Genomic DNA, 111,672 nt, shown 5'->3' on the forward strand with positions numbered 1-111,672 from the left:
ATGCTTTCCCATTTCTCGACCACGACGAACGTATCGGGTCCGAAGGCAGGATCTGCTCCTCCGACATCGACGACGGCGGTATATTCGATGCAGCCGTCTTCGGCGTGAACGGCCGGAACGTTCGCCTGGAAGATGTCGAGCACCTCGGCGCGCTTGCCGGGCTTCGCGGTGAGGATGGCGAGAACGTGGATCATGATAATGTCCTTGAAACGATAGACGATAGGAAATGAAGAACGACGGACGCCGCCGATGATGCGGCCGGTTTCAATCTCTATCACGGAACGGGGCGATCCAAACGCCGAACTTCGGTTTTGGCCGTGCGGCGAATGCTGCGCGGCCTCACATCCGGTTGATATGCTTCGGATCCAGCGACCCACTCAGCAGATGGCCGAAGGCGATGAGATTGCCCTGCAGACGGCCACGGCGGTCGATATAGGGCGGCGGGTTGAGGGAGCCGGCGAGGTTTGAGGCGACGTTGCCGCCCATCAGCTTGAGCGCCCATTTGAGCGAGACGGAACGCTTCTTGACGAGATAGAGCGGATTGGCAACCTGAGAATAACCAAAGCGCAGGCCCGATGTGCGCCCGGCCTTGACGCCGAGATGGACGCCGCGCAGGCGATTGAACCTGACGATCTTGCCGAAGGGACGAAGCCGCCGGCAGAGATCCACGTCTTCCTGCCAGGCGTAGAGCGGCAGATCCTCGTCGAAATAGATACCATTTGCGAGCATCGCCTTCCGGCGGAAGATCATGTTGCAGCCATAGGCGTTATGCGTGTCCTCGATCACCGGCGCCGGAAAGGGCGTGGCATCGGCTGCGAGCGCTTCGTCCGCTTCCTTCGCAGTCAGGCCCGGCCCGAGGATGCCATCACGGATGACCTCGCCGGTCGCCACTACGATCTCTTCATCCGCCTCGAACAGGGCTTCCGCTTCGGCAAGATAGTTTGTTGCCGGGAAGAAATCGTCATCGAAGAAGACGATCACATCGATGCCGACAGCCGCGTCGATAATCGCATTGCGCTGCGGGCAGCTTCCCTGCGGCGAGGAGAGGACCGTCACTGGAAACGGCGCGGAACTCAAGCGCGCCATGTCGATATCGCCGTCCTTGGTCGGGCACAGGAAGAGGTGATCCGGCTTGCGTACCTGTGCGGCCAGTCTGTCGATCATTGCGGCGAGAATCGCCTTGCGACCGCACGTCGCTACGCCAACGGCAATTTTCATGGTGCATCCCCCGAGCCTTGTCCCGGGATGCACAGAACCATCGAAATCTGAATCTTTGGTTGTATTAATCGCCTGCATTCAACGCATCGCCATAAAGCCGCTCTATCCGCCGGCAGCGAGACGGTCAGACTTAGGTCGAAGGGGCCATAGTGGTTGGCCGCGCGCTGATTTTAAAATGGCTCATTTGAAGTTACTGGGGTGTATAAGGCTTGCATTTATAGGGTGTTGAACCTTCCTTGTCGCGAACGACCGCATTGCCTTCGGGATCAAGCTTCAAAGTCCAGGACGTTTGCAAGCCGTTCGAGCCCATGAAACCTCCCATGAAGGTCACGTCCTCTCCCTGCCGGTTGAACGCGGTGACACCGCCAAGGTGGCGTTGATATTCCTGCGGGCGCATGACGACGCCGACGAGAGCCGCTGATCCGGTGGATGCTGACAGACCGTATCCGCCATTGGGCGCACAAGGCGTCATGTCGGAGATAAACGGGCCGCTGACACAACTGAGGATGTGGCCGAACTGCTTTTTGGAGTTCAGGTGAACGGATACGTCAGCATCGCCGTCACCCTTGCAGAGCAGATGCATTGGCTTCTCTGCAGGCGTTGCCAACGCCGTTCCAGCAGCTGCCAGATAGGCGGTAACGGCGATTGCGTTTATGAGCTTCATTGAGGTCTCCGGTTCAGCCATCATCAGCTCACACTTTCGAAACTCGAATGCAATCCATTTTGTTCTGGATTGCATTCGATCCCTGAATAGGGCGCTTCGGACTGCGATACTGCAGCCACGAACATAGAGCGAAGAGGCGCCAAGGAACGGCAGCTCGGCTCATTCATGCTCAGTGTTTGGAAACAAATGGTGCCGCTTACGTGACTCGAACACGTGACCCCATCATTACGAATGATGTGCTCTACCGACTGAGCTAAAGCGGCATTCTGCGGAGCATTCGGTTCGGCCCCGCGATTTGCATGGCGCTGATACAGTCTATGCGGTCAGATTTCAAGCGCTCAAATTGCCAATTGGCAAAAAAGCGAGACGCTTGTGAAAAAAGAACCGCTTTTCGGCGCTGCTCAAAGCGACAGCCGGGCGCGCGCCTGCCGGTATTCCGCTTCCAATCTGTCGACGAGGGCTGAAACTGGCCGGATGGATTTGACGGCGCCGATACCTTGGCCGGAGCCCCAGATATCCTTCCAGGCCTTCACGCCGGTGGTGGCGGCTTCGAAATCCATTTTCGAAGGGTCCGCTTCGGGCAGGTTGTCGGGATCCAGGCCGGCGGCGCGGATCGAGGGCTTCAGATAATTGCCGTGGACGCCGGTGAAATAGTTGGAATAGACGATATCGGCGGCGGTGCCCTCGACGACCGCCTGCTTGTAGGCGTCCGCCGCGCGCGCCTCTTCCGTCGCGATGAAGGGCGAGCCGATATAGGCGAGGTCGGCGCCGGCCGCCTGCGCCGCCAGGATCGCGCCGCCGGTGGCGATGGCACCGGCCAGCAGCAACGGCCCGTCGAACCATTCGCGGATTTCCTGCACGAGCGCAAAGGGCGAAAGCTGGCCGGCATGGCCGCCGGCACCCGCTGCCACGGCGATCAGCCCGTCCGCGCCCTTGCGGATCGCCGAGTTCGCATGCCGGTTGTTGATGATGTCGTGCAGCACGATGCCGCCATAGGAATGCACGGCCGCATTCACCTCGGGCACGGCGCCGAGCGAGGAAATGACGATCGGCACCTTGTATTTCACGCAAAGCATGAGGTCGTGCTCCAGGCGCTTGTTTGACGTATGGACGATCTGATTGACGGCAAATGGAGCTGCTGGTCGCTCCGGATTTGCGGCATTGTATGCGGCAAGATCCTCGGTGATCATCGCCAGCCACTCGTCCAGCTGACTTTCCGGGCGCGCATTGAGCGCCGGAAAGGAGCCGACCACACCAGCCTTGCATTGCGCCAGCGTCAGCGCCGGGTGTGAGATGATGAAGAGAGGCGAAGCCACAACCGGCAGGCGCAGACGTTCGGTCAGGATGGAGGGAAGGGCCATGAACATCATCCGATATTTGACGTTTACGAAAACGTCAAAGGGATAGCAGATGTGGATCGTGAGGGGAAGATGGAGGCGGTAGGCAATGGGTAATGGGCAATAGGCAATAGGCAATAGGCTGAGTGATTGACCGCATCCGCGATCGCGGTTTTTCGCTCAGCCTACTGCCTACTGCCTACTGCCTACTGCCTCCCTCCACCCCATTTGCGTCGTCTTTGCCCTTTATCCCCGCCCGAGTGCCCGCAGCGTCAGCCGGAGGCTTGCGTATTGCCGGATGGGGCGTTACCGAATCCGGTTAACGAATGATAAAAGTATGGCTGTCTTGCTCGTGGAGTACGCGAGTATGCCGCGAGTAAGAGTAAAGGACCTGATGTGAGCGGATTAGAAACGGCTATCAGAAGCGCGTTGGAGCGGTCCGATCGCGCCAATCCGGAAATCCGGGCTCGTATCTATCAATCGGCACGGCAGGCGCTGGAAGCCGGTCTTCGCAAGCAGGACATTACCGATATCGATGTTGTCTCCGCCCAGCGTCAGCGGCTGGAGGCGACGATCCGGCAGATCGAGGCCGAGGAGCGCACCCGCCCGGCACAGGAGGTGTCAGTTTCGCCGCAGCTCGACGCCCCGCATGTTTCCCCCGCCGCACATGAGGTGGAAACCGTGCAGCGGCCGGATCCCGTCATGAGCGTGCGCGGTGAAACCCGCGACCCGCCGCCTTCGGCGCGTGCGCCTCAGGCCGCCGAGCCGATGTCGGTGGCATCAGCGGCGCGTGAGAGCGATTTCGGCGACATGCGCGCCGGTCCGGCCGATCATCTCGGTGCAGATAGCGACACGCACTCCGTAGCCGATGCGCCAGCTCGGACCCGATCGATGAATTTCAAGCCGGAGCGGGCGGCCGTGCGCCGCAAGCCGCGCAAATTTTTTTCGCGCCTGCTGATCTTCTGCATCCTGCTTGCCTTCCTTGGTGTCGGTGCCTGGTGGATCAAGACATCGGGCGTGTTCATGTCCGCCGCGCAGAGAGATACGAGCGTGCGCAACCCGCCGGCGCATGTCGATTCGCAGGATTTCAGCGGCAACAGCAGCGATGACGATACGTCCGAGGAGGACGATAACAGCGGTCCCGTCAATCCTGGACTGGCGACCATCGACCCGCAGAACAGCTTCTCCGACGAATGGGTCGAAGTCCTGAAGCCGACGGACGCCCAGAAGGTTACGACCGGCCAGCAGTCGAAGGCGGAGAATGTCTCGGAGAATGAGGGACCGGCCGTGCGGCTGACCTCGCTCAGCAGCGGTTCGGACGGCAATGCCACGGTCGAAGTGCCCGTCAATGTGCTGCAGCAGATGGCAGGCAAGGCATCGACGATCGCATTGACACTGCAGTCCACCTCGGATGCGCCGACGCAGATCACCGTGGAATGCGATTTCGGCTCGCTCGGCCGCTGCGGACGTCATCGCTTCACCGTCAGCCGCCAGAAAACGGATGCGCTTTTCCAGATCCAGTTCGATCGCTCGCTGGCGCCGACCAGTCCCGGCCGCCTCGTCATCAACAGCGATGTCGACGGCAAGGCTCGTGGCGTCAATGTCTATGCCATCCGCGTTCTGCCCGGGCAGTAAGCTTCGAGTCGGATAGCTCTCGCCTATTTGAAAAAGCTTGCTCCCATGCCGAGGATCTTGTCGTCGATCTCGCCGATGGCTTTCTTGTCCTTGCCGTCATAGTCGAGCGTCAGCAGAATGTGACGGATGAGGTTCAGGCGCGCCCGCCGCTTGTCGTTGGCGCGGATGACGGTCCAGGGCGCGTGATCGGTATGCGTTTCCTCCAGCATGCGATCGCGCTTTTCGCCGTAATCCTTCCATTTCGGCAGGGCGGCGATATCCATGGAGGAAAGCTTCCACACGGCACGCGGATCATGACGCCGGTCGTGGAAGCGCTTCAGCTGCATCTCCCGGCCGATATCGAGATAGAATTTGAAGAAATGTATGCCGTCCTGGACGATGAGCTTTTCCATCCGGGGTGCCTGCTTCAGGAACTGCTCGTATTGCTGCGGTGTGCAGAAACCCATGACCGGTTCGACGCCGGCGCGGTTGTACCATGAGCGGTCGAACAGCACGAATTCGCCCGCCGTCGGGAACTGGGCGACATAGCGCTGGAAATACCATTGGCCGGCCTCGCGATCCGTTGGCTTGGTCAGTGCCACGACGCGCGCCAGGCGAGGGTTCATATGTGCCGAGGTCGCAGCGATCGATCCGCCCTTGCCGGCGGCATCGCGCCCTTCGAACAGCGCCATCACCCGCTTGCCGGTCGCCTGTAGCCAGAACTGCACCTTGATGAGCTCGATCTGCAGCGCCTTCAGCTCCTCCAGATATTCTTCTTCCTTGAGTTTCTTCTTGTAGGGATAGTCGCCTGATGTCAGCGCCTGGTCATCGATCCAGCTTGGCAGAACGGGATCGTCGACATCGAACAGGCGCTTTGTGCCATGGATATCCAGTTCCACCGCGCGGCTTTCCGCTTCCTCTCCCATCTATCGGCTCCTCGGTCGTTTACGCTTCGTTAATCCTGCCGCTCGGCCGCGGCAAAAAAGCTCTTCGGGGAAGTTGGCGCTTTTATCCAATAGTTTCAAGCCCTTTGCCCACTTCCTCTTTTGCCGGCTACATTTATTATGGTCAGTTACCGGCTTCTGTGGATGGAGCCGAATACTTCTGTCATGAATCACGTCTAAGACGCGGAATCCAGCATTCCATGATGGTAGGCGAAAGGACGGGCGCATTTGGAAGACGAATGGTCATTTGTCAGGAAGTTGGCGGCGCGGCTGCGGCAGGAGGTTGCCATCCTCGTCTTGGCGACGCTCATCGCCATATTTGCGCTCATTGAAGGCATCAATACCGGTGCCGTCGTCTGGATCTGGATCATCGTCGTAATCGTCGCGCTGCTGCGCCCGCCGCTGGTGGAGCGCGTGGTGATGCCGTCGCAGGCCGAACCGGCGCCGGTCGATCCGCAGGCATTGTTGCATACCGTTTTCTCAGGCTTGGCGGCGCTCGATATGCCGGCGCTGATCATCGACCGTGAGGCATCCGTGCTGCTGCAGAATGCCGCAGTCGAAAAAGCCTTCGGTGCGTTTCCGATCGGCGCCCATATTTCTTCGAAGCTGCGCTCGCCGGCCCTGCTCGACATGGTGCGCGAAACCATCGCGACCAACACGCCGAACCAGATCGAGCATTCCGAGCGCCTGCCCTCGGAGCGGGTCTACGTTGTCCGCATCGCGCCCATCGACGTGCCGGAGACGGGTGCGCAGGCGGAAGCGCTTTTCCTGCTCTCCTTCCGAGACATATCCGAGCTGCGCCACATCGATCGCATGCGCTCCGATTTCGTCGCCAATGCCAGCCATGAATTACGCACGCCGCTCGCGTCGCTGCGGGGCTTCATCGAGACGATCCAGGGACCTGCCAAATCGGATCCGAAGGCGCAGCAGCGCTTCCTCGGGATCATGCTCGACCAGACGACACGCATGAGCCGGCTGGTCGACGACCTGCTGTCGCTGTCCAGGCTGGAGCTGAAGTCGCATATCGCGCCGGATCAGAAGGTGGATCTGGTGCCGCTGCTCGGCCATGTGCGCGATTCGCTGCTTCCCCTTGCCGGAGATCTCGACGTCTCGATCAACCTGCATCTGCCGCCCGGCAAGGTCGAGGTATTGGGCGATCGCGACGAGCTGGTGCAGGTCTTCGAAAACCTGATCGAGAACGCCTGCAAATATGGTCAGGAAGGCAAGTCGGTGGACGTATCCCTCCAAAGCGATGCCGGCCAGGCCGTCGAGGTCGTCGTCTCCGACAAGGGGCCAGGGATTCCCGCAGAACATGTGCCGCGTCTGACCGAGCGCTTCTATCGCGTAAACGTTGAGGACAGCCGCTCCAAGAAAGGCACGGGTCTCGGGCTTGCCATCGTCAAGCACATTCTCACCCGCCACCGCGCCAGATTGATCGTCAAGTCGGAAGTGGGGAAGGGAACCGACTTTACCGTCCGTTTCTGAATGCCTCTGTGAAACCTCTATTTCCGGTCGCATTTATCCAAACAATTTCAGTTAGATGGACTGTCATAATTGTTTCACTCGCCTGACATAAAAGGGCGGTGTTTTCGCCGGTAAGAATGGATGGCTGAAAAGGTGGATGTGGCGTCCGCCGCGGCGCTCTTCAAAGCTCATTAGGGGATTCATTATGAATGCTTTGAAATTATCCATTCTTGCGCTGGTTGCGTCGGCCGCCTTTTCAGGTGCTGCCATGGCGCGCGATCAAATCCAGATCGCCGGCTCGTCTACGGTATTTCCGTATGCCAAGATCGTCGCCGAATCCTTTGGCGAGACTTTTACCAATTTCAAGACTCCCATTGTGGAGTCCGGTGGCTCCGGGGCCGGCCTGAAGGAATTCTGCAAGGGTGTCGGAACGGATTCCATCGATATCGCCAATTCGTCGCGGCCGATCAAGGACAGCGAAGTTCGAGCCTGCAAGGCCGCCGGCGTTGCAGATATCCAGCAGATCAAGATCGGTTATGACGGCATCGTCTTCGCCTTCGACAAGAGCAATCCGGATATCAGGTTCGAGCCGGTCGATCTTTACAAGGCGCTCGCTGCCGAGGTCGTCGTCGACGGCAAGCTGGTTGCCAATCCTTACAAAAAATGGTCGCAGATCAACCCGTCGCTGCCGGACTTCGAGATCGCGGCCTATATTCCGGGCGAGAAGCACGGCACGCGCGAAGTCTTCGAGGAAAAGGTGCTTGCTGCCGGCTGTAAGGCTTCCGGTGCGGCCGGTGTGATCAAGGCCGCGGTTGAGGATGCCGACCAGCAGGCCAAAAAATGCATCGCGGTGCGCAAGGATGGCGTTGCGGTCGATATCGACGGCGACTATCCGGAAACACAGGCCCGCATCAATGCCAACAAGCATGGCATCGGCGTTTTCGGCCTCTACTTTTTCCAGAACAATGCCGACAAGCTTAGGGTCGCCACCGTCGGCGGCATCGTGCCCTCGGGGCAGACGATCGCCGACGGCACCTATCCTGTGTCGCGGCCGTTGTTCTTCTACGTCAAGAAGGCTCATCTGGGAGTCATCCCGGGCCTCAAGGAATATGTCGATTTCTTCACGAGCGATCAGATGATCGGACCGGACGGCCCGCTGGCGGAATACGGCCTCGTGCCTGCGCCGGATGCTGAGCGCGACCAGATCCGTAAGGATTTCTCGGGCGGAAAGATCATGTGAGTGCGTAAGGATCGAGCACCAGTGTGGCTTTTCGCTGCGCCGGCGTTCGCCGGGGAATGGGCCGGGGAATGGGAATGAGTGTATCGCTGCTGCTGCTGTGCCTGTCGGTCATCGGCGCCTCCGCTTTTGTGCTGGGGCGGGTGAGGGCGGCTGCGCTATCGGGCGGCAGGCCATCGTCCATGCATTCCCGGCTCGGCTATCACGGCGCCTATGCCGCCATATGGGCGGTACTTCCGCCCTTAGCGCTCGTCTGCGCCTGGTTGATCGCCAGTCCCATCGTCATTGATCGCCTGGTGACCAAATCCTTTCCGGAGGAGGTAAAGTCTCTGCCGCAGGCGGAGCTCAATCTCAGCTACGGCATGGTGCGCAGCATCGCCCGCGGTATGCGCCTGCTGGAGAGCCAGGAGCTTGCGGAAGTTGCCGGCGGCACGGCCGACCTGCAATTGCTGCTGGCGCAGAAGGGCGTGCCGCTCGCCATCCGTCCCACCGGCTACATGATCGATGCCGCCAACAAATACAACGGCATGCGCGAAATCAGCCGCATGGTGATGTCCGCAGTGGCGATCCTCTTGTCGCTGCTTTGCGCGCTCTATGGCCTGCGCGTTATCGCTCCGCGTTTCCGCGCCCGCAACCGTGTCGAGCAGGTCATTCTCGGCGCACTGATCGTTGCCTCCTCCATTGCCGTTCTGACGACGGGCGGGATTGTCGTTTCGATGTTTTCGGAAGCGGCGCGCTTCTTCGGCATGGTGCCCGCCAGGGAATTCTTTTTCGGAACCGTCTGGGATCCGCGCTTCACCGGCGCCGGCTCGCAGACCTCGGGCACCTTCGGCCTGATACCGCTGCTGGCGGGAACGATCTATATCGGCTTCGTTGCCATGCTCTTTGCCGTACCCATCGGTCTGTTCGCCGCGATCTATATGGCCGAATATGCGTCGGCGAGAGTCCGCTCCATCGCCAAGCCGATGCTGGAGGTTCTGGCCGGCATTCCCACGATCGTCTACGGCTTCTTCGCCCTCGTCACCGTCGGTCCCTTCCTCAGGGACATCTCTGCCGAGATCAATGGTCTGTTGACGGGAGATTACAGAAGCTTCATCGAGGCTCAGAGCGTGATAACGGCAGGCTTCGTCATGGGCGTCATGCTCATCCCTTATGTCTCCTCGCTGTCGGACGATATTATCATGGCCGTGCCGCGGTCGCTGCGCGACGGTTCGCTCGGGCTTGGCGCCACGCGTTCCGAAACGGTCAAGCGCGTCCTGCTGCCGGCAGCGCTTCCGGGCATTGTCGGCGCCCTCTTGATGACCGCGTCTCGCGCGATCGGCGAAACGATGATCGTGGTGCTGGCTGCCGGCGTCGCCGCCCGCATGCAGCTCGATCCCTTCGAGCCGATGACGACCGTGACCGTGAAGATCGTCAATCAGCTGACCGGCGATCTGGAGTTCACCTCGCCGCAGACGCTCGTCGCCTTTGCACTCGGCATTACGCTGTTCTGCCTGACGCTGTGCCTCAATGTCTACGCTCTCTACATCGTCCGCCGCTATAGGGAGCAATACGAATGAGCGGCGTCGTATCCTCCCCGATGTCGAATATGCCGCGGGGCCTCACGCTAGGCGCCCCGGCGCGGCGTGATATCGGCATCAAGCGGCGCTATGCCGCCGAGCGCCGCTTCCGCGCCTATGGCGTCACGGCCGTTATCTTCGGCCTCGTCTTCCTTGCCATCCTGGTCTCGACCGTGGTGCGCACCGGCTACAGCGCCTTTGTTCAGACATCGATCACTCTGCCGATCGAATTCACCGAGGAGGTGATCGACCCCGCGGCCAAGCGGGCCACGGATCCGAAGGTGCTGATCGGTGCCAATTACCTTGTGCTGGTGCGGGACGCGCTGGTGAAAGCCCTGAGCATCGATCCCACCAATCGCGCGCTCGTCCGAGAGGCGACGGCGATGGTATCGGATAGCGCCAGGATCGCGTTGCGCGACAGGGTCGTCGCCAATCCCTCGATCATAGGGACGACGCAGAACGTCACCTTCCTTGCCAGCGCCAATATCGATTCCGCCAACAAGGGCCAGATCGATCTCACCGTCGACGAGAAGGATCGCAAGATATCCGACCGGCAGATTGCCTGGATGAAGCAACTCAGCGAAAGCGGCGCGCTTTATAAGGCGTTTAATACCGGTCTCTTTGTGGCCGGCAATTCCAGCCGCCCGGAAGCATCCGGCCTCGGCGTCGGGCTGATCGGCTCGCTCTACCTCATGCTGACCGTGCTCGCGCTTGCCTTGCCGGTTGGTGTTGCAGCCTCGATCTATCTGGAAGAGTTCGCGCCGAAGAACCGGCTGACGGATCTGATCGAGGTCAATATCAACAACCTCGCAGCGGTGCCCTCCATCGTCTACGGCCTGCTGGGCCTCTCGGTCTTCATCAACATGATGGGACTGCCGCGTTCGGCCTCGCTCGTCGGTGGGCTGGTGCTGAGCCTGATGACGCTGCCGATGATCATCATCGCGACGCGCTCGGCGCTGCGCGCCGTGCCGCCGTCCATCCGCAGCGCCGCGCTCGGCCTCGGCGCATCGCGCATGCAGGTGGTCTTCCATCATGTCCTGCCGCTCGCCATGCCGGGCATCCTGACGGGCACCATACTCGGGCTTGCTCATGCTCTCGGGGAGACGGCGCCGCTGCTCTTGATCGGCATGGTCGCCTTCGTCGCCAACTATCCGACATCGCCCCTCGATCCCTCGACGGCGCTGCCGGTGCAGATCTACATGTGGGCGAGCGAAGCCGAGCGTGCCTTCGTCGAAAGGACGTCCGGCGCCATCATCGTCCTACTTTTCTTCCTCGTCGCGATGAACATCGGCGCCATCCTGCTGCGCCGCCGCTTCGAGCGGCGCTGGTAAGGGAGGGCCGAGAAATGAACATGATGAGCGAAGCGGCAAGCGAAAGAGCCTTGGCCAAGAAGATGACCACGATCCCCTACAAGATGATCGGCCAGGACGTTTCGGTCTTCTACGGGGACAAGCGCGCGCTCTTCGACGTCAACCTGAAGATTCGCGCCAATACGGTGACGGCCCTCATCGGCCCTTCCGGCTGCGGCAAATCCACCTTCCTGCGCTGCCTCAACCGCATGAACGATACGATCGACACGTGCCGCGTCACCGGCAAGATTACGCTCGACGATCAGGACGTCTACGACAACAGCATCGATGTCGTGGAATTGCGCGCCCGCGTCGGCATGGTCTTCCAGAAGCCCAACCCGTTTCCGAAGTCGATCTACGAAAATGTCGCCTACGGGCCGCGCATCCATGGCCTGCATCGCTCCAAGGCCGATCTCGATCATATCGTCGAGACCAGCCTGCAGAAGGCGGGCCTGTGGGGCGAGGTCAAGGACAGGCTTCATGATGCTGGCACCAGCCTGTCGGGCGGTCAGCAGCAGCGTCTGTGCATTGCGCGCGCCGTTGCCGTCAGTCCGGAAGTCATCTTGATGGACGAGCCGTGCTCGGCGCTCGATCCGATCGCAACGGCGAAGGTCGAGGATCTCATTCACGAGCTGCGGGAAAACTTCACGATCGTCATCGTGACGCATTCCATGCAGCAGGCCGCCCGCGTTTCGCAGCGCACCGCAATGTTTCATCTCGGCCATCTGGTCGAGGAGAACGACACCGATAAAATGTTCACCAATCCCGACGATTACCGCACGCAGGATTACATCATGGGCCGTTTTGGTTGATGATATCAAGCGCGCGGCCCCTTTCACACAGTTCACCTTGAGGATAGAAAAATGGTCTCCACACACATTCTCTCTGCCTATGACGAAGACCTGAAGTTCCTGACGCGCCGTATTGCGGAAATGGGCGGCCTGGCCGAGCAGATGGTCAGCGACAGCGTACGCGCATTGGTCCAAAGCGATGCTGCCCTTGCGCAGAAGGTCATCTCCGACGACGTCGTTCTCGACCATGCCGAGCGCGAAGTCGGCGACAAGGCGATCGTCACCATCGCCCGCCGTCAGCCGATGGCAGCCGACCTTCGTGAAATCATGGGATCGATCCGCATCGCTTCCGATCTGGAGCGCGTCGGCGATCTCGGCAAGAACACCGCCAAGCGCGTCATCGCCGTGCAGGGCACCGGCGTTCCGCGCCGTCTCGCCCGCGGCATCGAACACCTTTCCGAATTGGCACTGAGCCAGCTCAAGGAAGTTCTGGATGTCTACGCCACCCGTTCGCCCGACAAGGCCGTATCGATCCGTGAGCGCGACGAGGAAATCGACGCCATGTACACCTCGCTCTTCCGCGAGATGCTGACCTACATGATGGAAGATCCGCGCAACATCACCACCTGCACGCATCTTCTCTTCTGCGCCAAGAACATCGAGCGCATCGGCGACCATGCCACCAACATCGCCGAGACGATCTATTACATGGCGACCGGCGCTCAGCCCGAAGGCGAGCGTCCGAAGGATGATACCGCCAATACCGTCGGCGCGGTGACGGAATAATCTGGAAGTGAAGAAAGGAGACCATAAGCGCATGGTTCCGAGAGTTGCTGTTGTAGAAGACGAGGAAGCGCTCAGCGTTCTGCTGCGCTACAATCTTGAGGCCGAAGGCTTCGAGGTCGACACGATCCTAAGAGGCGATGAGGCTGAGCTGCGTCTCCAGGAGCGCATCCCCGATCTCCTGATCCTCGACTGGATGCTCCCCGGCGTATCGGGCATAGAGCTCTGCCGCCGGCTGCGCATGCGGCCGGAGACGGAGCGCCTGCCGATCATCATGCTGACGGCCCGCGGCGAGGAAAGCGAGCGCGTGCGCGGGCTTTCGACCGGCGCGGACGACTATGTCGTCAAGCCGTTCTCGACGCCGGAGCTGATGGCCCGCGTCAAGGCGATGCTGCGGCGTGCCCGTCCGGAGGTGCTCTCCACGGTGCTGCGTTGCGGCGATATCGAGCTCGATCGCGAAACTCATCGCGTTCACCGCAAGAGCCGCGAAGTGCGGCTGGGGCCGACGGAATTCCGCCTGCTGGAATTCCTGATGTCCTCGCCCGGCCGCGTCTTCTCGCGCTCGCAGCTGCTCGACGGCGTCTGGGGTCACGATATCTATGTCGACGAACGCACGGTCGACGTCCATGTCGGCCGCCTGCGCAAGGCGCTCAATTTCTCCAATATGCAGGATGTCATCCGTACCGTTCGCGGCGCGGGCTATTCCATGGAAGCCTGAGCGGCTTGCCGCTCGGGTATCAACATTACAGCTCCACGCGTCTTTCAAGACGCGTTAAGGTCGCTGTAACATCTTGAAATGCTGCATAATTTTCTCTTAAATCGATTCCGGTTTAAGGAATTATGCAGGAGCGGCGGAAATAGAAAAACGGGCCTCGAGGGGCCTGTTGCTCTTTGTCTTGCTGTCACTTTCAGCCGTTGTTGCGCCGGCGGTCATGCACTGGCTGGTAGGCCATGCGCTGATGATAGGTGCAGTAGGGCGACGAATCCGGGCTGTCATTGCCGCAGAAGTGGAAATCGTCCTTCAGCGGATCGCCGACCGGCCATTTGCAGGTGCGCTCCGTCAGCTCCGTCAGGCCGAGGCGGCGGGAGATCGGAACGACGACGTTCGCAGCCGGGCGATACTGGATTTCGTTGACGGAATCGACCTCGATCTCTTCCTTCAGCATGGTTACGCCCTGCTGGCGGGTGACGACCGTCCGTGTTGCAACGCGCGATCCGTAGCTCGTGGCGCGGGGTGCTGCAGCACTGCGCTTCGGCGTGCGCGTCGCGGTTGCCGTGCCGCCGGCCTTCGCTCGGCCGGGAAGGTTCAGGCGATGTACCTTGCCGATAACGGCATTACGGCTCACGCCACCGAGCTGCGCAGCGATCTGGCTGGCGCTCAACCCTTCGGACCATAGCTTTTTCAGCTTCTCGACGCGTTCGTCTGTCCAATTCATGCCCTGTCTCCGCTGTCGCGTTTCCGATGGCAGAATCCCTCACCATTGCCTCGCATGGGAACGAGGCGCGAAACGCTCTAAAATTGTGGTGACTAGTTCCGCCGCATGCAGTCTAGCAATTGCTTTTTAACCTAGTGTGAGGCTGACTCCGTGACAAGAGTCGCGGGAATCTTGAGGAATCGATTTCGAGGTTTTCCCCAACTTGCTGCCCCGGCGTGGCATTTCTGCAATAGGAGCCGCCGAAGCCGTCTCTTTTGCCGGCAAGCGCTTTCTCGCACCTGCTAAAACGGCAGTTTTGTTGACATCGCGGTGCAAAACATCAATAGTGCCCAGGCCGCCGCAAGGCGGCATTTTTGATTTTTTCGGGCCCGTTTCATCAAATGGAAGCGATCGGTCCTTAAAGTTGTGATCAGGAGACATGGCCATGGCCGAGACCACGCCGCTTTACGACACCTACCTGCGCGCTCCGCTGCGGTTCGAGCGAGGCGAGGGCGTCTGGCTGGTTACCGAAAACGGCGAGCGCTATCTCGATTTCGCAGCCGGCGTGGCAGTCAATTCGCTGGGTCATGCCCATCCTCATCTGGTCGCCGAATTGAAGGCGCAGGCCGACAAGGTCTGGCACCTGTCCAACCTCTATGAAGTACCGGGCCAGGAAAAGCTGTCGAAGCGTCTGACGGAAGTGACATTCGCCGACAAGGTGTTCTTCACCAATTCGGGCGCGGAGGCGCTGGAATGTGCCATCAAGACGGCGCGGCGCTATCAGTTTGCCAAGGGGCATCCCGAAAAGTTCCATATCATCACCTTCGAAGGCGCCTTCCACGGCCGCACCATCGCGACGATCGCCGCCGGTGGCCAGGAGAAGTATATCGAAGGCTTCGGTCCGAAGGCGCCGGGTTTCGATCAGGTGCCGTTCGGCGATCTCGATGCCGTGCGTGCCGCCATTACGGATGCGACGGCTGGAATCCTCATTGAACCAGTTCAGGGCGAGGGCGGCATTCGTCCCGCGACCAACGAGTTCCTGCGCGGACTGCGTGAGATCTGCGATGAGCACGGCCTGCTTTTGATCCTCGACGAAGTACAGTGTGGCGTCGGCCGCACGGGCAAGCTCTTCGCCTACGAATGGGCCGGGATCAAGCCGGATATCATGGCGGTCGCCAAGGGCATCGGCGGCGGTTTCCCGCTCGGCGCCTGCCTTGCGACGGCGGAAGCCGCCTCAGGCATGAAGGCGGGAACGCACGGCTCGACCTATGGCGGCAATCCGCTCGCCATGGCGGTCGGCAATGCCGTTCTCGACATCGTGCTTGCCGAAGGCTTCCTGCAGCATGTGCGCGATGTCGCCCTGGTGTTCCGCCAGGGGCTCGCCTCGCTCAAGGACCGCTTTCCCGATATCATCGAGGACGTTCGCGGTGAAGGCCTGATGCTCGGCATCAAGGCGGCCATTCCGCAGGGAGAGCTGCTGCAGGCAATCCGTGCCGAGCATCTGCTCGGCGTTCCGGCCGGCGACAACGTCATCCGCCTGCTGCCGCCGCTGGTCGTTACAGCCGAAGAAGCACGCGAAGGTCTTGCTCGCCTGGAGCGAGCCGCCGAGCGTGCGCGCGCTGCCCGCACGAAAAAATCGGCTTGAGTTCAACGCCCGTAGATGGGGCGATTACTGCGCCGCGCGTCGAGGCGACGCGCAAGGGCGCAGTAACATTTAGGAATCGCATAAGCTTTCCATAAATCGATGCCGATTTAAGGGCTTATGCGTGCCCCACGCGGGCGTTATTGTTTTTTCTGGAGCACAGGTAAGGACATGGCTTCTCCGAAACACTTTCTCGATCTCTCTGCCGTCCCGGCTGCCGATCTGCGCAATATCATCGACGATGCGATCGTCCGAAAGAGCGCGCAGAAGGCTGGCACGGCCGACAAGCCGCTCGCCGGCAAGATGCTGGCGATGATCTTCGAGAAGCCGTCCACCCGTACCCGCGTTTCCTTCGATGTCGGCATGCGTCAGCTGGGCGGCGAGACGCTGTTCCTCTCCGGCACGGAAATGCAGCTTGGCCGCGCCGAAACGATAGGCGATACGGCGAAGGTGCTGTCGCGCTATGTCGACGCGATCATGATCCGCACGACCGATCATTCCCGCCTGCTGGAGCTCGCTGAACATGCGACCGTTCCGGTCATCAATGCGCTGACCGACGATACGCATCCCTGCCAGATCATGGCTGATATCATGACCTTCGAAGAGCATCGCGGCCCCATCAAGGGCAAGACGCTCGCCTGGACGGGCGACGGCAACAACGTGCTGCATTCGCTGATCGAAGGTGCGGCACGCTTCGGCTATCGCATGAATATGGCGGTACCCCTTGGTTCCGAGCCGAAGGATCACTATCTGAACTGGGCCCGCAACGAGGGCGCCGAAATCATGCTCTCGCATGATGCAGACCGTGCGGTCGCCGGCGCCGATTGCGTGGTAACCGATACCTGGGTTTCCATGAATCAGGAGCACCGGGCACGCGGTCACAACGTCTTCCAGCCCTATCAGGTCAACAAGGCTTTGATGGCACAGGCCGGCAAAGACGCTTTGTTCATGCATTGCCTGCCCGCCCATCGCGGGGAGGAAGTGACGGACGAGGTGATCGATGGCCCGCAATCCGTTGTCTTCGATGAGGCGGAAAACCGCCTTCATGCGCAAAAGTCGATTCTTGCTTGGTGCCTGGGCGCGATCTGAAGATATCAAGCCGCGTCTCAAGGGCGCGGGCCCTAGAGCCGGATGGTCCTAGGTCGAAGCGACCTAGGACCTGAATCCGGTCTAGAATCAAAGAATAGAGCATGACGGCGCCCGAAAACCGCTCTCACTTTTCGGCGTCATGCTGCAGGAGTAAGCTAATGGCAGAAAATGCCGCCTCGCTGGGTCAGTTCGATTTCGCCGGTGACGATCACGTTGTCCCCTTCCAGGTGGAAGGTCTGGATGTGCGCGGCCGTGCCGTGCAACTTGGTCCGCTGCTGGACGCCATTCTCGCCCGGCACGACTATCCGGCGCCGGTCGCGCGGCTGCTCGCCGAAGCCATCGTCCTGACCGTCCTGCTCGGCACGTCGCTGAAATTCGAAGGCAAGTTCACCGTGCAGACCAAGGGCGACGGTCCCGTCGACCTTCTGGTCGCCGATTTCTCAACGCCGGAAAACGTTCGGGCCTACGCGCGTTTCGACGAAGAGGCGCTGGCCAAGGCAGTTGCGGAAGGCAGAACCGAGCCTGAGCAGCTGCTAGGCAAGGGCGTGCTCGCCTTCACCATCGATCAGGGCCGCTTCAGCCAGCCTTATCAGGGCATTGTCGCGCTTGATGGCGCCTCGCTGGAGGAGATTGCCGGCACCTACTTCCGCCAGTCTGAACAGATCCCGACACGCGTGCGCCTGGGTGCCGCCGAACTCTTCGATCGCGATAGCGACGGCAAGCCGCGTCACCGTTGGCGCGCCGGCGGCCTGATTGCGCAGTTTCTGCCCGAAGCGCCTGAGCGCATGCGCCAGCCGGACCTGCATGGCGGTGATGGCGATACCGGCATGCGCGACCACGTCGAGGACGATGCCTGGGCGGAAGCGCGCAGCCTGGTGGAAACCATCGATGCCGACGAGTTGACGGATCCGCAGGTCGGCACCGAACGGCTCCTCTATCGCCTCTTCCACGAGCGCGGCGTGCGCGTTTACGAGCCGAAGGCGGTTTTCGATCGCTGTTCGTGCTCGCGTGATAAGCTGAAGGGTGTGCTAAAGGGCTTCACGGCCGAAGAGATCGAGGCAAGCCAGGACAATGGCGAAATCGCCGTGACCTGCGAGTTCTGCTCGACGACCTATCGTTTCGAAGTGTCGGAAATAGAAGCAGCTTGACGCTGCACGTGGAGCGGCTCAGTTCAGCGTGCGCAGCAGGTTTGGCGTATCGAGGGAGAAGGCGGGGATCTTGACATGAAATTGCTCCCCGTCGTCCGTTTCCATCTGGTAATGGCCGAACATCATGCCTGACGGCGTGTCCAGCGGGCAGCCCGAAGAATATTCATAGGTATCGCCGGGCTTCAGGTGCGGCTGCTCGCCGACCACGCCGGGTCCCGTCACCTCATCCACGATGCCGTTCATGTCGGTAATGTGCCAATAGCGCGTCACCAGCTTGACGGCTTTCTTCGAATGGTTGGAGATGACGATGCGATATCCCCAGACATAACGATCGTCGTCCGGATCGGATTGCTCCTCCAGATAAAACGGCTCTACCACCACCTCGATGTCGCGTGTGAGGGCGCGATACATGCTCGATACCTTGCCACTGCGCTGAAACGTCCGGCGCTCTTTCAAGCGGGGTGAACGTTCCAATATTTTCCTTTTCGCGGCATCTTATCCGCTTTCCACTGCTCCCGCAAAGTGCAGGATATCTAGCGGTATCCTATAACCTATTCCTTCCGTCAAGGAACGGCGTGATGAAAACTTGCGTGAACAGCCAATGCCTGCCGCAATTTAGCTATTACGGCTAATGATGAAGGTTAACGGAGCGCTCCCAAAAGTATCTCGATCTGCTTGCCATTTGATCTTACCCGCCTTAGTGCCGCCAGCCCCGTTTCCAACGTGCAAAAACGCTTGCCGCAATTTCAGGTGCACTTGCAGGTCGGTCATCATATCTGTGCTTCCTGCAATCAAAATCTCCAGATCATATAATTCCTTGTCCGGTCTTATGTTCCGCTCGAAGAGAGCCGCGATTTTCTGTCGCAAAAATTTCGGCTATCATGTGATTCTGGCAATGCCCATGCCTCCCCCCTCCATTTGGGAAAGTATATTTCATGCGGGGCCGTCGATATCCAAACCGACTGTTTGAGCGCCTGGCATAAGGAGGGGTTGCGGTCACTGCTCGCAATAGGAGGTTTATATGAGGCTTTCTGCCCCTGTTTATCATTTGAAGCGTAAGGCGAGGCTCCTGTCCCGTCAGCAGAATATCCCCTTGCATGCCGCGCTCGATCGCATCGCGATCGGCGAAGGTTTTGGAGGCTGGAGTTTGCTTGCAAGCAAAACGAACACAGCCGTGTCCGCCAGTGAACTGTATTCACGTTTAAGCCCTGGCGATCTGGTGCTGATCGGCGCGCGGTGCGGTCACGGCAAGACCCTGATGAGCTTGCGGCTCGCCATCGAAGCCATGAAGGCTGGCAATCGCGGTGCCTTTTTCACGCTGGAAGACACCGAGAAAGTGGTTCTGGACCGTTTTCCGATGATCGGTGCCGATCATGCGGAATTTGCATCGCTATTCGAATTCGATAATTCGGATGCCATCAGCGCCAACTATATCGTCGGGAAGCTGGCCGAGGCGCCGCGCGGCACATTGGCGGTCGTCGATTTTCTGCAGCTGCTCGATCAGAAGCGGGAAAAACCGGAGCTGATGATCCAGGTTCAGATGTTGAAGGCGTTTGCGCGCGCCAGAGGCGTGATCGTCGTCTTTGTCTCGCAGATCGATCGCTCCTACGATCCGGCGCTGAAACCCTTGCCCGATCTTTCGGATGTTCGCTTGCCGAACCCGCTGGATCTCAAATTGTTCAACAAGATGGTCTGCCTGAACAACGGCCTGGTCGAATTCAAGGCCGCCAGCTGACCAGCTGACCCATGTCTTGCGAGATCGCCCGATGAGGGCAGGTTGGGCCGCCCAGATTTTCTCTGGGCGGCCCGATTGCAATCAGGCGGAAATCTGCTCGAGCGCGCGAGCGAAATCCTCGACCAGATCGGCGCTGTCCTCGATGCCGGCGGAGAAGCGCACGGTACCCGGCGAAATGCCGAGTTCGGCGCGGGCTTCGTCGGTGAGGTTCTTGTGCGTCGTGGTGGCCGGATGGGTGATCAGGCTCTTCGAGTCGCCGAGATTGTTGGAAATCTTCACGATCTCCAGCGCGTTCTGCAGTTTGAAGGCTGCTTCCTTGCCGCCCTTCAGTTCGAAGGCGACGAGGGTCGAGCCGCCGCTCATCTGCTTGGCGATGATATCGGCTTGCGGATGGTCCTTGCGGCCGGGATAGATCACGCGGGCGACCTTGTTCGTCTGCTCGGCCAGAAAGTCGGCAACCTTGGAGGCGTTCGCCGTCTGCTGCGCAACGCGCAGCGGCAGCGTCTCGATGCCCTTCAGCAGCGTCCAGGCGGTGAAGGGAGACATGGCCGGGCCGGTATGGCGGAAATAGTCCTGCAGGTTCTCGTCGATCCACTGCTTGTCAGAGAGGATGACGCCACCGAGAGAACGGCCCTGGCCGTCGATATGCTTGGTGGCGGAATAGACGACGATATGGGCGCCGAGTTCCAAAGGCTTCTGGAAAAGCGGCGTCGCGAAGACGTTGTCGACCACGACCTTTGCGCCGATCTGATTGGCAAGCTTGGCGACGGCGGCAATATCGACCACTTCCAGCGTCGGATTGGTCGGGCTTTCGAGGAAGAAGAGCTTGGTGTTCGGGCGGATGGCCTTTTCCCAGTTCTCGGTGAAGCGGCCGTCGACCAGCGTGCATTCGATGCCGTATTTCGGCGCGAGCGTCTCGACCACCCAGCGGCAGGAGCCGAAGAGGGCGCGGGCAGCGACGATATGATCGCCGGCCTTCAGCTGGCAAAGGATGGCGGCGGAGACGGCGGCCATACCGGACGCGGTGGCGCGAGCATCTTCGGCGCCTTCCAGCGCGCACATGCGCTTCTCGAACATGTCGTTGGTGGGGCTGCCGTAGCGGGCATAGATGAAACCATCCGTCTCGCCCTTGAAGCGGGCTTCCGCCGCTTCCGAGGTGTCGTAGACGAAGCCCTGGGTCAGATAGATTGCTTCGGAGGTCTCGCCGAATTGCGAACGGAGCGTTCCGCCGTGAACGAGCTGGGTTGCGGGGCGCCAAGTCTTGCTCATGCCATCACCACTTTCAAAACAAAAAAACCGGTCGCAAAAGCAGACCGGTTCAACCCCGGTCTTTTTAGCCATTTGTTTAACGTGGCTGCAAGCCGACCGGCCAAATCACCACGGGATAAGTTGCAATACTGCCGTTGACGGCTTGCGTCAATTCCCCGAGTTTGGTTTTGTCTGCGGCAAATTATGGATGAGGCATGATGGCTCGCAATACTGGAATCTTGGCCGATCGCGCCATCGCGGCGTTGTTTGAAACGGGGCGGCTGACGAGCGAGAGAGAACTGGACGTCGATCAGATCCAGCCGGCAAGCCTTGACTTGCGGCTCGGTTCGCATGCCTTCCGTGTCCGCGCCAGCTTCATGCCCGGCCCGTCGCATCTGGTCGCCGACAAGCTGGACCGGCTGAAGCTGCATGTTGTCGATCTCTCCGAAGGCGCGGTGCTGGAAACCGGCTGCGTCTATATCGTGCCGCTGATGGAGCGCCTCGACCTGCCTGAGGACATGTCGGCCTCCGCCAATCCGAAGAGCTCGACCGGCCGTCTCGATATCTTTACCCGCGTCATCACCGACCGGGCGCAGGAATTCGACAAGATCCCGGCCGGCTATTCCGGGCCGCTCTATCTCGAAATCAGCCCGCGCACCTTCCCGATCGTCGTTCGCCGCGGCTCGCGCCTGTCGCAGATCCGCTTCCGCGTCGGCCAGGCCCTGCTCACCGAGCCGGAACTGCTGGCGCTGCACGAAACCGAGACGCTGGTCGCCAGCAAGAAGCCGAATATCACCGGTGGCGGCATCGCGCTGTCGATCGATCTTGCCGGTGATAAGGAAGGGCTGATCGGCTATCGCGGCAAGCACCACACGGCCGTCGTCGATGTCGACAAGAAGGCCCAGCACGATATTTTCGATTTCTGGGAACCGCTCTACAGTCGTGGCCGGACCGAGCTGATACTCGACCCCGATGAATTCTACATCCTCGTCTCGCGCGAGGCGGTGCATGTTCCCCCGCATTTCGCCGCCGAAATGACGCCCTTCGATCCGCTGGTCGGCGAATTCCGCGTCCATTATGCCGGCTTCTTCGATCCCGGCTTCGGCCATGCCCCGGCCGGCGGCCGCGGCAGCCGCGCCGTGCTGGAAGTGCGCAGCCACGAAGTGCCCTTCATCCTCGAAGACGGCCAGATCGTCGGCCGCCTGATCTACGAACACATGCTGGAACAGCCGAGCAGCCTCTACGGCTCCGGCCTCGGCTCGAATTACCAGGCACAGGGCCTGAAGCTATCGAAACACTTCCGGCTCTAATCGATAGCCGACCGGCCTTGACACAGGCCGGCAACTGTTGGACATCTCAGGGTGTCAGGCGGGTGTAGCTCAATGGTAGAGCAGCAGCTTCCCAAGCTGAATACGAGGGTTCGATTCCCTTCACCCGCTCCAGTTCCTAATTGTCAGGTCAAAAACGGCCTCTCGTTTTCAGCGCCTCCACCAGCGCCTCACCGAAGATTTCGATCGGACGCGCAAGCCGCCCCGCCGGCGGGCGATGTATCATCCAGTTGACGACTTTCGGGTTGAAATCAGGCGCCTCGACGATCTCGATGGCATCGCGCCATCGGCTGTCAGCCAGTGCGGCAGGTGTCAGCACGCCGATGCCGAGGCCGCGGGCGACCAGCGACATTCTGAGATCGGCGCTCATCGCCTCGATGGCGACGTCGAAGGGCAGCCGCTCGGCTTCGAAGCGGTGATGAATGAAGGCGCGGAAGCCGCAGCCGCTCTGGTTCATGATCCATGGAAAGCGGGAGAGTTCTTCAAGCCGCGGCGCCTTGGGAACGCCAAGCGATGGCGCGGCGACGAGGATGACGCTGTGGATCCCGAGCACATCGCCGACGACATTGTCAGGCGGGTCGACGCCCTCCGCCAGGCAGACGGTGGCCGCATCCAGCTGGCTATGCGCCACCTGCTCGATGAGTTGCGGCGACCAGCCCGAGACGATGCGCAGCGTCAGTTGCGGAAATACGTTGCGGAGCTGATCGAGCGGGGCCGCGAGTGCGGCCTCCGAGAGATAGGGCATGATGCCGAGGCGGAATTCGCCGCCGATCGCCCCGCTCGGAGAAACGCCGGCCTTGAGATCGTCGAGCGAACGCAGGACGCGCCGTCCATGCTCGTAGGCTTCGCGTCCCGCCGCAGTCGGCTTGAGGGGTTTCGACTGCCGGTCGAGCAGCGCGATGCCGAGGCTGTCTTCCAGGTTCTGGATGCGCCGGGTGATGCCCGGTTGCGTCAGGTTGATACGCGCCGAGGCGGCAATGATCGAGCCCGTTTCCACCACGGCGACGAAAGCTTCCAGATCATGAATGTTCATGACGATCTCGCATAATCATTATTATTTCATTTCAATTGCTGCATTATGCGGCATAAGGATAAACATGGCTATCTTTATTATCAAAAATTATTGGAGAGCCTATGTCTCAGAATCCCGAACGTGTAATGAGCGAGGCGGCGGACGACGTATCCGAGGCTGTCGCCGCTCCCTCGACATTGCTGTTTGCGGTCGCCACCGGCGTCATCATCATCAATCTCTTTGCGCCGCAGACGCTGGTCGGCATCATCGGGCCGTCGCTCGGCTTTTCCGAACGCGGTGCGGGTCTCGTGGCCATGGCGTCGCTGCTCGGTTATGCCGCCGGCCTGTTTTTCCTGGTGCCGCTGGCCGATTTGATGGAAAACCGCCAGTTGGTGCTGCGCATGCTTTTATCGGCCTTGATCATGGCCGTTGCTGCCGCCTTTGCGCCGACGGGTTGGAGCCTTCTGATCTTCCTCTTCCTGCTGGGTGCGGCCTGTTCGGCCATCCAGATCCTTGTGCCGATCGCCGCTGCCATGGCGCCACCCGAGCATCGTGGCCAGGTGATCGGCAATGTCATGAGCGGCGTGATGGTCGGCATATTGGTATCCCGCCCTCTGGCGAGCCTGATTGCCGATTTCTGGGGCTGGAGGAGCTTCTATGCCATGAGTGCCGCGACGCTTGCGCTTCTGGCGGCCGTGCTGGCCCTGCGTCTGCCCGAACGGCGGCCTTTGGTCAGCGCCAGCTATGGAGCCCTGATCGGCTCGCTCTTCCAGTTGCTGCGGGAAGAGCCCGTGCTGCGTCTGCGTGCCTTCACCGCGGCCCTGATGATGGCGAGCTTCAGCCTCTTCTGGACTTCCGTTGCCCTTCGCCTGGCACAGCCGCCATTCTCCCTTGGCCAGTCCGGCATCGCTTTCTTCGCGTTGGTCGGGGCGGGCGGTGCGGCTGCTACCTCCGCCTTTGGCCGCATGGGCGACCGCGGCTGGACGCGGACGGCGACGCTTGTCGCGCATCTGATCGTGCTTGCCGCCATTGCCTTGGCTGCCTGGGTCGGCGAGATAAGGTCCGGTAGCTCCGTGGCCTTGCTGATCCTTCTGGGCGCGAGCGCGGTGATGCTCGATGTCGGTGTGACCGGTGACCAGACCCTGGGACGTCGCGCCGTCAACCTTTTGAAGCCGGAGGCACGAGGGCGCATCAATGGCCTCTTCGTCGGCATCTTCTTCCTCGGCGGCGCGCTGGGTTCGGCGCTTGCCGGCACCGCGTGGGATTTCGGTGGCTGGATCGCCGTCTGCGCGGCGGCGGCTTGCTTCGGGCTGATTGCCTTGATCACCGGCCTTGCCGCGCGTGTATGAATTATGCAGTGAGGGGCAGCTTTTGCGGTCCCGCCTCGGCATCGCCATGGTTATGCCTTAGCCCTTCAGGTGAGCGTCAGACGGATATGGCAGAAGGCGCCCCTGTTAGGAGCGTCTGAATGCGTGGCATTGCATGGTTTTACAGGTTGAGGGCGATCTTTCGGAGCGGTGTGCTCAAGATCGCCCATAGTACGAAAGTTCCGCTCGGCACCAGGATCATATGGAAGCGCGGCGATGTTCGTATTGGCGATCGGGTGCATTTCCGCAAGGGTGTCGTCATCGATGCGCAAGAAGGCAGCATCGAAATTGGCAACCATGTTTCCTTCAACGATTACACCATTTTGCTGGGCCGCGGCGGCATCGTCATCGGCAACGACGTGCGCATTGCCGCGCATGCGATGATCGTGTCCTTCGATCATAATTTCGATGATGTTTCGCAGCCCATCCGCCTTCAGGGCGTGACGAAGAAACCGATCATCATCGAAGACGATGTCTGGATCGGGGCGGGAGCCAAGATTCTCGGCGGCGCCCACGTCGCCAAGGGATGCGTCATCGGCGCCAATGCCGTCGTCAAGGGAAAGACGAAGCCCTACGGCATCTATGTCGGAGCTCCGGCGAGACTGCTGAAGCGGCGCGGAGAGACCGGCAGCCGCGGATCCGGAAGGGTCGAAATGCTCGCCCACGCGAAAAAGTAGTCGCACGCGCTGCCGCACTCCTCGTCAGGCGCGATATTCCCCCTGCGGCATGACTCTGCTACATCGTATCGGTGAATCAGGAATGTGCAGCCACGACCGGAGGCGGGATCAAGACCATGCGTGTTTGCCTTTCGTCGCCGATCTCCGTGGCCCGGGTCATCGCGCATGCGGCATTGATCGCCGTATCCTGCGCGCTGCCGCTTTCCGCCCAGGAGACGAAGCCGTCGAACCTGCCGATCCTGTTCGATGCGCGCGAGCGCCTGCCGAAACCCGATCTGTCTTCGCTGGTCAGGCTCCGCTTCCTGACTTCGACCGATTTTCCGCCCTTCAATTTTCTCGATCAGAACGGCAAGCTTACGGGCTTCCATGTCGAGCTCGCCCGCAAGATCTGCGACGAGCTCGACATAGCAGACAAGTGCCAGATCCAGGCCTTGCCCTTTGGCGAGCTTCAGGGTGCCCTTGCGGCTTCGCAGGGCGATGCCGTGATTGCGGGCGTGGCAGTGACGCCCGAGCTGCGCAAGAGCTTCGCCTTCTCGCGCCCTTTCATGACGCTGCCGGCCCGCTTCGTGCGCAATCTCAAGGCGTCGGTCAGTGGCACCACGGCCGCATCGCTTTCCGGCCATTCGGTCGGCGTCGTCAGGGGCACTGTGCACGAGGCTATGCTGACCGCCTTCTTCCCTGCGATCAAGCCGGTGCCGTTCGATGATAAGGATGCGCTGCTGACTGCCGTCAAGGACGGCAAGGTCGATGCCGCCTTTGCCGATGGTCTGCAGCTCTCCTTCTGGGTCTCGTCGCCGGCCGCGGAAAAATGCTGCGCTCTGTTCGATGGTCCCTATCTGTCGCAGCAGTTCCTCGGAGAGGGCATGACCATCATGCTGCGCCAGCAGGATGCCGATCTGACGGCCGCAATCAACCATGCCCTTGCCATGCTCTCACGCGACGGCAGGCTGCAGGAAATCTATCTGCGCTATTTCCCTTACGGTCTTTACTGATCAGCGCAGGTCCAGGAAAAATGCGCGGCGATTTTCCGTCCGGAATGTATCAGGCAGGAAAATGCTTCAAGCTTTGCGATAGCGGGCGATGGCGCTGCGCTCGATGGCGGCGCAGGTCAGCTTATCTAGGCCGAAGCGGTCGCGAAGCAGGCTGAGCAGGCGCAATTCCTCGGCCTTGACCGACAGGTCGGCCGAAGCGACTTCGACGGCAAGCGCATACGCCGTATCGTAAAGGCGCGCGGGCAGCGTGTCGCGCACGGTTTCGAGCACGATATCCAGGCCCTCATTGTTGGAAAGCAGCTTGGCGCAATCGCGCGAGACGGAAATCAGCTTTTCGTCGTCAAACCCCTTGAAGACCGGCAGGGCGTGAATGAGCTCGCCAATGCGGCTGAGTTCCCGGTCGTTCATCGTGCGGTCGACGGCCGAGGCCAGCACCATGACGTAGATGAGGGCCTCGTGAGCGGAAAGCGGCTTGTTCATGACAGGCGAAGTCCTTCGAATTTGGCAGACTGAAAAGTCGCGCGGTCTCATGGCAAAAGTTACTGCATAATTCCTTAAATCGGAATCGATTTACGGATTAATTATGCAGCGGAAGCAAGGCGTCAGATCGGATTGAGCGGATCTTCCTTGGCCGGCGGCGGCGCAAGCGTCGATTTCCCGTTCTTGCGCGGATCGTCTCCGTACATGCCGCGCTTCTTCTGCTTGGCTTCGTCGACAAGGGACGCTAGCGGCGATCCCGGTTCCGGATCGGCCCAGCCGAAGCGGACGAGCCAGGCGCTCAGATCGACGCGGACATAGCGGCACTCGCCCTTGACCATGCCCTTCCAGGCGGGGTCCGGCACATCGCAATTGACGGAGCGGCCGCGCAGATACATGCGGAATGCCGTGCGCGCGGCTTGACCGCAGGGCCAGCTGTCGCCGCTCGGGCCGGTGCACATTCTGCCGATGTCGGTCGGAATGATCCCGCTCAGCTGCACGCTCCTGCCGCCAAGGGTCAATATGCCCGCCTGATCGGCGAAGGGATGGACAAGCTCGATCGTTGTCGTCTGCCCCAGTGGCCTGGATGCCGGATCGAGCGAAGTCTGTTGCGACTCGAGCTTGGGCTGGGCTTGCTGCAGCGGCTGTAGCGGAAGCGTCCGGTGTGCGGCTGCCGCCGCTTCCCTATCGATCTGGTCGGCCGGGATTCGGTTGTCCGGGGTGGGATCGGCTGTGGCTGCCTCCGTAGAAGCGGCGTCGGCCTTGTTCGAAGTGGCGCTCGCCGGTTCCGGTTTCCGGGCGGCGGCTATATCCTTCGCAACGTCACTGGCCGGCGTTTTCGCGGCATCGTCCGTTGCCGGGGCCGGCGACGCTGCGGCCGCAATCGCCGGTAATTCCAGACCGCTGTCTGAGACCGTGACTGGCGGAATCGTCTTCTCGTGGGTGGAACTGGCCACCTGCACGGCCGGCTGGCTGTCTGGTTGCGATTTGCCCGACGCTGCATCGTCCTGCTTTGTCGTTTCGATGGCTTTTGCGTCGGCCCTGGCGGTCTCGGTCGGTGTGGTCGCGGCGGACTTGTTCTCGGCCGTCGTGTCGCTAGCGCCTCGGCCGGGCAGGGTAAAGCTGCGTTCCCCGATTTGAACCGCGACGAGGGTCAACCAGGAACCGACGACAGCGCCTGCCACGCCAACAAGCCAGATCTTACGACGCATAACGAGAAAACTTTCCTATTGGCTAGCCCATATGATTCGGGCGATCCATTCCACATCCGCGAGATCGAAACTGCGGTTGGGGTGTTCGGGATTGAGCGACAAGAGTTCTATCGACTTTGCGCTCTGCCGCAGCAGGACCTTGGCCATGACTTCACCTTCGCGGGTCTTCACAACGACACGGTCATTTTTTCGGATCTGAGCGCCCGGCTCGACGATCAGAATATCCCCGTCACGATAGAGCGGCAACATGCTTTCGCCCTGGACCTCGAGCGCATAGACGCCGGCCCTTTGCCCGGCCGCAACGGGAAATTCCACCATGTCCCAGCCCTGACCGGCGGGAAAGCCGCCGTCGGCGAAGAAGCCGCCGGCGCCCGCCTGGGCAAAGCCGATCAGGGGAATGGCGTTCCCAGCCGGCGAAATTCCGCGCATCGCCATAGTGCCAGCCGGTTCGCCCGGCCGGATGAAGCTCAGAAACTGCTCCAGGCTGGCGCCCGTCGCATCCAGGATCTTGGCGATCGATTCCGTCGATGGCCAGCGCAGGCGCCCGTCCTGGCTCAATCGCTTCGATTTGTTGAAGGAGGTGGCGTCCAGGCCGGCACGGCGAGCGAGGCCGGAGGGCGTCAAGGCATGCCGCTCGGCAAGCCGGTCGATCGCACCCCATATCTGCTCGTGTGACAGCATCGCCGCTCAGCATCCGCGCACCGGTTCGCCCGGCGCTCAATTCGTCAAAAAGGTTAACCGAGGCATTTTGGCGAGTAAAGGCCGGCATAGGAATACGGTCCTTTATCCCCTTGCTTTCGCCGCGTGGCTTTTCACCACTCACGTCTTTTGCGGCTGCGGCTTGGCGTCCGGTTGCTCGTTCTGGAATTCCTTCGCCATGCCCATGAAACCGTGCATGAATTTCTGCATGATGCCGAGGGTGCGGTCGACTTCGGCATCGCTTGGCAGGCTGGATTCCTTGTTCGAGGCGACGGTCTTTTCCAGTTTCGTCACGCGATCGGCGAGGCGGTCGAGCTCGTCGTCATAGGCAGCGCGCTCATCGGCGGCCATGCGGCAGACGAGGTTGCCGCCCTGATCCTGGCAAATGGACATGGCGCCCGTCTGCTTGTCGAGGCGGATGAAATGATCGCCGCTGCGCTCCAGCTGGAAGCGCGTTGCGTCCAGTTCGGCCGATAGAACCGGTGTGGAGAGAAGAAAAGCGGCAGGCAGAAGCATGGCCGCAAGGCCGATTTTCAATTCCTTCGTCATGTCATCCTCCGGATTTTCTGCGTTAAACCCCAAATCCATCACGGAAACCGTGGACATCAGCTGATGTTTTCGTGCAAAGCCCTATCAGCACAGCTTTACAGAGGGATGATGATCGCCATGCCAGTGGTTTACAAGATCGTGCCGGATGCGCTCTGGCAGCAAGCCAGACAAACCGGTGTTTTTCATGGCGCGGCGATCGATCTGACCGATGGCTACATTCATTTCTCCACCGCGAAGCAAGCAAGAGAGACGGCCGTGCGCCATTTCGCCGGACAGACCGGCTTGCTGCTGGTGGCGGTGGACGGCGACGCGCTCGGCGACAAGCTGGCGTTCGAACCCTCGCGCGGCGGCGATCTCTTCCCGCATCTCTACGCGCCGCTGCCGCTTTCGGCCGTGCTCTGGGAAAAGCCGCTGCCGATTGGCGACGATGGCGCTCACCTCTTTCCGGAGATGGCGGAATGATCGGCGCCTTTCGCGACCTCGGCCGGCGCGGCCTGTTCCTGTTCGATCCGGAAACTGCGCATGGCATGTCGATAGCGGCGCTGAAGTCGGGGCTGGTGCCATCCTGTAGCGTCAAAGCCGATCCCCGCCTGCGTCAGACCGTGGCTGGGCTCGATTTCACCAACCCGATCGGCATGGCCGCCGGCTACGACAAGAATGCCGAAGTGCCGGAGGCATTGCTGAAACTCGGTTTCGGCTTTACCGAGATCGGCACCGTGACGCCGAAGGCGCAGTCGGGCAACCCACGTCCGCGCATCTTCCGCCTGGTCGAAGACGAAGGCGTCATCAACCGCCTCGGCTTCAACAATGAGGGCCATGAAGCGGCGTTCCAGCGCCTCAAGGCGATCCGCCGCAACGGCATCATCGGCGTCAACATCGGTGCCAACAAGGATAGCGCCGACCGTATCGCCGATTATGTTGCCGGCATCCGCTGCTTCTGTTCCGTCGCGCGCTATTTCACCGCCAATATCTCCTCGCCGAATACGCCGGGTCTCCGCGACCTGCAGGCGCGCGAAAGCCTGTCCGCCCTGTTGTCGGCCGTGCTTGCCGCGCGCGACGAGGAAGCGGCGAAGGCCGGCAAGCGCATTCCCGTCTTCCTCAAGATCGCTCCGGATCTCACCGAAGAGGGTATGGACGATATCGCCGCCGAAGCCTTGTCCCATGCGCTTGATGGCCTGATCGTCTCCAACACCACGCTATCGCGCGACGGATTGAAGGATCAGCGGCAGGCCAAGGAGGCAGGCGGCCTTTCCGGCAAACCGGTCTTCGAAAAATCGACCGTGGTACTCGCCAAGATGCGCCGCCGTGTGGGTGCCGCGCTGCCGATCATCGGCGTCGGCGGCGTTTCCTCGGCGGAGACCGCATTGGAGAAGATCAAGGCCGGGGCCGATCTCGTGCAGCTCTATTCCTGCATGGTCTATGAAGGCCCGGGATTACCGGGCCGCATCGTGGCGGATCTCTCGAAGTTGCTCGATCGCGAGCGCGCCGGCTCGATCCGCGACCTGCGCGACGCCAGGCTGGATTACTGGGCGAACCGGAACGTCTGATCCGCCCGCTTCTTCAGTCCCATGGCCAGGAAGATGCCGCGAAACAGCAGGAAGGCGTTCATGGCCATCCACAGGCCGTGATTGCCAAGCGTCGGCACGAAGACGGCGAGTGCTATGAGATAGCCGCCGAACGACAGCAGCATCTTGTTGCGCATCTCTCGCGACCATGTGGCACCGATGAAGACCCCATCCATCAGGAAGGCGAGCGCCCCGGTCAAGCCGGTGATCGCAGCCCAAGGCAGATAGGTTCCGGCAGCAGTGCGGACCTCCTCCGAGGTGGTCAGCAGGCGGATCAGTGCCGGTCCGACGGTGACGAAGAAGATGGCGGCGGCAAGCGCCAGCCCGAAGGACCAGAGCCCGGTCAGCTTCAGCCCGCGCTCGAAGGCTGGACGGTAGTTGGCGCCGATCGAGCGTCCGGTGATCTGCTCGGCTGCGTTCGCGAGCCCGTCGAGATAATAGCCCGACAGCAGAAAGAAGTTCATCAGCACCGCATTGGCTGCCAGCATGACGGCGCCGAAGCTGTTGCCGATACGCGTCATCAGCGTGAAGGCGGCAATCAGCACGAAGGTGCGGATCAGGATATCGCGGTTGAGCGCGAAAAGCTGCGTGAGCTTTGTACGCGAGAGCAGCTCCGCGCGCGGCGGGCGTTCCTCGCCGGCAAAGCTGCGCAGCACGATGAAAAGCCCGAGCAGCATGCCGCTCGCCTCGCCGATCAGGGTACCCCAGGCCACACCCGCCACACCCCAGCCCAGATAGAGCCCGAGCAGGATGGCGAGCATGATGTTGACGCCGTTGATGACGGTCTGCAGCAAGAGCCCTACGCGGCCCTGGCCGCGGCCGAGCACGAAACCGAGCAGCGCGTAATTGGCAAGCGCCGCCGGTCCCGACAGCATGCGGATGGAGAAATAGGTGCGCGTCGCATCGGCAATGCCGCCTTGCGGCCCCATCAGCTTGATGCCGAGCCAGAGCAGCAGCGGCGAAAGAATGACGATCAGGATGCCGCAGCCGAGCGCTGAGATCAGGGCACGCCAGAAGACAGCCTGCTGCTCGTGCCGGTCGTGGCGCCCATAGGCCTGAGCGGTGAGGCCCGTCGTGGAAGCGCGCAGGAAGTTGAAGCTGGCAAAGAGGAGGTCGAACAGCACTGCGCCGATGGCGAGCCCCGCCAATGCATCCGGCTGTCCGAGATGGCCGACGACAGCCGTGTCGACGAGACCGAGCAGTGGCGTCGTCATGAAGCCCAGCGTCATCGGAATAGCGATCGACAGCACCAGCCGATGCGTTACGTCGAAGGGCAGGACCCTTACGCTCCTCTGCTGAATATCCATGTCGCCTTACGCCTCATCAGTTCGAGGACAGCACCATGGACCAATAGGGCCTGTCACCGGAAGAGGGAGCATAGGCAAGAGCGACGCCAAGGCCGTCATATTTGCCGAGCATGTTGTGCAAATGCTTCGGCGAATTGATCCAGGCCGTCACCGCGGCGCTCACGTCGCGCTGGCCCTCGGCAATGTTCTCGGCCGCCGGCAGCTTGACGCCGCTTGCCTTGACGCGCTTGCCGAAATCGTCGCCGATGCCGATCAGGTGCTCCATCTTGCCGGCATTGGCCATGCGCCGCGCCTGATAGACGGCGGCGGTGCTAGCGGCGGTATCGATCTTCAACGGCGGCAGGCCATTCTTGGCGCGCAGCGCATTGACGAGCGGCAAGGCAGAGGCGGTTTCGTCGCTGGCCGGAATATTGGAAACGCGGGCTGGCGGCGTGGCGCAGCTTGCGACGGATGCGGTGAGCGCAAGAGCGGCGAGGCGCAGCGCATCGCGGCGCGTGCAGGTCAGTGTCTGGGAGGTCATGTCAGCGGCGGTAGTTGAACAAACGAAGTATGATGAAGATGGGAATGACGATGGATGCGCCGAGCAGCACATAATCGCCGAATTCGCCAAGCGCGGCAAAGCCGCTGTGCCAGAGATCGAGCAGGAAGCGGCGGACGCCATAGAGGAAATCGAGCGGTCGCCAGCCGAAGAACTTCATCACGAAGCCGACGACAAGCGACACGATGATGAGCTTCACCAGCGTGCGGCCGGGCGAGTCCCCAAGGAATCTGTTCACCTGATCGGACATGCAGACGTCTCCATGATGGCAGTCGGTGGTGCCTGAGATAGGGCCGGGGCCTGCGACTCGCAAGCACTTTTGCCAGGCGCGCGCCTCAAACAAGCCTCTGCCTGAAATAGGACTTGAGTTTTTTTGTGGCCGCGTTCAAAGGCGAGCGTCTAACAGGATGAAACCGATGCTGCCGAGCCAGCTTTCCTCCGGCGATGTCATTGCCGACCGCCGTGCCGACTATGCGAAGATGCTTGCCGAGAGCGGCGAGCCGGCGAGTGCCGCCGAGCTGATGGAGCAGGCGCTGGAGCTGGTGCCGCGCTGGGCGGCGGGCTGGTTCACGCTTGCGACCTATCGTGAGAAGGCCGGCGATGCATCCGGTGCCATCGCAGCGCTGAAGGAGGTGCTGGTGCTTGATGAGGGCGACGTCTTCGGCGCGCGCCTGAAGCTTGCGGTTCTCGGCGGCGCCGAGGTGCCCGGCCGGCCGCCGAGCCTCTATGTCGAGCGGCTGTTCGATGACTATGCCGATCGCTTCGAAACCTCGCTGGTCGAGAAGCTCGGCTATAGCGTGCCCGGCAAGCTGGCGGAGTTGATTGCCGGAACGGCCGATATCTCGAAACATTTCCGTCTCGCCGTCGATCTCGGCTGCGGCACGGGCCTGCTCGGGCCGGAAATCCGCGCCCGCGTCGATCGGCTGGAAGGCTACGATCTGTCGAACGGCATGCTCGCCAAAGCAGCGGAAAAGCATGTCTACAATCATCTTGGCCAGGCCGATCTGTCGCTGGAGCCGGATCTGTCAGGCGTTTTCGATGCCGAGTTTGAAGCCGGCCGCGCCGATCTGATCACCGCTGCCGATGTGCTGATGTATCTCGGCAATCTGCAAGGCGTGATGGCGATCGTCCGCAGGCTCGCGGCCGATGGCGCCGTCTTCGCCTTTTCGGTCGAGGATGCGGAGCAGCCGGACGGCTATGTGCTGCGCGATTCCCTGCGGTTTGCCCATTCGGAAGCCTATGTCAGGCAGATTTTGGCCGCTCACGGCTTTACGGTGCTGGATCTCGTCCGCAGCGTCATTCGCATGGATGGCGGAAAACCGGTCCACGGCATTCTGTTCATTACTCGGAAATCGGCCTGATGATTTCGAATCTTGCGAATTTGAAATAGGTCAGCATTGCTTACGTATTTTCGCTTGATTGTCGCCTGAGATTTCAGCAAAAAAGCCTTGAAACCCAGGGGAAATCACATGGCAAACGCAAAGAGCGCATTTGGTATCTGGAATACGTCCGCGACCCGGCATTCGTGGATCGAGGATGTTCAGGGCATCATCTCCGGCAGCCTGATTTCCTCGCTCGGGCTGTTCTGCCTTTCAAGCGCCGGCCTTCTGACCGGCAGCACCGCCGGCATCGCTTTCCTGCTGCATTACGCGATCGGCGTGAATTTCGGCCTGGCCTTCTTTGTGGTCAATCTGCCGTTCTTCTATCTGTCTCTGAAGCAGCTCGGCCCGGTCTTCACCGTCAAGACCTTCATCGCCATCGCGCTGACCTCGCTGCTGACCAACCTGCAGCCGCTGCTTTTCGATGTCGCGCATATCAACGCGCTCTGGTCGGCGGTGCTCGGCGGCATTCTGCTCGGCTTCGGGCTGCTCGCGCTCTATCGCCATCGGGCAAGCCTCGGCGGCGTCGGGATTCTGGGGATTTACCTGCAGGAACGTTTCGGCATCAGGGCAGGGCTGGTGCAGCTTGCGATCGACCTATGCGTGCTCGCAGTCGCTTTTGCGGTGACCACGCCCTTTGTGGTCATCTGCTCGGTGATCGGCGCAATCGCGCTCAACCTCTTCGTCGCGATCAATCATCGCTCGGATCGCTATATAGCGCTGTAAAGCTGAAGCCTATTGCTTGCGGGTCTCGTCGGATTCGACGATCGCGGCTTCGTGATACCAGCTGTCGAATGCGGCCGTCGCAATAGACGGGCCGATATCCGGAGTGAGGTTCACCTTCGGACGCTGGCTGAGCGCCGTGGGGCGTGCCGTGACGGGAAACTGATAGATCTTTGCTGTTTCGTGCCGAGTACCGATTGCCATTCGTTGTCTCTCCCTTTTTGGTGTTCAAGCGGGCGCGCTTCAAGAGACAGCTCATATATAGCAAAGCCGAAGGCAAATATCACCATTCCGCTTAAAAAAAATGCTAAATGATGAAATTATAGGCAATTAGAAGATGAGGCGGTGAATGCCGTTTCTTTGATCTGCCGATTTTACAATCCGTTTAGGGGGCGGGCCGAGCCTGCGACATTTTGGCAGCTCGAATGGAGCCACGGCGGTGATTTGAAAAGAATCCGATGTTTGGTAGCGGGAAATCTTGCCCGAATATGGCTGAATCATAAAAAACTCGCCTGACGAGCCGGGTGTCGATGCGATCTGGCACGGCACATGCATCTCTCTTGGCAGCCGTTCGTAGTGAGGAATTTTCCGGCGGGCGCGCCGGGCAAGTTTTTCCTACTTCGCCTGATTAACTGTTATGAGGTGCGTAATGACGAAATATAAGCTCGAGTACATCTGGCTCGACGGGTACACCCCGGTACCGAACCTGCGCGGTAAAACGCAGATCAAGGAATTCGACGCATTTCCGACGCTCGAGCAGCTTCCGCTTTGGGGCTTCGATGGTTCGTCGACGATGCAGGCCGAAGGCCGCAGCTCTGATTGCGTGCTGAAGCCCGTCGCTATCTATCCGGACCCGGCCCGTACGAACGGCGCTCTCGTCATGTGCGAAGTCATGATGCCCGATGGCGTCACACCGCACGAGTCCAACAGCCGCGCGACCATCCTCGACGATGAAGACGCATGGTTCGGTTTCGAGCAGGAATACTTCTTCTACAAGGACGGCCGTCCGCTCGGCTTCCCGGAATCCGGCTACCCGGCTCCGCAGGGTCCCTACTACACCGGCGTCGGCTACAAGAACGTCGGCGATGTCGCCCGCGAAATCGTTGAAGAACACCTCGACCTCTGCCTCGAAGCCGGCATCAACCACGAAGGCATCAACGCCGAAGTGGCCAAGGGTCAGTGGGAATTCCAGATTTTCGGCAAGGGCTCCAAGAAGGCAGCCGACCAGATCTGGATGGCACGCTACCTGCTGCTGCGTCTGTGCGAAAAGTATGGCATCGACATCGAGTTCCACTGCAAGCCGCTCGGCGATACCGACTGGAACGGTTCGGGCATGCATTGCAACTTCTCGACCAAGTTCATGCGCGAAGTCGGCGGCAAGGCCTATTTCGAAGCGCTGATGGCTCAGTTCGACAAGAACCTCGAAGCCCACATCGCTGTCTACGGCCCGGACAACCACATGCGTCTGACCGGCAAGCACGAGACGGCACCGTGGAACAAGTTCTCCTACGGCGTTGCCGACCGTGGCGCCTCGATCCGCGTTCCGCACTCGTTCATCAAGAACGACTACAAGGGCTACCTCGAAGATCGTCGCCCGAACTCGCAAGGCGACCCCTACCAGATCGCTTCGCAGGTCCTGAAGACCATCTCGGAAGTTCCGACGGCTGGCTTCGGCTCGGTCGCTGCCTGATAGGTTTCATGCTTGGCTTGCCAAGCATGGGACAACCAATAATGACGCGGGGCTTCGGCTCCGCGTTTTTCGTTTTGGGGTTATCAAATGGCAGTCACCGCCCAGCGTCTCGTGGGCCCCACTGCCAACCCCATACACGGTCATCCTCGGGCTTGACCCGAGGATGACGGACTGTGCGGGAGGTCAGGCGGACACCACGCTCAGAAAAACCAGACTCAAGCAGCCTTGCTGGCCGCATCCACCGGATGCTGCGAGCGGAAGCCGACGGCGAGGCGGTTCCAGATGTTGATCGTGCCGATCGCCACCGTGATCTTGACGATCTCTTCTTCGCTGAAATGCTGCTTCAGCGGTTCGAAATCGGCATCCGGAATGCCGGTCTGGGCGATCTTGGTGACGGAATCGACCCAGCGGAGCAGGGCACGCTCGCGGTCGTCATAAACAGGCGATTCCCACCAGACGCACATCAGGTTGATCCACTGTTCGCTCAGGCCATCGTGGCGGGCTTCCTTCGAGTGCATGTCGACGCAATAGGCGCAGCCGTTGATCTGCGAAGCACGGAGCTTGATCAGGTGGATGAAGCGGCGCTCGAGGCCGCTGCTCTGGACGAAGTTTTCCAGCGCGACGACAGCCTTGTAGGAATCGGGGGAGGCTTTGGCGAAGTTGAAACGCGGATGCATGGGTCTTCTCCTTGGGTTTGAATTTGAGGTTCAGTTTTTGGTCCTGCGTTCATGCAGCTCAAGAAAGGCGCAGCCTCTCGCAGCGATGCCGCCGTCCGTATCCGTCTGCCTGAGGTCGGTCAGCACGTCGGCGATGCTCGTTTTGGCCAGCTCGGCCCTATAAACGCGCTCGGCCGCCAGCATGGCGGCGTTGATGCCACAGGGCTTGGCGAAGTAGCGCCCCTCCAGCGGGTTCGGGCCGCGCTGGCGGATTTCCGCGCAGCGGAAGGCTGGTGCGGGGCCTTCTGCCGCCAGCACGATATCGAGAAGGGTGATCTCCTCCGGCTTGCACGCCAGCCGATAGCCACCCTTCGGCCCCGGCACGGTATCGAGAATGCCGGCGCCCGAAAGCGCCTGCAGATGCTTCAGAAGATAGCTGACCGAAACGCCGTGAAATTCGGCAAGCGCCGCAGCCGAAAGCACGCCACCATCGGACAATCCCGCCAGCATGGCAACGCAATGGATGGATTGTTCGACGCCGTCTCCGAGCTTCATTTTGGTGCCTTTCAAATCATGGATATTTTTTATCTATGATTATGATAGGAGTCAAGTAGGGAATGCGACAGAGTTGTTGCTGGGCGAATGAGCGCGAAATTTCTGGTTATTGCAGCTGCCGGAAGAAGGGTTCCGTCATCCTCGGGCTCGACCCGAGGATCCACGCCCAAGCCTAGTAATCATGGGCTGTGGCCGACGAGGGGATATCGATCATTGCCTTTGAGAGATTTAGGCACCAATCGGAAGTGCTTGTGTCTGGATCCTCGGGTCGAGCCCGAGGATGACGGCGTGTGGGGAAATCAATGGGCCTAAGGCGGCCTTGGTAAAAGAACGTGCGGCCCATCCTTGTGCTTCACCATCCTCCCCGGCTTCTCATCCGCCGCATATTCATTACATTGAACCCCGTGGACCAGATCGAGCCGAAGCCCCCTGTTGCCCTGCCTGCCCCCTTCACCCGCTGGTTTGCGGAAAAGGGCTGGCAGCCGCGTGCGCATCAGTTGGAATTGCTGGCCCGCGCCGAAGCGGGTGAAAGCACGTTGCTGATTGCGCCCACCGGCGCCGGCAAGACGCTCGCCGGCTTCCTGCCGTCGCTGACGGATATCACCCGGCGCGGCAAGATCCCGCCCGGTTCGGCCTTCACCGGCATTCATACGCTCTACATTTCGCCGCTGAAGGCGCTTGCGGTCGATATCGAGCGCAACCTGATGAAGCCCGTTTCCGAAATGGGGCTGCCTGTCACGGTCGAGAACCGCACGGGCGATACGCCAAGCGGCAAGCGCCAGCGGCAGAAGCTCAATCCACCGGATATCCTGCTGACGACCCCGGAGCAGGTCGCGCTGTTGCTCGCCAATCGCGAAGCCGAGCGCTTCTTCAAGGATTTGAAATACATCATCTTCGATGAGCTGCATTCGCTCGTCACCTCCAAGCGCGGTCATATGCTGTCCCTCGGCCTTGCCCGCATCCGCAAGCTGGCGCCGCATGTGCAAACCATCGGCCTTTCGGCGACCGTTGCCGATCCCATGGACCTGCAGAAATGGCTGGTGGCGCAAGAGCCGCGGGAAGAGCGCCACGCCGGCCTCGTCATTGTCGAGGGTGGCGCCAAGCCGGATATCTCGATCCTTGCGACGGAAGAGCGTATCCCCTGGTCTGGCCACTCCGCCAAATATGCGATCCCCGATATCTATCGCGAGCTGAAGGCGCATCGCACGACGCTGCTCTTCGTCAACACGCGCTCGCAGGCCGAAATGCTGTTTCAGGAGCTGTGGTCGGCCAATGACGACAATCTGCCGATCGCCTTGCATCACGGCTCGCTCGATGTCGGCCAGCGCCGCAAGGTGGAGGCCGCCATGGCGGAGAACCGGCTGCGCGCCGTCGTCGCCACCTCCACACTCGATCTCGGCATAGACTGGGGCGATGTCGATCTCGTCATCCATGTCGGTGCGCCCAAGGGCGCAAGCCGCCTTGCCCAGCGCATCGGCCGCGCCAACCACCGCATGGATGAACCCTCGAAGGCAATCCTCGTGCCGGCCAACCGCTTCGAGGTCATGGAATGCCAGGGAGCGCTTGATGCCAATTATACCGGCGCGCAGGATACGCCACCGATCGGCGCCGGTGCGCTCGACGTGCTTGCCCAGCATGTGCTCGGCATGGCCTGCGCCGAGCCCTTTGATATGCTGGAGCTTTACGACGAGGTTCAGAGTGCGGCGCCCTATGCCGAGCTTTCCTGGGAGACCTTCGAGCGCATCGTCGATTTCGTCGCCACCGGCGGCTATGCGCTCCGAACCTATGAGCGCTATGCCCGCATCCGCAAGACGGCGGATGGGCGCTGGCGCGTCTCCAATCCGCAAGTCGCCCAGCAGTACCGGTTGAATCTCGGCACGATCGTCGAAGAGGCGATGCTGAATATCCGCCTGGTGAAACGCAACGCGCTGGGCTCGCTTGGAAGAGGCGGCGCTCCGCTCGGCAAGGTCGAGGAATATTTCGTCGAGCAGCTCTCGCCCGGCGATACTTTCCTGTTTTCCGGCAAGGTTCTGCGCTTCGAAGGCATCCGCGAGAGCGAATGCCTGGCCTCGCAGGCTTTCTCGCTGGATCCGAAAATTCCCTCCTATGCCGGCGGCAAGTTTCCGCTTTCCACATACCTCGCCGATCAGGTGCGGGCGATGATTGCCGATCCCGACCGGCGCCACCGTCTGCCGGATCAGGTGCGCGACTGGCTGGAAATTCAGAACGAGAAATCGCTCCTGCCGAAGCGCGATGAGTTTCTGATCGAGACTTTCCCGCGCGGCAGCCGTGCTTACATGGTCGCCTATCCTTTCGAGGGAAGGCTGGCGCACCAGACGCTCGGCATGCTGCTGACCCGAAGGCTGGAGCGCGCCGGTGCCAAGCCCATGGGCTTCGTCGCGACCGATTATTCCCTTGGCATCTGGGGGCTGGAGGATATGGGACTGATGATCGCCAACGGCCATCTCAGCCTCTCCGATCTCTTCGACGAGGATATGCTCGGCGACGATCTCGAAGCCTGGCTCGATGAATCCTTTCTTTTGAAGCGCACCTTCCGCAATTGCGCCGTGATTGCCGGTTTGATCGAGCGCCGGCATCCGGGCAAGGAAAAGACCGGCCGGCAAATGACCGTTTCGGCCGATCTGATCTATGATGTGCTGCGCAGCCATGAGCCGGACCACATCTTACTGCAGGCGACGAGGCAGGATGCTGCGACCGGGCTTTTGGATATTGGACGACTTGCGGATATGCTGAAGCGAATCAAGGGCCATATCACCCATCGCGCGCTGGACCATATTTCCCCGCTCGCCGTGCCGGTGATGCTGGAGATCGGCAAGGTGCCGGTGCCGGGCGAGGCCCACGATTCCCTGCTTGCTGAAGCGGCCGACGATTTGATCCGCGAGGCGATGGAATAGGGATGCCGCAAGGCAGACGACGAAGGTAGATTGTTAAAGGTGATGAACCGCCTAGCGCTAGCGCGAGATATGAATGCTCAAGGCAACGGCGCAGCCAGTGCGTCGGGCGTCGAGACCGTCGTTCAAGGTGTCGCCGCCGTCTGCGATCCGATGGGTGCGCTTTATCTGCCGGATGCCGGCATTCTCGTCGTCTCCGATCTGCATCTGGAAAAGGGAGCGGCCTTCGCCCGTCGCGGCATGCTGCTGCCGCCTTACGATACGCTGGCGACACTGACCGTTCTTTCCGCTGCCATCGCACGCTACGATCCGAAACTCGTGGTGTCGCTTGGTGATAATTTCCACGATCGGGTCGGTTCACAGCATCTGCCGGAAGCGTTTCGCAGCCTGATCGTCAACATGGCCCGCGGCCGCGAATGGATCTGGATCAACGGCAATCACGATCCGGACGGTACGGTCGATCTGCCGGGGCACTCGGTCGATGAGATGCATTACGCTGGTTTGACGTTCCGCCATGAGCCGAAGGCGGGTTTGCAGGCCGGCGAAATTGCCGGCCATCTGCATCCCTCGGCCACCGTTCGGCGCCGCGAGAAATCGGTGCGCCGTCCGTGCTTTGCAACGGATGGCGCCCGTCTGCTGATGCCTGCCTTCGGCGTGATGACCGGTGGCCTCGATCTTCGCCACAAGGCGATGGCCGGCCTCTTCGAGCGGGAGAGCCTGATTGCGCACCTGCTCGGCCGTGACCGCATCTATTCTGTGCGGTTCGGCAATCTCTCGGCCTAAGTTACTTCAACGGCTCGTAACGCAGGATGACAGCTCCGGTCTTGAGAGGCGTGGAGTCGATGAGCTTCATCGGCAGCTGTTCGGATGCCGGTTTGAAATGCGGATTGCCGGAGCCCAGCACGACAGGAACGAGGCAGATCCTAAGCTCATCCACCAGCCCCGCTTTGAGCAGCGCATCTGTTACCTCGGCGCTGCCGAAGACGAACATGGTCTTACCGGGTTCTTCCTTCAGCTTTTTCACTTCAGCGACAATGTCGTTGACGACGCGGGTATTGTTCCACTCCGCCTTGTCGAGCGTCCGCGAGGCGGCGATCTTGGCGATTCCGTTCATATAGGCGGCGATGTCGGGCGTTTCCGTCGCGGTCGACCAATAGGCGGCCATGCCTTCATAGGTCTTGCGGCCGAAGATCAGCAGATCGCCTTCCTTGCCGAGATCTTTCGCATAATTCTCCAGCTCGTCGCCCCAGGCGAGCATATGAAAATCAAGATCCCAGGGCTTGGTTCCTTCGAAATAGCCGTCAAGCGTCATAAGATTCCAGATAACAAGCTTTCTCATCATTTCCTCCAACGTGACAACTGCACCATAATCAAAACTGGTTGCTAAAAGCAAGTGGTTGCAAGCTAGTCAAACTGATGGCAAAATGCAAGTGGTTTTTTGGAGATCATTATGGACGCGCTGCATCGTTCCGGCTGCCCGATCAATCTGACGCTGGAAATTCTCGGCGACCGCTGGAGCCTGATCGTCATCAGGGACATCATGTTCGGCAATCGCCGGCATTTTCGCGAGTTGCTGCAGAAGTCGCAGGAGGGGATTGCCTCCAATATTCTCGCCGATCGCCTGAAGCGGCTGGTCGAGCGTGGTCTGCTGACGCGCGAGGATGATCCGACCCACAAGCAGAAGGCCGTCTACAGCCTTACGGAAATGGCGATCGACCTCGTGCCGCTCTTCGCCCATATGGGCGCCTGGGGCCGCAAGTATCTTCCGGTATCGGAAGAGCTGTCGATCCGGGCGGAGCTTCTGGAAGATGGCGGTCAGAAGCTTTGGGACGATTTCATGGATGAGCTGCGCGCCAAGCATCTCGGCAAGGTGCTGCCGCCGGACACGCCCTCGGTGCTTGGTCGCTTGACGGAAGCCTATCTCGAAGTCGTCAACCGCCGAAAAAGCGGCTGATCAGTTTTTCCGGAACATGAAGCTCGCACCCCATCCGGTGACGAGCGCCAGCAATACGGAGAAGACGCCATAGGCAATCGGCTGCTGGTGCGCGGCATCGGTTATGGTCTGTTCGATGCCGGTCTTGATGACGCGCAGCGGCAAGGATTTCTCGCTCAGGAACTTGCCGCTCTTGAAGAGATAGGCCCGCACCGTATGTACGCCATTCGGCACGTCGGCGGGAATTCTGAGCGTCGCCTTGAACAGCGAGGAGCTGACGAAGCGCACGCCGGCCGGATCGCTTTCATAGAGGCCGCCTGTCTTCTGCAGCCGCCGGAAGGCGTTGCGGAATTCCGGAACATCCCCGACATTGCCGACGAAACCGAGCGGCGTCAGCGGAATATGCTCGACGCCAATGCCGCGATCGCTGAGTTCGAGCGGTGTGGTGATATTGTCGACGGCGCGCGTGCTCGACAGCGAATAGGCTTCCGGCACATGCTCGAACGTCATTGAGCGGGTATTGACCCAGATGCCGAAGACCCGTTCCTTCCGTCGCACTGTGGCGTTTTCGCGCGGACCCTCCAGCACGACGACGATGTCATATTGACCGATCGCCAGAAGCAGCTGGTCGGTATTGGACAAGGCGCCGAAAATCGTCAGATCGGCGCCGGTGAAGTCGGAGGTAATGGCAATCTCGCTCGTCGAGGTGCCGATTTCCATCGTCTCTCGCGCCGTGGTCGAGGTCGTCGGCTGATCGAGCATCACCTGCGCCTGTCCGGCAAGCGGCGCAAGCAGCAATGGTGCGGCGACCAGGGCAATTCCCCCGAACGTGCGCAGCCGTTTTGCGGGAATTGCGGGGAAATGCTCTGGCAGCCCGAAACCTCTCATCGGCTCACGCTTTCCATGACGACCGAATAGACCTCGGCCGGCGTGACCACCAGGGCGATTGCCAAGCGAAGGCCAACGGCAAGGACGAGCAGGCCGAGCAGGGCGCGCAATTGCTCACCGCGCAGCCTCTGGCCGACGCGCACGCCGTATTGCGCGCCGATCACGCCCGCCACCATCAGCAGGAAGGCCAGGATGACATCGACGGAATAATTGGTGGCCGCCTGCACGATTGTCGTGAAGGCGGTCACGAAGATGACCTGGAACAGCGAGGTGCCGACGACGACATTGGTCGGCACCCGCAGCAGATAGATCATGGCGGGCACCAGGATGAAGCCGCCGCCGATGCCCATCGGCGTCAGCATGCCGATGAAGAAGCCGAGACCGATCACCGGGATGGCGCTGAGATAGAGCTTGGATTTCTTGAACCGCAGCTTCAACGGCAGCCGCTGCACCCAGTTGTGGTGGCGCGGCTTGCCGGTCGACGGCGGCAGCTTGCCGGCGGCCCGGCGCATCGCCCGCACGCTCTCCCACAGCATCAGCGTTCCCACGGTGCCGAGCAGCACCACGTAGATCAGGGAGATGATCAGGTCGATCTGACCGAGCCGGCGCAGCAGGACGAATAGCCAAAGGCCGAATGTCGCGCCCGCCAGACCGCCGGCAAGCAGGATCGCGCCCAGTTTCAGATCGAGCGAACCACGGCGGAAATGCGTGAGCGCGCCCGATACCGAGGAGGCGACGACCTGATTGGAGCCGGTGGCGACCGCGACAACGGGCGGGATGTTGTAGAAGATCAGGAGAGGCGTGATGAGGAAGCCGCCGCCGACGCCGAACATGCCGGAAAGAAACCCGACGGCGGCGCCCATGCCGAGAATAATGAGGATATTCACCGACAGTTCTGCGATCGGCAGATAGATCGTCACGCGTTGTTCCCACCTGCAGGCGGCCGATGGCCGAGCCTGAACCATAGTCCCCTTTTAAACGGCGGATTCTAATCTGAAATCCTTGCCAGAGCCTTAGGAAAAGCCGTGTTGTTCCAGTTTTCGAATGGCCGGCCACAGTCTAACGCGGCTTTTTCCGCATTTCTGTGACATTGTTGCGAGAGCATGGGTGGACGGCGCGTGCGAGATGAGGCCGTTCCGACCGGCCAAACAAAATGCCGGCGCGATTGCGCCGGCATGATCGATTGGCTGTTTTCCGAAGAGAGGCCCAAATCTACTTGTTTCGGGCCAGAAGCTCCTTGACCACCTGATCGGTCACCCGTCCGTCCGCCGGCAGCCCCACAGATTTCTGGAAGCTTTTCAGGGCGGCCACGGTCTTGTCGCCCATGGAGCCATCCGGCGCACCGGCGTCGAAGCCGTTCTTGTTGAGGATGGCCTGAATGTTGCGGATGGCCTTCTTCATATCGATAGAGGCCGTGTTCACGCCCTTGCCGGTCGTCCATTCGTCGGGAATGTCGGTGCCGTTGGCCTTGGCATCGGCCGGCTGCACCTTCCAGAGGTCGACCTTGGCGCGAGCGCTTTCGAGGTCGGCCGGCTTCATGGCGTTGGCGACTTCATCGCGCTTCTGGGCGGCGTCCTTGTCGCCGCTCTTTGCGGCGATCGCGAACCACTTGTAGGATTCCTGCAGATCCTGTTTCAGGCCGTTGCCGCGTGCATAGAGGATGGCGAGGTTGAACTGGCTGTCGGAGACGCCGAGATTGGCGGCGCGGGTAAACCAGCTTGCCGCGCTATCGTAATCCTGAGATCCGGCCGTGCCCGAAGCAAAGAGAACGGCAAGATTGTGCATGGCGCTGGCGTTGCCCTGATTGGCTGCCTGCTCGTAATATTGCTTGGCCTTGACGAGGTCGCGGTCGACGCCATTGCCCTTCTCGTACATGCTGGCAAGGCGGTACTGAGCGGGCGCATAACCCTTGTCGGCCGAAAGCTGATACCAGCTTGCAGCCTGCTTCATATCGGCCGCAACGCCGCGGCCGTCCGTATAGCGTGCGCCGATTTCGAAGAGCGCCACGGGATCGGCTGATTTGGCGGCCGCGACGAGCGATGGCGGCTGGATGCCGTCAGGCACCGTGATCTCGGGTGCCGCCGGGATGGCGACGGGAGCTGCGGCCGCCTTGTCCGGCTGGACGAAGGCAGCCGTCTGTTGTGCGGGCGCTGCACTGCCGCCAGGAGATAGGGTCTCGCTTGCGACCTGGTTGCCGTCGAGCGGCGCTGCTGCTGTCAGGTGGTCGCTCGCAGGCGCAGTTGCCGGATTGGCGGGGCCGCTCGCGGCCTGCGTGTCCACAGCCTCGGCCGATGCTGCGGGGGCTGCAGCCTGGTTGACCGAGGGCTGCTGATTGTTCGCGGCCGGGCTCGCAGCCGCCACGATGTTATTGCCGGCGGCATTGGCCGGCGGCGCGATCATCGTCGAGATTTCGGCAGGCGGAGGCGCCTTGTGGCCGCGCGTCAGCGTGTTGACCAGCGGGAAGGCCATGATGGCGAGAAGTGCCGCGCCGACGGCCAGCAGGATCGGCCGGCGGAAGCGCGAGAATGCCCCGCCTTTTTTCGCGTCCTTCTTGGGGGCGGGAGCCGAGCGCTGCGTCTGGTCGACTTCCATCGCTGCCGCCTGCGCGGCGCGCCGGGCTGCCGCGATATAATCGGCCCGTTCGTTTTCCGTCGGTTGACGCGCATTTCCGTTGCGCGACGCATTCTGGCTGGCGCGTACCCGCTCGAGGATCTTCTTGATGTCGGGAGCGCCGGAGCCTGGCTCCAGCAATTCGTTGGCTTCTTCGCCGGGCATCAGGTCGGCCGGATCGATCGACGGCGCCTGTTCGATCACGGGGCGGTCCGGCGGGAAGATCGGCTCGGCCTTTTCCGGCGTGAAGAGGCGCTTGCCGAGGCTGGCGAAGAGGCTGGCCTTTCCGCTCTTGGCGGCAGCCTTGATCTCAGCCTTTGTATTGGCGTCGATCGCCTGTGCAACGGCGGCTTCGGAGGAGATGGCCGGTTCGGCAGATGCGACCGTGCGGATGATCGGCCCGGCCTTCTGCTGCTGAGCGGCCATCGGCGGCTTTATGGCTGGCGCATCTTCTTGGGCGAAGACGTCGCTTTCGAATGTCGCAGCCGGCATCGGAGGCGCCGGCCTGCGATGTTCCATGTGGTCGAGCCGGTCGGCGATCTGCAGCAGTGTATCGTGCAGCGCCTCGAAGGTGCGGTGCGTGCGTTCGTCGCTGGCGCGGCTGATATCCTCGAGATGGCGAAGGTCCTCCGCAAGTGCCGCCAGCGCGGACATGTCGGCGGCCTGTGCGCCGTTGCCCGTCATGCCTTCGCGCGAATAGGCCTCGACGACGGTTTCCGCCGCATGGCGGGCCGCCTCGATGATATATTCGTCATTGGTCGCCATATAATCTTCGATCGCGCTCATCCGGCGGTCGAAGTCGGCGGGCATGTGATCGGCGACGGACCTTGGCTCGTTCGTCAGCAATGTCGAGAGATGGGCGATCTGCTCTTCGAGACTGCGCAGCGCCTGCGTATCCGTCGGCGGGGCGGCAGTGCTCGCTTCCAGCCGGGCTGCGATGTCGGAGAGGCGGCCCTCCAGGCGACGCGCCATGCTGTCGTCGAGGCTTGCGGCCGGCGCGGACGGATGGAAATCGATCTCGTCGATGCGGCGAGCGAGATAATCCAGCCGGTCGGCCAGTACGTTGCCGATGGATCCGTGTTCCAGCGCATCGATCTTGTGGGAGATATCGGCGAGATAGGTGACGAGTTCGGGCTGCGGTGCGGCCTTCTGCGAACGCTCCATCAGATGCGAAAGCTGGTCCAGCCGTTCCTCGAGACGGGCAACCGCCTTGGCGCTGCCCAGCTCGTCGATGCGCATGGCGAGCGCTTCGAGACGGCCGGAAAGGTCGTCCGCAGGCTGGCGTCGCGCCGCATCGCGGCCCATCAGGTCGATTTGATCGGCAAGGCCGCTCAAGCGGCCTTCCAACCGCTGCATCGCCTGATCCTGTGGCTGCATCATGGAGCCGAGGCTTTCCATCGCGGTCGCGATCGTCAACAGCTTGTTTTCCAGCGCCTGCACGGCCGGGCTGTGGTTCATGCCGCCGAGATGCTGCTTGATGTCGTCAAGGCGATAGGCAAGTGAAACAAGTTCGTCCTGCAGCCCCGTCGTATCGATCGCCTTGATCTGGCGTTCGACGTGATGCAGCGATTCCTCGCGGGCAAGGCCGTCCATCAGCGAGCGCAGCTCATCGAATTCGGCTTTCAGGCCCGCCGTCTCCGGCTGGCCGGCGAGCTGATTGATGCTGTTGGCGAGCCGAGCCATGTCCTCGCGGACATCGGCGACGAAATGCTTGTCCTCGGCATTCTCGCGGATATCGCGGATTTCGGCCCGCAAAGCGTTGATCTCGCGGCTCACGCTGTCGGCGATGTCGCGCTTCAGATCCTGACGAAGATTGACGAGCGCCTGCGCGATGTCGACCGAGTTTTCAGCGGAAGGGCGCATCGGCTGGCGTTGAGCATAAGCATCGAGCGGCCGCCGGGCCGGCTGCGGCTCGGCATGCGCCGTATCTTCGCGGCGAACCTGCCGCTCGCGGCTTGCTTCGAGCGCGCGCTGACGCTGACGGATTTCGGCGAGCGGATCGGCACGAAGATCGCTTTCGTTGCGCAATGGGCGTTCATATGACCGGCTGGCGAACTGCTCGCGCTCGGTGCGCTGCGGCATCCGTTCGGCTGCGGTGGCACGTTCCGGGGCGGGTGCATAGCCGGCGACGGCACGCTGGCGCGTATCGCGCGAGGCGGCCGTGCCCATCAGCCCCTCGATGCGCGCTTCCAGTCCTTCGATCGTGCGGCTCAGAGCATCCAGCGATGCCCAGTCGCCCGTGCCGTTAGGATTTGATCGCGATCCGCTCATATCTTTGCTCGCTTCGAACTATGGACCACCCGGGGCCAACATGCTGACGGAAAGAAGACGTCGTGGCTTTGCCGCACCGCCCGCATCCCGCCATTTGGAAAGGGATAAATGTATTGGCTTTCCTCAAACCGAGCTGCAAAACGGCGCGCCTATCGAAGGATAAGTTGAATAGACGCGAAGCACTGCTGCTCAACTCATACAATTTACGAAACGTGGTAAACAACTCGTTAAGTTTGCCTGAAGTCTTAACCTTTTATTTCGGTTCTGCTGTCTCACGCCCTGATATTCTTGCGAGCAGGCGGGATCTTTCAGGCGCTGGAGAGGGGCCGCATTGCGTGGACGTTCGTCCTCCCGTCGATCATCTTCATCAAAATTTCAACGCGTGTCCAAAATTTGACGTTTACGCAAACGTCAATATTTTGTAAGGATAGTGCAGTGGCTGGAATCTGAAGTCCGGCGGCGAATTGGAGGAATTCGAGAAATGCCAGTCTACAAGGCCCCGGTGAACGATACGCTCTTCGTCCTGAACGATGTGCTCGGGCTGGAGCGCTATAACAATCTTCCGGGCTATGCCGATGCTACGCCCGACATGATCGAGGCGATTGTCGGCGAGGCGGCCAAGTTGTCGGAAGAGGTGCTTTTCCCGCTCAACTATTCCGGCGATCAGGAAGGCTGCGTGCGTCATGACGATGGCACGGTCTCGACGCCGAAGGGCTTCAAGGAGGCCTATCGTGCCTATCGCGAAGGCGGCTGGCTGGGTCTCGCTGTGCCGGAGGAGTTCGGCGGGCAGGGGCTCCCCTACGTGCTGCACTGCGCCGTCGGTGAATATACCTCCGCCGCCAACATGTCGCTGATGATGTATCCGGGCCTGACGCAGGGCGCGATCGCTGCGATCCTCGTCCACGGCTCAGATGCGCAGAAGCAGACCTACTTGCCGAAATTGGTCGAAGGCACCTGGTCCGGCACCATGAACCTCACCGAACCGCATTGCGGCACCGATCTCGGCCTGCTGCGTACCAAGGCAGTGCCTCAGCCTGATGGCAGCTACAAGATATCAGGCCAGAAGATCTTCATCTCCGCCGGCGAACACGACATGACGGATAACATCGTCCATCTCGTCCTCGCCCGCATCGAAGGCGCACCAGAGGGCACCAAGGGTATCTCGCTCTTCATCGTGCCGAAGTTCCTCGTCAAGGAAGATGGTTCGCTCGGCGAGCGCAACCCGGTTTCCTGCGGCGCGATCGAACATAAGATGGGCATCCACGGCAACGCCACCTGCGTCATGAATTACGACGAGGCCACTGGCTTCCTGATCGGCGCCGAGAACAAGGGCCTCAACGCCATGTTCGTGATGATGAACGAGGCGCGTCTCGGTGTCGGCCTGCAGGGTCTCTCCATCGCCGAGATCGCCTATCAGAATGCCGCCGCCTATGCCCGCGAACGCATACAGGGCCGCTCGCTCTCTGGTCCGAAGGCACCGGACAAGAAGGCGGACCCGATCATCGTCCATCCCGATATCCGTCGCTCGCTGATGACCATCCGCGCCTTCAACGAGGCCGGCCGCGCCTTCCTGCTCTGGACGGCGCTGAAATCCGATATCGCCCATCGCTCTCCGGACGAGAAGGAACGCCAGGCAGCCGACGATATCCTTGGCCTCGCAACGCCGATCCTCAAGGGCGTCATGACCGACAAGGGCTTCGACCATGCCGTCATGGCGCAGCAGGTCTTCGGCGGCCACGGCTACATCGAAGAGCATGGCATGAGCCAGTATGTCCGCGATGCCCGCATCACCATGATCTATGAGGGCGCGAACGGCATCCAGGCGCTCGATCTCGTCGGCCGCAAGCTGGCGCTGAACGGCGGCCGCGCCGTCATGGCTCTCTTCAAGGAGATCGGCGATTTCTGCGAAGAAAACCGCAATGACGAGCAGATGGCTTTCTTCACCAAGCATCTGAAGAAAGGCTTGAACGACGTCCAGACCGCGACCATGTGGTTCATGCAGAACGCCATGGCCAAGCCCGACAATGCCGGCGCCGGCTCGACTGATTACATGCATCTCTTCGGCCTCGTTGTCCTCGGCTATATGTGGGCAAAGATGGCCAAGGCGGCGCAGGCAGGCCTTGCGGCTGGCGACAGCGCGCGCGAGGATTATCTGAAGAACAAGCTTGTCACGGCGCGGTTCTATATGGAGCGCATCATGCCGGAAACGGCGCTCCGCAAGGCCCGCATCGAAACTGGCGCCGACACGATGATGGAACTGGCGGCGGAAGCCTTTTGAGCAAGGCGGCGTCAGCTGCTGCAGGGAGATGAGACATGACCGAGGTTTTCATTTACGACCACGTGCGCACGCCGCGCGGGCGCGGCAAGAAGGATGGGGCGTTGCACGAAGTGCCGTCCGTTCGCCTCGCCGCCAAGACGCTGGAGGCGATCCGCGACCGCAACGGCCTCGATACCGAAACGGTTGACGACATCATTATGGGCTGCGTCGATCCTGTCATGGAAGCAGGCGCCGTTATCCCGAGGGGCGCTGCCTTCGAAGCCGGCTATTCCACCAAGGCGCCCGGCATGCAGATTTCCCGCTTCTGCGCCTCAGGCCTCGATGCCGTGAATTTCGGTGCGGCCAAGATCGCGCAAGGGGCTGATGACATCGTCATCGCCGGCGGTGTCGAAAGCATGTCGCGCGTCGGCTTGGGCATGTCCGGCGGCGCTTGGTTCATGGACCCCTCGGTCAACTTTCCGGCCTATTTCATGCCGCAGGGCGTCTCGGCCGATCTTATCGCCACGAAATACGGCTTCTCGCGCGATGACGTCGATGCCTATGCCGTCGAGAGCCAGAAGCGCGCCGCCAATGCCTGGGAGAAAGGCTACTTCAAGAATTCCGTCATTCCGGTGAAGGATATTAACGGCCTGACCATTCTCGACCGCGACGAGCACATGCGTCCCGGCACTGATATGCAGGCGCTCGCCTCGCTCAATCCGTCCTTCCAGCTGCCCGGCGAGATGGGCGGCTTCGAAGCCGTTGGCATCCAGGCGCATCCGGAAGTCGAGCGCATCAATTACGTCCACCATGCCGGCAATTCCTCAGGCATCGTCGATGGCGCTGCCGCTGTTCTGCTCGGCTCCAAGGCGGGCGGTGAAAGCATGGGGCTGAAGCCGCGGGGCCGTATCAAGGCCTTCGCCAATATTGGCTCCGACCCGGCGCTGATGCTGACAGGCCCGGTCGATGTCACCGAAAAACTCCTGAAGCGCAGCGGCTTGACGCTTGCCGACATCGATCTCTTCGAGCTCAACGAAGCCTTCGCCGCCGTCGTGCTGCGCTACATGCAGGCGTTCGACATTCCGCATGACAAGATCAACGTCAATGGCGGTGCGATCGCCATGGGCCATCCGCTCGGTGCGACCGGCGCGATGATCCTCGGCACGGTGCTCGATGAGCTGGAACGCCGCGATCTCAATACGGCGCTTGTGACACTCTGCATCGGCGCCGGCATGGGCACTGCCACGATCGTCGAACGCGTCTGAGGAGGGGAAACCAATGGCTTACACGAATTTCACCGTCGAAACCGACGCAGACGGCATAGCCCTCGTTACTTGGGACATGCCCGGCAAGTCCATGAACGTCTTCACCGCCGAGATCCTGGAAGAGCTGAACGCCATCATCGATGCCACGGTTGCCGATGCGGCCGTCAAGGGCGTGGTCTTCACCTCAGGCAAATCGTCCTTCTCCGGCGGCGCCGATCTTTCGATGATCAAGTCGATGTTTTCCTTCTACCAGGAGGAAAAGGCGAAGGACCCGGCCGCTGCCACGCAGAAGCTCTTCGATCTTGTCGGGCGCATGACCGGCCTGTTCCGCAAGCTCGAAACCTGCGGCAAGCCCTGGGTTTCGGCTATCAACGGCACCTGCATGGGCGGTGCTTTCGAACTGTCGCTCGCCTGCCACGGCCGCGTCGCGTCGAGCGCCAAGAGCGTCAAGATCGCGCTGCCCGAAGTCAAGGTCGGCATTTTCCCCGGCGCTGGCGGCACGCAGCGCGTCGCGCGCCTGACGGATGCACAATCCGCCCTGCAGATGATGACGACGGGCCAGTCGCTGACGGCGGCGCGCGCCAAGGCCATGAACCTCGTGCATCAGGTGGTCGAGCCGGATCAGCTGATCTCGGCCGCGAAGCAGATGATCAAGGATGGCTTGAAGCCCATCGCCCCCTGGGACGAAAAGGGCTTCAAGGCGCCCGGCGGCGGCATCTGGACGCCGGCCGCAGCCCAGCTCTGGCCGGCAGCACCCGCCATCCTGCGCCGCGAGACGGCGGGCAACTATCCGGCAGCGCTCGCGATCCTCAAATGCGTCTATGAAGGCCTGCAGGTCCCCTTCGATACCGGCCTGAAGATCGAGCAGCGCTATTTCACCCATGTGCTGCAGACCACCGAAGCCTATTCGATGATCCGCTCGCTGTTCGTCTCCATGCAGGAACTCGGCAAGGGCGCGCGCCGACCGGCAGGCCAGCCGAAGACGGAGCTCAAGAAGGTCGGCGTCGTCGGTGCTGGCTTCATGGGCGCGTCCATCGCCTATGTCACCGCAGCAGCCGGCATTCCGGTCACGCTCATCGACCGCGATATCGAGGCCGCGACCAAGGGCAAGGGCGTCGGCGAAGGGCTGGTCAAGGATTCAATCGGTAAGGGAAGGCTGACGCAGGACGAGGGAGCGGCCCTTCTGTCCCGCATCACGCCGTCGGCCGACTACACCGACCTGAAGGATGCCGATCTTGTCATCGAAGCGGTATTCGAGGATCGCGACGTCAAGAAGGCCGTCATCGAGGCTGTCGAAGCCGTGCTGCCCGCTGGCGCCGTCTTCGCCTCCAACACCTCGACGCTGCCGATCACCGGTCTTGCGAAGAATTCCAAGCGCCCGGCCGATTTTATCGGCGTCCACTTCTTCTCGCCGGTCGAGAAGATGATGCTGACCGAAGTCATCCTCGGCAAGGAAACCGGCGATCATGCGCTGGCCGTCGCGCTTGATTACGTCGCCGCCATCAAGAAGACGCCGATCGTCGTCAACGACACCCGCGGCTTCTTCGTCAATCGCTGCGTCTTCCGCTACATCCACGAAGCCTATGACATGCTGATCGAAGGCGTGCCCGCAGCCATGATCGAAAACGCCGCCAAGATGGCTGGCATGCCCGTCGGACCTCTGGCGCTGAACGACGAAGTCGCCATCGACCTCTCCTACAAGATCCTGAAGGCGACGGTTGCCGATCTCGGCGAGAAGGCGGTTGACCCGCGTCACATGCAGCTGATCAGCGGTCTCGTCGAAGGCGAGGGTCGTTTGGGCCGGAAGAACTCCAAGGGCTTCTACGATTACCCGCCGAAGCCGGCCAAGAAGTCGCTCTGGCCGGGCCTCAAGGATCTCTATCTGCAGAAGAAGGCCGATGAGATCGATGTCAACGTGTTGAAGCAGCGCTTCCTCGTCACCATCGCACTGGAAGCTGCCCGCACCATCGAGGAAGGCATCGTCACCGATCCGCGCGAGGCCGATGTCGGCTCCATCCTCGGCTTCGGCTTCGCGCCCTACACGGGTGGTGCGCTGTCCTACATCGACGGCATGGGTGTGAAGGCTTTCGTGGATCTCTGCGAAAAGCTTGCAACCGCCTACGGCCCGCATTTCCAGCCCGCAGCGCTGCTGAAGGATATGGCCGCGAAGGGCGAGACCTTCTACGGCCGCTTCGATCCCTATGGCGCCAAGAAGGCGGCTTGAGCCAACAGCTCGTCGCTGACGGCAAATAATGGGCCGTTCCTGTCGGGAGCGGCCCTTTTCATTCGTCCTCTGCTTGAGTCCATCAAACCGAGGAGAATGACATGATCGAGATCATCGGCAATCGTGACGAAGCCGAAGCCATCAACGCAATGCTTGCAGGCTGGATGTCTGCGCTTGGCAATAAGGACGCCGCCGGTGTCGTCGAGCACTTAAGCGACGATGTCATCAGCTTTACTCTGGCGGCGCCGCTCGTACACAAGGGTAAGGGCGAGAAAGGCTTGCGGGGCTGGTTTTCGACCTGGGAAGGGCCGATCGCCGGCGATGCCGTCGATGTCAGGTTGACCGTCGGCGAGGACGTCGCCTTCTGGACCGGCCTTGTGCATATGACCGGCAGGAAGACGGACGGCGTCGAGGTCGATCTATGGTTTCGCCAGACGCTCGGCCTCAGAAAGGCGGCGGGCATCTGGAAGATCGTTCACGAGCATACGTCGGTGCCGTTTGCGATGGATGGCAGCGGCCTTGCCGAACTTGGGCTCAAACCGTAAGAGAAAGCTTACGACATACTCACTGATTTCTCTTGCTCCGCCCTCAACGCCAGCACGCCCCAACCCACGAGCAGGAGGATCGCTGCCGCGTAGATGTCGGCGGCTTCGGCAAATCCAAGCGCCTTCGACAGGAAGCCGGCCAGAATGGCGGGCAAGCTGAAGGCGAGATAGCTCTGGATATAGAAGGCCGAGAGCAGCCCGGCGCGTTCGTCGGGCTTTGCCAGCGGCATGATGCTTCTCACCGTGCCGAGAAAGGTCGCTCCGAAGCCGGCGCCGGCGATCAACGTCCCAAGGCCGAGGATCGACACCTCGGCTGCATGCATGCCGGCGACAACGGTCAGTATGCCGAGCGTCATGCTCGGTATGCCGAACTTCATGATCATGGCGGTGGATTTCTCGCGCAGCAGGAACACGCCCGCCGCACCGCTGATCGTCAAGGCCGCGACCACGGAGCCGCCGGTCAGCGGCGCCGTGCTGCCGGTCGTCGTGCTGACGAGCGATGGCACCAGCGACAGATAGAAGCCGGCAAGCGCCCAGACGGCGATGTTGATCGGCGTCAGCGCCAGCAAAGTGCGGCGAACCTGTGGGGGAACGGCGACTTCCGGCTTCAGCGAGGCAAGCAGCCCGCTCTGCCGACGCGTCGTCTCGGGCACCAGCCAGAGCAGCACGGCTTGCAGGATAAGAAGGATGAGCGTGACGATATAGACGAGCAGGGTCGGCGCCGGTGCAAACTGAACCAGGAGGCTGGTGCCGAGCGCGCCGATCGCCATGCCCGTCAGCGGCGCAAGGCTGTTGGTGATCGATCCCTTGACCGGATCGAGATCGACGAGAGCGGCTCCGATGGAGCTCGCCGCCGCTCCCGTAGCCAGGCCCTGCACGACGCGGGCGGCAATCAGCCAATCCGGACCTCTGGCCATTAAAAACAGCAGCATCGCCACCATATTGAGGAGGATCGATACGAAGATCACCGGCCGACGTCCGAGATGGTCGGAAATCGAGCCGACGATCAGCAGCGAAGCGAGGAGAGCGAAGGCATAGACGGCGAAGATTACCGTGATCAGGATCGGCGAGAAGGCGAAGGCCTGCTGGTAAAGGCGGTAGAGAGGCGTCGGCACGGATGAGGCGGCGAAGAACAATGCGCTCGTCGCGGCGTAGTAGAATGGCGCCAAATGCCTGGCCAATGAGATCGGTGCACTGGCGGTGGAATTGGGCTCGGTCATCGACTATATCCTAGCTTAAAGCTAAAAGATTGCGTTAGCTGCATATAGGGTGCTCAACGCGCAAAAGCAAATAATTTGCCTTAGTGAATGGCGCCTGGTCATTCGCCATCGGCAAAAGGGAAAGATTGGCAAAGGCTTATGGGCTACAGAGAAAATCCCCGTCCCGGCGGGCGCAGTGCCAGAGTGCAGGCGGCGGTGCATCAATCCGTCCGCGACATGCTGGCGACGATGGATCGCGCCGACATCACCATCCCTATGATTGCGCAACGCGCCAACGTCACGCCTTCTACGATCTATCGCCGCTGGGGCGATCTTCAAGAGCTTCTGGCCGACGTCGCCGCCTCGCGTTTGCAGCCGGAAGCCGAGCCAGCGAAGATCGGCAGCCCCCGCGAGGATCTGGAAGCCTGGGCCGAGCAATATGCCGACGAAATGGCCTCCGGTGTGGGGCGGCAAATGCTGCGCGACATTCTTTCAGCGTCAGACGTGGCAAATGCCGAGAAGTGCAGCGGTTATACGCAGCAGCAGCTTGCTGTTTTCATTGCCCGTGCCAAGGAGCAGGGCGAGCCGTTTCCGACACTGACGGAACTGATGGACCATGTCATCTCACCGGTCATATATCGTATTCTCTTCGACCAGGCCCCCGGCCCGGAGTATGTTCGCAAGCTGGTTGCCAAAGTGATGCCGGAAGGAACGCTCAAAAGCTGAAACATGGCAGCCAGCGCCAGGCGAGTCATCAAAGAGTTGTTCACGTGTCGTGGGTGGCGGCCACGATTGCGTTGCCCGCAACTGACGAACAAGTAACTGGTGATATGCGCGGATAAATTGCCTAACCCACGGGATTATCTTGGGATATTCGCGCCTGAATAAGAGTTTTCGCCAATCTGCTGTTGAAAACTAAGGAAAAAGATGGTGCTAATTATCGACAGTGAATTCAACGGCAACGCGAAGGGGACTGTTTAATGCTTAATGAATTTAAGGCATTCATCGCCCGCGGCAATGTCATGGATCTCGCGGTCGGCGTGATCATCGGCGGCGCTTTCGGCGGCATCGTGAAATCGCTAGTTGACGATATCATCATGCCGATCGTTGGCGCGATTTTCGGCGGCTTCGACTTCTCGAACTATTTCATCGGCCTCTCCTCGGCGGTCAATGCGCCGACGCTCGCCGCCGCCCGCGCACAGGGCGCGGTTTTCGCCTACGGCAATTTCATCACTGTCCTCATCAATTTCCTCATCCTCGCCTGGATCATCTTCCTGATGGTCAAGGGCGTAAACACGCTGCGTGCCCAGGTCGAGCGCAAGGAAGACAAGGTCGCCGAGGCAGCGCCGCCACCGGCCGACGTCCAGCTGCTGACGGAAATCCGCGATCTTCTCGCCAAGCGCTGACGGCTTCGCTCGTCCTGTTCGATAAGAAGCCTCGGTCCCGAAAGGATCGAGGCTTTATTCATCACCAAAATCGATCGGTCACTAAGGCAAAGTCATGGGATTTGTCCGCCGCTCTGCTTTATGAAGGCGGAAACCGGAGACTTTGCATGTCGATACTAGATAGCCTCAGCCCGCGCGCGCTCGCAGCACCCGAAAGCGGGATCGTCGAAGTGGTCAATTATGCCCGCGGCCGCGAAGGCCTGCTGCCGCTTTGGGTCGGCGAGGGCGATCTGCCGACGCCGGATTTCATCAATCGCGCCGCCATGGCCTCGCTCAATGCCGGCGAAACCTTCTACACCTGGCAGCGCGGCATTCCGGAGCTGCGCCAGGCGCTCGCCGATTACTACGGCCGGCATTTCGGCACGTCGCTGCCGATGGAGAATTTCTATGTCGTCGGCTCCGGTATGCAGGCGATCCAGCTTTCCGTGCAGGCGATCACCTCTCCCGGCGACGAGATGGTCTATCTCTCCCCGGCCTGGCCGAATATTGCCGCAGCGCTGGAGATCGCGGGCGCCCGTTCCGTCGCCGTACCCTTACAATTCGAGCACGGCAAATGGTCGCTCGATCTCAATCGATTGGAAGCGGCGATCACGCCGAAGACCAAGGGCCTGTTCATCAATACCCCGTCCAACCCCACAGGCTGGACGGCAACCCATCAGGACCTCCGCGATATTCTCGCCCTGGCGCGCAAGCATGATCTCTGGATCATGGCCGACGAAATCTATGCGCTTTACTATTATGCCGGCGGCCGTGCGCCGAGCTTCCTGGACGTCAAGGAAGCCGATGACAAGATTCTCTTCGTCAATTCCTTCTCGAAGAACTGGTCGATGACCGGCTGGCGCGTGGGCTGGATCGTCGCGCCGGCCGAACTCGGACAGGTGATCGAAAACCTCGTGCAATATTCGACCTCGGGTGTGGCGCAATTCATGCAGAAGGGCGCGGTTGCGGCGCTGAACGAAGGCGACGATTTCGTCAGCTCCAATATCGAGAAGGCAGCCCGCTCGCGTGATATTCTCTGCGAGGCGCTGATCGCCACCAATCGCGTGCAGACGTTGAAGCCGGATGGCGCACTCTATTCCTTCCTGAAGATCGACGGTGTCACCGATAGCCGCAAGACCGCCATCGACATCGTCGACAAGACCGGCGTCGGCCTGGCACCCGGAACGGCCTTCGGTTTGGGCGGAGAGCTGTTCATGCGCGCCTGCTTCCTGCGCGATCCGGTGCAGGTCGCGGATGCCGCGGAGAGGTTGAGCCGGTATATTTTGAGTTTGTAGGTACGATCTGTGTGCTGCGGCTGACAGCGTTTGATTTGGCTGGTCCCGATACCCCCTCTGCCGCTTTCGCGACATCTCCCCCACAAGGGGGAGATTGGAAACTCGCGGCAGCTTCTCACACCCAATGAACATCATATCTGCTGAATCTGAAACTTCATTGTTTTGGCGGAGGAGCAGCAACCTCCCAACAATCTCCCCCCTTGTGGGGGAGATGTCACGAAGTGACAGAGGGGGGTATGCACTCTCCGATATATGCGAGGCCTGCCGTCACACACCCAATCCATAAAATCCAATCAAACTGCGAAAGCCCCCTCTAACCATCCCCGCAATCTTTCCCGCCGGGCCTCCCGCTTTTAATCAATTTCGCAGGAGGAGCGGCCTCATATGGGGTCGGTAAGACTTGGCGGGGACGCGAAGAATGACTGTTTTGGTGACGGGCGGGGCCGGTTATATCGGCAGCCACATGGTCTGGAGATTGCTGGATGCGGGAGAGGACGTGGTGGTTCTCGACCGCCTGTCGACGGGTTTCCGCTGGGCCGTTCCGGCGGCCGCTCGCTTCTATCTCGGCGATATCGCCGATGAAGCGCTCCTGCAGACGATTTTCGCTGAAAACCATATAGAGGCCATCATTCATTTCGCCGGCTCGGCCGTTGTCCCTGCATCGATCGAGGACCCACTTGCCTATTACGAAAACAACACGGGCAAGACCCGCATCCTCATGAGTGCCGCCGTTAGGGCCGGCATTCGCCATTTCGTCTTCTCGTCCACCGCCGCTGTTTATGGCCAGCAGCCGGCGAACAGACCGGTCAGCGAAGACGTGCCGTTGCGGCCGGAATCGCCCTATGGCCAATCCAAGCTGATGTCCGAACTGATGCTGCGCGATGCCGCGGCGGCCTATGATTTCCACTATGTGGCTTTGCGTTATTTCAATGTCGCCGGCGCCGATCCCGAGGGAAGGGCCGGCCAGTCGACCGACGGTGCCACTCATCTCATCAAGGTCGCCTGCGAGGCGGCTCTTGGCCGCCGCCGTCAGGTCGATATCTACGGCACCGATTATGCGACACATGACGGCACCGGCGTGCGCGACTACATCCACGTGAGCGATCTCGTCGAGGCGCATCTCGTGGCCTTGCGCCATCTGCGCGATGGCGGCCGCTCGCTGGTCGCCAATTGCGGCTATGGCCACGGTTACTCCGTGCTTGACGTGCTCAACATGGTCATGCGCATCCACGGTCGTTCCTTCCGCATCCATATCGCCCCGCGCCGGCCCGGCGATATGGCGAGCATTGTCGCGGACGCGACGCTCGCTCGCCGCGAGCTGGGCTGGGTTCCAAAACACGACAGCCTTGAAACGATCGTGCGTTCGTCGCTGGATTGGGAACTTCGCCTCGCCGAGCGGGCGAGCTTCGATGCCGCCGGGCTCGGCAAGATCTATGCTGCTCCGAGCATGCTATAGCCTGAAGCGATCTCAGCTCTCGGTGTTTCTCCAAGGCCCCAGAAAGGCCGGCGCATTCTTGCGCACGGCTTCCGCCAGAAAATCGATGACAGTGCGCACGCGTGGCGACTGGCGCAGGTCGCGGTGGCAGGTGATCCAGTAGTGGCGCCTGAGATCCACCTCATGCGGCAGAACGACCTGCAGATCGGGATGCTTGCCGGCGATGAAAAACGGCAGCACGCACAGCCCCTGGCCGTTCTTCGTCGCCGTCAGCTGCGCAAAGATGCTCGAGCTCTGGAATTGCGGCCTGATACGCGGATGGACGTCGTCGAGATAATCCAGGCCCGGCGCGAAGATCATATCCTCGATATAGCCGATGAAGGCGAAGTCAGGCAGATCGTCGCGGCTTTCGATCGGCGGATGGCGGGCGAGGTAATCGCGCGATCCGTAGACCTGCAGATGATAGTCGGTGAGCTTTTCGGTGAAGTAGGGTCCGGCCTTCGGCGGGTCGAGCACCACGACGATATCGGCCTCCTTGCGCGAGAGCGACATGATCTGCTGAATGGTGATCAACTCAAGTGAAATATTCGGATGCCTGGCGGTGAATTCCGGCAGCACGCCGGTGAAGAAGAAGTTTGAAAAACCCTCCGGCGCGCTGATGCGCACAACACCCCGTTGTGCTGCCGATCCCGCAGAAAGATCAGAGCGCAGACGTTCCGTCTCCTGCTCCATATGCTCGGCGGTATCGACGAAGCTGGCCCATACTGGTCAGCATGTAGCCGCGCGGATTGCGCTCGAAAAGCTTGACCTTCAGGGCGAATTCCAGCCGGTCGATACGGCGTGAAACCGTGGCGTGGCTGCTGCGCAATTGTCGTGCGGCTGTCGAAAGCTGCCCCGTTCGCGCAACGGCGAGGAAGAACTGCAGATCGTCCCAGGTAAAGTGCGGCGTGCGCTTCATGCATCCTCCTCTGTTCAAAAATGAACAGACCTTGTTTGGAATTAATTGCAATCGCGACTTGCGTCAACGCGCGAATTCCGTGATCTTGGCGGTCGGGAAAAGCCGTTTTGAGGAAAGCGGCTGGCCAATTTTGAACAGATTCGTTTTTGCCAAATCTCTGGGAGGAGAGGATATGCGAAAGAGTCTTATTGCGTCCCTTGCATTTCTGCTTGCAGCCAGCACCGCGGCTTTCGCCGCTGGCCCGTCCGATGGTGTCGTCAAGATCGGCATTCTCAACGACCAGTCCGGCGTCTATGCGGATTTCGGCGGCAAGTCGTCGGTAGCGGCCGCCAAGATGGCCGCCGAGGATTTCGGCGGCAAGGTTCTCGGCGTGCCGATCGAGATCGTCGATGCCGATCACCAGAACAAGCCCGATATCGCCTCCAACATCGCCCGTCAGTGGTATGATCAGGACAAGGTCGACGCCATCATGGAGCTGACGACCTCTTCGGTCGCGCTCGCCGTGCAGGCGGTTGGCAAGGAAAAGAAGAAGATCGATATCGTCACGGGCGCCGCGACCACCGATCTCACCGGCAAGCAATGCTCGCCCTACGGCTTCCATTGGGCCTATGACACGCATGCCCTGGCCGTCGACACCGGCGGCGCGCTCGTCAAGCAGGGTGGCGACACCTGGTTCTTCCTGACCGCGGACTATGCCTTCGGCTATTCGCTCGAGCAGCAGACCAGCGATTTCGTCAAGGCAAGCGGCGGTAAGGTGCTCGGCTCGGTCCGCCATCCGCTGTCGACCAATGACTTCTCGTCCTTCCTGCTGCAGGCGCAGTCGTCGGGCGCCAAGGTCATCGGCCTTGCCAATGCCGGCCTCGACACCTCGAATGCCATCAAGCAGGCCTCCGAATTCGGCATCACCCAGGGTGGCCAGCATCTGGCGGCACTGCTCTTCACGCTCGCCGAAGTCCACGGCCTCGGCCTGCAGGCGGCGCAAGGCCTGACGCTGACGGAAGGCTATTACTGGAATCTCGACGACAAGAGCCGCGAATTCGGTAAGCGCTTCTTTGCCCGCACCGGCAAAATGCCGAACATGATCCATGCCGGCACCTATTCCGCTGTCATGCAATACCTGAAGGCCGTGCAGAAGGCCGGCACAGACGATACCGAGGCTGTTGCCAAGCAGCTGCATGAAATGCCAGTTGATGATTTCTTTGGCCGCGGCGGCACGGTCGGTGCCAACGGCCGCATGATCCACGACATGTATCTTCTTCAGGTCAAGAAGCCGGAAGAGAGCAAGGAGCCGTGGGATTACTTTAACGTGCTGGCGACGATCCCCGGCAAGGAAGCCTATATCGATCCGGCCAAGAGCGGCTGCGATCTCGTCAAGCAATAGGGCTTGGAACAGCCGATGGCGATGTCCTCGACACATCAGCATGAAGAGCCCCGGGTGGTGTTATCCGCCCGGGGACTGCGCCGCGATTTCGGCGGCTTCACCGCCGTCAAGAATGTGGATCTCGACGTACATCACGCCCAGGTCCACGCTCTGATCGGTCCGAACGGCGCCGGCAAGACGACGGTGTTCAATCTGCTCACCAAGTTCCTGCAGCCGACGCATGGGACCATCACGCTGCTCGGCACCGATATTACCAAGACGAAACCTGACAAGGTCGCGCGTATGGGGCTCGTGCGCTCCTTTCAGATTTCCGCTGTTTTCCCGCATCTGACGGTGCTTGACAATGTTCGCGTCGCCCTGCAGCGGCCAAACAATCTCGCCCACCAGTTCTGGCGGCCGCTATCCGCTCTCGACAGCCTCAATGCCCGTGCCGAACAGCTCATCGCGTCAGTCGGTCTCTCGAAGGAGCGCGATGCCATCGCTGCCGATCTTTCGTACGGCCGCAAGCGCGTGCTGGAGATCGCAACGACGCTCGCGCTCGATCCGAAGGTGCTGCTGCTCGACGAGCCGATGGCCGGCATGGGGCTGGAGGACGTGAACACCGTCTCCGCCATCATCCGCGATGTTGCGCGCGACAGGGCTGTGCTCATGGTCGAGCACAATCTCTCGGTCGTTGCCGATATCTGCCATCATGTCACGGTGCTGCAGCGCGGCGAGATCCTGGCCCAGGGCGATTATGCGACGGTCAGCCGGGACCCGCGTGTCCGCGAAGCCTATATGGGCACGGAGGAGGCTTGACGATGGCGTCGCTTCTGGACGTTCAGGGACTTAATGCCTGGTATGGTGAAAGTCACATTCTGCATGGCGTCGATATGCATGTGGGCGAGGGGGAAACCGTCACCATCCTCGGCCGCAACGGCGTCGGCAAGACGACGACGCTGCGCACCATCGTCGGCATCGTCCGTGCCCGCAAGGGCAGGATCGCTTTCGCCGGCAAGGACATGATGCAAGTGCCACTGCACAAGACGGCACATCAGGGCATCGGTTTCGTGCCGGAAGAGCGCGGCATCTTCTCGACGCTCAGCGTCTATGAAAACCTGATGTTGCCGCCGGTCGTGGCAGCAGGAGGCATGACACTCGATGAGATCTTCGAGCTGTTTCCCAACCTGCATGAGCGGCGCAACAGCGTCGGCACCAGGCTTTCGGGCGGCGAACAGCAGATGCTCGCCATGGCCCGCATCCTGCGCACCGGCGTCCGCATGCTGCTGCTCGATGAGCCGACGGAAGGTCTTGCGCCCGTCATCGTCCAGCGCATCGGTGAAGTCCTGCAGAAGTTGAAAAGCCGCGGCATGACCATCTTGCTCGTCGAGCAGAATTTCCGCTTCGCCAGCCGCATCGCCGATCGCTTCTATGTGATGGACCACGGCCAGATGGTCTCGGAATTCCCGGTTGGCGAACTCTCCGAGCGCATGGATATGCTCCACAAGGTTCTGGGGGTCTGAGCATGACGACGATATTCGGCATCCCCGCCCAGGCGCTTCTCGGTCAATTGCTGATCGGGCTGATCAATGGCTCCTTCTATGCATTGCTGAGCCTTGGCCTTGCGATCATCTTCGGCATGCTGCGAGTGATCAATTTCGCCCATGGCGCGCTCTATATGCTCGGCGCCTTCACCGCCTATCTGCTGCTTGCCTATACAGGCATCGGCTATTGGCCGGCACTGGTTCTGGCACCGCTGATCGTCGGCCTGTTCGGCGCGCTGGTCGAGCGGTTCTGCCTACGCCGGCTCTACAGGGTCGATCCGCTCTATGGCTTGCTCTTCACCTTCGGCATGGCGCTGACCATAGAAGGAACCTTCCGCTATCTCTACGGCTCCTCGGGCCAGCCCTATGCCGTGCCGACGGAATTGGCGGGCGCGAAGAATATCGGCTTCATGTTCCTGCCCGTCTATCGCGGCTGGGTGGTCATTGCCTCGCTGGTCGTCTGCATCGGCACCTGGCTGCTGATCGAAAAGACCAAGCTTGGCGCTTATCTGCGCGCCGCGACCGAGAATTCCACGCTTGTGCAGGTTTTCGGCGTCAACGTGCCGGTGCTTCTGACGCTGACCTATGGTTTCGGCGTCGCGCTTGCCGCCTTTGCCGGGGTGCTCGCCGCACCGATCTATCAGGTCTCGCCGCTGATGGGGTCGAACATGATCATCATCGTCTTCGCCGTGGTCGTCGTCGGCGGCATGGGCTCGATCATGGGAGCGATCGTGACGGGCTATATGCTCGGGATTGCCGAGGGCCTCACCAAGGTTTTCTATCCGGAAGCCTCCAACATCGTCATCTTCGTGATCATGGCAATCGTGCTGCTTCTGAGGCCTGCAGGCCTCTTCGGTCGGGAGGCGTGATATGGCTGGATTAATCAGCTTGAGCTCCAAGGAGCGTCCGAAGCTTTCCGTGCAGAAGCTGTTGCTGATCCTCGGCCTTGTCGGTCTGATCTGGGCACCCTTCTTCATCTACCCGATCTTCGTCATGAAGGTGCTCTGCTTCGCGCTGTTTGCCTGCGCCTTCAATCTGCTGCTCGGCTATGCGGGTCTGCTCTCCTTCGGCCATGCCACCTTCTTCGGCGGCGCGGCCTATTTCACCGCCTACGCCGTGAAGGAATGGGGCGTGCCGCCCGAACTCGGCATCCTGATCGGCGTTGCTGGTGCCTCGCTGCTCGGCCTCGTCATGGGTTTCGTCGCCATTCGCAGGCAGGGCATCTATTTCGCCATGATCACGCTGGCGCTCTCCTACATGTTCTATTTCTTCTGCCTGCAGGCGGCATTTACCCATGGCGAGGATGGCATTCAGTCGGTGCCGCGCGGCTATCTCTTCGGCGTGCTCGATCTCAACAACTCCTTCAACATGTATTACTTCGTCCTCGCGATCTTCCTGATCGGCGTGCTGATCATCTGGCGTTTCATCAATTCGCCCTTCGGCATGATCCTGAAATCGATCCGCGAGAACGAGCAACGGGCGATTTCGCTCGGCTATTCCGTCGCGCATTACAAGCTCGGCGCCTTCGTCATGTCTGCGGCGCTGGCGGGGCTCGCCGGTGCGGTCAAGGCGCTGGTCTTCCAGTTCGCGACGCTGACGGACGTCGCCTGGCAGATGTCCGGCGAAGTCATTCTCATGACCTTGCTTGGCGGCATAGGCACGCTGATCGGCCCGATTTTTGGCGCGGGGTTCGTGGCGACGCTGGAAAACTATCTCGCCACATCGGAATTCCCCGTCACCATCATCACCGGCATCGTCTTCATGGTCTGCGTCCTGCTCTTCCGCCGCGGTGTCGTCGGCGAATTCTATGCCTCGCGGTTAGGACGGAAGCTGGGGTTTGAATATCGGCGGTAATGATCAAACCTATGCGTTCTTGTTGTGCACCCCCTCACCCCAGCCCTCTCCCCAAGGGGAGAGGGGAAACTGTCTTTGACGATCACCGGATACGGGGCCTAGGCAAATGCCGAAATAGTCCCCTCTCCCCTCGGGGAGAGGGTTAGGATGGGGGGCATGCCAATGGATCGCTTCGACTACATCATCATCGGTGCCGGCAGTGCCGGATGCGTGCTGGCCAACCGGCTTTCGGCCGACGGCAACAACAGGGTGCTGCTGCTGGAAGCCGGCGGCAATGACAATTACCACTGGATCCACATTCCGGTCGGCTATCTCTATTGCATCAACAACCCGCGCACGGACTGGTGCTTCACCACGTCGCCGGAAGCGGGATTGAACGGCCGGTCGCTGAACTACCCGCGCGGCAAGGTGCTGGGCGGCTGCTCCTCCATCAACGGCATGATCTATATGCGCGGCCAGGCGCGTGATTACGATCTCTGGCGCCAGCTGGGCTGCGCCGGTTGGGGCTGGGACGATGTGCTGCCCTATTTCATCAGGTCAGAGGATCATTATCGCGGCGAGGATGAGATGCATGGCGCCGGCGGCGAGTGGCGGGTCGAGAAGGCCCGCGTGCGCTGGGCCGTGCTTGATGCCTTCCAGGCCGCGGCCAAGGAGGCCGGCATCCCCGAGACGGCGGATTTCAATCGCGGCAACAATGAAGGCTCCGGCTATTTCGACGTCAACCAGCGCTCCGGCATTCGCTGGAACACGACGAAGGCCTTCCTGCGCCCGGCGATGAAGCGCGGCAATCTCACCGTCTATACCAAGGCACAGGTCCGCCGCCTGATCGTCGAGGGCGATGCCGTGACCGGTGTCGAGTTCCAGCATGATGGCGTGGCGAAGCGCGCCTATGCGAATAAGGAAACCGTATTATCCGCCGGCTCCATCGGCTCGCCGCACATTCTCGAGCTCTCGGGCATCGGTCATGGCGAGGTGTTGAGCAAGGCCGGCATCGACGTCGTGCGCGAGGTCCGGTCCGTCGGCGAAAACCTGCAGGATCATCTGCAGCTTCGCCTTGCCTACAAGGTGACCGGCGTACCCACGTTGAACGAGAAGGCGACGAAGCTGATCGGCAAGGCGGCGATCGGGCTCGAATATCTGGTTCGCCGCTCAGGCCCGATGGCGATGGCGCCGAGCCAGCTCGGCATCTTCACCCGCTCCGGACCGGACAAGGAAACGCCGGACCTGCAATATCACGTGCAGCCGGTCTCGCTCGACAAGTTCGGCGATCCCGTTCACCCCTTTCCGGCCATCACCGCCAGCGTCTGCAACCTCCGGCCCGAAAGCCGCGGCTCCGTGCATGTTCGCAGCCCCGATTTCGCCCTACAGCCGGCCATCAGCCCGAATTATCTTTCGGCGGCACGCGACCGGGAGATCGCCGTTCGTTCGATTCGCCTGACGCGGCGCATCGTCGCGCAGCCGTCCTTCGCCCGGTTTCGTCCGGAGGAATTCAAGCCCGGTCCGGCCTATGAGACGGATGCCGATCTGGAACGTGCCGCCGGCGATATCGGCACGACGATTTTTCATCCGGTCGGCACTTGCCGCATGGGCAGCGACGCCCAAAGTGTCGTGGATCCCCGCCTGCGGCTCAGGGCATTGGCAAGGCTGCGCATCGCCGACGCCTCCATCATGCCGTCGATCACATCGGGCAATACCAATTCGCCAACCATCATGATCGCCGAAAAGGCCGCCGAGATGATCCTTGCCGATAACCGATGAAGGCCTATTGATGGACGGAAGCGGAGACAGGAGATTTGCATGGACAGCACCGACGAGGTCATCATCGAGCGGCGCGGATCGGCCGGCATCATCAGGCTCAATCGACCGAAGGCGCTGAACAGCCTGACGCTGCCGATGGTACGGGCCATCGCTTCGGCGTTGGAGGATTTCGCTGCCGATCCGCTGGTCGGAAGCGTCATCGTCCTGGGTGAGGGGGAGCGCGGCTTCTGTGCCGGCGGTGATATCCGCCTGCTGCACCAGAGCGGCAAGGAGGGTTCCGGCAGAGCGGAAACCTTCTGGCGCGAGGAGTTTCTGCTTAACCATGCCATATCGCGCTACGCCAAGCCCTATGTGGTGCTGATGGATGGCATCACCATGGGCGGCGGCGTTGGTCTCTCGGCCCACGGCAGCCATCGCATCGTCACTGAACGCACGCGCCTTGCCATGCCCGAGACCGGCATCGGCTATTTCCCGGATGTCGGCGCCACCTGGCTGCTGCCGCGTGCGCCTGGCGAAGCCGGAACCTGGATGGGGCTGACCGGCCTTACGATCGCCGCCGCCGATGCGATTCATGCCGGTTTTGCCGATCATTGTGTCGCATCCTCGGAACTGCCGGCGCTGGTCGATGCGATTGCCGCACTGGCTACCTCGGCCACTGCAGCAGACGTGCATGCGCTGATCCGGACGATGGCGGTAGACGCCGGCGAAAGCCGGCTCGCGGCAAATCGGGATGTTATCGATCGGGCGTTTTCGGCAGATACGGTGGAGGGGATACTAGCGGCATTGACTGGTGAGCCCGGAGAGTTCGCCGCGGAAGCCGCAAGTGTGATCGCCAGCCGCTCGCCGACCAGCCTCAAGCTGACCTTGCGGCTGCTCAGGGCGGGGCGAGCGAGCGCCGATCTTGCCGAATGCCTCAATCGCGAACTCGGCGCCTGCAAGGGCATATTGTATAATCACGATTTCTACGAAGGCGTGCGAGCTGCCGTCATCGACAAGGACCGCAATCCGAAATGGTCTCCGGCGAGCCTTGCCGAAGTGACCGTTGCCGATATCGACCGCTTCTTCGTGCCGGCGCAGCCGCCGCTTTTCACAAGATAACCGATCGTGGGAGGAAAACATCATGACACGGATCGCTTTCATCGGCCTCGGCAATATGGGTGGTCCGATGGCCGCCAATCTCGTCAAGGCCGGCCATGCCGTGATCGGGTTCGACCTCTCGCATGATGTGCTGAAGGCAGCCGAAGCGTCTGGCGTGAAGGCCGCCAGCGTACTGACCGAGGCTTTGGCCGATGCCGAAGTGGTCGTGACCATGCTGCCGAAAAGCCAGCATGTCCTCACAGTCTGGACCGATGTGCTGCGGTCAGTTCCGAAGGGAACGCTGCTGATCGACAGCTCCACCATCGATGTCGACAGCGCCCGCAAGGCGCATGCGATGGCCGGCGAAGTCGGTTGCCTTTCGCTCGATGCACCGGTTTCCGGCGGCACGGGCGGTGCTGCGGCCGGCACGCTGACCTTCATGGCCGGCGGCTCGGCGGAAAGCTTTGCTGCCGCCAAGCCACTGCTCGAGGTGATGGGCAAGAAGATCGTCCATTGCGGCGATGCCGGTGCCGGCCAGGCCGCGAAGATCTGCAACAACATGATCCTCGGTATCTCGATGATCGGTGTCTGCGAAGCCTTCGTGCTCGGTGAAAAGCTCGGCCTCTCTCATCAGGCTCTCTTCGATGTCGCCTCGACGTCCTCCGGTCAATGCTGGTCGATCAATACCTATTGCCCTGTCCCCGGACCCGTGCCGACATCGCCGGCCAACAACGACTACAAACCCGGCTTCGCGGCAGCGCTGATGCTCAAGGATCTACGGCTATCTCAGGAGGCGGCCTTGTCGAGCGGCGCATCGACGCCTCTGGGTGCGGAAGCGGCGCAGCTGTATGCCCTCTTCGAAAAGCTCGGCAATGGCGGCCGCGATTTTTCGGCGATCATCGAGATGTTTCGCGAGGCGAAGTGAGGATTGCCGGATGGTCAGACGGGGCACTTCAGATTGCCTCGTCCCAGCGACCGAGTCTCAACTCACCGCCACATGCCCCGCATCCGCGCCCCCACATCGACGCGCACTTCTCTCGCCCGGATCGCGGCGGCGCTTTCGGCGCGTGCCTGCGGCCAGCCGCAAACCTCGAAGAACTGCAGCAACGTCGCCGGGATGAAACGTGTGCGCGAGGCAAAGACATGCTTGTCGCCATGCGCATGTTGACCATGCACGAAGAAACGCTGCGGAATGACGAGATCGAGATTGTCCTTCGCCCGCGTCATCGCAACATAGAGCAGCCGCCGTTCCTCCTCGATCTCGGCCGATGATCCGACGGCGAGATCGGCGGGGATGCAGCCGTCGACTGCGTTGAGGATGAAGACCTTCGTCCACTCCTGCCCCTTGGCGGAATGAATGGTTGAGAGGATCAGATAGTCCTCATCCAGCAGTGGCGTACCGGCCTGATCGCTGGTCGCGTCAGGCGGATCGAGCGTCAGTTCGGTGAGGAAGCGCTCGCGCGAGCCGTAGCCCGCGGCAATCTGTTCGAGCTGGACGAGATCCGCCTGGCGTGTCGCGGCATCCTCATGCGCGCGTTCCAGATGCGGTTCGTACCATTGGCGGACAAGGCCAATTTCCCCCGGCCAGCCGGCCTTGCCGCTTTTAACTTCTCGCATCGTCTCGACAAAGGCGGTCCAGTCGTCTCCCGTGCGCGGCGGTGGCGGCAGTTCGCTGAGCGCCGCAATCGGACTCGCTTCTTCGCCGATCTGGTCGAGCACGCGCTGTGCTGTCGAAGGGCCGACGCCGGGCAGGAGCTGCATCAAGCGGAAGCCCGCCACGCGATCGCGCGGGTTCTGGGCAAAGCGCAACGCCGCCAGCATGTCCTTCACATGGGCGCTGTCGAGAAACTTCAGCCCGCCGAATTTGACGAAGGGGATGTTGCGCCGGGCGAGTTCCACTTCCAGCGGGCCGCTATGGCTCGACGTGCGAAAGAGCACGGCCTGCTGCTTGAGCCGCGTGCCGCCCTCGCGATTTTCCAATATCTGGTCCGCGATGTAGCGCGCCTGATCGGACTCGTCACGCACCGTCACCAGCCGCGGCCGTTCCGTGCTCTGCCGCTCGGTACGCAGGTTCTTCGTGAAGCGCTCCGAAGCGAGATCGATCACGGCATTGGCGGCGGCCAGGATCGGCTGCGTCGAGCGGTAATTGCGGTCGAGCGTCACGATATCGGCCGAGGGCGTGAAGGCTTTCGGAAAGTCGAGAATGTTGCGCACGGTCGCGGCACGGAAGGAATAGATCGACTGCGCGTCATCACCGACGACGGTCAATCCCCGGCCATCCGGCTTCAGGGCGAGCAGGATGGAGGACTGTAGCCGGTTGGTGTCCTGATATTCGTCGACGAGCACATGGTCGAAACGGCTGCCGATATCCTCGGCGATCAGCGGCTCCTGCAGCATATGCGCCCAGTAGAGCAGCAGGTCGTCGTAATCGAGCACGTTCTGCGCCTGCTTCGCTTCGACATAAGAGGCGAAAAGATCGCGCAGCTGCTGCTCCCACATGGCGCACCATGGAAAGAAGTCGCGCAGTACGCCGTCGAGCGGCGCTTCCGCATTGACGGAGCGCGAATAGATCGCAAGGCATGTCGCCTTGGTCGGGAAACGGTTCTCCGTTTTGGAAAAGCCGAGATCATGGCGCGCAAGGTTCATGAGGTCGGCGCTGTCTTCCCGATCGTGGATCGTGAAGGCCGGATCGATGCCGATCTGCTCGGCATAATCCCGCAGCAGGCGCGCGCCGATGCCGTGGAACGTACCGCTCCAGGCCAGCGCATCGGCGGTGATGCCGGCATTGGCCCCCAGCACCTCGCGGCAGATGCGCTCGACGCGGCGGCCCATTTCGGCGGCGGCGCGGCGCGAGAACGTCATCAGCAGGATACGGCGCGGGTCGGCGCCCTTGACGATCAGATGCGCCACCCGATGGGCAAGCGTATTCGTCTTGCCGGAGCCGGCGCCCGCGATGACGAGCAGCGGTCCGGCGATGTGGCCCGTATCCGCTGTCGTGCCGTGTTCCACCGCCAGCCGCTGCTCCGGGTTCAATTTTTCCAGGTAGGCGGCAGTCATCAATTCTCCTGGATGGCGAGGAAGCCGGGCGCGACCTGCGACGAATCGCAGATGTGAAAATATCTCAGCGTTCTATGGATGTTCCGAATCGGCCGAACCTGTCAAGTTGGAGGAAATTCCCTCGTCGGTGCGAAGTTTGCGCAAGAATTTCATTCGGATTTGGTGGAGGCGGCTCGAAAAGAACTTTGTTTGTTCTTATGTATGATCATGGCGCGGCACTTTTGAGTATGGGTTTCGCAGTGCGTTGAGTGAAGGTTTCCGAATATGAACGAAACGATCGCCACTGGGCTGCGCCTGCCTGGCGGACTGGTGGCTCTGCCGGACGGGCGCATCGCGCTTGTTGAGACGGACCCAAGTCGCCGTTATCTAAAGCTTTTCGATACGAGCGGCGCCTGTGAGGAACTGTGTCGGATCGGCGGCAGCCCGACCGGAATCGCGATCGACGGTGACGGCTGCTTCTGGGTGGCCGGCGGCCCGGAGAATTCGCTCATCAAGCTCTCGCCGCAAGGGCGGATCCGCCAGGTGATAGAGGGGAGTGCCGACGGCCCGTTTCTTCATCCGAACGCGCTCGCCTTCGGGCCCGACGGCCTGCTCTACATGACCGATTCCGGCATTCGCCTCACCGACCTGCTGGAAAGAGGGCATATCCATCCGGATTTCTTCAAGGCCGCCTATAATGGCTGCGTCTATCAGATCGATCCTTCCGAAGGCCGGGTGATCCGCGTCCTGGCCGCCGGCCTGCTGCTTGCCAGCGGCATCGCCTTCGGACCTGATGGGCTGCTTTACTATAGCGAGACGCTGACTGGAAAAATCCATCGGCAGATCGTCGGCGGGCGGCAGGAGATGTTTGCGCAATCGATGAGGTCGCCCGCGGTAAACGTACTGCGCGGGCCATCGGGCCTTGCCTTCGATCGCAGCGGCACGCTCTATTGTGCCATGTCCGGCCTTGGCGAAATTTGTCTGATCGATAGAGAGGGGATGATGTCCGGCCATATCCGCACCAATGGCACGCGGCCGAGCGGCATCGCCTTCACCGTCGACGGCAAGCACCTGCTCGTCGGCGAACAGGAGAAGGGCGTCATAGAAAAGATAACGGCGCCCCGTCTCGGCCTGCCGTTGCATATGCCGTCCATTTCCTGAGGCGCTTTGCGATTTTCTAATGGCGCTCGCCGCGCATTTCGCCTGAGATGCTTTCGTCCGGCTGATGGACATGCCCGAAGCTCGGGCATGTCCTGTTCTCAGATATTGGCTGCTTATTCTAACGCGGGGATCTGCTTGTTGTCCTTGCCGGACTTGTCGTCCGCCGGCTTCGCATCGTTGGCGACCGGCTTGGCATGGCGGCGACGCCAGTCGCCGAGGAAGAGCAGGATCGGCGCGGCAATGAAGACCGACGAGGCACCGGCGACGAGGATGCCGAACACCATCGGGATCGCGAAGCTGGAGACGGCGCTGCCACCCCAGATCGCCATCGGCACCAGCGCCAGGAAGGCGGTGGCGTTGGTATAGAGGCTTCGCGCCAGCGTCTCGTTGATCGACCTGTCGATGATATCGCGCAGCGGCATCGACTTGTAGAGCCGCATGTTTTCACGCATGCGGTCATAGACCACGACCTTGTCGTTCACCGAATATCCCACAAGCGTCAGGATTGCGGCGATGGCCGTCAGGTTGAAATCGAGTCCGGTGATCGCGAAGAAACCGATCGCCTTGGTGACGTCGAGGATCAGCGTGACGATGGCGCCGACTGCGAACGGCCATTCGAAGCGATACCAGATGTAGAACAGCATCGCCAGGCTGGCGATCACGACCGACAGGATGCCGGCCCAGGCAAGCTCGCCCGAGACCTTCGGACCGATGACATCGGTGCCTTCGATGGTCGCGCTTGGATCGATCTTGACGATTTCTGCCTTGAGCTTGGTCACTGCGGCGGTCTGCGCCTCTTCACCGCCGTCCTGGCGCTGGGCGCGGACAAGAAGGCTGTTGTTGTCGCCGAAGGACTGCAGTGCGATTTCGCCGAGGCCGAGCGTGTTCAGGCCCTCGCGGAACGTCGCCAGATCGGCCGCGTCCTTGGTCTTGACCGACATCTGGATACCGCCGCGGAAATCGACGCCGTAGTTGAGGCCCGGATGGATGAACAGGACCACCGAGGCGAGCGACAGGATCGCCGAGACGGTGACGCCGAAGAAGCGGGCCTTCATGAACTGGATGTGCTTGTCATAGGGGCTGAAGGGGATCAGCGGCCTGATGTTGATCACCTTCAGCTTACGGCGACGGGTGATGGCGATCATCACTACGCGCACGAAGGCGACGGAGGTGAACATCGAGATGATGAGGCCGAGACCCATGGTCACGGCAAAGCCGCGGACGGGGCCGGAGCCGAAGTAGAACAGGATGGCGGCAGCGATCAGCGCCGTCATGTTGCCGTCAATGATCGTCGAATAGGCCTTCTTGAAGCCGTTATCGATGGCGGCGAAGGCGCCGCGACCCTTGCGGGTTTCTTCGCGGATGCGCTCGTTGATGAGAACGTTGGCATCGACCGCAAGGCCGATACCGAGAACGATACCGGCAATACCCGGCAGCGTCAGCGTGGCGCCGACAAGCGTCAGGGCCGAGAAGGTCAGGACCGTGTGGATGAGCAGGGCAACATTCGCCAGAATCCCCCAGGTGCCATAGAGCACGAAGATGAAGGCGGCAACCAGAACGAAGCCGACCAAGCCGCTATAGATGCCCTTCTGGATCGCGTCGCTACCAAGGTCGGCGCCGACGGTACGCTCTTCGATGACGGTGAGCTTGGCCGGCAGAGCACCGGCACGCAGCAGGGCTGCAAGCGTGGTGGCGCTGTCGGCGGTGAAGTTGCCGGAGATCTGGCCCGAACCACCGGTGATCGGCTCGCGGATATTAGGCGCGCTCAGCACCTTGTTGTCGAGGACGATGGCAAAGGGCTTTCCGACGTTTTCGCGGGTGATTTCGGCAAAGCGGTTGGCACCGGCGCTGTCGAAGCGGAAGGTGACGAGCGGCTCATGCGTGTTCGGATCGAAGCTCACGCGGGCGTCCGTCAGACGGTCGCCGGACAGTTCGATGCGATCGAGAACCGGATAGCTGTTGCCCTGCTCGTCCTTCATGATGGTGACGCCGGGAGGCGGATTGTTCGGATCGGCATTGTCGGCCAGCAGATGGAAGGACATCTTCGCGGTCGAACCGAGAAGCTCGCGTAGATGGGACGGATCCTGCGCGCCCGGAAGCTGGACGAGAACCCGGTTCGGGCCGACGCGCTGGATGGTCGGCTCGGCAACGCCCACCTGGTCGACGCGCTTGCGGATGACTTCAAGGCTCTGCTGGACGGCGGAGTCGACGTTGGCCGAAATGCCGGCCTGCGAGAAGGACATGGCGATCGTTGCGCCGTTCGGCTTGATGGTGAGATCGGACTGGCCGGCCGAGAGGCCCGACGTGATCGTATTGGCCAGCGTCTGCAACTGCGTCACCGCGTCACCGCTCTGCGAGGGATCGTTGAGCGTCACGACGATCTGGTCGCCGCTGCGGACGACCGAACGGACCTGGATGTTCTTGTCGCGCAGCACGCGGCGTGCGTCCTGCTGCAGCGATTGCAGCCGGCCGTTCGTCAGATCCTTCTCGTCGACTTCGAGAACGAGGTAGGAGCCGCCGCGAAGGTCGAGGCCGAGGGACACCTGGCTATGCGGCAGCCAGGATGGGATCTTGCTGAGAACCGACGGCGGCAGCGCGTTCGGCAGGGCTATCAGAAAGCCAATGACGATGATCACTGTATAGAGTGCCACGAGCCATGGTGAGGTGCGCATGGGTATTATCCTTGAAAATACGCTTATGCCGGCGGTTGACCGCTGGCGGACTTAAGGTCATGTCGGAGATGCGGCGCATCGGCGCCGATCGCTTACGCGAAATCGCCCGGAGGGCCGCGCGCGAAATAGGCGCTAAATGCCAGAGATTCGAGCCGAGCAGCATCGCCGGGATGGCGTGGCTGCCACGGCGTGGCCAGATAGCCGAGAGAGGGGAGGGAGGCGAGTATCGCCGGTCCGATATCGTGCCAGGTCGCTTTCGGCGTTACCAGGCGGTCGGCAACGACGATGCCGCGCACCGGATCCCGCAGGGACAGGTAGAGCGGTTGGCTATCCTTGCCGGAAGAAAGAGCATCTGCATCGGCGCGCGCGGCCAGATTGATGCCGCCACCGAGCGCCAGTCCGATATAGGCGAAGAACGCGACGAACAGCGAGGCGATCACGCGCGCGCCTGCGCGGTGTGTCCTGTCGTCTTTATCTTCGCTGTCGGCAATGCCGAATTCGAGTGGGCTCAACAGTCAGAAATGCCTTTGTTCCTTTGCCGGCGCGAACACCGGCGGTTCAGTCATGATATCAGGACGCCTGGCGTCTTCCCACTGCATAATTCCTTAAATCGGCATCGCTTTAAGGAATTATGCAACAGATTAAAAGCGCTACAGCGACCTTTGTGGGTCACATGTGACGCACGGCGCTTTAGCGCGGCCTGTCATGATGCACTTGCGCGAGCCGGTCAACAGTCCGGGCTCGGTTTCTTAATTTCCCGCTGCTCCCGTTCCGGCGGCTGCTGACGGTTTGGGTGCCAGGCAGGATGCCGAAACGCGATAGGCATGAAGCGTTTTGCCTTTCATCTCGCCATAGGGCGGCGACCAGCTCTTGATGAGGTCCACCTGGCTCCCCGCGCATTCGAAGGGGCCGTTGTCGATATACAGCACCGGCCCGGTCACGTCGGCCGGCAAAGAGAAATTCTGCTCGTAATAATTATTGGGAAAGCCGCCGAAATTGCGGGCATAGATCCGGAAAGGCTTACCCTTCAACGTATAATAAAGATCGGCGAGGATATCGCGATCCTCGGCGACGATGACCGGTGTCTTCGCGTCCGTCGCTATGTCGGCGATTTCCCGGCTGATGACGGCGCGTCCGACATAGCGCTTCATGATGAGATCGCCATTCGGCAGCTTGATGTCATAGGCAAAGACGGTCAGCACCGGGATCACGAAGGCGACGACGGCGCCGACGATCAGCGAGGTGCTCAGCCCCTTTTTCGTCAGGCGATAGAGCAACCAGACGGCGAGAATGGTGCCGGCGGCATAGGCCGAGACGGCCCAATTGGCATAGGCCTTAGCGAGGAGGGCCTGCAGCGTGATCAGCGCCACGACAGGCACCGATAGCCAGAACAGCAGCTTTTCCCGATCGTCGCTCCGCCCGCGGATCAATCGCCACGTCGTCCACAAAAGCGCATAGAAGACGACCGGGCCGATCACGCCGAACTGGGCGCCGAAGAAGCTGAGCCCGTTGAGTATGTGCTTCAGCAGACTGTTGCTGCCACCGTCTTTGCTCCATTGGGCAATATTTTCTGTGTGCTTTATGGTCGCTGCATCATGGGCGAAGTTCCACCAGAGATTGGGTGAAACGACGATGGCGCCGACGATGGCGGCAATCACAACATCCCGCCAGGCGATGCGCGCCGAACGCATCGTCAGCATGGCAATGCCGACACCGGGCAGAAGGAAAAGCACCGAATATTTCGTTAGGAAGGCGAAACCGAGACTGGCGCCGAGGATGACAGCTTCCAGCACCGAGGAACGCCTGGTCAGGCCGATAAAAGCCCATATGGCGATCGTCACGAACAGGATCTGGATCGTGTCGGTCGATACCAGCACGGCGGAAAGCGAGGCGGCTGGCAGCGTGATGAAGATGACGCCGACCCAGGGTGCAATCTCGCGTCCTTCCTCGCTCCCGATCAGCCGCCGCGTCGTGCGCATCAGCATCAGTGCGGTGGCGAGATGGAAGAGCGGCGCCGATATGCGGATCCAGAAGGTCGAATCCGAGCCGGAGATCACATTGAAGAAGCGGATGACCCAGGCGATCATCGGCGGTTTGGAGTAGTAGCCGAAATCGAGATTCTGGCCCCAGAACCAATATTGCGCCTCGTCGACGAAGAGGTCGGTCCTGTTGACCAGCAGCATGAGGACGCGCCAGAGCGTCACTCCGAAGATGATTGCGAGAGCCACCTGCAGAGAGAGTTTCTGTGCAGTCGTGCGGGAATGGGTCGTGTCGAGCATTAATGGATGGGTCTCGGTGCCTGATCGTGAGGCTTAATACGGAACTATTGAGACCAAAGCTAGCTCCCTGCCATCTGTAAGACGGCAGCGGTCGCCGTCGCAACCACGAATGCCGTATTTCGATTATGGATCTGAGACGCCGTGACAGCTTTATCTAAAGGACGCGCGAAGCGGCTTTACCGCGTGTCCCCTCTATGCGGCACAGAAGCATGAAGGCCGCAAGCGTCAGGCTGGCCATCAGCGAGGCGGTCAAACCAAGAACAATCATTGCTCTCTCCGTATCGACATCGAAGCTGTCTATCCCTTGAACAGTAAGATACGAAGCTTGCTCGTGACTTGCGATCCCAGTTTTTACCGGTCGATAAAGTATATCTGAAAGTAATGCCTAATTTAGGAGGGAATGGCGCAGAATACGCCTTCTTCCGTCATTAACCTTCGGGCAAGGAATTAACCATAAATATTGAGCTTGAACGTCGGAATGGGAAAATTGTGACTCGTTCTCACCAGGCATGAAGCCGCCCCGTCGTACCGGGTCCGATCCGGTATCCATGTCATCAAACAGGTCCGCAACAGACTTTGATGAACGAGCGAGCTTCGGTGCCTCGATCAGCTGATCGACGGCGACGGCTGCCTTTTCTCGCCTCCTCATTGCGCCTGGCGCGGATCATCAGCGGTTTCGCCGGCGCTTGAATGCGCGGCAGTTCGGCAGGGACGATTTTGGCGCAGGATTCGCCGTCAGATCAGGCAGGTAAGGCGCAGGCTGGCAGCCTTCGCGACCGCTTGCGTTTTGCTGGTCTCGATGCCGGGCAATGTGAAATCTTGCGCCGCCACCGGCCGATGCTCGAGACGCATCTGAAAGCAGGCCTGCGCGATCTCTTCCACCGCTTCCAGACCTTTCCGGATGCTTCCCGCAATTTTTCCAGTGAAAACCAGCTCGAGCGCCTTCAGGATCTGCAGTCCTCGCATTGGGATGTGCTGACGGATGCACGCTTCGACAGTCTTTATGCCGAGCGCGTGAAGGTTCTGTCCGACAGCGAAAGCAAGATGGGTCTCGACCCGCGCTGGCATGTCGCGGGTCATGGCGTGATGCTGGAGCATCTTCTTTCCGGCCTTCTCGAAGACATGGGCAGCCGTGCCATCCTGCCTGGAGCCAAGCGCCGCGCCCGTGAACTGAGCGAACTCGTGACATCAGTCGTGCGGCTCGTGATGGTCGATGTCGAGATTGCCGTATCGCTTCGCTTCAACGAATTGCGGGTCGGCCACCAGCGGGCGCTGGCCGAACAGCGGACTGCCGATCGCGCCGAGGCTGCGGCCTTCCTCGCTGAGCTTGCCAACGGTCTTGCCGATCGCGATCTGACGACCCGGCTGCCGATGGATTGTCCCGAAGCCTATGCCGAGGTCGCGGACGCCTTGAATGCGGCGCTGGAGGACATTCAGCAGCAGTTTTCGGCTCTGTCCGGCGGCGTCCAGGCGGCGGAGGCGGCAAGCGGTGCCATTTCCCATGCCTCGAAATCCCTCGCGGAAACATCGTCCGAACAGTCGCGTGCGCTCGCGGTCTCGGCGCGGCAGCTCGCCGAACTCGCCGAACAGGTGCGCGGCAATGCCGCCAATACGCGTTCGGCTGAGCGTGTCGCGGTATCGACGCGCGCGGCGGCAGAAGACAGCGGCCGGATCGTCGGTCAGGCGATATCGGCGATGTCGGATATCGAGACCTCGGCCGAAAAGATCGGTCAGATCATCGGCGTCATCGATGAGATTGCCTTCCAGACCAATCTTCTTGCGCTGAATGCCGGCATCGAAGCCGCCCGCGCCGGCGACAGCGGCCGCGGCTTTGCCGTCGTCGCGCAGGAAGTTCGCGCGCTCGCCCAGCGTTCCGCCGATGCCGCACGCGAGATCAAGGTTCTGGTGACGGGCACCAAAGCCCAGGTGGATGCGGGCGTCCAGATGGTTGGTCGCACCCAGGATGCGATCGGCAGCATCGTCCGTCAGGTGAGCGATATCAACGAGGCGATCTCCGGGATTGCTGCGGCCAGCGACGAGCAGGTCGTGGGACTCAAGGCGCTGACATCAGATATTGGCGGCTATAGCGAGCGCGCGGCGGCTGCCGGGAGCGAGGCGAGCCGCTCCGAGGAAGGCGCCGATCACCTGCATAGCGTCGTCGTCGAGCTCGGCCGGACCATTCGCGAGTTCCGCATCGAGCGCGAGCGGCGCCAGGCAACGCCTGCCGTGCCGGTGAAAACCGCTCAGCAACGCCAGCTCTCCGCCCGCGATGAATTCAACATCGGGCGGGACGAAGAAGAGATGGCCGATTTCGGCTTCCCGCTTCGCAGGACCGCAATGGGAGGCACACGCAATGCCTATTGATCTTTCAGTTTCATGCACATGCGGGCCGGGCGGCCCGATTTCAAACAACGGGGAATGAAGCGATGCCGAGCAAGAAAGGCGAAAAGACAATCAGTCTGGCCGCGGTGCTGGACCTCAACGAGGCCTCCGCCCTTCGCGGCACGCTGATGGGAATGCGCGGCAGCAATGTCGCGATCGATGCGTCCGGCGTCGAAAGGATCGGGGCCTTGTGCGTTCAGGTCATCATGGCCGCCGCCAAGACGTGGGATGAGGACAAGCTCTCCTTCACCTTCTCCAAGGTGTCGGATGCATTTCAAAAAACAATGCAGGTGATCGGGGTGGATATCTCCCATCTGCTTGCCAAGGAGATCCGGCAATGAAGAAAAAAGTGCTGACCGTGGATGATTCACGGACCATTCGAAACATGCTTCTCGTCACCCTCAACAATGCGGGTTTCGAGACCATTCAGGCCGAAGACGGCGTCGAAGGCCTGGAAATTCTGGAAGAAGCCAATCCCGATGTCATCGTTACCGACATCAACATGCCGCGCCTTGACGGTTTCGGCTTCATCGAGGGCGTTCGCCGCAACGACAGATACCGTGCCGTTCCGATCCTCGTGCTGACGACCGAAAGCGATGCGGAGAAGAAGAACCGTGCCCGCCAGGCCGGCGCGACCGGCTGGATCGTCAAGCCGTTCGACCCCGCCAAGCTGATCGATGCCATCGAGCGCGTAACCGCCTAAACAGGATCCACCCCTCATGGATATGAACGAAATCAAAGAGATTTTCTTCCAGGAGTGCGAAGAGCAGCTCGCCGAACTGGAATCCGGTCTCCTGAAAATGAATGACGGCGACCGCGATCCGGAAACCGTCAATGCCGTGTTCCGCGCCGTTCATTCCATCAAGGGTGGGGCAGGTGCCTTCGGTCTCGACGACCTGGTCGCATTCGCCCACGTCTTCGAGACCACGCTTGATTGCGTTCGATCCAACAAGCTGGAGCCGACCCAGGATGTCCTGAAGGTCATGCTCAAGGCCGCAGACGTCCTGGCGGATCTCACCAATGCCGCGCGTGACGGCGGGAGTGTCGATCAGGCTCGCAGCCGCGGCCTGGTCAAGGAACTGGAAGCGCTGGCAAATGGCGATCTGCCCTCACCGTCTGCGGCAGCAGTCGTCGTCGAGGCCGCTCCCAAGGCTGCGGCGCCGGCTCCGACCGATGATAGCGGTTTCCAGCCGATCCCCTTCAGCTTCGATGACGATTTCGGCAGCGACGAGCCGGCCGGCGACGGCGTGCCGGAGTATGAGGTCGATTTCAGGCCGCGCTCGGATCTCTACGCCAAGGGCAACGACGCGACGCTGCTGTTGCGCGACCTCGCGCGGCTCGGCGAAATGAATATCTTCTGCGACATGGATGCGCTGCCGGGTCTCATCGACCTTGATCCCGAAGGTGCCTATTTCAAATGGGCGATCTCGATCAAGACGGACAAGGGCGAAGACGCCATTCGCACTGTTTTCGAATTTGCCGAATGGGATTGCGATCTCGATATCAGGCAGGTCGAAAGTGGTGCCTGCGCCTCGGCCAGCGACGAATTGCCGATGGTGCCTGTCCCCTTCGACCTCTCCGCTCTCGATGATGACGGTGCCGCGCCCGCTGCCGAACACGTCGAGCCGGCAGCGGCTCCGAAGAATGATGCTGCTGCCGCCGTTGCCGCCGCGGAAATCGCAAGCAACGTCACGCAGCTGGCCTCCGCTGCCGCGCGCGTCGAAAAGAAGGAAGCCGCCCTTGCCGCTGCTGCCGCTTCGAATGCGGCGGCCGCACAGAATAGCGCAGCCGCTGCCGCCGCCGGACAAACCATCCGTGTCGATCTCGACCGTGTCGACCGCCTCATCAACCTTGTCGGCGAGCTTGTCATCAATCAGGCGATGCTCTCCCAGAGCGTCATCGAGAACGACAACAACGGCGCGTCCTCCATCAACATGGGTCTCGAAGAGCTGCAGCAGCTCACCCGCGAGATCCAGGACAGCGTCATGGCGATCCGCGCGCAGCCGGTGAAGCCCGTCTTCCAGCGCATGTCGCGCATCGTTCGCGAAATCGCCGACATGACCGGCAAGTCGATCCGCCTGATCACCGAGGGCGAGAACACCGAAGTCGACAAGACCGTCATCGACAAGCTGGCCGAACCGCTGACGCACATGATCCGCAATGCCGTCGACCACGGCGTCGAAACGCCGGAAAAGCGCGCTGCTCTCGGCAAGAATCCGGAAGGCACCGTTCGCCTGACGGCAAAGCATCGCTCCGGCCGCATCCTGATCGAGCTTGCCGACGATGGTGCCGGCATCAACCGCGAAAAGGTGCGCCAGAAGGCCATCGACAACGACTTGATCGCGGCGGATGCCAATCTTTCGGATGAGGAAGTCGATAACCTGATCTTCCTGCCGGGCTTCTCGACCGCCGACAAGATTTCCGACATCTCCGGCCGTGGTGTCGGCATGGACGTGGTCAAGCGCTCGATTCAGGCGCTCGGCGGCCGCATCAACATCAGCTCCAAGCCGGGGCAGGGTTCCGTCTTCACCATGAGCCTGCCGCTGACGCTCGCCGTCCTCGACGGCATGGTGGTGACGGTTGCCGGCCAGACGCTCGTCGTGCCGCTGACGGCGATCGTCGAAACGCTGCAGCCGGAGGCTTCCGCCATCCATTCATTCGGCGCCAACCACCGCCTGATCTCGATCCGCAACAGCTTCTGCCCGCTGGTCGATGTCGGCCGTATCCTGAACTTCCGCGCCACGCAGGCCAATCCGGTCGAAGGTGTTGCGCTGCTGGTGGAATCGGAAGGCGGCGGGCAGCGGGCCCTCATGGTCGATGCCATCCAGGGCCAGCGCCAGGTCGTCATCAAGAGCCTCGAGGCCAACTACACGCATGTGCCGGGCATCGCGGCCGCGACCATCCTCGGCGATGGCCGCGTGGCCCTGATCCTTGATGTCGATGCCGTGGTCGGCGCTTCGCGCGGCCAATCGCTGAAGCCTGAAATGTCTTATGCAGCGGTGGGGTGAGTTCATGTCCTATGCCGTCAAGAACCTGACCCAGGGAGCCCGCGAACTGATCGCCTTCCGCATCGGCGACCAGGAGTTCTGCGTCGATATCATGTCGGTCCGCGAAATTCGTGGCTGGACGCCCGCAACGGCCATGCCGCATGCGCCGGGCTATATGCTAGGGGTCATCAATCTGCGTGGCGCGGTCCTGCCGATCATCGATCTCTCCTGCCGGCTCGGCATGAAGCGCGCGGAGCCGACGGCACGGCATGTCATCATCGTCGCGCAGGTCAAGCGCAAGGTGGTCGGTCTTCTCGTCGATGCGGTGTCGGACATCCTGACCATCACCGACGACAGCATCCAGCCGACACCGGAAGTCTCCTCCGATCACGAGCGGCAGTTTGCGCGCGGCATCGTGGCGATCGATCGCCGCATGATCTGCCTGATCGAGCTGGAAGCCCTGTTCCCTGAAAGCGAAAGCGAGGCTGCATGAGCGCGATGGGAGCCATGGATTTCAAGGCGTCTCCGGACGAGGTGCTGGCGAGCGGCGAATATCCGCTGACACGGCGCGACCTGATGGAGATCGCCGCCATGATCTATGCGGATGCCGGCATTTCGCTCAACGAGAGCAAGGCGTCGCTGGTCTATTCGCGGCTGTCGAAGCATATCCGCGCGCTGGGCCTCTCCGGTTTCCGCGACTACTGTCAGCTGGTTTCCTCCCCGGCAGGAAGTGCCGCGCGCCGTGAGATGCTGTCGCATCTGACGACCAATTTCACACGCTTCTTCCGCGAAAACCATCATTTCGATCATCTGCGCGACGAAGTTCTGCCGGGCCTCCTGGCGCGCGCCAAGGCCGGTGGCCGGGTGCGCATCTGGTCGGCCGCCTGTTCCGACGGGCAGGAGCCCTATTCCATCGCGCTGACCGTGCTTGCCTTGATGCCGAATGTTGCGGACTTCGATTTCAAGATCCTTGCGACGGATATCGATCCGAAGATCCTCGGGCTTGCCCGCGCCGGCGCCTATGATGAAACGGCGCTCGAAACGATCTCGCCCGCCATGCGCAAGCAATGGTTTCAGGAGGTCAATCTCCAGGGCAGGCGCAAATTCCAGATCGACGACCGCGTCAAGCGGCTGATCACCTTCAACGAGCTGAACCTGCTGGCGCAATGGCCCTTCAAGGGCATGTTCGACGTCATCTTCTGCCGCAACGTCGTCATTTATTTCGACGAACCGACGCAGATGAAGATCTGGTCTCGCTTTGCCGGCCAGCTGCATGACAACGGCCACCTTTATATCGGCCATTCCGAGCGGGTCTCTGGCGAGGCGAAGCACGTCTTCGACAATATCGGCATCACGACCTATCGCTATCTCGGCAAGAACGCGGGGAGGAAACCATGAACGCAGCAGCCCGTGTTCTCGTGGTCGACGATTCCCCGACCATGCGCGGCCTGATCGCGGCCGTATTGCGCGCTGATCCGGACGTCGACGTCGTCGGCCAGGCCGGTGACGCGCTCGAGGCGCGCGCCGCCATCAAGGCTCTCAATCCCGATGTCGTCACGCTGGACATCGAGATGCCGAACATGAACGGCCTCGAATTCCTGGAAAAGATCATGACGCTGAGGCCCATGCCCGTCATCATGGTTTCCACGATGACGCACCGCGGTGCCGATGCGACGCTTGCAGCCCTCGAGATCGGCGCGTTCGACTGTGTCGGAAAGCCGTCGCCGGGCGAACCGCATCCTTTCGGCGACCTTGCGGATAAGGTGAAGGCGGCCGCCCGTTCCCAGCGGCAATATGTGAAGCCCGCCGCCCAACGTGTGCCGCCGCCGGCCGTTTCGGATTTCCGCGTGGGACGCAAGATCGTCGCCATCGGCTCCTCCACCGGCGGTGTCGAGGCGCTGATCAATGTCCTGCAGAAATTCCCGGCCAACTGCCCGCCGACTGTCATCACGCAGCATATGCCGCCGACCTTCACGCGCAGCTTCGCGGAACGGCTGAACCGGCTCTGCGCGCCGGTCGTCCAGGAGGCGACCGATGGAGCAAGGCTGGAAATCGGCAAGATCTATCTGGCGCCGGGCGGCGAAAGGCATCTGCGGGTTGCCAATGCCTCGGCGCCTCATTGCCGTCTGGTGGACGGCGGGCCGGTGAACGGTCATCGGCCTTCGGTCGACGTACTCTTTGATTCGGTTGCCGAATTGGCAGGCCGCAATGCCGTCGGCGTGATCCTGACCGGGATGGGGCGTGACGGCGCCGCCGGTCTCCTCAAGATGCGCCACGCCGGTGCGCGCACCATCGGCCAGAACGAAAAGACCTGTGTGGTCTACGGCATGCCGAGGGTCGCGCACGAGCTCGGCGCCGTCGAACAGCAGTTTCCGCTGAACGCCATTGGCGAGGAAATTTTGAAAATAACAGCCGCCCGAAAGGAAGGGAGCGAATAATGTCTCTAGCGGAGAAAATCAAAGTTCTGATCGTCGACGATCAGGTCACCAGCCGTCTGTTGCTGAGCGATGCTCTGACGCAGCTCGGCTTCAAGCAGATCACCGCCGCCGGCGACGGCGAGCAGGGGATGAAGATCATGGAGCAACAGCCGCACCATCTCGTCATCTCCGATTTCAACATGCCGAAAATGGACGGGCTCGGTCTGCTGCAGGCAGTCCGGACAAACCCGACGACGAAGAAGGCGGCCTTCATCATCCTGACGGCGCAGGGTGACCGCGCGCTGGTCCAGAAGGCGGCGCAGCTCGGGGCCAACAACGTGCTCGCCAAACCCTTCACCATCGAAAAGATGAAAGCTGCCATCGAGGCTGTCTTCGGAGCACTGAAATGATCGTCGAGGGTGCTGCCCGTCGCGTGCATATTATTCAGGGCGAGTACAAGGTCATCAGCGATCCCGACGTAGTGCTGACGACCATCCTCGGCTCTTGCGTGGCGGCTTGCCTGCGCGATCCCATCGCCGGCGTCGGCGGGATGAACCATTTCCTCCTCCCGGGAATGGCCACCTCGCCGATGAGCGGCGGCGACGCGACGCGCTACGGCGTGCACCTGATGGAACTTCTGATCAACGGTCTCCTGAAGAAGGGAGCGCGACGCGACCGGCTGGAAGCAAAAGTCTTCGGCGGTGCCAAGACGATCGCCACTTTCTCCAATGTCGGCGAGCAGAATGCCGTTTTCGCCATGCAGTTCCTGAAAGACGAAGGCATACCGGTCGTCAGCTCCAGCACGGGCGGCGAGCATGGACGCAAGATCGAATATTGGCCGATCTCCGGAAGAGCCAGGCAATACCCGCTGACCGGTGCGGAGACGCAGAAGACCGTCGCGCTGGAACAGCGTCCGGTCGTGGCTCCCAAGCCGGTCGACAATACGATCGAATTTTTCTGATCAGCGAGGCTACCGCATGACCCCCTTCCAGCACATTGAAACGCCCGCCATCGAGGAGACGCTTCCCGCCATCCTCCTGCGGGTCGTTTCCGAATTGCATGACGTCGCCTATCTGATCGAGCGCATCGAACCGCAGCTGCTCGATATCAGCGGTGCCGATATAATGGCCTCGCCGGAAGCGATGAAGGTCGTTCAGGGCATCGACCTTGCCGTGCAGAAGACCCGCGGCATCGCCGAATTCATCGATACGATCGCCGGGACCATGCCCGAGGGCTGGACGGTCGATCTGGCAACGGCGTTGAGCCTGGTCAAGCTGACGGAGATGCAGAAGGCGCTTGGCGGCGGTGGATCTCATGCGCATTCCCAGCCCATGGCGAAGGCTGCCGGCGATTTCGATTTCTTCTGATCCGGCGGCCGGCAGTAGATACTGTTTTTCTTATATAATCCTCATCGTTTCTTCCTGACTTTTTCCTGTTTTTCCAGCCGGACGAAACGTTCGCACAAGTTTCGATTTCTATTTTCTCCGCAGGGTACAAAGCCATCAGGTCTTTGACGAATCGTGCGAGAACAGAATGAATCTGTTAAATCAATTAGTTCCCCTGCTCCGGAATATTCAGAATCTGGGGAGAACGCGGCTGATGATCCTTGGGGGCGTCGGTGCTGTCTCCATGCTGCTGATCCTTTTTGCCGCCCTTTACGTCAATAAGCCCGCGCAGGAGACGCTTTATGTCGGCCTGGATACGACCGATCTCAACCAGATCAGCATCGCTCTCGCAGAGGCAAAGATCAATTTTCAGGTCGGCTCCGACGGCACGAGCCTGACCGTTCCGGCCGGCATGACCGGCAAGGCCCGCGCGCTGCTCGCCGAACGCGGTCTGCCCAATAGCGGCAATGCCGGTTACGAACTGTTCGATAATGTCGGTTCGCTCGGCCTGACCTCCTTCATGCAGGAAGTCACCCGCGTGCGCGCACTCGAAGGTGAAATCGGCCGCACAATTACTTCCATCGCCGGCATCAGTGCCGCGCGCGTCCATATCGTCATGCAGGACGTCGGCAATTTCCGGAAGGCGGATCAGAAGCCGACGGCATCCGTCATGATCCGCGCCAGTGCGGAAGCGGCCCGCAAATCCGCATCGGCGATCCGTCACCTTGTCGCCTCCGCCGTTCCAGGCCTGGAGGTCGACGACGTCACGATCCTCGACTCGACGGGTCAGCTGCTCGCATCGGGCGATGACCCGAGCAATGGCGTTCTGAACCGCAATCTCGGCATCGTGCAGAATGTACAGAGCGAAGTCGAATCCAACATCAACAAGGCGCTCGCACCCTTCCTGGGCACGGACAACTTCCGCTCGAGCGTCACGGCGCAGCTCAACACCGACAGTCAGCAGGTGCAGGAAACCACCTACGATCCGGACTCGAAGGTCGAACGCTCGGTCCGCACGGTGAAGGAAGCCCAGAAGTCGCAGCAGAGCCAGCCCGACAGCGCTGCAACCGTGGAACAGAATATTCCGCAGGCGGCCCCGCAGTCCGGCGGCAACACGCCGACGTCGAACGATCAGTCGGACAAGCGCGAAGAGCAGACCAATTACGAGATCAACAGCAAGACCACGGCCACGACGCGTAACAGCTACAAGATCGAAAAGCTGTCCGTCGCAGTGGTGGTCAACAAGGGCCGCATCGCGCAGATGGTCGGCGAAGGCGCGGATCAGGCCAAGATCGATGCCTATATCGCCGAGATGCAGAAGATCGTCGCGACGGCCGCTGGCGTCGATACGAAGCGCGGCGACATCATCACCGTCAATGCGATGGATTTCCTCGACAACCAGCTGCTTGAGGAGGCGTCCTCCAGCTTCAGCATCACGGACATGCTGAGCCGCAACATGGCCGGCATCATCAATTCGCTGGCCTTTGTCGCCGTCGCCTTTCTGATCGTCTGGATGGGCTTCCGTCCGCTGATCCGCTCGCTCGGCGGCTCCGCAAACAGCACGGCACTTCCGGAAGCGGCCGGGCTGGAGCTGCCGGACTTCGCACCTGCCGTGGGCGGTCCTGGTGCCGCGCTGATGGACGGCTTCGGCTCGGACTTCGGCTTCGACAGCACCGACGATCTGCTGACGATGGGCGACGATGGCGGCACCTTCAACCGCCGCGTCAAGGAAGGGCCGGAACGCCGCCTGTCCCGCATGGTGGAAATCAGCGAGGAGCGTGCCGCAAAGATCCTCAGAAAATGGGCTGTCGACCAGGCGGCCTAAGCAAAGGACCGGGATACGCTCCCGGTCCTTTTTCGTTACGGGAAGGCTGGCACGTCAAGCTTGCCGATATTTGTCATTTCAACTGTGATCAATTAGCCGCTGCCAAGTAAATTGACGTTCTCGTAAGCTGGAATTTCCCGGGATATCCGGTTGCTGGGTAAAAAGAATCGACATACAAATAGTATGCCTTTTGCGTAATAGCCGTGTATTCGGAGCCAATCGGTCCTCGTTTCCGCGTTTCGCATGTTTAAAGCGTCTGCAGATTCCGGAGCGCGGAAAATCAGTTCATGGTTCGTAGATCGTGGTGGCGACGGTATAGGCCGGCACGATTGCCGACGTGGAATTCAAGGATGGGTACGCTCATCTACCCGCTTCCGCCGGGATGTGTTTGTGTCGCGGTAGAGAAGACCCAGTTTTGATGCCTTGCGGAAAATCCATCGATTTCCTGGGGCGATGTGCCGGGTTCTGGCGAAACAATGCTCTCGTTGACGGCCATCGCCCAACAGCGGCAGGAAATGCAAGTATGGACATGCAGATATCGCAGGTGAGCAGAAGCGATAGGGATGCGCGATCAGTCGTGCCTGCCGGTTCCATGTCGCGCGAGCAGCTCATTCTGCAGCTGAATGCCGTTTCGGGCCAGGGCTATCTGCAAGCCGGCCTGCAGGCATTGACCAGCTACGCCGGCGCTTCCCATTATCTCCTCGTACGCTCCGATCTTATCCAGGAAAGTGGTCTCGATTTCGTCATTTCCTCTGATTGGCCCTTCGATCTCGTCAGACGCCTGGCGGTGGAACTGACCGGCAGTTATGGCCGCATCGGCGAGCTGGAAAAATGCATGTCGCTGTTTCAGCCGAGCGTGGCTCTCTTGCCTGATGATGTCACCCTGCCTGACGGAATTGGTCGGCAATATCATGTCCTGAGCTTCAATGTCGGGCGCACGCGTTTCTCGCTGCTGCTGCTGGCAGGTGAATCGATGATGCTTTCATCGGAGCGGCTGCGCGACGTCGGCCTGCTGTCCGGCTATCTCGCGAGCTCAACCCGATGCGTCGAAGGCAAGCTGGAGCGCGATTTCGACCTGACCGAGCGTGAGCTGGAATGCCTGTTCTGGATCGCCGAGGGCAAGACGAGCGACGAGATTGCCATGATTCTCGGAATCTCACGCAATACCATCAACAACTATATCACCAGCGTCATGCGCAAGACCGCCACCAAGACCCGCTCGGAGGCTATAGCCTTCGCGGTGCGAAACAATCTCGTTTAAGGGCTTACCGGATGCGCTATCAGCCAGACAGGATGACGGATAGGCCCGCCGAATCGCGGCTTACCCGTTCCGGCAGGATTTCCGGCCGCTCCGATCTCTTTCCGAAACTGGTGTCGATGCTGAAGCTGATCGATGCGCAGCATTTCGCCGTCTATCGCCTTCATGGCTCGGGCCTGCCGCACAAGCAGCGGCTGGTCTGCGAACTCGACAATTGGGGCTCGGCCAATTCCGTCGTCGGCAAATCCTTCGTGGAAGCCTATGGCGAAGCAATGATCGAGCATATCGACAAATCCCTGCTTCCGCTGATGTGGAATGGCCGCGATAGCGACAGCACGGCTGAAACGCCGGACTTTGCCGTTTTCACGCAGCGCCTGAAGCCGCATCTTCTGCCCTTCGCCGGCGTGGCGTTTCCGGTGCGGCTCGGCGCGGTCGGCAACGGCTATATCGTCTTTACGGCCAAGTTCATGGATCTCGCGAGCGAGATGATCGTCGAGCTGCATGGCCGCAGCTGCCAGATCATGATGGAGCTCCTGTCGCTGGATGAACGGCGCTCGCAGGCCGCCGAGGCGTTGAGCGAGCGTGAGATTGCCTGCCTGCAGCTTGCCGGCGACGGGCGCATCAGCGAGGAGATTGCCGAGAAACTGGGATTGTCGGTCCACACCGTCAACGCCTATCTCGGATCGGCGACCATCAAGCTCGACAGCGTCAACCGTATCCAGGCGATCGCGAAGGCGATCCGCTTCGGCTACATAAGCTGAGACAGCGGCGCCTTAGGCATGATGCCGAGAAATGTGAGCGGTTTTCGGACGACATCATGCTCTGCTTCTTTGATTCCAGAGCGGATTCAGATTTTAGGTCGAAACGACCTAAAATCATCCGGCTCCAGCGAATCACCTTTGCAGATTTCGAAATGATGAATCTTTTCAGACTGCGTGCGCGGCTTCGCCGCGAATGACGTAGCGAGCGTCTCTGAGGCTGCGTGCGAGCAGCGCCGTGTTTTCGTCCGGGTCGGACGATGCCTTGTCGAAGGCGATATGATTGATCTCGATGCCGGCAAGGTGTTCCGTCAGCGCCAGCTTGGCATAGATGGTGACGCCCTGCGGCTTGATTTCCAGGTCGAGCGTGACCTCCGCCGGCCCGCCCCAATCGAGCTTGTAATCCCCGCCAAGACCGAAATTGACAATGCCTGGAAGGAAATAGAGTTCGGCGGCCGAGGCCACGAGGTCACCAAGATTGCCGTATCGTTCGAAGCGCAGCAGGGAAATCAGGTCGGCTGCATCGAGGAGGCGCAGCTCGCTGGCGACGGGGCTGATGGCTTCGGCTAGTATTTGTTCGCGTTGGGCAGAGTAGGGGCATTTTTTCATTCGGTTTATCGTACCCGTTTTCTATTCGGCTGCGCGGCGTAGACCCGATGGATGAGCTCGGCGACAGCCTTGTAAAATACTGACGGTATGACGCTATCAACCGAGACTTGCGCAAACATGGAGCGCGCGAGCGGCGGATCTTCGAAAACGGGAATATTGTTTGCCTCGGCTATCTCCCTGATCTTCAAGGCGATCAGGTCCTGGCCCTTGGCGACGACGACAGGCGCATCGTTTTCCGCTTGCACATAGCGCAGCGCAACGGCGAAGTGAGTCGGGTTGGCGATGACAAGAGTGGCGCGGGGCACCTGCTTCATCATGCGCCGGCGGGCCCGGTCGCGTGCGACCGAGCGCTGGCGCGACTTGACGATGGGGTCGCCCTGGGACTGCTTGTGTTCGTCCTTGACCTCCTGCTTGGTCATTTTCAGCTGGTCGAACCAGTGATAGCGGCTCCAGAGCAGGTCGGCGATGCCGACGATCGCGGTTGCCATCAACACGATGACGAGGATTCGCTGAACCACCGTCGACAGGCGCACGAAGATGGTCTGCGGATCGGAAACCATCGAATCGATCGCGTGGAAGAACTGGCCGCGCAGCACGAAAAACATGACGATGCTGACGAGCACGATCTTTGCGAGCGATTTGCCGAATTCAACCAGGCCGGTCGTGCTGAAGATACGCTTGAAACCCGACGTGGGCGATATGCGCGAAAACTGCGGCCGGATTCGCTCCAGGACAGGGGTTGGCAGATTCTGGAATATCGAGGCGCCGATGCCGAAGACGAAGAAAAGCACCACGGCCGGCAACACCATGTTTCCGGCTTCCCAGCCTATGCGGATGAATAGCGAGATCGCATCGGGACCCGTATCGAGCCGCCATTGATCCGGCTTTTCGAAGAGATCCCGCAATATCTCGCCCACGCGGCCCATGCGCGTCGGCAGGAAGAAGGTGACGTAGATGACCGTTGCCAGCATGGAGGCAAAGAGCGTGGCCTCCCTGGAGTGGGGCACATTGCCCTTCTCGATGGTATCGCGGAGTTTTTTCTCCGTCGGTCGTTCTGTTTTACTGTCCTTGTCTTCGTCAGCCAAAGCAGCCGCCCTTTGCGCAACGGAAAGAGGCCGCGCTTCATGCGCGGCCCATAGCTTGTCAGTCTATGACGTTTTCGCTGGCCGCGCCGCGTTTACGCCGCTTCTTCCACAGGCGTATTTTCTCGGGGCTTGAGCTCGATCTGGCCGGAATTGGCAAGCCGGATGGCTTCCTGGGCGATAGCGCGCCGGGCGATGGCGATTTCTCGCGGATTGATGCCCGTATTGCCCATCTGCAGGTCTGATTCGATCATGCGGCGCTGACGCGGGCTGATCGAGGACAGGACGATCTCGCGAATCTCGTTGCCGGATCCCCGCAGCGCCATCGTCAGGATGTCGGAGGCGATGTCGTTGAGCAGCAGCACGCGGCTCGGCTGCGGCATACGCGTGAGATCGTCGAAGAGGAAGATCTTCGGACGGACCTTCTCGACCGATTCCTTGTTGATCGATTCCAGCGAGCTCAGCAGGGTATCGACCTGCGGCTTGTCGAGCTCGTTCATCAGGTCGGCGACCTTCGTGGAGCCGGAAGTGTTGCGTTCGGCATCGATCTCGGCCATCAGCGCGAGCACGCGGTTGTCAATGATCTGGGCCGCCTTGGGACTGACGTCCTTGATATTGACGGTGCGGTTCATGACGTCTGCACGCTGGGCTTCGGGAAGCTGCAGCAGGATCTTCGCGCCGAAGGCCGAAGGCATCATGGACAGTACGTAGGCGATGGTCTGCGGATGTTCCCGCAGGAAGAACTTGGCGACGAAGACCGGATCGGCTTCGCCCAGACGATCCCAGATGGACGTCTCGTAGGCCTGGAACGCGGTGCGGCGGCCAAGCAGGCTATCGACCTCATCCGGCGTCAGACCCTCTTCGAGAATGCTTTCGATGGCCTTGGCGTTATCCATGAGGCCGGCGCCCTCGGTGAAGAGGTCTTCGAATTCCGCCACGAGCTGCGCCAGTTCGTCCGGCGGAATGAGCCGCAGTGATTGCGCCGAGGCGATGATCATCTGCAGCTCGTTCTGCGTGAAGTATTTCAACAACCGTCCTGCCACCTGCTTTCCCATAGCGAGAAGCACGGCCGCTGCTTTTTCAGTCTGAGTCAACGGTTTCTCGGCAATTGCGCCGCTGAAATCGTCAAAGTCCATCATGGTCTTCGTCTCCATCCCGCAGGGGGAGTGGGCTCATCCTGAGCCGGGTTCAGCTTTTCTTCGCGTTATAAATTTCAGTGAGCTTGATGCCGAATCTGGTGTCGTCATGGTCCAGAACGGTAATCTCGCCCCGGCCGATTTTGCGGCCGTTCACGGTAATCTCGACCGGCTCGCCGATCTTCTTGTCGAGCGCGATGATGGCGCCCTCGGCCAGGCTCATCAGGCCGGATACGGGCATGCGGCTGCTGCCGAGAACGATCTGGACGTCGATCGGGATGTCCATGATCAGGTCCATATTGGCGGCCAGTGCGCTGCCGGGAGCAGCAGGCGCCGCGGAAACGTCCGCGAAGTCACCACCGTCGAAGGCGGGCTCGGAATTGTCGTCGCCGAAATCGCCGAAGGTAGAAAGGTCGGTGCTTGTTTCCGCCCCGAACGTATCGGCGCCGAAGTCAGGCAGATCGCCGTCGCTATCCTTCTTCAGAACGCCGCGCAGACCGTCGATGGCCTCGTCCAGGGCGGCGTCGCTGCTTGAAATGTCCAGCGATTCCTCGCTGCTTTGCTTTGTCTTCTTCGTAGCCATGAAATCACTATTCCAGTTGAAACTTGCCTCAAGCTGCCGTGGGTGGGCGACCGACCACCTTCAGCTAGTCAATTCATCAGGTGTCGAAGAAGCTCGTCGTCGGAATTGACGTTATCCTTGACACGCACCGTATAATTTTCGCCAGAACGGCCGAATTCGCAGATGTAAAGGTCTTTGCTGTTGGCGCTGACTTCGACCCGGACGTCGCCGGTATTATCCATGAAGGGGATGACATCGCCGACCGCGAGCTTGGAAATGGTGTCGAGCGTCAGCGATTGCAGCCGGATGCGTGCCTCAAGCGTCACCTGCGAGCGGCGCACCTGCTCGCCGAGCTGATCCGACCATGCCTGGGAGGCGGCCGTCGGGTTCTTGGCGCGCGGAGCGCTCACGACAGTGCGCAGCAGATCGCGTTGCGGCACGATGATGACGATCTGGGACATCGATTTGCCGAGCGAGATCGTCATGGTGATCGCGGCCGCAAAATCATTCCCCTCGTCGCCGGCGGACTTCGGGCGATCCTCGATATTGTAGGGCGGGTCGAGATAGGGCTCGAAGCCGCCGGGCGCATTGACGGCCGAGCGCAGCACATTGGCGATCTTGTCGAACACCATGACGGAAAGGTCGAGCTCGATGGCGGAAAGCGGCCGGGCCACCGCTGCTTCCATGTCTTCCGGGCGCGCACCGAGCATGTGTTCCATCAGCGTCATGATGAAGCCGGCACCGCAGCCGAGGACGAATTTCGGCGCCCAATTGCGCAGCGAGCCGTTGATGAGGGCATGGTTGCCGCCCAGCCCGGCGATCAGGTCGTTCATCGGGCCGGACTGGCAGCCGGCATAGGCGATGGTGATATCCAGGCCGGTCTCGCTCTTGATGATGTCGGGCAGGAATTCGGCATAGACCTGGGTGAAGGCTGCGCCGAGCTTGGCAAGCGTTGCCTGGTCGCCGAGATTGCCGGTAAGTCTGGCAAAGAGGGTGAGGTCCATCGTCTGTGCCTTGGAAGCGGATTGCGGGCTCATGATCGTCAGGCTGCCTTGCTTTCGCCGCCGGGGTTCATCATCTCCTGCTCGACGGCATCGATCGAGGGACGTTCGTAGGAGGAGATGGTCTTGCGGCCATATTCGAGCGCAACCTGCGGCACCGATCCGTTCATGTAGGCGAGCAGCGTCTGCTTCACGATCACGTAGAGGCGATGCTGTTTGTTGCGTACCACCTTGATCTGCGAAACCAGCGGCGCGCAGACCGAATAGGACAGGATGATGCCGAGGAAGGTGCCGACCAGTGCCGAGCCGATGAGATGGCCGAGCACTTCGGGTGATTCGTTGATGTGGCTCATCGCCTTGATGACGCCGAGAACGGCGGCGACGATACCGATCGCCGGAAAGGAATCGCCCATGATCGTGATCGAGTGATAGGGCTTCATCTTGTCGTGCATCATGGTGTCGAGTTCTTCATCCATCAGCGCCTCGATCTCGTGCGAGCGGGCGTTGCCGATGATGATGAGACGGACATAGTCGCAGATGAAGGCTGTCAGGTCCTTGTTCTTCAGGACCGTCGGCGCGGCCTTGAAGATCGTCGATTCATCGGGATTGTCGATATGGGCTTCGATCTCGTTGCGCGACTTGGTGCGCAGGTCGCGCATCAGGGCATAGAGCACGCCGAGCGTGTCGAGATAATCGCGCTCCTTCGGAACCGCATGCCGGAAGGCTTCCCCGAGCGCTCTGCCCGAATCCTTCACCACTTTCATCGGATTGGCCATGATGAAGCCGCCGAGGCCGGCGCCTGCGATAATGACAAATTCGAAGGGCTGGAACAGCGCTCCTACGTCTCCGCCCATAGCCATGAAGCTGCCTATGATGCAGCCGCAGGTCACTACAAATCCGATAATAATATTCATCGTCGGTCCACACCTGAACGTTGCTTCATATGATGAACTAGGGGAGCTGCCTTGCGTGAGGCTGTTCGATGGGACCGTTGACGCGCTTTTTGCCTTGTCAGCTTCGCACAAGCCAAGCCCTGCAGGATGATGGGTAAGGGCATCCATGCCCCGCTAACGAAATGTAGGAGCGCCGGTGGCGTTTCCTTTCCCGTTATTCTCCAATGTCCGGAGGGCGTTGAAAATGCAGTCTGGTATCTATGTCGCGCTATCGTCCCAGATGGCGCTCGAGCGGCGCTTGACCACGATCGCCGATAATTTGGCCAACGTGAACACGACGGGCTTTCGTGGCACCGAGGTCAAGTTCGATCAGGTCCTCAGCAATACCCAAAACAAGCTCAACGCCAAGGTCGCCTTCGTCTCGCAAGGCAATGATTATCTCTCCACCGACAATGGCGAACTTCAGAATACCGGCAATCTCTTCGATTTTTCGGTCAAGGGCGATGCCTATTTCGGCCTCAACACGCCGGCGGGCCTGGTAATCACGCGCGACGGCCGTTTCACCATGACCGACAGCGGTGCGCTGGTCTCCACGCGCGGCTTCCCCGTGCTGGATCCCGGCGGCGCCCCGATCCAGCTCGATCCGGCGGGGGGCGCTCCGGCCGTTGCATCGAACGGCGTGATCACACAGAATGGCCGGACCATGGGTCAGATCGGCCTCTACAGCGCCGATGTCGGCAAGGGCTTCCTGCGCTACGAAAACAGCGGCATCCTGCCGACCGATACGCCTCAGCCTGTTATCGATCGTTCGAATATCGGCATCGCTCAGGGTTATCTGGAAAACTCCAACGTCAACGGCATGCGGGAAATGACCAACCTGATCGAGGTCAGCCGCGCCTTCGACAATATCAGCACGCTTACCAGCAGCAGTGAAGGCACGCTTACCGACGCCATCAAGACCCTCGGCGGCAGCCAGTAAAGAGGCGGATGATGGTCGAGGATCGGTTGCCGGAGGGCGCGATGTCGCCGAAGCTTTCGCATATGGCCGCTCTGGCGGGCCAATATGCGATGGCGGAGAATGCCGTGGCCCATGGCGGCCATGTGCGCACCATCGCTGCCGGGCACTATACCGTCGCGGGCCTCTCCAGGCAGGTGCGTCTCGGCGATTTCGTCGCGCACCGTTCCCAGACCGGCATCCATCTCGGCGAAGTCGTCCGTGTGGAGCCGGAGCTCACCTATGTCTGTCCGATCGAGCCGGGCGAGCCGATCGGTATCCAGGATACCATCATCCGCAAGGGTGCCTTCCGCATCGCGCCCGACAATAGCTGGTGCGGCCGCACGATCAATTCGCTGGGCGAGCCGATCGACGGGCTCGGGCCGCTGACGGCGGGTCTTGAATCGCGCTCGATCTCCAATACTGCCCCGCCGTCCATGACGCGCAAGCGTGTCGAAACCGGCTTCAAGACCGGCGTGCGCGCCATCGATATCTTCTCGCCGCTCTGCCTTGGCCAGCGCCTGGGTATCTTTGCCGGCTCCGGCGTCGGCAAATCGACGCTGCTGTCGATGCTGGCGAGAGCGGAAGCCTTCGACAAGGTGGTGATCGCGCTCGTCGGCGAGCGCGGCCGCGAGGTACGCGAATTCATCGAGGATACGCTGGGTTCGCATATGCAGAAATCGGTGGCGGTCGTCGCGACGAGCGATGAAAGCCCGATGCTGCGCAAGATGGCGCCGCTTTCGGCGATCACCATCGCCGAGCATTTCCGCGATCAGGGCGACAATGTGCTGCTGATCGTCGATAGCGTCACACGTTTCGCCCATGCCATTCGCGAGGTGGCGACCGCATCCGGCGAGCCGCCGATCGCGCGCGGCTATCCGGCCTCGGTCTTCACCGAGCTGCCGCGCCTTCTCGAGCGCGCCGGCCCGGGACCGGAGGGCACCGGCACGATCACAGCCATCATTTCGATCCTGGTCGATGGCGACAATCACAACGATCCGATCGCCGATTCCACCCGCGGCATTCTCGACGGCCATATCGTTCTTCAGCGTAGCCTTGCCGAGGAAGGCCGCTACCCGCCGATCGATCCGCTCGCATCCGTATCGCGTCTCGCCCGCAAGGCCTGGTCATCCGATCAGGAAAAACTGGTGTCCCGGCTGAAGGCGCTTGTGCATCGCTACGAGGAAACGCGCGATCTGCGCCTGATCGGCGGCTATCGCCAGGGCAGCGACCCCGATCTCGATATCGCGGTGCGTCAGGTGCCGATCATCTACGACATCCTGAAACAGACCCCGGGCGAAGAGCCATCGGCGGATGCCTTCACCGATCTTGCCACCGCTCTCAGGAATGCCTCGAGCGGCGTTCCGGTCAGGGGCAAGTGATGATCATCAGCAAGCTTAGCGCGATTTTTCCTTGCCTGCATCCAGCCGGGTATCGCCGAATTTCGTGCCGAAAGAGGTGCCAGAAGTGATGGAATCCGACGCAGACGATCCGGTCGCCCCGCCGAAGCAGGCGAGAAGGCGAACCGTTGCGGATAGGGCGCTGGCCTTTACGGGGCTGGCGCTTGCCGGCGCCTCGGCCTTCTTTCCCTGGTACGTCTTTCTCAATCCGGACAAGTTCGGCATTCACGTCGCCGAAGGCGAGCGCACCCGCGATCTGCCGAATTGGCCCAGCCGCGAGATCGTCAGCGTCTCGCCGCTCGCTATAACCAACAAGAACCCGAGCGCGCCGAAGGATCTTATTCCCGATCCGCTGACGACGGCGACGGTCAGCAATGCCGGACGCGAGGACGACCGGGGGGAGCCGGCCGACCAGCAGCCGCTCCCCGGCAAGTCCCCGTTCCACCTGCTGCACGTCGCAAATGGCCGAGCGCTCATCGAGGACGATACCGGCATGTATGTCGTGCGGGTCGGTTCGGTTCTGCCCGACAGCAGCCGGCTGGCTTCGATCGAACAACGAGACGGAAAATGGGTCATCGTCACGTCGGCGGGCGATGTCTACGGCAACAATTGAAAAGCCGAAAACGCCGAAGTTTCAGGCATTTCGAAGACCTTTACAGGAACGCATTTCCCGCAAGTCCCACGCAAGATTATCCCGCTAGGTTTCTAGTGTAAGAACGGAGAGAAGGCCATGCAACCCATACAGCTCTTTGACCTGGCCTCGCGGCAAGCCGAGTGGCTTCAGGTGCGCCAGGAGGTTGTTGCCGGCAATATCGCCAATGCCAATACGCCGAAATATCGCGCCAAGGACGTGACGCCGTTCCAGGCCGTTCTGGATAATCAGAACGTCAACATGGTCCGGACCAATCCGGCGCATCTTTCGGGAAACGAATTCAGCACGAGCGGCAACGTCAACGTCGAGGAAGCTCCGCTCGCCCAGGAAATCGGCGTCCAGGAATCGGGTAACACCGTCGGCCTGGAAGACGAGCTTGCCAAGGCCGGTGACATCAAGCGCCAATACAGCTTGAACACCGCGCTCATAGGCTCCTTTCATCGCATGATGTTGATGACCGTAAAACAATAGATGAAGTGAAGATGCCATGGACCCCTTATCAGCCGCATTGAAAATTGCAGGCTCCGGCCTGGAGGCTCAATCGACTCGTCTGCGAATCGTCTCCGAAAATATCGCCAACGCCCGATCGACGGGCGATACGCCCGGCGCCGATCCCTACAGGCGCAAGACGGTGACCTTCGGCGCCGAACTGGATCGCGCCAACGGCCTCACCACTGTCGGTGTCAAGAAGCTTGGTGAAGACACGGGCAAGTTCGTCGAAGAATACGATCCCGACAATCCGGCGGCGGATCAGAAGGGCTACGTCAAGATGCCCAACGTCAATATTCTCGTCGAAATGGCCGATATGCGCGAAGCCAATCGCTCCTACGAAGCCAATCTGCAGACGGTCCGGCAGGCCCGTGATCTCATCTCCTCCACTATTGATCTGCTGAAGAACCAATGATCGACACGATTAAGAATGTAGCCTCCATCTCGGCGACCCGCGGCCTCGGCAGCATCGCCACGGATCTGACCTCCGCCGCCTCCAGCGCGATGAATGCCTCGCCGGCCGTCGCCATGGGAGCGGATGCCGGAATGAGCTTCGCGTCGGTCATGTCGAACGTTGCGAAGGATTCCATCAATTCGCTGAAGGAAGCGGAAGGCGCCTCCTTTGCCGGTATCAAGGGCACGATGAGCACCCGCGAGGTGGTCGACAAGGTCATGCAGGCCGACCAGACCCTGCAGACTGCAATCGCTCTGCGCGACAAGGTCGTCTCAGCCTTTCTCGATATCACGAAGATGCAGATATAGAGCGGGCTTCCCCGTTCTAATTACCTGATTTGGCGAGAGTCTTTCACAAGCCCTTCCATGGCTTCGAAGGTTCCGCCCTAGATCCAAGGACGAAAGCATGAGAGCGCTCGCAATCGCCGCGACGGGCATGGATGCCCAGCAGACCAATCTCGAAGTAATCGCGAACAACATCGCGAATATCAATACGACGGGTTACAAGCGCTCGCGCGCCGAGTTCTCCGACCTTCTCTATCAGACGGAGCGTGCCAAGGGGATCGCCAACAGGCCGAACCAGGCGGTGGTGCCGGAAGGCGCCAATATCGGTCTCGGCGTGCAGACGACCGCGGTGCGCAACATCCAGATCCAGGGCGAGCTGTCGCAGACGCAGAACGATCTCGACGTCGCGCTCGTCGGCCGTGGCTGGTTCCAGATCAAGATGCCCGACGGCACGACCGCCTACACCCGCGCCGGCTCCTTCAACAAGAGCGATACCGGTCAGATCGTCACGCCGGATGGCAATGTGCTGGAGCCGGGCATCACTGTCCCGAACAATGCCAGCAAGCTCACCATCAGCCAGTCCGGCGAGATCTCCGCGATCATCGGCACCGCGACGACGCCGACCGTGCTTGGCCAGCTGCAGATCGCCAATTTCGTCAATGAAGCCGGCCTGCAGCCGATGGGAAGCAATCTCTTCGTTCAGACGCCGGCTTCCGGCGATCCGGTCGTTTCCGATCCGAACGAGAACGGCTTTGCCTACATGAAGCAATACTATCTGGAATCGTCGAACGTCGATCCGGTCAAGGAAATCACCGATCTGATCACGGCGCAGCGCGCCTATGAGATGAATTCCAAGGTCATCACGACGGCCGACGAAATGGCGCAGATCGTCAGCAAGAACCTGAAGTAGCAAGAGGGACGGGCCGAACATGAGGTTTCGCCGGATGAAAAGCTTAGCAATGGCATGGTTCGCCGCGGCGAGCCTTTCCGTCGTATTCGCTTCGGCCATGCCCGCCCGGGCTGTCAGCGCCGATGGTTCCGCGCTCGGTACCGCCGTGGTGCCGACCGAGACGATCTATCCGGGCGATATCATCAGCAGCGGTCAGCTCGAAGAGGTCGAGGTCACCAATCCCAATCTGAGCGGTGATTACGCCAAGCGGCTTCGCGACGTAACGGGATTGGTATCGAAGCGGACGCTTCTTCCCGGCCGCACGATTTCGGTTTCCGCCCTGCGCCAGCCCTATGCTGTGACGCGCGGTTCCAATGTCCGCCTGGTGATGAGCATGGGCAGCATGACGATCACGGCGGCAGGCACGCCGCTGGATGATGGCGCCGTCGGCGACAGTGTGCGCGCCCGCAACATGGATTCGGGCATCATCGTCAACGGCACCGTCCTTCAAAACGGCACGATCCGCGTGGTCGCGAAATGAAACGGCTTCGTCAACTTCTCGCAGTCCTCTTCGCATTGCCGAGCCTGATCGTGGCCGATCCGGCCCTCGCGATGCAATCGCGCATCAAGGATATCGCGTCGCTGCAATCCGGCCGCGACAACCAGCTGATCGGCTATGGTCTGATCGTCGGCCTCCAGGGAACGGGCGACGGCCTGCGTTCCTCGCCATTTACCGAGCAATCCATGCGCGCGATGCTGCAGAACCTCGGCATCTCGACCCAGGGCGGTCAATCCGCCGCGAAGAATACGGCCGCCGTCATGGTAACGGCGAACCTGCCGCCCTTTGCAAGCCCCGGCAGCCGCATCGATGTGACGGTGAGCTCGCTCGGTGACGCGTCGTCGCTGCGTGGCGGCACGCTGATCATGACCTCGCTGAGCGGTGCGGACGGGCAGATCTATGCCGTCGCGCAGGGCTCGGTCATCGTCTCCGGCTTCCAGGCGCAAGGCGCCGCCGCAACGGTGACCGAGGGCGTCACGACGGCCGGCCGCGTGCCCGGCGGCGCGATCATCGAGCGGGAGCTGCCGTCTCGCTTCAAGGATTCCGTCAACCTGGTCCTGCAGCTGCGCAATCCCGACTTCTCCACCTCGATCCGTATTGCCGACACGGTCAATACCTGGGCGACCTCGCGTTTCGGCGCGCCGATCGCGGAGGCCAAGGATTCGCAGGAGGTGACGGTCGCCAAGCCGAAGATGGCGGATCTGACGCGGCTGATGGCCGATATCGAAAACCTCAATGTCCAGACCGATACGCCGGCCAAGGTTGTCATCAACGAACGCACCGGAACGATCGTCATCGGCGCCGATGTCCGCGTCTCGCCGGTCGCCGTCAGCTATGGAACGCTGACCGTGCAGGTGAGCGAGAATCCGCAGGTGATCCAGCCGGAACCTTTCTCCGACGGACAGACCGCCATCCAGGATCAGACCGATATCACCGCCACCAAGAGCGGCGGCCGTGTCGCAGTACTGGAAGGGCCTGACCTGAAGACGCTGGTCTCCGGCCTCAACAACATCGGCGTCAAGCCGGACGGCATCATCGCCATCCTGCAAGGCATCAAGTCGGCCGGCGCCCTGCAAGCGGAGCTCGTGCTGCAATGATCCTGACCGTCATCGCCAGAAGAATACTGGTAGCCTGCAGTCTCGCAATGGGCGCCATGATGCTGGTGCCGCTAGACGTGGCTTCGGCGCAGGAAGCGCCGAAACCCGCCGATCCCGCTTCCAGCCAGGATGAGATCCGGCAGTTCTGCACCAATATTGCCGATCCGGCCCGCGATCAGCGCTATCTGCTGCAAAAGCAGGAGCTGGAACAGCTTCGGACCGACATCGACCAGCGCATCGCCACCATGGACAAGCGCAAGGCCGAATACGAGGACTGGCTGAAACGCCGCGACGATTTCCTCAAGACCGCCGATCTCGGCCTGGTCGATATCTATAAGAACATGAAGCCGGATGCGGCGGCGGCGAGCCTCAACGACGTCAAGACCACGATTGCCGCTGCGATCATCATGAAGCTTTCGTCGCGCCAATCGAGCCTGATTCTTGCGGAGATGGATGCGAAGAAGGCGGCCGTCATCACCAATATCATCGCCAGCGCATCCGACCCGAATACATCGAAGTCGAAGGACCCCTCATGAACACGCGTCTTACGGCCGCCTGCGCAATCGTCGTCTTTCTAGCCGGTTGCCAGTCGCAGGCCCTCAGGGAAATCGGCAGGGCGCCTGCCATGAGTCCGATCGGCAGCGGCCTGCAATATGCGCAGACGCCGCAGATGCTGCAATATCCGAAGCGGCCGCATCAGGTTGCGCAAGGCTATTCGCTCTGGAATGATTCGCAGGCGGCCCTCTTCAAGGACGCGCGCGCGCTTAATGTCGGCGACATCCTGACCGTCACGATCCAGATCAACGACAAGGCGAACTGGGACAATGAGACCAATCGCAGCCGCACGAACAAGAGCGATATGAACTGGGATATCTCGGCCAAGATCTTCGGCTGGAGACCCGCCACCAACGCTGACGCGACCTCGGGCTCCGACACCAGCACCGACGCCAAGGGCAAGATGCAGCGCTCCGAGCAGATCAACCTCCTGGTCGCCGCCGTCGTGACCGGCATTCTCGAAAACGGCAACCTGATGATCAGCGGCTCGCAGGAAGTCCGCATGAACCAGGAAATCCGCATTCTGAACGTTGCCGGCATCGTGCGGCCTCAGGACGTCACCGCGGATAACACGATTTCCTACGACAAGATCGCCGAGGCCCGCATCTCCTATGGCGGACGCGGTCGTTTGACGGAAATACAGCAGCCGCCGCGAGGCCAGCAGGCCGTGGATCTGCTGTCGCCGCTCTGACGGCTGACGATATCGGCTGGTGCCGGATGATCTCAGGTCGACTCGGCCTGCAATCTGAATCCGCGCCAGTATAAAATAGCGAGAGCATGATGCCGAGGATTGCCGACATTTTTCGGCATCGTGCTCTGCCAGACAACGGACGGATAGGGACATGGCAGCCACAGACGAATCGGCAAAGGGCAAGGGATCGCCGCTGATCATGACGATCGTCGGACTTCTGCTGCTGACCGTTCTTGGCGGCGGTGGCGGCTGGGTGCTTGGAACCGTCGTCGCGCCGAGGATCAAGGCCGCTACCGCTGCCGTACAGAAGACGATCCTGGCCGCCGGTGACAGCAAGCAGGCGGCCGCCGCAGCACAAGCGAACGGTATCGTAGCGCTCGACCCGATCACCACCAATCTTGCCTACCCGTCGCAGAGCTGGGTAAGACTGGAACTCGCCCTGGTCTTCAAGGGGCCTGCGGATGCTCAGCTCGCCCAGGCGATCCATCAGGATATTCTTGCCTATATCCGCACGGTTTCCCTGCAGCAGATCGAGGGCGCGCGGGGACTGCAATATCTTCGGGATGACATTCAGGAGCGTGTTGACCTGCGCTCGGAAGGACGAGTATCGAAAGTTATGTTCAGAACTTTCGTGATCGAATGATTCGATTAATACTTGCCCTATCTATATTAGTGATTTCTGTATTGTCGCCTGAACTGGCGATGGCGCAGCAATTGTCGCAACAGCTTCCCACCGATCTTCTGAATGCTCCGGTCAACGGCTCTGTCGCCGCCTGGATCATCCGCACGTTCGGGCTCCTGACGATCCTTTCGATCGCGCCGGGCATCCTGATCATGGTGACGAGCTTTCCGCGCTTCATCATCGCGTTTTCGATCCTGCGCACCGGCATGGGCCTATCGTCGACGCCGTCGAACATGATCCTTCTGAGTCTCGCCCTGTTCATGACCTTCTATGTCATGTCGCCGACCTTCGATCAGGCGTGGAAGGATGGCGTGCAGCCGTTGCTTGCCAATCAGATTTCGGAGGCCGACGCCGTGCAGCGCATCGCCGAGCCGTTCCGCACCTTCATGTCGAACAATACGCGCGACAAGGATCTGAAGCTTTTCGTCGACCTGGCGCAGGAGCGCGGCCAGACGACCGTAGTCGACAACAAGATCGATTATCGCGTCCTGATTCCGGCCTTCATGATCTCGGAGATTCGGCGCGGCTTCGAAATCGGCTTCCTTGTGGTCCTGCCGTTTCTGGTCATCGATCTGATCGTGTCGACCATCGTGATGGCCATGGGCATGATGATGCTGCCGCCGACCTCGATCTCGCTGCCATTCAAGATTCTCTTCTTCGTGCTGATCGACGGCTGGAACCTTTTGGTCGGCAGCCTGGTCCGCTCTTTCCACTGAAAAGACAGGAACGAAGCGATCGCCGGAGGTTTGCGGCTCCGCCGATCGCTGGGCTTTATTCGGCCGCGATCGCCGCCGAGCTCTGGTCTTCTTCCATAAATGCTTGCGCGCGCATGGGCAGCGCTGGGACGTCCATATGGTCGGGTGCGAGACCCTGCTTGGCCCGGTCCACCATCATCTCGAAGGCCGCCTCCAGATGGCGTGTGAAGCGCTCGGCGTCGAAGAGCGGTTTGATGTAGCGGTTGGCGGCCAGCGTCTCCTTGAACTGCGCAATGCGTTCCGGCTGGCTGGCGAGCTGCACCGCCATATCTTCGTAGGCTTGAAGGTCCTCGGCGACCAGCTCCGGCACACCGATGGCGTTCAGCAGGCTTTCGCTGACGCGCGAGGCAAAGTTGGTGCCCTTCATGGTGAGAACCGGCAAACCGCCCCATAGCTGCTCGGACGTGGTCGTATGGCCGTTGACGGGGAAAGTATCCAGGCCGAGATCGGCAAGCTGCTGGCGATCGATGTGATCCTCGTAGCGAATGCGTGTGGTAAAGACGACCCGCTTGCGGCTGATGCCACGCGCTTCCAGACGTGCCCAGAGATTGGCCTCTGCGCGCGGGCCGTTACAGAGCAGCCAAAGCACGCTGTTCTTGGTGCGCTTGAGGATATTGCACCACACGTCGACCATCTGTGAGGTGATCTTGCGGTTGCCGTTGAAGGAGGCGAAGACGAAGGCGTCTTCGGGAAGCTTGTGCTGCGCGCGGGTCGTCGGCCGCGGCTTCGGGCGGTTGAGCGGATCGTTCGGCTGGTAGCATTCGGGCAGGCGGCAGAACTTCTCGTGGAAATGCGGCTTCGAATGATCTGGAAGGACATAATGGTCGCCGACGATGTAATCGAGGTCGATGTTGATCACAGAGCCCGGAAAACCGAGCCAGGAAACATGGATCGGAGCTGCCATATGGTTGAGGATAACCGCGCGGCTTCCTTTGGTGTGTCCCTTGAGATCGACGAGAATGTCGATGTTCCGGGATCGGATCTCCGCTGCCGCGCCCTGGTCGGACAGACCGCGAACGTCGACCATCGTTCCCCACTTCTGATGATCGAACCCTTGTTCCTTCTGGGAAGCGAGATCGGAATGGTCGAAAAGGGTGATCTCGAACCGATCCCTGTCGTGCAGCTCCAGGGTCCGCTGCATCAGCTTCATCGTCGCGTGGCCAGGCCAGAAATCGGACGAGAGATAGCCGACGCGGATCTTGTTGCTCCATGTGTGTGGCAACTTGCGACGAGCCTCGGCAAGGCCGGGGGGCAAGGGTTTTGTGTCGTGGATCGCATGCTTGTTAATTGCTTCATCGCCACACCAATGCAGGTGGAAGAAGGGATTGTCCGGGATCACGTAGGAGAGATTGCCCTCTGCCAGTGCGGCTGTGATCGGCGGCATGTATCTGTCGACAACCGCGAGATCGGATATTTCTCGGGCGAAGATCAGATGGAGTATGCGAGCGATGCTGCTGTCGGGATGTTTTTTGAATAGTGTCGCAACAAGGTGCCGGTTGCTTTCGTCGTAGAGATCGTCGGTGAGGAGTTTTGCTGCCATGAGCCGATGCTTGAGCTCCGGTCCCTCGACCAGTATCGTCTTGAAGCCGCTCACGAGTTCTTTCTGCTCTCGGCTCAGGAAAATGCGGGCGAGGATGAAGGCAAGCTCCGGGTCCTTGAACGCCATTGGAAGGATCAGGTTGCCGACCGCGAGAGCCTGATCGTCATTACCGCAATCGCTGTGAAGCAGTAGCGCCTCGCGAAGATAGTCGTCGCGCTGCGGCTTCTGCCGGCCCGCCAGCTCATAGGCGCTCGCCGCATCCGATCTGAACCCGAGTTTGAGCAGTGTTTTTGCCAGCAACGCATAAGTCTTGGGCGATCTGTCGACGTTGAGCAACTCGTTCAGCGTTTCGAGTGCGCGCGTATATTGCCCCTTTTGATAGAAGCCCGACGCTGTCACAAAGGCATTTTTCGTATTCACGAGCGAGAACTCCAAGCGATATGTTGGCCGGCTCTCGGTCAAGGTCGAGGCCCCGGCATCATGGATTCGCCTGATGATCCCTTACGTAGCTTGCCTGAAACCGAAGCAACGGTTGAAAGCGCCTTTACGCATTGTTAGCCACGTTCAGGACAGGCGGTTTCCGGTGGCCCCGCGTTTAAGAAATTGGCAAGCAATGGGTGCGACCTTCCTCGCAACATGACGGGTTTGGTCCTCCAGGAAAATGGATCGAGGGGCATGAAGCTGCTCCGTCATCGCCGGTATTTCCAGTCCGGTATGTCCTCCTTTCGTATCCAGTTTCCAGGGGACACACTCAATGACCAGCATTATCACCAACAATTCCGCAATGGCCGCTCTCCAGACGTTGAAGAGCATCAGCGGTAACCTGCAGGACACGCAGAACGCCGTGTCTTCCGGCCTGCGCATCTCCAAGGCTTCCGACAACGCCGCTTATTGGTCGATCGCCACCAGCATGAAGTCCGACAACGGCGCCATCGGCGCAGTTTCCGACGCTCTCGGCCTCGGCGCCGCCAAGGTTGACACCGCTTCGACGGCCGTCACCAGCGCCATCGACATCGTCGGCCAGATCAAGGACAAGCTTGCCACCGCCATGGAAGGCTCGGTTGACAAGAAGGCTGTTCAGGAAGAAATCGGCCAGCTGCAGCAGCAGCTGCAGAGCGTCGCTCAGTCGGCTTCGTTCAACGGCGAAAACTGGGTCATGGCTGCGAGCGGTGGCTCCGCTTCGGTCGTCTCGTCCTTCATCCGCGGCACCAACGGCACCGTTTCGGTCAGCACGACCTCCTACGCCTTCAACGCCGGCGCAACCGGCAACGTTCTGTTCGGCTCGAGCGGCGGCACGATCGACACGACCTCGGGCATCCTGGGTACGTCGGATGCGTCGGTTGGCGCTTCGGTCTTCAGCCTCGACATTTCCAGCATGACGAGCGGCCAGATCTCCAGCGCCCTGAACATGGTTCAGACCGCTCTGAACTCCATGACCAGCCTCGGCTCGAAGCTGGGCTCTGTCTCCAGCCGTATCGATCTGCAGACGAGCTTCGCTTCCTCGCTCTCCGACTCGATCCAGTCGGGCGTCGGCAAGCTGGTTGACGCCGACATGGAACAGGAATCGAGCAAGCTGTCCGCTCTGCAGACGCAGCAGCAGCTGGCTATCCAGTCCCTGTCGATCGCCAACTCTTCGAACCAGTCGATCCTGTCGCTCTTCCGTTAATAGGAAGCGCCAACGCAACGCGTTGGTCGAAAATCCTAAACAACAAGTTAACCGCACCTGTCTAAGGTGCGGTTTTTTTTATATTTTCCGGCTCGAGTGAGTTCAGCTTTTCTTAACTATATTGCTGTTTCTTAGGACCATCGAAGCGGCGAGTTAACCTTAACGGTTTTGGTTAACAGGCATGATGCTGAATGCCGTTACCGGTTTTAGGTCCGGAATGTCCCTTATTCAACCACTGCCAAAGGGGCAAATATCATGACGAGCATTCTTACCAACAACGCCGCAATGGCTGCTCTCCAGACGCTGCGCACCATCGGCTCAAACCTTCAGGACACGCAGAACGCCGTGTCTTCCGGCCTGCGCATCTCCAAGGCTTCCGACAACGCCGCTTATTGGTCGATCGCCACCAGCATGAAGTCTGACAACAGCGCCATCGGCGCAGTTTCCGACGCTCTCGGCCTCGGCGCCGCCAAGGTTGATACTGCAACCACCGCCGTCACCAGCGCCATCGACATCGTCAGCAAGATCAAGAGCAAGCTTGCTACCGCCATGGAAGAGTCGGTTGACAAGAAGTCTGTTCAGGAAGAAATCGGCCAGCTGCAGCAGCAGCTGCAGAGCGTCGCCCAGTCGGCTTCGTTCAACGGCGAAAACTGGGTCGTGGCTTCGAGCGGTGGCTCCGCTTCGGTCGTCTCGTCCTTCATCCGCGGCACCAACGGCACCGTTTCGATCAGCACGACCTCCTACGCCTTCGACGCCGGCGCAACCGGCAACGTTCTGTTCGGCTCGAGCGGCGGCACGATCGACACGACCTCGGGCATCCTGGGTACGTCGGATGCATCGGTTGGCGCTTCGGTCTTCAGCCTCGACATCTCCAGCATGACGAGCGGCCAGATCTCCAGCGCCCTGAACATGGTTCAGACCGCTCTGAACTCCATGACCAGCCTCGGCTCGAAGCTGGGCTCCGTCTCCGCTCGCATCGATCTGCAGACGAGCTTCGCTTCCTCGCTCTCCGACTCGATCGAATCCGGCGTCGGCAAGCTGGTTGATGCCGACATGGAACAGGAATCGAGCAAGCTGTCCGCTCTGCAGACGCAGCAGCAGCTCGCCGTCCAGTCCCTGTCGATCGCCAACTCTTCGAGCCAGTCGATCCTGTCGCTCTTCCGTTAATAGGAAGAACCAACGCTCTGCGTTGGTCGATGGCAAGAGCCAAACCTTCGCCGCGCCTTCTCCGGAAGGCGCGGTTTTCATTTTGGCCAGGCGAATCGACGCCAACCGGTTCAGGACGCCTTTCCCAGGGCCACGGCAGCCTTTTGCCTGACGGCATCGACGAAACCATCGAACAGTCTCCGCATAGCCACCTGCTTGTAGGGGTAGACGATCGGATCATCCATGTCGTGGACCACCATGGCGACATCGAGCTCGAACACCAGCAGGCGTCCATCAGGAAGTTCGGCGCAATCGATGCCGAAATAATCAAGCTGGATACGGCGGCAAAGGGCGGCGAAGCTTTCCTTGTGGCGCACGGCGAAATCCTGATCGAAATTTTCCATCCATGCCTGTTCGACGGCGCGTTTTGCCGCGCTCTGCTCCATGCCGGCACTCAGATAATGCACGATCCAATGGTCCGAGAGCGCCATGTGGCTCGCGAACGCCTTGCCGTTAATGAACACGATGCGCTGCTTGTTATAATAGCCGTCGGAACCGCGAAAATCGATGAAGGGCGCGACGTAGAGTTCCGGAGCGGGCTGGGCCTTCAGAAAGGCGGCAAGCTCGGTGGAGTCGGTGATGCGTTCCATGCCGTTGCCGGCATGCGTGCTGATCGGACGCACGACGAGCGGGTAGGCTAGGCCCGGAGCGCAATCGTCCAGTCGCTTCGCATCCATGGCGACGGCCGTAAGATCGGCGTGCGATACCCGATAGGTAAAGGGCGAAAGAATGGAGGGCTCATTCGCCAGCATGCCGCTGACGCCGTCGCGCGTCAGCCTTGCGATCAGTTCCGGATTGCGGTTCATCACCGGACCGTCGAATTTGGCAAGTAGCGTCTGCATATGGGCAAGAAGAGGGGCGTTTTCGGTCGATTCCCCGATCGCCATGAAGGCGACGTCATGCTCCGGCAGATCGGCGAGAGCAGATGTCTCAAGGTCGACATAGCGCAGCCATAGCATGCAGTCGCTGCCGGCCAGCAGAAAATCGAGCGGCGTATTGGCCATGAAATCGCCTTCGGTCACGAAAGCGAGTAGCCGCGGACCGGTCCCGTTGCCGTGGACGACGCAATAGTCGCGGCGCATCTGCACGGCGCTCTTCAGGATCTGGCGGGCTTCGTCGCCACGGCCGAGGGTTTGCAGGATGATCGCCATATCCAACAGCGCGGCAGCAGCGGTTGGATCCGCCGTCACACGTTGCATGAGCTCGTTCCAGAGTGGGGTCACGTCGTGACCGGCATAGACGAGAGAGACTATTTTCCGCATGCCGAGAATTCGGGCATCGCCCGGCATGTTCAGTAGGGCCGGATCGGCGATGGGGGCTTTGGTCATCAGCATTGCGGAAGATCCTGTTGGGAGCCGATTATCAAAACGCTCCGAACGAGCGCGTCGATATCCGTCTGTCGGGTACGGTGGTTTACGATCGCCGCGCGAATTGCCGGCTGACCGTTCAGATGGGTCAGGGACGGAGCGACGCGGCCTTCGGCGTGGAGACGCTCGACGATGTGGGAATTGACCGATGCCGGCACGGTTCCTTCGGCTCCGACAT

At 60.9% G+C, this 111,672-nt stretch carries 108 protein-coding genes, 2 tRNA genes, 1 pseudogene and 1 riboswitch (2 of these 112 cut by a window edge); of the genes and pseudogenes, 71 read left to right on the forward strand and 40 right to left on the reverse strand.

The annotated features are described in order from the left end of the window. The 5 genes from FHT84_RS12210 to FHT84_RS12230 form a co-directional block, all read right to left on the reverse strand. Window positions 1-278, reverse strand: partial view of a putative quinol monooxygenase gene (locus FHT84_RS12210; RefSeq protein ID WP_285166269.1) — the 5' portion only. The gene continues 106 nt to the left of window position 1, outside the view; 278 of the gene's 384 nt are visible here — the first part of the coding sequence; its start codon is at window positions 276-278; the stop codon falls past the left edge of the window. 61 nt (window positions 279-339) lie between these two features. Further along, window positions 340-1,218 (reverse strand): glycosyltransferase, encoded by an 879-nt coding sequence (locus tag FHT84_RS12215; protein ID WP_183762576.1) that lies wholly within the window; start codon window positions 1,216-1,218, stop codon window positions 340-342. A gap of 190 nt (window positions 1,219-1,408) precedes the next feature. After that, window positions 1,409-1,882 carry a hypothetical protein gene (locus FHT84_RS12220; RefSeq protein ID WP_183787574.1) on the reverse strand — a complete coding sequence of 158 codons (474 nt, stop codon included), beginning with the start codon at window positions 1,880-1,882 and terminating at the stop codon, window positions 1,409-1,411. Window positions 1,883-2,069: 187 nt separating this feature from the next. Then, window positions 2,070-2,145 (reverse strand) — tRNA-Thr (locus FHT84_RS12225). Between the two features lie 138 nt (window positions 2,146-2,283). Continuing rightward, window positions 2,284-3,243 (reverse strand): nitronate monooxygenase family protein, encoded by a 960-nt coding sequence (locus FHT84_RS12230; RefSeq protein WP_183762580.1) that lies wholly within the window; start codon window positions 3,241-3,243, stop codon window positions 2,284-2,286. A gap of 372 nt (window positions 3,244-3,615) precedes the next feature. Between FHT84_RS12230 and FHT84_RS12235 the strand changes: the two genes are divergently transcribed. After that, window positions 3,616-4,854, forward strand: a complete 1,239-nt coding sequence (locus FHT84_RS12235) for a hypothetical protein (RefSeq protein WP_183762582.1) — start codon at window positions 3,616-3,618, stop codon at window positions 4,852-4,854. A 23-nt stretch (window positions 4,855-4,877) separates the two neighbouring features. On the opposite strand, the gene ppk2 is transcribed toward FHT84_RS12235, so the two are convergent. After that, the gene (gene ppk2, locus FHT84_RS12240) at window positions 4,878-5,759 is read right to left on the reverse strand and encodes a polyphosphate kinase 2 (RefSeq protein ID WP_112343734.1); all 882 of its coding nucleotides are present in this window, start codon (window positions 5,757-5,759) and stop codon (window positions 4,878-4,880) included. A 246-nt stretch (window positions 5,760-6,005) separates the two neighbouring features. Here ppk2 and phoR point away from each other — a divergent pair, with 246 nt between their 5' ends. The 7 genes from phoR (at window position 6,006) to phoB (ending at window position 13,678) form a co-directional block, all read left to right on the forward strand. After that, on the forward strand, window positions 6,006-7,262 hold the full coding sequence (gene phoR, locus FHT84_RS12245; RefSeq protein WP_112343735.1) for a phosphate regulon sensor histidine kinase PhoR: 1,257 nt from the start codon (window positions 6,006-6,008) through the stop codon (window positions 7,260-7,262). Window positions 7,263-7,446: 184 nt separating this feature from the next. Further along, complete coding sequence (locus tag FHT84_RS12250) at window positions 7,447-8,481, forward strand: substrate-binding domain-containing protein (protein ID WP_183762584.1); 1,035 nt, start codon at window positions 7,447-7,449, stop codon at window positions 8,479-8,481. 74 nt (window positions 8,482-8,555) lie between these two features. Next, complete coding sequence (gene pstC, locus FHT84_RS12255; protein WP_183762586.1) at window positions 8,556-10,037, forward strand: phosphate ABC transporter permease subunit PstC; 1,482 nt, start codon at window positions 8,556-8,558, stop codon at window positions 10,035-10,037. After that, entirely contained in the window at window positions 10,034-11,368 is a 1,335-nt protein-coding gene (gene pstA / locus FHT84_RS12260; protein WP_183762588.1) for a phosphate ABC transporter permease PstA, read from the forward strand. The genes pstC and pstA overlap by 4 nt, the downstream gene beginning before the upstream one ends. Window positions 11,369-11,382: 14 nt before the next feature. After that, complete coding sequence (gene pstB / locus FHT84_RS12265; RefSeq protein ID WP_112343739.1) at window positions 11,383-12,198, forward strand: phosphate ABC transporter ATP-binding protein PstB; 816 nt, start codon at window positions 11,383-11,385, stop codon at window positions 12,196-12,198. A gap of 51 nt (window positions 12,199-12,249) precedes the next feature. After that, entirely contained in the window at window positions 12,250-12,963 is a 714-nt protein-coding gene (gene phoU / locus FHT84_RS12270) for a phosphate signaling complex protein PhoU (protein WP_112343740.1), read from the forward strand. Window positions 12,964-12,994: 31 nt separating this feature from the next. Further along, window positions 12,995-13,678: a phosphate regulon transcriptional regulator PhoB gene (gene phoB / locus FHT84_RS12275; RefSeq protein ID WP_004128368.1), complete on the forward strand. Its 684-nt coding sequence runs from the start codon at window positions 12,995-12,997 to the stop codon at window positions 13,676-13,678. Window positions 13,679-13,868: 190 nt separating this feature from the next. On the opposite strand, the gene FHT84_RS12280 is transcribed toward phoB, so the two are convergent. Continuing rightward, the gene (locus FHT84_RS12280; protein WP_183762590.1) at window positions 13,869-14,396 is read right to left on the reverse strand and encodes a GcrA family cell cycle regulator; all 528 of its coding nucleotides are present in this window, start codon (window positions 14,394-14,396) and stop codon (window positions 13,869-13,871) included. Between the two features lie 126 nt (window positions 14,397-14,522). Beyond that, the gene (locus FHT84_RS12285; protein ID WP_183762593.1) at window positions 14,523-14,816 is read right to left on the reverse strand and encodes a hypothetical protein; all 294 of its coding nucleotides are present in this window, start codon (window positions 14,814-14,816) and stop codon (window positions 14,523-14,525) included. A gap of 4 nt (window positions 14,817-14,820) precedes the next feature. On the opposite strand from FHT84_RS12285, the gene FHT84_RS12290 reads away from it, so the two are divergent. The 3 genes from FHT84_RS12290 (at window position 14,821) to FHT84_RS12300 (ending at window position 18,254) form a co-directional block, all read left to right on the forward strand. Then, a complete protein-coding gene (locus tag FHT84_RS12290) occupies window positions 14,821-16,020 on the forward strand; it encodes an aspartate aminotransferase family protein (RefSeq protein ID WP_113249771.1) in 1,200 nt (399 codons plus the stop codon). Between the two features lie 168 nt (window positions 16,021-16,188). Continuing rightward, a complete protein-coding gene (argF, locus tag FHT84_RS12295; RefSeq protein ID WP_069611241.1) occupies window positions 16,189-17,106 on the forward strand; it encodes an ornithine carbamoyltransferase in 918 nt (305 codons plus the stop codon). A 158-nt stretch (window positions 17,107-17,264) separates the two neighbouring features. Beyond that, window positions 17,265-18,254 carry an Hsp33 family molecular chaperone gene (locus FHT84_RS12300; protein ID WP_113249770.1) on the forward strand — a complete coding sequence of 330 codons (990 nt, stop codon included), beginning with the start codon at window positions 17,265-17,267 and terminating at the stop codon, window positions 18,252-18,254. A gap of 18 nt (window positions 18,255-18,272) precedes the next feature. Here FHT84_RS12300 and apaG read toward each other — a convergent pair whose 3' ends face one another. Then, window positions 18,273-18,665, reverse strand: a complete 393-nt coding sequence (gene apaG, locus FHT84_RS12305; RefSeq protein WP_069611387.1) for a Co2+/Mg2+ efflux protein ApaG — start codon at window positions 18,663-18,665, stop codon at window positions 18,273-18,275. Window positions 18,666-19,275: 610 nt separating this feature from the next. On the opposite strand from apaG, the gene FHT84_RS12310 reads away from it, so the two are divergent. Beyond that, a complete protein-coding gene (locus tag FHT84_RS12310) occupies window positions 19,276-19,989 on the forward strand; it encodes a DNA helicase (protein WP_183762596.1) in 714 nt (237 codons plus the stop codon). 81 nt (window positions 19,990-20,070) lie between these two features. Here the strand turns inward: FHT84_RS12310 and FHT84_RS12315 are convergent, their stop codons facing one another. Continuing rightward, the gene (locus FHT84_RS12315) at window positions 20,071-21,258 is read right to left on the reverse strand and encodes an O-succinylhomoserine sulfhydrylase (RefSeq protein ID WP_112343747.1); all 1,188 of its coding nucleotides are present in this window, start codon (window positions 21,256-21,258) and stop codon (window positions 20,071-20,073) included. Window positions 21,259-21,301: 43 nt separating this feature from the next. Then, window positions 21,302-21,380: riboswitch (SAM riboswitch) on the reverse strand. A gap of 72 nt (window positions 21,381-21,452) precedes the next feature. On the opposite strand from FHT84_RS12315, the gene FHT84_RS12320 reads away from it, so the two are divergent. Together FHT84_RS12320 and FHT84_RS12325 are read left to right on the forward strand one after the other, a co-directional pair. Further along, a complete protein-coding gene (locus tag FHT84_RS12320; RefSeq protein WP_162709562.1) occupies window positions 21,453-22,547 on the forward strand; it encodes a 2'-deoxycytidine 5'-triphosphate deaminase in 1,095 nt (364 codons plus the stop codon). A gap of 58 nt (window positions 22,548-22,605) precedes the next feature. Then, window positions 22,606-22,679 (forward strand) — tRNA-Gly (locus FHT84_RS12325). Between the two features lie 16 nt (window positions 22,680-22,695). Here the strand turns inward: FHT84_RS12325 and FHT84_RS12330 are convergent. Continuing rightward, window positions 22,696-23,598, reverse strand: coding sequence for a LysR family transcriptional regulator (locus FHT84_RS12330; protein ID WP_183762599.1), 903 nt, complete (start codon window positions 23,596-23,598; stop codon window positions 22,696-22,698). Window positions 23,599-23,699: 101 nt separating this feature from the next. Between FHT84_RS12330 and FHT84_RS12335 the strand changes: the two genes are divergently transcribed. From FHT84_RS12335 to FHT84_RS12345, 3 genes are all read left to right on the forward strand, one after another. Next, entirely contained in the window at window positions 23,700-24,926 is a 1,227-nt protein-coding gene (locus tag FHT84_RS12335) for an MFS transporter (RefSeq protein WP_183762602.1), read from the forward strand. A 119-nt stretch (window positions 24,927-25,045) separates the two neighbouring features. Further along, a complete protein-coding gene (locus FHT84_RS12340) occupies window positions 25,046-25,621 on the forward strand; it encodes an acyltransferase (protein ID WP_112343750.1) in 576 nt (191 codons plus the stop codon). 116 nt (window positions 25,622-25,737) lie between these two features. Continuing rightward, on the forward strand, window positions 25,738-26,613 hold the full coding sequence (locus FHT84_RS12345) for a transporter substrate-binding domain-containing protein (RefSeq protein WP_112343751.1): 876 nt from the start codon (window positions 25,738-25,740) through the stop codon (window positions 26,611-26,613). 66 nt (window positions 26,614-26,679) lie between these two features. Here the strand turns inward: FHT84_RS12345 and FHT84_RS12350 are convergent, their stop codons facing one another. The 4 genes from FHT84_RS12350 to FHT84_RS12365 form a co-directional block, all read right to left on the reverse strand. Further along, window positions 26,680-27,093 (reverse strand): tellurite resistance TerB family protein, encoded by a 414-nt coding sequence (locus FHT84_RS12350; RefSeq protein ID WP_112343752.1) that lies wholly within the window; start codon window positions 27,091-27,093, stop codon window positions 26,680-26,682. 122 nt (window positions 27,094-27,215) lie between these two features. Beyond that, complete coding sequence (locus FHT84_RS12355; protein ID WP_183762605.1) at window positions 27,216-28,301, reverse strand: thermonuclease family protein; 1,086 nt, start codon at window positions 28,299-28,301, stop codon at window positions 27,216-27,218. A 15-nt stretch (window positions 28,302-28,316) separates the two neighbouring features. Beyond that, on the reverse strand, window positions 28,317-28,982 hold the full coding sequence (locus tag FHT84_RS12360) for a helix-turn-helix transcriptional regulator (RefSeq protein ID WP_113249476.1): 666 nt from the start codon (window positions 28,980-28,982) through the stop codon (window positions 28,317-28,319). A 138-nt stretch (window positions 28,983-29,120) separates the two neighbouring features. Continuing rightward, window positions 29,121-29,549, reverse strand: coding sequence for an ELKS/Rab6-interacting/CAST family protein (locus FHT84_RS12365; protein WP_246698528.1), 429 nt, complete (start codon window positions 29,547-29,549; stop codon window positions 29,121-29,123). Window positions 29,550-29,654: 105 nt separating this feature from the next. On the opposite strand from FHT84_RS12365, the gene FHT84_RS12370 reads away from it, so the two are divergent. Both FHT84_RS12370 and FHT84_RS12375 read left to right on the forward strand, forming a co-directional pair. Then, window positions 29,655-30,011, forward strand: coding sequence for a DUF952 domain-containing protein (locus FHT84_RS12370; RefSeq protein ID WP_183762754.1), 357 nt, complete (start codon window positions 29,655-29,657; stop codon window positions 30,009-30,011). After that, window positions 30,008-31,096 carry a quinone-dependent dihydroorotate dehydrogenase gene (locus tag FHT84_RS12375; RefSeq protein WP_183762607.1) on the forward strand — a complete coding sequence of 363 codons (1,089 nt, stop codon included), beginning with the start codon at window positions 30,008-30,010 and terminating at the stop codon, window positions 31,094-31,096. Before FHT84_RS12370 ends, FHT84_RS12375 begins: the two co-directional genes overlap by 4 nt. Here FHT84_RS12375 and FHT84_RS12380 read toward each other — a convergent pair. From FHT84_RS12380 to FHT84_RS12390, 3 genes are read right to left on the reverse strand one after another with little or no spacing between them, the layout of a single operon-like run. After that, window positions 31,072-32,421 (reverse strand): MATE family efflux transporter, encoded by a 1,350-nt coding sequence (locus FHT84_RS12380; protein ID WP_183762610.1) that lies wholly within the window; start codon window positions 32,419-32,421, stop codon window positions 31,072-31,074. The two genes, FHT84_RS12375 and FHT84_RS12380, sit on opposite strands and share 25 nt — an antisense overlap. A gap of 16 nt (window positions 32,422-32,437) precedes the next feature. Further along, on the reverse strand, window positions 32,438-32,941 hold the full coding sequence (locus FHT84_RS12385) for a CAP domain-containing protein (RefSeq protein WP_112343758.1): 504 nt from the start codon (window positions 32,939-32,941) through the stop codon (window positions 32,438-32,440). A 1-nt stretch (window position 32,942) separates the two neighbouring features. Next, complete coding sequence (locus tag FHT84_RS12390; protein WP_112343759.1) at window positions 32,943-33,209, reverse strand: DUF6460 domain-containing protein; 267 nt, start codon at window positions 33,207-33,209, stop codon at window positions 32,943-32,945. A gap of 166 nt (window positions 33,210-33,375) precedes the next feature. On the opposite strand from FHT84_RS12390, the gene FHT84_RS12395 reads away from it, so the two are divergent. Together FHT84_RS12395 and FHT84_RS12400 are read left to right on the forward strand one after the other, a co-directional pair. Continuing rightward, window positions 33,376-34,320 carry a methyltransferase domain-containing protein gene (locus FHT84_RS12395; protein WP_113249473.1) on the forward strand — a complete coding sequence of 315 codons (945 nt, stop codon included), beginning with the start codon at window positions 33,376-33,378 and terminating at the stop codon, window positions 34,318-34,320. Between the two features lie 108 nt (window positions 34,321-34,428). Next, window positions 34,429-35,064 (forward strand): YitT family protein, encoded by a 636-nt coding sequence (locus tag FHT84_RS12400; RefSeq protein WP_183762612.1) that lies wholly within the window; start codon window positions 34,429-34,431, stop codon window positions 35,062-35,064. Window positions 35,065-35,073: 9 nt separating this feature from the next. Here FHT84_RS12400 and FHT84_RS12405 read toward each other — a convergent pair whose 3' ends face one another. Continuing rightward, window positions 35,074-35,265, reverse strand: coding sequence for a DUF2735 domain-containing protein (locus FHT84_RS12405; RefSeq protein ID WP_015338743.1), 192 nt, complete (start codon window positions 35,263-35,265; stop codon window positions 35,074-35,076). Between the two features lie 445 nt (window positions 35,266-35,710). Here FHT84_RS12405 and FHT84_RS12410 point away from each other — a divergent pair, with 445 nt between their 5' ends. Beyond that, complete coding sequence (locus FHT84_RS12410) at window positions 35,711-36,751, forward strand: glutamine synthetase beta-grasp domain-containing protein (protein ID WP_095433900.1); 1,041 nt, start codon at window positions 35,711-35,713, stop codon at window positions 36,749-36,751. Window positions 36,752-36,966: 215 nt separating this feature from the next. Here FHT84_RS12410 and FHT84_RS12415 read toward each other — a convergent pair whose 3' ends face one another. After that, on the reverse strand, window positions 36,967-37,428 hold the full coding sequence (locus tag FHT84_RS12415; RefSeq protein WP_183762614.1) for a carboxymuconolactone decarboxylase family protein: 462 nt from the start codon (window positions 37,426-37,428) through the stop codon (window positions 36,967-36,969). A 30-nt stretch (window positions 37,429-37,458) separates the two neighbouring features. After that, on the reverse strand, window positions 37,459-37,962 hold the full coding sequence (locus FHT84_RS12420) for an Rrf2 family transcriptional regulator (RefSeq protein ID WP_183762617.1): 504 nt from the start codon (window positions 37,960-37,962) through the stop codon (window positions 37,459-37,461). Between the two features lie 404 nt (window positions 37,963-38,366). Here FHT84_RS12420 and FHT84_RS12425 point away from each other — a divergent pair, with 404 nt between their 5' ends. Together FHT84_RS12425 and pdeM are read left to right on the forward strand one after the other, a co-directional pair. Then, window positions 38,367-40,877 (forward strand): ligase-associated DNA damage response DEXH box helicase, encoded by a 2,511-nt coding sequence (locus tag FHT84_RS12425; protein WP_183762757.1) that lies wholly within the window; start codon window positions 38,367-38,369, stop codon window positions 40,875-40,877. Between the two features lie 42 nt (window positions 40,878-40,919). After that, window positions 40,920-41,657 carry a ligase-associated DNA damage response endonuclease PdeM gene (gene pdeM / locus FHT84_RS12430; protein ID WP_183762760.1) on the forward strand — a complete coding sequence of 246 codons (738 nt, stop codon included), beginning with the start codon at window positions 40,920-40,922 and terminating at the stop codon, window positions 41,655-41,657. 1 nt (window position 41,658) lies between these two features. Here the strand turns inward: pdeM and FHT84_RS12435 are convergent, their stop codons facing one another. Beyond that, complete coding sequence (locus FHT84_RS12435; protein ID WP_112343766.1) at window positions 41,659-42,213, reverse strand: dihydrofolate reductase family protein; 555 nt, start codon at window positions 42,211-42,213, stop codon at window positions 41,659-41,661. A 111-nt stretch (window positions 42,214-42,324) separates the two neighbouring features. Here FHT84_RS12435 and FHT84_RS12440 point away from each other — a divergent pair, with 111 nt between their 5' ends. After that, entirely contained in the window at window positions 42,325-42,828 is a 504-nt protein-coding gene (locus FHT84_RS12440) for a helix-turn-helix domain-containing protein (RefSeq protein ID WP_113249470.1), read from the forward strand. Here the strand turns inward: FHT84_RS12440 and FHT84_RS12445 are convergent, their stop codons facing one another. The 3 genes from FHT84_RS12445 to FHT84_RS12455 all read right to left on the reverse strand — a co-directional run bounded on the left by FHT84_RS12445 (window position 42,829) and on the right by FHT84_RS12455 (window position 48,576). Then, the gene (locus FHT84_RS12445; protein WP_246698529.1) at window positions 42,829-43,695 is read right to left on the reverse strand and encodes a TIGR02186 family protein; all 867 of its coding nucleotides are present in this window, start codon (window positions 43,693-43,695) and stop codon (window positions 42,829-42,831) included. After that, window positions 43,692-44,615 (reverse strand): sulfite exporter TauE/SafE family protein, encoded by a 924-nt coding sequence (locus FHT84_RS12450; RefSeq protein WP_183762620.1) that lies wholly within the window; start codon window positions 44,613-44,615, stop codon window positions 43,692-43,694. The genes FHT84_RS12445 and FHT84_RS12450 overlap by 4 nt, the downstream gene beginning before the upstream one ends. A 292-nt stretch (window positions 44,616-44,907) precedes the next feature. Continuing rightward, the gene (locus tag FHT84_RS12455; RefSeq protein ID WP_183762623.1) at window positions 44,908-48,576 is read right to left on the reverse strand and encodes a peptidoglycan-binding protein; all 3,669 of its coding nucleotides are present in this window, start codon (window positions 48,574-48,576) and stop codon (window positions 44,908-44,910) included. A gap of 62 nt (window positions 48,577-48,638) precedes the next feature. On the opposite strand from FHT84_RS12455, the gene FHT84_RS12460 reads away from it, so the two are divergent. The 5 genes from FHT84_RS12460 (at window position 48,639) to FHT84_RS12480 (ending at window position 54,867) form a co-directional block, all read left to right on the forward strand. After that, window positions 48,639-49,001 carry a hypothetical protein gene (locus tag FHT84_RS12460; protein WP_183762626.1) on the forward strand — a complete coding sequence of 121 codons (363 nt, stop codon included), beginning with the start codon at window positions 48,639-48,641 and terminating at the stop codon, window positions 48,999-49,001. A 56-nt stretch (window positions 49,002-49,057) separates the two neighbouring features. After that, on the forward strand, window positions 49,058-50,854 hold the full coding sequence (locus tag FHT84_RS12465) for an acyl-CoA dehydrogenase C-terminal domain-containing protein (protein WP_183762629.1): 1,797 nt from the start codon (window positions 49,058-49,060) through the stop codon (window positions 50,852-50,854). Window positions 50,855-50,889: 35 nt separating this feature from the next. Further along, entirely contained in the window at window positions 50,890-52,098 is a 1,209-nt protein-coding gene (locus FHT84_RS12470; protein ID WP_112343771.1) for an acetyl-CoA C-acetyltransferase, read from the forward strand. A 13-nt stretch (window positions 52,099-52,111) separates the two neighbouring features. Then, window positions 52,112-54,322, forward strand: coding sequence for a 3-hydroxyacyl-CoA dehydrogenase NAD-binding domain-containing protein (locus FHT84_RS12475; RefSeq protein WP_183762630.1), 2,211 nt, complete (start codon window positions 52,112-52,114; stop codon window positions 54,320-54,322). Between the two features lie 101 nt (window positions 54,323-54,423). Next, window positions 54,424-54,867: a nuclear transport factor 2 family protein gene (locus FHT84_RS12480; RefSeq protein WP_183762633.1), complete on the forward strand. Its 444-nt coding sequence runs from the start codon at window positions 54,424-54,426 to the stop codon at window positions 54,865-54,867. An 8-nt stretch (window positions 54,868-54,875) separates the two neighbouring features. Here FHT84_RS12480 and FHT84_RS12485 read toward each other — a convergent pair whose 3' ends face one another. Then, entirely contained in the window at window positions 54,876-56,087 is a 1,212-nt protein-coding gene (locus FHT84_RS12485) for an MFS transporter (RefSeq protein ID WP_183762636.1), read from the reverse strand. A 138-nt stretch (window positions 56,088-56,225) separates the two neighbouring features. Between FHT84_RS12485 and FHT84_RS12490 the strand changes: the two genes are divergently transcribed. From FHT84_RS12490 to galE, 4 genes are all read left to right on the forward strand, one after another. Further along, complete coding sequence (locus tag FHT84_RS12490; RefSeq protein WP_183762639.1) at window positions 56,226-56,792, forward strand: TetR/AcrR family transcriptional regulator; 567 nt, start codon at window positions 56,226-56,228, stop codon at window positions 56,790-56,792. Window positions 56,793-57,046: 254 nt separating this feature from the next. Beyond that, complete coding sequence (mscL, locus tag FHT84_RS12495) at window positions 57,047-57,472, forward strand: large conductance mechanosensitive channel protein MscL (protein WP_112343776.1); 426 nt, start codon at window positions 57,047-57,049, stop codon at window positions 57,470-57,472. Between the two features lie 146 nt (window positions 57,473-57,618). Then, window positions 57,619-58,785, forward strand: a complete 1,167-nt coding sequence (locus tag FHT84_RS12500) for a pyridoxal phosphate-dependent aminotransferase (protein WP_183762642.1) — start codon at window positions 57,619-57,621, stop codon at window positions 58,783-58,785. Window positions 58,786-59,203: 418 nt separating this feature from the next. Then, window positions 59,204-60,241, forward strand: coding sequence for a UDP-glucose 4-epimerase GalE (gene galE, locus FHT84_RS12505; RefSeq protein WP_183762645.1), 1,038 nt, complete (start codon window positions 59,204-59,206; stop codon window positions 60,239-60,241). A 12-nt stretch (window positions 60,242-60,253) separates the two neighbouring features. Here galE and FHT84_RS12510 read toward each other — a convergent pair. Then, a pseudogene (locus tag FHT84_RS12510) lies at window positions 60,254-61,178 on the reverse strand (LysR family transcriptional regulator). Between the two features lie 172 nt (window positions 61,179-61,350). Here FHT84_RS12510 and FHT84_RS12515 point away from each other — a divergent pair. The 8 genes from FHT84_RS12515 to mmsB all read left to right on the forward strand — a co-directional run bounded on the left by FHT84_RS12515 (window position 61,351) and on the right by mmsB (window position 69,696). Beyond that, window positions 61,351-62,559 (forward strand): ABC transporter substrate-binding protein, encoded by a 1,209-nt coding sequence (locus FHT84_RS12515; RefSeq protein WP_183762648.1) that lies wholly within the window; start codon window positions 61,351-61,353, stop codon window positions 62,557-62,559. Window positions 62,560-62,574: 15 nt separating this feature from the next. After that, window positions 62,575-63,357: an ABC transporter ATP-binding protein gene (locus FHT84_RS12520; RefSeq protein ID WP_183762651.1), complete on the forward strand. Its 783-nt coding sequence runs from the start codon at window positions 62,575-62,577 to the stop codon at window positions 63,355-63,357. A gap of 2 nt (window positions 63,358-63,359) precedes the next feature. Further along, window positions 63,360-64,061 carry an ABC transporter ATP-binding protein gene (locus FHT84_RS12525; protein WP_183762654.1) on the forward strand — a complete coding sequence of 234 codons (702 nt, stop codon included), beginning with the start codon at window positions 63,360-63,362 and terminating at the stop codon, window positions 64,059-64,061. A gap of 2 nt (window positions 64,062-64,063) precedes the next feature. Beyond that, the gene (locus FHT84_RS12530; protein WP_183762657.1) at window positions 64,064-64,951 is read left to right on the forward strand and encodes a branched-chain amino acid ABC transporter permease; all 888 of its coding nucleotides are present in this window, start codon (window positions 64,064-64,066) and stop codon (window positions 64,949-64,951) included. A 1-nt stretch (window position 64,952) separates the two neighbouring features. After that, on the forward strand, window positions 64,953-65,936 hold the full coding sequence (locus FHT84_RS12535; RefSeq protein WP_183762660.1) for a branched-chain amino acid ABC transporter permease: 984 nt from the start codon (window positions 64,953-64,955) through the stop codon (window positions 65,934-65,936). A gap of 162 nt (window positions 65,937-66,098) precedes the next feature. Further along, complete coding sequence (locus FHT84_RS12540) at window positions 66,099-67,694, forward strand: GMC family oxidoreductase N-terminal domain-containing protein (RefSeq protein ID WP_183762766.1); 1,596 nt, start codon at window positions 66,099-66,101, stop codon at window positions 67,692-67,694. Window positions 67,695-67,733: 39 nt separating this feature from the next. Then, window positions 67,734-68,792 (forward strand): enoyl-CoA hydratase/isomerase family protein, encoded by a 1,059-nt coding sequence (locus tag FHT84_RS12545; protein WP_183762663.1) that lies wholly within the window; start codon window positions 67,734-67,736, stop codon window positions 68,790-68,792. A 22-nt stretch (window positions 68,793-68,814) separates the two neighbouring features. Next, a complete protein-coding gene (gene mmsB / locus FHT84_RS12550) occupies window positions 68,815-69,696 on the forward strand; it encodes a 3-hydroxyisobutyrate dehydrogenase (RefSeq protein ID WP_183762666.1) in 882 nt (293 codons plus the stop codon). A gap of 62 nt (window positions 69,697-69,758) precedes the next feature. On the opposite strand, the gene FHT84_RS12555 is transcribed toward mmsB, so the two are convergent. Further along, complete coding sequence (locus tag FHT84_RS12555; protein WP_183762669.1) at window positions 69,759-71,828, reverse strand: ATP-dependent helicase; 2,070 nt, start codon at window positions 71,826-71,828, stop codon at window positions 69,759-69,761. A 264-nt stretch (window positions 71,829-72,092) separates the two neighbouring features. On the opposite strand from FHT84_RS12555, the gene FHT84_RS12560 reads away from it, so the two are divergent. Then, window positions 72,093-72,968, forward strand: coding sequence for an SMP-30/gluconolactonase/LRE family protein (locus FHT84_RS12560; protein ID WP_183762672.1), 876 nt, complete (start codon window positions 72,093-72,095; stop codon window positions 72,966-72,968). A 113-nt stretch (window positions 72,969-73,081) separates the two neighbouring features. Here the strand turns inward: FHT84_RS12560 and secD are convergent, their stop codons facing one another. The 3 genes from secD to FHT84_RS12575 all read right to left on the reverse strand — a co-directional run bounded on the left by secD (window position 73,082) and on the right by FHT84_RS12575 (window position 77,919). Continuing rightward, complete coding sequence (gene secD / locus FHT84_RS12565) at window positions 73,082-75,640, reverse strand: protein translocase subunit SecD (RefSeq protein ID WP_183762675.1); 2,559 nt, start codon at window positions 75,638-75,640, stop codon at window positions 73,082-73,084. Window positions 75,641-75,732: 92 nt separating this feature from the next. After that, a complete protein-coding gene (locus tag FHT84_RS12570; RefSeq protein WP_183762678.1) occupies window positions 75,733-76,152 on the reverse strand; it encodes a hypothetical protein in 420 nt (139 codons plus the stop codon). A gap of 237 nt (window positions 76,153-76,389) precedes the next feature. After that, on the reverse strand, window positions 76,390-77,919 hold the full coding sequence (locus FHT84_RS12575) for a glycosyltransferase family 39 protein (RefSeq protein WP_183762681.1): 1,530 nt from the start codon (window positions 77,917-77,919) through the stop codon (window positions 76,390-76,392). 717 nt (window positions 77,920-78,636) lie between these two features. On the opposite strand from FHT84_RS12575, the gene FHT84_RS12580 reads away from it, so the two are divergent. The 13 genes from FHT84_RS12580 (at window position 78,637) to FHT84_RS12640 (ending at window position 90,934) form a co-directional block, all read left to right on the forward strand. Next, complete coding sequence (locus FHT84_RS12580) at window positions 78,637-80,283, forward strand: globin-coupled sensor protein (protein WP_183762769.1); 1,647 nt, start codon at window positions 78,637-78,639, stop codon at window positions 80,281-80,283. 62 nt (window positions 80,284-80,345) lie between these two features. After that, on the forward strand, window positions 80,346-80,642 hold the full coding sequence (locus tag FHT84_RS12585; protein WP_112343794.1) for an STAS domain-containing protein: 297 nt from the start codon (window positions 80,346-80,348) through the stop codon (window positions 80,640-80,642). After that, the gene (cheY1, locus tag FHT84_RS12590; RefSeq protein WP_004128526.1) at window positions 80,639-81,004 is read left to right on the forward strand and encodes a chemotaxis response regulator CheY1; all 366 of its coding nucleotides are present in this window, start codon (window positions 80,639-80,641) and stop codon (window positions 81,002-81,004) included. The genes FHT84_RS12585 and cheY1 overlap by 4 nt, the downstream gene beginning before the upstream one ends. Before the next feature lie 16 nt (window positions 81,005-81,020). Further along, entirely contained in the window at window positions 81,021-83,309 is a 2,289-nt protein-coding gene (locus FHT84_RS12595; protein WP_183762684.1) for a chemotaxis protein CheA, read from the forward strand. Window positions 83,310-83,313: 4 nt separating this feature from the next. Further along, entirely contained in the window at window positions 83,314-83,781 is a 468-nt protein-coding gene (locus FHT84_RS12600; protein WP_112343796.1) for a chemotaxis protein CheW, read from the forward strand. Next, window positions 83,778-84,686: a protein-glutamate O-methyltransferase CheR gene (gene cheR, locus FHT84_RS12605; RefSeq protein ID WP_183762687.1), complete on the forward strand. Its 909-nt coding sequence runs from the start codon at window positions 83,778-83,780 to the stop codon at window positions 84,684-84,686. The genes FHT84_RS12600 and cheR overlap by 4 nt, the downstream gene beginning before the upstream one ends. Further along, window positions 84,683-85,726, forward strand: coding sequence for a protein-glutamate O-methylesterase CheB (gene cheB, locus FHT84_RS12610; RefSeq protein ID WP_183762689.1), 1,044 nt, complete (start codon window positions 84,683-84,685; stop codon window positions 85,724-85,726). The genes cheR and cheB overlap by 4 nt, the downstream gene beginning before the upstream one ends. Beyond that, window positions 85,726-86,115, forward strand: a complete 390-nt coding sequence (locus FHT84_RS12615) for a response regulator (RefSeq protein WP_004128537.1) — start codon at window positions 85,726-85,728, stop codon at window positions 86,113-86,115. Before cheB ends, FHT84_RS12615 begins: the two co-directional genes overlap by 1 nt. Then, the gene (gene cheD, locus FHT84_RS12620) at window positions 86,112-86,666 is read left to right on the forward strand and encodes a chemoreceptor glutamine deamidase CheD (RefSeq protein ID WP_112343799.1); all 555 of its coding nucleotides are present in this window, start codon (window positions 86,112-86,114) and stop codon (window positions 86,664-86,666) included. Before FHT84_RS12615 ends, cheD begins: the two co-directional genes overlap by 4 nt. Window positions 86,667-86,682: 16 nt before the next feature. Continuing rightward, entirely contained in the window at window positions 86,683-87,072 is a 390-nt protein-coding gene (locus FHT84_RS12625; protein ID WP_112343800.1) for a hypothetical protein, read from the forward strand. Between the two features lie 166 nt (window positions 87,073-87,238). Continuing rightward, entirely contained in the window at window positions 87,239-88,915 is a 1,677-nt protein-coding gene (gene fliF, locus FHT84_RS12630; protein ID WP_183762692.1) for a flagellar basal-body MS-ring/collar protein FliF, read from the forward strand. 523 nt (window positions 88,916-89,438) lie between these two features. Continuing rightward, window positions 89,439-90,176, forward strand: coding sequence for a helix-turn-helix transcriptional regulator (locus FHT84_RS12635; protein WP_112343802.1), 738 nt, complete (start codon window positions 89,439-89,441; stop codon window positions 90,174-90,176). 32 nt (window positions 90,177-90,208) lie between these two features. Beyond that, window positions 90,209-90,934: a helix-turn-helix transcriptional regulator gene (locus FHT84_RS12640; RefSeq protein WP_245430423.1), complete on the forward strand. Its 726-nt coding sequence runs from the start codon at window positions 90,209-90,211 to the stop codon at window positions 90,932-90,934. Window positions 90,935-91,099: 165 nt separating this feature from the next. On the opposite strand, the gene FHT84_RS12645 is transcribed toward FHT84_RS12640, so the two are convergent. From FHT84_RS12645 to motA, 6 genes are all read right to left on the reverse strand, one after another. Continuing rightward, window positions 91,100-91,540 carry a hypothetical protein gene (locus tag FHT84_RS12645; protein ID WP_112343804.1) on the reverse strand — a complete coding sequence of 147 codons (441 nt, stop codon included), beginning with the start codon at window positions 91,538-91,540 and terminating at the stop codon, window positions 91,100-91,102. Window positions 91,541-91,545: 5 nt separating this feature from the next. Further along, window positions 91,546-92,625 carry a flagellar biosynthesis protein FlhB gene (flhB, locus tag FHT84_RS12650; protein ID WP_183762695.1) on the reverse strand — a complete coding sequence of 360 codons (1,080 nt, stop codon included), beginning with the start codon at window positions 92,623-92,625 and terminating at the stop codon, window positions 91,546-91,548. A 92-nt stretch (window positions 92,626-92,717) separates the two neighbouring features. Beyond that, the gene (gene fliG, locus FHT84_RS12655) at window positions 92,718-93,761 is read right to left on the reverse strand and encodes a flagellar motor switch protein FliG (RefSeq protein ID WP_112343852.1); all 1,044 of its coding nucleotides are present in this window, start codon (window positions 93,759-93,761) and stop codon (window positions 92,718-92,720) included. A 49-nt stretch (window positions 93,762-93,810) separates the two neighbouring features. Next, complete coding sequence (gene fliN / locus FHT84_RS12660; RefSeq protein WP_183762698.1) at window positions 93,811-94,341, reverse strand: flagellar motor switch protein FliN; 531 nt, start codon at window positions 94,339-94,341, stop codon at window positions 93,811-93,813. Between the two features lie 68 nt (window positions 94,342-94,409). Then, window positions 94,410-95,357, reverse strand: coding sequence for a FliM/FliN family flagellar motor switch protein (locus FHT84_RS12665; protein ID WP_246698530.1), 948 nt, complete (start codon window positions 95,355-95,357; stop codon window positions 94,410-94,412). A 5-nt stretch (window positions 95,358-95,362) separates the two neighbouring features. Next, window positions 95,363-96,235, reverse strand: a complete 873-nt coding sequence (gene motA, locus FHT84_RS12670; RefSeq protein ID WP_112343808.1) for a flagellar motor stator protein MotA — start codon at window positions 96,233-96,235, stop codon at window positions 95,363-95,365. A 223-nt stretch (window positions 96,236-96,458) separates the two neighbouring features. On the opposite strand from motA, the gene flgF reads away from it, so the two are divergent. The 13 genes from flgF to fliP all read left to right on the forward strand — a co-directional run bounded on the left by flgF (window position 96,459) and on the right by fliP (window position 105,676). After that, a complete protein-coding gene (gene flgF / locus FHT84_RS12675) occupies window positions 96,459-97,193 on the forward strand; it encodes a flagellar basal-body rod protein FlgF (protein WP_112343809.1) in 735 nt (244 codons plus the stop codon). A gap of 11 nt (window positions 97,194-97,204) precedes the next feature. Beyond that, complete coding sequence (fliI, locus tag FHT84_RS12680; protein ID WP_112343853.1) at window positions 97,205-98,590, forward strand: flagellar protein export ATPase FliI; 1,386 nt, start codon at window positions 97,205-97,207, stop codon at window positions 98,588-98,590. A gap of 85 nt (window positions 98,591-98,675) precedes the next feature. Then, a complete protein-coding gene (locus tag FHT84_RS12685; RefSeq protein ID WP_183762701.1) occupies window positions 98,676-99,221 on the forward strand; it encodes a flagellar protein in 546 nt (181 codons plus the stop codon). A 117-nt stretch (window positions 99,222-99,338) separates the two neighbouring features. After that, window positions 99,339-99,731 carry a flagellar basal body rod protein FlgB gene (flgB, locus tag FHT84_RS12690; RefSeq protein WP_112343811.1) on the forward strand — a complete coding sequence of 131 codons (393 nt, stop codon included), beginning with the start codon at window positions 99,339-99,341 and terminating at the stop codon, window positions 99,729-99,731. A gap of 16 nt (window positions 99,732-99,747) precedes the next feature. Next, a complete protein-coding gene (gene flgC / locus FHT84_RS12695; RefSeq protein ID WP_112343812.1) occupies window positions 99,748-100,164 on the forward strand; it encodes a flagellar basal body rod protein FlgC in 417 nt (138 codons plus the stop codon). Then, window positions 100,161-100,511 carry a flagellar hook-basal body complex protein FliE gene (locus tag FHT84_RS12700; RefSeq protein WP_112343813.1) on the forward strand — a complete coding sequence of 117 codons (351 nt, stop codon included), beginning with the start codon at window positions 100,161-100,163 and terminating at the stop codon, window positions 100,509-100,511. The genes flgC and FHT84_RS12700 overlap by 4 nt, the downstream gene beginning before the upstream one ends. A gap of 97 nt (window positions 100,512-100,608) precedes the next feature. After that, window positions 100,609-101,397: a flagellar basal-body rod protein FlgG gene (flgG, locus tag FHT84_RS12705; protein WP_112343814.1), complete on the forward strand. Its 789-nt coding sequence runs from the start codon at window positions 100,609-100,611 to the stop codon at window positions 101,395-101,397. Window positions 101,398-101,416: 19 nt separating this feature from the next. After that, window positions 101,417-101,917, forward strand: coding sequence for a flagellar basal body P-ring formation chaperone FlgA (gene flgA, locus FHT84_RS12710; protein ID WP_112343815.1), 501 nt, complete (start codon window positions 101,417-101,419; stop codon window positions 101,915-101,917). Next, window positions 101,914-103,032: a flagellar basal body P-ring protein FlgI gene (locus FHT84_RS12715; protein WP_183762704.1), complete on the forward strand. Its 1,119-nt coding sequence runs from the start codon at window positions 101,914-101,916 to the stop codon at window positions 103,030-103,032. Before flgA ends, FHT84_RS12715 begins: the two co-directional genes overlap by 4 nt. After that, on the forward strand, window positions 103,029-103,568 hold the full coding sequence (locus FHT84_RS12720) for a MotE family protein (protein ID WP_112343817.1): 540 nt from the start codon (window positions 103,029-103,031) through the stop codon (window positions 103,566-103,568). The genes FHT84_RS12715 and FHT84_RS12720 overlap by 4 nt, the downstream gene beginning before the upstream one ends. Next, window positions 103,565-104,278, forward strand: coding sequence for a flagellar basal body L-ring protein FlgH (flgH, locus tag FHT84_RS12725; RefSeq protein WP_112343818.1), 714 nt, complete (start codon window positions 103,565-103,567; stop codon window positions 104,276-104,278). The genes FHT84_RS12720 and flgH overlap by 4 nt, the downstream gene beginning before the upstream one ends. Before the next feature lie 151 nt (window positions 104,279-104,429). Then, window positions 104,430-104,921 carry a flagellar basal body-associated FliL family protein gene (locus tag FHT84_RS12730; RefSeq protein ID WP_113249441.1) on the forward strand — a complete coding sequence of 164 codons (492 nt, stop codon included), beginning with the start codon at window positions 104,430-104,432 and terminating at the stop codon, window positions 104,919-104,921. Then, window positions 104,918-105,676, forward strand: coding sequence for a flagellar type III secretion system pore protein FliP (fliP, locus tag FHT84_RS12735; RefSeq protein ID WP_112343820.1), 759 nt, complete (start codon window positions 104,918-104,920; stop codon window positions 105,674-105,676). Before FHT84_RS12730 ends, fliP begins: the two co-directional genes overlap by 4 nt. Window positions 105,677-105,731: 55 nt before the next feature. Here the strand turns inward: fliP and FHT84_RS12740 are convergent, their stop codons facing one another. Then, the gene (locus tag FHT84_RS12740) at window positions 105,732-107,675 is read right to left on the reverse strand and encodes a glycosyl transferase (protein ID WP_183762707.1); all 1,944 of its coding nucleotides are present in this window, start codon (window positions 107,673-107,675) and stop codon (window positions 105,732-105,734) included. Between the two features lie 334 nt (window positions 107,676-108,009). Here FHT84_RS12740 and FHT84_RS12745 point away from each other — a divergent pair, with 334 nt between their 5' ends. Beyond that, complete coding sequence (locus FHT84_RS12745; RefSeq protein WP_145644332.1) at window positions 108,010-108,921, forward strand: flagellin; 912 nt, start codon at window positions 108,010-108,012, stop codon at window positions 108,919-108,921. A gap of 255 nt (window positions 108,922-109,176) precedes the next feature. Beyond that, a complete protein-coding gene (locus tag FHT84_RS12750) occupies window positions 109,177-110,088 on the forward strand; it encodes a flagellin (protein ID WP_145644331.1) in 912 nt (303 codons plus the stop codon). 110 nt (window positions 110,089-110,198) lie between these two features. On the opposite strand, the gene FHT84_RS12755 is transcribed toward FHT84_RS12750, so the two are convergent. Then, window positions 110,199-111,461, reverse strand: a complete 1,263-nt coding sequence (locus tag FHT84_RS12755) for a tetratricopeptide repeat-containing protein (protein ID WP_183762710.1) — start codon at window positions 111,459-111,461, stop codon at window positions 110,199-110,201. Next, on the reverse strand, window positions 111,455-111,672 hold the final stretch of the coding sequence (locus FHT84_RS12760; protein WP_183762712.1) for a pyridoxal-dependent decarboxylase. Its footprint extends 1,270 nt past the window's final position; only the last 218 of its 1,488 coding nucleotides appear in the window; its start codon lies off the right edge, out of view; its stop codon occupies window positions 111,455-111,457. The genes FHT84_RS12755 and FHT84_RS12760 overlap by 7 nt, the downstream gene beginning before the upstream one ends.

Source organism: Rhizobium sp. BK289, from assembly GCF_014193575.1.
Lineage (GTDB): Bacteria > Pseudomonadota > Alphaproteobacteria > Rhizobiales > Rhizobiaceae > Rhizobium > Rhizobium tropici_C.

What these genes read in the sequence shown, in the direction of transcription:
- FHT84_RS12455 (WP_183762623.1), bottom strand. Translation starts at nt 48,576, where the DNA reads ATGAGCGGATCGCGATCAAATCCTAACGGCACGGGCGACTGGGCATCG.
- FHT84_RS12335 (WP_183762602.1), top strand. Translation starts at nt 23,700, where the DNA reads ATGTCTCAGAATCCCGAACGTGTAATGAGCGAGGCGGCGGACGACGTA.
- FHT84_RS12615 (WP_004128537.1), top strand. Translation starts at nt 85,726, where the DNA reads ATGTCTCTAGCGGAGAAAATCAAAGTTCTGATCGTCGACGATCAGGTC.
- FHT84_RS12640 (WP_245430423.1), top strand. Translation starts at nt 90,209, where the DNA reads ATGACGGATAGGCCCGCCGAATCGCGGCTTACCCGTTCCGGCAGGATT.
- mscL (WP_112343776.1), top strand. Translation starts at nt 57,047, where the DNA reads ATGCTTAATGAATTTAAGGCATTCATCGCCCGCGGCAATGTCATGGAT.
- FHT84_RS12300 (WP_113249770.1), top strand. Translation starts at nt 17,265, where the DNA reads ATGGCAGAAAATGCCGCCTCGCTGGGTCAGTTCGATTTCGCCGGTGAC.
- fliI (WP_112343853.1), top strand. Translation starts at nt 97,205, where the DNA reads ATGGTCGAGGATCGGTTGCCGGAGGGCGCGATGTCGCCGAAGCTTTCG.
- FHT84_RS12555 (WP_183762669.1), bottom strand. Translation starts at nt 71,828, where the DNA reads ATGACTGCCGCCTACCTGGAAAAATTGAACCCGGAGCAGCGGCTGGCG.
- fliF (WP_183762692.1), top strand. Translation starts at nt 87,239, where the DNA reads ATGAATCTGTTAAATCAATTAGTTCCCCTGCTCCGGAATATTCAGAAT.
- FHT84_RS12385 (WP_112343758.1), bottom strand. Translation starts at nt 32,941, where the DNA reads ATGACCTCCCAGACACTGACCTGCACGCGCCGCGATGCGCTGCGCCTC.
- FHT84_RS12355 (WP_183762605.1), bottom strand. Translation starts at nt 28,301, where the DNA reads ATGCGTCGTAAGATCTGGCTTGTTGGCGTGGCAGGCGCTGTCGTCGGT.
- FHT84_RS12345 (WP_112343751.1), top strand. Translation starts at nt 25,738, where the DNA reads ATGCGTGTTTGCCTTTCGTCGCCGATCTCCGTGGCCCGGGTCATCGCG.
- FHT84_RS12315 (WP_112343747.1), bottom strand. Translation starts at nt 21,258, where the DNA reads ATGAGCAAGACTTGGCGCCCCGCAACCCAGCTCGTTCACGGCGGAACG.
- argF (WP_069611241.1), top strand. Translation starts at nt 16,189, where the DNA reads ATGGCTTCTCCGAAACACTTTCTCGATCTCTCTGCCGTCCCGGCTGCC.
- FHT84_RS12405 (WP_015338743.1), bottom strand. Translation starts at nt 35,265, where the DNA reads ATGGCAATCGGTACTCGGCACGAAACAGCAAAGATCTATCAGTTTCCC.
- fliG (WP_112343852.1), bottom strand. Translation starts at nt 93,761, where the DNA reads ATGATGGACTTTGACGATTTCAGCGGCGCAATTGCCGAGAAACCGTTG.
- FHT84_RS12635 (WP_112343802.1), top strand. Translation starts at nt 89,439, where the DNA reads ATGGACATGCAGATATCGCAGGTGAGCAGAAGCGATAGGGATGCGCGA.
- pdeM (WP_183762760.1), top strand. Translation starts at nt 40,920, where the DNA reads ATGAACCGCCTAGCGCTAGCGCGAGATATGAATGCTCAAGGCAACGGC.
- secD (WP_183762675.1), bottom strand. Translation starts at nt 75,640, where the DNA reads ATGCGCACCTCACCATGGCTCGTGGCACTCTATACAGTGATCATCGTC.
- cheR (WP_183762687.1), top strand. Translation starts at nt 83,778, where the DNA reads ATGAGCGCGATGGGAGCCATGGATTTCAAGGCGTCTCCGGACGAGGTG.
- FHT84_RS12400 (WP_183762612.1), top strand. Translation starts at nt 34,429, where the DNA reads ATGGCAAACGCAAAGAGCGCATTTGGTATCTGGAATACGTCCGCGACC.
- cheY1 (WP_004128526.1), top strand. Translation starts at nt 80,639, where the DNA reads ATGAAGAAAAAAGTGCTGACCGTGGATGATTCACGGACCATTCGAAAC.
- FHT84_RS12595 (WP_183762684.1), top strand. Translation starts at nt 81,021, where the DNA reads ATGGATATGAACGAAATCAAAGAGATTTTCTTCCAGGAGTGCGAAGAG.
- FHT84_RS12395 (WP_113249473.1), top strand. Translation starts at nt 33,376, where the DNA reads ATGCTGCCGAGCCAGCTTTCCTCCGGCGATGTCATTGCCGACCGCCGT.
- phoB (WP_004128368.1), top strand. Translation starts at nt 12,995, where the DNA reads ATGGTTCCGAGAGTTGCTGTTGTAGAAGACGAGGAAGCGCTCAGCGTT.
- FHT84_RS12285 (WP_183762593.1), bottom strand. Translation starts at nt 14,816, where the DNA reads ATGTCTCCTGATCACAACTTTAAGGACCGATCGCTTCCATTTGATGAA.
- FHT84_RS12645 (WP_112343804.1), bottom strand. Translation starts at nt 91,540, where the DNA reads ATGAAAAAATGCCCCTACTCTGCCCAACGCGAACAAATACTAGCCGAA.
- flgC (WP_112343812.1), top strand. Translation starts at nt 99,748, where the DNA reads ATGGACCCCTTATCAGCCGCATTGAAAATTGCAGGCTCCGGCCTGGAG.
- FHT84_RS12380 (WP_183762610.1), bottom strand. Translation starts at nt 32,421, where the DNA reads ATGGATATTCAGCAGAGGAGCGTAAGGGTCCTGCCCTTCGACGTAACG.
- FHT84_RS12470 (WP_112343771.1), top strand. Translation starts at nt 50,890, where the DNA reads ATGACCGAGGTTTTCATTTACGACCACGTGCGCACGCCGCGCGGGCGC.
- FHT84_RS12600 (WP_112343796.1), top strand. Translation starts at nt 83,314, where the DNA reads ATGTCCTATGCCGTCAAGAACCTGACCCAGGGAGCCCGCGAACTGATC.
- FHT84_RS12340 (WP_112343750.1), top strand. Translation starts at nt 25,046, where the DNA reads ATGCGTGGCATTGCATGGTTTTACAGGTTGAGGGCGATCTTTCGGAGC.
- mmsB (WP_183762666.1), top strand. Translation starts at nt 68,815, where the DNA reads ATGACACGGATCGCTTTCATCGGCCTCGGCAATATGGGTGGTCCGATG.
- FHT84_RS12720 (WP_112343817.1), top strand. Translation starts at nt 103,029, where the DNA reads ATGATCCTGACCGTCATCGCCAGAAGAATACTGGTAGCCTGCAGTCTC.
- FHT84_RS12625 (WP_112343800.1), top strand. Translation starts at nt 86,683, where the DNA reads ATGACCCCCTTCCAGCACATTGAAACGCCCGCCATCGAGGAGACGCTT.
- FHT84_RS12390 (WP_112343759.1), bottom strand. Translation starts at nt 33,209, where the DNA reads ATGTCCGATCAGGTGAACAGATTCCTTGGGGACTCGCCCGGCCGCACG.
- FHT84_RS12440 (WP_113249470.1), top strand. Translation starts at nt 42,325, where the DNA reads ATGGACGCGCTGCATCGTTCCGGCTGCCCGATCAATCTGACGCTGGAA.
- FHT84_RS12750 (WP_145644331.1), top strand. Translation starts at nt 109,177, where the DNA reads ATGACGAGCATTCTTACCAACAACGCCGCAATGGCTGCTCTCCAGACG.
- FHT84_RS12215 (WP_183762576.1), bottom strand. Translation starts at nt 1,218, where the DNA reads ATGAAAATTGCCGTTGGCGTAGCGACGTGCGGTCGCAAGGCGATTCTC.
- FHT84_RS12755 (WP_183762710.1), bottom strand. Translation starts at nt 111,461, where the DNA reads ATGCTGATGACCAAAGCCCCCATCGCCGATCCGGCCCTACTGAACATG.
- FHT84_RS12465 (WP_183762629.1), top strand. Translation starts at nt 49,058, where the DNA reads ATGCCAGTCTACAAGGCCCCGGTGAACGATACGCTCTTCGTCCTGAAC.
- FHT84_RS12435 (WP_112343766.1), bottom strand. Translation starts at nt 42,213, where the DNA reads ATGAGAAAGCTTGTTATCTGGAATCTTATGACGCTTGACGGCTATTTC.
- FHT84_RS12535 (WP_183762660.1), top strand. Translation starts at nt 64,953, where the DNA reads ATGGCTGGATTAATCAGCTTGAGCTCCAAGGAGCGTCCGAAGCTTTCC.
- FHT84_RS12730 (WP_113249441.1), top strand. Translation starts at nt 104,430, where the DNA reads ATGGCAGCCACAGACGAATCGGCAAAGGGCAAGGGATCGCCGCTGATC.
- FHT84_RS12560 (WP_183762672.1), top strand. Translation starts at nt 72,093, where the DNA reads ATGAACGAAACGATCGCCACTGGGCTGCGCCTGCCTGGCGGACTGGTG.
- FHT84_RS12410 (WP_095433900.1), top strand. Translation starts at nt 35,711, where the DNA reads ATGACGAAATATAAGCTCGAGTACATCTGGCTCGACGGGTACACCCCG.
- FHT84_RS12485 (WP_183762636.1), bottom strand. Translation starts at nt 56,087, where the DNA reads ATGACCGAGCCCAATTCCACCGCCAGTGCACCGATCTCATTGGCCAGG.
- galE (WP_183762645.1), top strand. Translation starts at nt 59,204, where the DNA reads ATGACTGTTTTGGTGACGGGCGGGGCCGGTTATATCGGCAGCCACATG.
- FHT84_RS12320 (WP_162709562.1), top strand. Translation starts at nt 21,453, where the DNA reads ATGATGGCTCGCAATACTGGAATCTTGGCCGATCGCGCCATCGCGGCG.
- pstA (WP_183762588.1), top strand. Translation starts at nt 10,034, where the DNA reads ATGAGCGGCGTCGTATCCTCCCCGATGTCGAATATGCCGCGGGGCCTC.
- FHT84_RS12310 (WP_183762596.1), top strand. Translation starts at nt 19,276, where the DNA reads ATGAGGCTTTCTGCCCCTGTTTATCATTTGAAGCGTAAGGCGAGGCTC.
- FHT84_RS12250 (WP_183762584.1), top strand. Translation starts at nt 7,447, where the DNA reads ATGAATGCTTTGAAATTATCCATTCTTGCGCTGGTTGCGTCGGCCGCC.
- FHT84_RS12715 (WP_183762704.1), top strand. Translation starts at nt 101,914, where the DNA reads ATGAAACGGCTTCGTCAACTTCTCGCAGTCCTCTTCGCATTGCCGAGC.
- FHT84_RS12585 (WP_112343794.1), top strand. Translation starts at nt 80,346, where the DNA reads ATGCCGAGCAAGAAAGGCGAAAAGACAATCAGTCTGGCCGCGGTGCTG.
- flgB (WP_112343811.1), top strand. Translation starts at nt 99,339, where the DNA reads ATGCAACCCATACAGCTCTTTGACCTGGCCTCGCGGCAAGCCGAGTGG.
- FHT84_RS12365 (WP_246698528.1), bottom strand. Translation starts at nt 29,549, where the DNA reads ATGACGAAGGAATTGAAAATCGGCCTTGCGGCCATGCTTCTGCCTGCC.
- FHT84_RS12515 (WP_183762648.1), top strand. Translation starts at nt 61,351, where the DNA reads ATGCGAAAGAGTCTTATTGCGTCCCTTGCATTTCTGCTTGCAGCCAGC.
- FHT84_RS12520 (WP_183762651.1), top strand. Translation starts at nt 62,575, where the DNA reads ATGGCGATGTCCTCGACACATCAGCATGAAGAGCCCCGGGTGGTGTTA.
- FHT84_RS12280 (WP_183762590.1), bottom strand. Translation starts at nt 14,396, where the DNA reads ATGAATTGGACAGACGAACGCGTCGAGAAGCTGAAAAAGCTATGGTCC.
- apaG (WP_069611387.1), bottom strand. Translation starts at nt 18,665, where the DNA reads ATGTATCGCGCCCTCACACGCGACATCGAGGTGGTGGTAGAGCCGTTT.
- FHT84_RS12420 (WP_183762617.1), bottom strand. Translation starts at nt 37,962, where the DNA reads ATGAAGCTCGGAGACGGCGTCGAACAATCCATCCATTGCGTTGCCATG.
- fliP (WP_112343820.1), top strand. Translation starts at nt 104,918, where the DNA reads ATGATTCGATTAATACTTGCCCTATCTATATTAGTGATTTCTGTATTG.
- FHT84_RS12525 (WP_183762654.1), top strand. Translation starts at nt 63,360, where the DNA reads ATGGCGTCGCTTCTGGACGTTCAGGGACTTAATGCCTGGTATGGTGAA.
- FHT84_RS12575 (WP_183762681.1), bottom strand. Translation starts at nt 77,919, where the DNA reads ATGCTCGACACGACCCATTCCCGCACGACTGCACAGAAACTCTCTCTG.
- fliN (WP_183762698.1), bottom strand. Translation starts at nt 94,341, where the DNA reads ATGGCTACGAAGAAGACAAAGCAAAGCAGCGAGGAATCGCTGGACATT.
- FHT84_RS12230 (WP_183762580.1), bottom strand. Translation starts at nt 3,243, where the DNA reads ATGGCCCTTCCCTCCATCCTGACCGAACGTCTGCGCCTGCCGGTTGTG.
- FHT84_RS12530 (WP_183762657.1), top strand. Translation starts at nt 64,064, where the DNA reads ATGACGACGATATTCGGCATCCCCGCCCAGGCGCTTCTCGGTCAATTG.
- FHT84_RS12480 (WP_183762633.1), top strand. Translation starts at nt 54,424, where the DNA reads ATGATCGAGATCATCGGCAATCGTGACGAAGCCGAAGCCATCAACGCA.
- FHT84_RS12445 (WP_246698529.1), bottom strand. Translation starts at nt 43,695, where the DNA reads ATGAGAGGTTTCGGGCTGCCAGAGCATTTCCCCGCAATTCCCGCAAAA.
- FHT84_RS12330 (WP_183762599.1), bottom strand. Translation starts at nt 23,598, where the DNA reads ATGAACATTCATGATCTGGAAGCTTTCGTCGCCGTGGTGGAAACGGGC.
- FHT84_RS12665 (WP_246698530.1), bottom strand. Translation starts at nt 95,357, where the DNA reads ATGAGCCCGCAATCCGCTTCCAAGGCACAGACGATGGACCTCACCCTC.
- FHT84_RS12290 (WP_113249771.1), top strand. Translation starts at nt 14,821, where the DNA reads ATGGCCGAGACCACGCCGCTTTACGACACCTACCTGCGCGCTCCGCTG.
- FHT84_RS12540 (WP_183762766.1), top strand. Translation starts at nt 66,099, where the DNA reads ATGGATCGCTTCGACTACATCATCATCGGTGCCGGCAGTGCCGGATGC.
- flgG (WP_112343814.1), top strand. Translation starts at nt 100,609, where the DNA reads ATGAGAGCGCTCGCAATCGCCGCGACGGGCATGGATGCCCAGCAGACC.
- FHT84_RS12360 (WP_113249476.1), bottom strand. Translation starts at nt 28,982, where the DNA reads ATGCTGTCACACGAGCAGATATGGGGTGCGATCGACCGGCTTGCCGAG.
- FHT84_RS12475 (WP_183762630.1), top strand. Translation starts at nt 52,112, where the DNA reads ATGGCTTACACGAATTTCACCGTCGAAACCGACGCAGACGGCATAGCC.
- ppk2 (WP_112343734.1), bottom strand. Translation starts at nt 5,759, where the DNA reads ATGGGAGAGGAAGCGGAAAGCCGCGCGGTGGAACTGGATATCCATGGC.
- flgF (WP_112343809.1), top strand. Translation starts at nt 96,459, where the DNA reads ATGCAGTCTGGTATCTATGTCGCGCTATCGTCCCAGATGGCGCTCGAG.
- cheD (WP_112343799.1), top strand. Translation starts at nt 86,112, where the DNA reads ATGATCGTCGAGGGTGCTGCCCGTCGCGTGCATATTATTCAGGGCGAG.
- FHT84_RS12350 (WP_112343752.1), bottom strand. Translation starts at nt 27,093, where the DNA reads ATGAACAAGCCGCTTTCCGCTCACGAGGCCCTCATCTACGTCATGGTG.
- FHT84_RS12375 (WP_183762607.1), top strand. Translation starts at nt 30,008, where the DNA reads ATGATCGGCGCCTTTCGCGACCTCGGCCGGCGCGGCCTGTTCCTGTTC.
- motA (WP_112343808.1), bottom strand. Translation starts at nt 96,235, where the DNA reads ATGAATATTATTATCGGATTTGTAGTGACCTGCGGCTGCATCATAGGC.
- FHT84_RS12500 (WP_183762642.1), top strand. Translation starts at nt 57,619, where the DNA reads ATGTCGATACTAGATAGCCTCAGCCCGCGCGCGCTCGCAGCACCCGAA.
- cheB (WP_183762689.1), top strand. Translation starts at nt 84,683, where the DNA reads ATGAACGCAGCAGCCCGTGTTCTCGTGGTCGACGATTCCCCGACCATG.
- FHT84_RS12545 (WP_183762663.1), top strand. Translation starts at nt 67,734, where the DNA reads ATGGACAGCACCGACGAGGTCATCATCGAGCGGCGCGGATCGGCCGGC.
- pstC (WP_183762586.1), top strand. Translation starts at nt 8,556, where the DNA reads ATGAGTGTATCGCTGCTGCTGCTGTGCCTGTCGGTCATCGGCGCCTCC.
- FHT84_RS12700 (WP_112343813.1), top strand. Translation starts at nt 100,161, where the DNA reads ATGATCGACACGATTAAGAATGTAGCCTCCATCTCGGCGACCCGCGGC.
- flgA (WP_112343815.1), top strand. Translation starts at nt 101,417, where the DNA reads ATGAGGTTTCGCCGGATGAAAAGCTTAGCAATGGCATGGTTCGCCGCG.
- pstB (WP_112343739.1), top strand. Translation starts at nt 11,383, where the DNA reads ATGAACATGATGAGCGAAGCGGCAAGCGAAAGAGCCTTGGCCAAGAAG.
- FHT84_RS12370 (WP_183762754.1), top strand. Translation starts at nt 29,655, where the DNA reads ATGATGATCGCCATGCCAGTGGTTTACAAGATCGTGCCGGATGCGCTC.
- flgH (WP_112343818.1), top strand. Translation starts at nt 103,565, where the DNA reads ATGAACACGCGTCTTACGGCCGCCTGCGCAATCGTCGTCTTTCTAGCC.
- FHT84_RS12415 (WP_183762614.1), bottom strand. Translation starts at nt 37,428, where the DNA reads ATGCATCCGCGTTTCAACTTCGCCAAAGCCTCCCCCGATTCCTACAAG.
- phoU (WP_112343740.1), top strand. Translation starts at nt 12,250, where the DNA reads ATGGTCTCCACACACATTCTCTCTGCCTATGACGAAGACCTGAAGTTC.
- FHT84_RS12745 (WP_145644332.1), top strand. Translation starts at nt 108,010, where the DNA reads ATGACCAGCATTATCACCAACAATTCCGCAATGGCCGCTCTCCAGACG.
- FHT84_RS12220 (WP_183787574.1), bottom strand. Translation starts at nt 1,882, where the DNA reads ATGAAGCTCATAAACGCAATCGCCGTTACCGCCTATCTGGCAGCTGCT.
- FHT84_RS12490 (WP_183762639.1), top strand. Translation starts at nt 56,226, where the DNA reads ATGGGCTACAGAGAAAATCCCCGTCCCGGCGGGCGCAGTGCCAGAGTG.